The 113644-nt window shown below is 69.9% G+C and carries 106 protein-coding genes, 1 tRNA gene, 1 pseudogene and 1 riboswitch (2 of these 109 running past the window's edge); of the genes and pseudogenes, 39 read left to right on the top strand and 69 right to left on the bottom strand.

Features of this window, described 5'->3' with window-relative positions:
- Positions 1-556: the 5' portion of a PP2C family protein-serine/threonine phosphatase gene (locus JOE53_RS03100; protein WP_061682831.1), read on the bottom strand. Its footprint begins 233 nt before the window's first position; only the first 556 of its 789 coding nucleotides appear in the window; the start codon lies at positions 554-556; its stop codon lies beyond the left edge, outside the window.
- Between the two features lie 187 nt (positions 557-743).
- A complete protein-coding gene (locus tag JOE53_RS03095) occupies positions 744-1439 on the bottom strand; it encodes a Large exoprotein (RefSeq protein WP_036289383.1) in 696 nt (231 codons plus the stop codon).
- Between the two features lie 178 nt (positions 1440-1617).
- Here JOE53_RS03095 and JOE53_RS03090 point away from each other — a divergent pair, with 178 nt between their 5' ends.
- On the top strand, positions 1618-2079 hold the full coding sequence (locus JOE53_RS03090) for a DUF4282 domain-containing protein (protein WP_061682833.1): 462 nt from the start codon (positions 1618-1620) through the stop codon (positions 2077-2079).
- Here JOE53_RS03090 and yaaA read toward each other — a convergent pair whose 3' ends face one another.
- From yaaA to prmC, 13 genes are all read right to left on the bottom strand, one after another.
- Entirely contained in the window at positions 2080-2829 is a 750-nt protein-coding gene (gene yaaA, locus JOE53_RS03085) for a peroxide stress protein YaaA (RefSeq protein WP_204946761.1), read from the bottom strand.
- A gap of 95 nt (positions 2830-2924) precedes the next feature.
- Positions 2925-3185 carry a F0F1 ATP synthase subunit epsilon gene (locus JOE53_RS03080; protein WP_039414524.1) on the bottom strand — a complete coding sequence of 87 codons (261 nt, stop codon included), beginning with the start codon at positions 3183-3185 and terminating at the stop codon, positions 2925-2927.
- Position 3186: 1 nt separating this feature from the next.
- Entirely contained in the window at positions 3187-4641 is a 1455-nt protein-coding gene (atpD, locus tag JOE53_RS03075; RefSeq protein WP_039414521.1) for a F0F1 ATP synthase subunit beta, read from the bottom strand.
- A gap of 24 nt (positions 4642-4665) precedes the next feature.
- Positions 4666-5580 carry a F0F1 ATP synthase subunit gamma gene (locus JOE53_RS03070; RefSeq protein WP_036317403.1) on the bottom strand — a complete coding sequence of 305 codons (915 nt, stop codon included), beginning with the start codon at positions 5578-5580 and terminating at the stop codon, positions 4666-4668.
- Positions 5581-5609: 29 nt separating this feature from the next.
- Positions 5610-7250: a F0F1 ATP synthase subunit alpha gene (atpA, locus tag JOE53_RS03065; protein WP_039414518.1), complete on the bottom strand. Its 1641-nt coding sequence runs from the start codon at positions 7248-7250 to the stop codon at positions 5610-5612.
- Between the two features lie 15 nt (positions 7251-7265).
- Positions 7266-8054 (bottom strand): F0F1 ATP synthase subunit delta, encoded by a 789-nt coding sequence (locus JOE53_RS03060; protein WP_204946760.1) that lies wholly within the window; start codon positions 8052-8054, stop codon positions 7266-7268.
- Positions 8054-8590: a F0F1 ATP synthase subunit B gene (locus tag JOE53_RS03055; RefSeq protein WP_204946759.1), complete on the bottom strand. Its 537-nt coding sequence runs from the start codon at positions 8588-8590 to the stop codon at positions 8054-8056. Before JOE53_RS03055 ends, JOE53_RS03060 begins: the two co-directional genes overlap by 1 nt.
- Before the next feature lie 29 nt (positions 8591-8619).
- Positions 8620-8853 (bottom strand): ATP synthase F0 subunit C, encoded by a 234-nt coding sequence (gene atpE / locus JOE53_RS03050; RefSeq protein ID WP_005048632.1) that lies wholly within the window; start codon positions 8851-8853, stop codon positions 8620-8622.
- 49 nt (positions 8854-8902) lie between these two features.
- Positions 8903-9772 carry a F0F1 ATP synthase subunit A gene (gene atpB, locus JOE53_RS03045; protein WP_112932667.1) on the bottom strand — a complete coding sequence of 290 codons (870 nt, stop codon included), beginning with the start codon at positions 9770-9772 and terminating at the stop codon, positions 8903-8905.
- Between the two features lie 45 nt (positions 9773-9817).
- Positions 9818-10354 carry a hypothetical protein gene (locus tag JOE53_RS03040; protein WP_204946758.1) on the bottom strand — a complete coding sequence of 179 codons (537 nt, stop codon included), beginning with the start codon at positions 10352-10354 and terminating at the stop codon, positions 9818-9820.
- Complete coding sequence (locus tag JOE53_RS03035) at positions 10351-11532, bottom strand: MraY family glycosyltransferase (protein ID WP_036285888.1); 1182 nt, start codon at positions 11530-11532, stop codon at positions 10351-10353. Before JOE53_RS03035 ends, JOE53_RS03040 begins: the two co-directional genes overlap by 4 nt.
- On the bottom strand, positions 11529-12224 hold the full coding sequence (locus JOE53_RS03030) for an L-threonylcarbamoyladenylate synthase (protein WP_036285886.1): 696 nt from the start codon (positions 12222-12224) through the stop codon (positions 11529-11531). The genes JOE53_RS03035 and JOE53_RS03030 overlap by 4 nt, the downstream gene beginning before the upstream one ends.
- A gap of 53 nt (positions 12225-12277) precedes the next feature.
- Positions 12278-13159, bottom strand: a complete 882-nt coding sequence (prmC, locus tag JOE53_RS03025) for a peptide chain release factor N(5)-glutamine methyltransferase (protein ID WP_036285884.1) — start codon at positions 13157-13159, stop codon at positions 12278-12280.
- Between the two features lie 178 nt (positions 13160-13337).
- Here prmC and cysK point away from each other — a divergent pair, with 178 nt between their 5' ends.
- Together cysK and epsC are read left to right on the top strand one after the other, a co-directional pair.
- The gene (cysK, locus tag JOE53_RS03020; protein WP_204946757.1) at positions 13338-14276 is read left to right on the top strand and encodes a cysteine synthase A; all 939 of its coding nucleotides are present in this window, start codon (positions 13338-13340) and stop codon (positions 14274-14276) included.
- An 8-nt stretch (positions 14277-14284) separates the two neighbouring features.
- Complete coding sequence (gene epsC, locus JOE53_RS03015) at positions 14285-14890, top strand: serine O-acetyltransferase EpsC (RefSeq protein WP_204946756.1); 606 nt, start codon at positions 14285-14287, stop codon at positions 14888-14890.
- A 394-nt stretch (positions 14891-15284) separates the two neighbouring features.
- Here epsC and prfA read toward each other — a convergent pair whose 3' ends face one another.
- From prfA to JOE53_RS02970, 9 genes are all read right to left on the bottom strand, one after another.
- A complete protein-coding gene (prfA, locus tag JOE53_RS03010) occupies positions 15285-16361 on the bottom strand; it encodes a peptide chain release factor 1 (protein ID WP_036285876.1) in 1077 nt (358 codons plus the stop codon).
- A gap of 11 nt (positions 16362-16372) precedes the next feature.
- The gene (rho, locus tag JOE53_RS03005) at positions 16373-18427 is read right to left on the bottom strand and encodes a transcription termination factor Rho (RefSeq protein WP_036285874.1); all 2055 of its coding nucleotides are present in this window, start codon (positions 18425-18427) and stop codon (positions 16373-16375) included.
- A 165-nt stretch (positions 18428-18592) separates the two neighbouring features.
- Positions 18593-19537, bottom strand: coding sequence for a homoserine kinase (gene thrB / locus JOE53_RS03000; protein ID WP_036285872.1), 945 nt, complete (start codon positions 19535-19537; stop codon positions 18593-18595).
- Positions 19534-20604: a threonine synthase gene (thrC, locus tag JOE53_RS02995; protein ID WP_204946755.1), complete on the bottom strand. Its 1071-nt coding sequence runs from the start codon at positions 20602-20604 to the stop codon at positions 19534-19536. The genes thrB and thrC overlap by 4 nt, the downstream gene beginning before the upstream one ends.
- A gap of 35 nt (positions 20605-20639) precedes the next feature.
- Positions 20640-21995: a homoserine dehydrogenase gene (locus JOE53_RS02990; RefSeq protein WP_204946754.1), complete on the bottom strand. Its 1356-nt coding sequence runs from the start codon at positions 21993-21995 to the stop codon at positions 20640-20642.
- A complete protein-coding gene (lysA, locus tag JOE53_RS02985) occupies positions 21992-23440 on the bottom strand; it encodes a diaminopimelate decarboxylase (RefSeq protein WP_204946753.1) in 1449 nt (482 codons plus the stop codon). The genes JOE53_RS02990 and lysA overlap by 4 nt, the downstream gene beginning before the upstream one ends.
- A 122-nt stretch (positions 23441-23562) precedes the next feature.
- Positions 23563-24402 (bottom strand): LmeA family phospholipid-binding protein, encoded by an 840-nt coding sequence (locus tag JOE53_RS02980; protein ID WP_204946752.1) that lies wholly within the window; start codon positions 24400-24402, stop codon positions 23563-23565.
- A 1-nt stretch (position 24403) separates the two neighbouring features.
- A complete protein-coding gene (locus JOE53_RS02975) occupies positions 24404-26071 on the bottom strand; it encodes an arginine--tRNA ligase (RefSeq protein WP_204946751.1) in 1668 nt (555 codons plus the stop codon).
- A gap of 97 nt (positions 26072-26168) precedes the next feature.
- Complete coding sequence (locus tag JOE53_RS02970) at positions 26169-27014, bottom strand: transglutaminase-like domain-containing protein (protein ID WP_036285862.1); 846 nt, start codon at positions 27012-27014, stop codon at positions 26169-26171.
- A gap of 157 nt (positions 27015-27171) precedes the next feature.
- On the opposite strand from JOE53_RS02970, the gene JOE53_RS02965 reads away from it, so the two are divergent.
- Positions 27172-27244 (top strand) — tRNA-Arg (locus tag JOE53_RS02965).
- 115 nt (positions 27245-27359) lie between these two features.
- Here the strand turns inward: JOE53_RS02965 and JOE53_RS02960 are convergent.
- The gene (locus JOE53_RS02960) at positions 27360-28559 is read right to left on the bottom strand and encodes an LCP family protein (protein ID WP_325168455.1); all 1200 of its coding nucleotides are present in this window, start codon (positions 28557-28559) and stop codon (positions 27360-27362) included.
- A 181-nt stretch (positions 28560-28740) separates the two neighbouring features.
- Between JOE53_RS02960 and JOE53_RS02955 the strand changes: the two genes are divergently transcribed.
- Complete coding sequence (locus JOE53_RS02955) at positions 28741-28902, top strand: hypothetical protein (RefSeq protein WP_005048413.1); 162 nt, start codon at positions 28741-28743, stop codon at positions 28900-28902.
- A gap of 58 nt (positions 28903-28960) precedes the next feature.
- On the top strand, positions 28961-31072 hold the full coding sequence (locus JOE53_RS02950; protein WP_204946750.1) for a bifunctional lysylphosphatidylglycerol flippase/synthetase MprF: 2112 nt from the start codon (positions 28961-28963) through the stop codon (positions 31070-31072).
- Between the two features lie 24 nt (positions 31073-31096).
- Here JOE53_RS02950 and JOE53_RS02945 read toward each other — a convergent pair whose 3' ends face one another.
- From JOE53_RS02945 to JOE53_RS02930, 4 genes and pseudogenes are all read right to left on the bottom strand, one after another.
- The gene (locus JOE53_RS02945; RefSeq protein WP_204946749.1) at positions 31097-31396 is read right to left on the bottom strand and encodes a DMT family transporter; all 300 of its coding nucleotides are present in this window, start codon (positions 31394-31396) and stop codon (positions 31097-31099) included.
- A 10-nt stretch (positions 31397-31406) separates the two neighbouring features.
- A riboswitch (guanidine-III (ykkC-III) riboswitch) is annotated at positions 31407-31473 on the bottom strand.
- A 22-nt stretch (positions 31474-31495) separates the two neighbouring features.
- Positions 31496-32198, bottom strand: a pseudogene (locus JOE53_RS02940) (CPBP family intramembrane glutamic endopeptidase).
- A 47-nt stretch (positions 32199-32245) separates the two neighbouring features.
- Positions 32246-32992 (bottom strand): tRNA (guanosine(46)-N7)-methyltransferase TrmB, encoded by a 747-nt coding sequence (trmB, locus tag JOE53_RS02935; RefSeq protein ID WP_036285854.1) that lies wholly within the window; start codon positions 32990-32992, stop codon positions 32246-32248.
- Positions 32993-33040: 48 nt separating this feature from the next.
- Positions 33041-33889 carry a DUF3097 domain-containing protein gene (locus tag JOE53_RS02930; protein WP_036285852.1) on the bottom strand — a complete coding sequence of 283 codons (849 nt, stop codon included), beginning with the start codon at positions 33887-33889 and terminating at the stop codon, positions 33041-33043.
- A gap of 173 nt (positions 33890-34062) precedes the next feature.
- Between JOE53_RS02930 and JOE53_RS02925 the strand changes: the two genes are divergently transcribed.
- From JOE53_RS02925 to JOE53_RS02910, 4 genes are all read left to right on the top strand, one after another.
- Positions 34063-36093, top strand: coding sequence for a TPM domain-containing protein (locus JOE53_RS02925; protein WP_204946748.1), 2031 nt, complete (start codon positions 34063-34065; stop codon positions 36091-36093).
- A 78-nt stretch (positions 36094-36171) separates the two neighbouring features.
- The gene (locus JOE53_RS02920; protein WP_204946747.1) at positions 36172-36909 is read left to right on the top strand and encodes a PspA/IM30 family protein; all 738 of its coding nucleotides are present in this window, start codon (positions 36172-36174) and stop codon (positions 36907-36909) included.
- 91 nt (positions 36910-37000) lie between these two features.
- Positions 37001-37813 (top strand): arginase family protein, encoded by an 813-nt coding sequence (locus JOE53_RS02915; RefSeq protein ID WP_061683342.1) that lies wholly within the window; start codon positions 37001-37003, stop codon positions 37811-37813.
- Positions 37810-38283: a hypothetical protein gene (locus tag JOE53_RS02910; protein WP_061683343.1), complete on the top strand. Its 474-nt coding sequence runs from the start codon at positions 37810-37812 to the stop codon at positions 38281-38283. The genes JOE53_RS02915 and JOE53_RS02910 overlap by 4 nt, the downstream gene beginning before the upstream one ends.
- Here JOE53_RS02910 and JOE53_RS02905 read toward each other — a convergent pair.
- The 3 genes from JOE53_RS02905 to JOE53_RS02895 are packed head-to-tail and all read right to left on the bottom strand — an operon-like array spanning position 38270 to position 40001.
- The gene (locus JOE53_RS02905; protein WP_204946746.1) at positions 38270-38761 is read right to left on the bottom strand and encodes an SIP domain-containing protein; all 492 of its coding nucleotides are present in this window, start codon (positions 38759-38761) and stop codon (positions 38270-38272) included. The two genes, JOE53_RS02910 and JOE53_RS02905, sit on opposite strands and share 14 nt — an antisense overlap.
- A 38-nt stretch (positions 38762-38799) precedes the next feature.
- Complete coding sequence (locus JOE53_RS02900; RefSeq protein WP_204946745.1) at positions 38800-39510, bottom strand: tyrosine-protein phosphatase; 711 nt, start codon at positions 39508-39510, stop codon at positions 38800-38802.
- Positions 39507-40001, bottom strand: coding sequence for a carboxymuconolactone decarboxylase family protein (locus JOE53_RS02895; RefSeq protein WP_204946744.1), 495 nt, complete (start codon positions 39999-40001; stop codon positions 39507-39509). The genes JOE53_RS02900 and JOE53_RS02895 overlap by 4 nt, the downstream gene beginning before the upstream one ends.
- A gap of 103 nt (positions 40002-40104) precedes the next feature.
- Here JOE53_RS02895 and JOE53_RS02890 point away from each other — a divergent pair, with 103 nt between their 5' ends.
- The 8 genes from JOE53_RS02890 to JOE53_RS02855 all read left to right on the top strand — a co-directional run bounded on the left by JOE53_RS02890 (position 40105) and on the right by JOE53_RS02855 (position 47618).
- Entirely contained in the window at positions 40105-41046 is a 942-nt protein-coding gene (locus JOE53_RS02890) for an alpha/beta hydrolase (RefSeq protein WP_204946743.1), read from the top strand.
- Between the two features lie 153 nt (positions 41047-41199).
- Complete coding sequence (locus tag JOE53_RS02885; protein ID WP_204946742.1) at positions 41200-42711, top strand: ABC transporter substrate-binding protein; 1512 nt, start codon at positions 41200-41202, stop codon at positions 42709-42711.
- Positions 42708-43658, top strand: a complete 951-nt coding sequence (locus JOE53_RS02880; RefSeq protein ID WP_204946741.1) for an ABC transporter permease — start codon at positions 42708-42710, stop codon at positions 43656-43658. Before JOE53_RS02885 ends, JOE53_RS02880 begins: the two co-directional genes overlap by 4 nt.
- Complete coding sequence (locus JOE53_RS02875; RefSeq protein WP_204946740.1) at positions 43655-44533, top strand: ABC transporter permease; 879 nt, start codon at positions 43655-43657, stop codon at positions 44531-44533. The genes JOE53_RS02880 and JOE53_RS02875 overlap by 4 nt, the downstream gene beginning before the upstream one ends.
- Positions 44530-45318, top strand: a complete 789-nt coding sequence (locus tag JOE53_RS02870) for an ATP-binding cassette domain-containing protein (RefSeq protein ID WP_204946739.1) — start codon at positions 44530-44532, stop codon at positions 45316-45318. Before JOE53_RS02875 ends, JOE53_RS02870 begins: the two co-directional genes overlap by 4 nt.
- On the top strand, positions 45315-46124 hold the full coding sequence (locus JOE53_RS02865) for an ABC transporter ATP-binding protein (protein WP_204946738.1): 810 nt from the start codon (positions 45315-45317) through the stop codon (positions 46122-46124). The genes JOE53_RS02870 and JOE53_RS02865 overlap by 4 nt, the downstream gene beginning before the upstream one ends.
- 62 nt (positions 46125-46186) lie before the next feature.
- Positions 46187-47287, top strand: a complete 1101-nt coding sequence (locus JOE53_RS02860) for a M4 family metallopeptidase (RefSeq protein ID WP_204946737.1) — start codon at positions 46187-46189, stop codon at positions 47285-47287.
- A 28-nt stretch (positions 47288-47315) separates the two neighbouring features.
- On the top strand, positions 47316-47618 hold the full coding sequence (locus JOE53_RS02855; RefSeq protein WP_233449689.1) for a protealysin inhibitor emfourin: 303 nt from the start codon (positions 47316-47318) through the stop codon (positions 47616-47618).
- On the opposite strand, the gene JOE53_RS02850 is transcribed toward JOE53_RS02855, so the two are convergent.
- From JOE53_RS02850 to JOE53_RS02840, 3 genes are read right to left on the bottom strand one after another with little or no spacing between them, the layout of a single operon-like run.
- Positions 47607-48236, bottom strand: coding sequence for a GNAT family N-acetyltransferase (locus tag JOE53_RS02850; RefSeq protein WP_204946735.1), 630 nt, complete (start codon positions 48234-48236; stop codon positions 47607-47609). The genes JOE53_RS02855 and JOE53_RS02850 overlap by 12 nt on opposite strands.
- Positions 48237-48241: 5 nt before the next feature.
- Positions 48242-48931 (bottom strand): uracil-DNA glycosylase, encoded by a 690-nt coding sequence (locus JOE53_RS02845; RefSeq protein ID WP_204946734.1) that lies wholly within the window; start codon positions 48929-48931, stop codon positions 48242-48244.
- Entirely contained in the window at positions 48931-49431 is a 501-nt protein-coding gene (locus JOE53_RS02840) for a phosphoribosyltransferase (RefSeq protein WP_036285811.1), read from the bottom strand. The genes JOE53_RS02845 and JOE53_RS02840 overlap by 1 nt, the downstream gene beginning before the upstream one ends.
- Before the next feature lie 60 nt (positions 49432-49491).
- Here JOE53_RS02840 and JOE53_RS02835 point away from each other — a divergent pair, with 60 nt between their 5' ends.
- Positions 49492-50994, top strand: a complete 1503-nt coding sequence (locus JOE53_RS02835) for an MFS transporter (RefSeq protein ID WP_204946733.1) — start codon at positions 49492-49494, stop codon at positions 50992-50994.
- A gap of 23 nt (positions 50995-51017) precedes the next feature.
- Here the strand turns inward: JOE53_RS02835 and JOE53_RS02830 are convergent, their stop codons facing one another.
- Positions 51018-51821 (bottom strand): SDR family oxidoreductase, encoded by an 804-nt coding sequence (locus JOE53_RS02830; protein WP_204946732.1) that lies wholly within the window; start codon positions 51819-51821, stop codon positions 51018-51020.
- A 163-nt stretch (positions 51822-51984) separates the two neighbouring features.
- Here JOE53_RS02830 and JOE53_RS02825 point away from each other — a divergent pair, with 163 nt between their 5' ends.
- Together JOE53_RS02825 and metX are read left to right on the top strand one after the other, a co-directional pair.
- Positions 51985-53307, top strand: coding sequence for a bifunctional o-acetylhomoserine/o-acetylserine sulfhydrylase (locus JOE53_RS02825; protein ID WP_204946731.1), 1323 nt, complete (start codon positions 51985-51987; stop codon positions 53305-53307).
- 171 nt (positions 53308-53478) lie between these two features.
- Positions 53479-54681, top strand: a complete 1203-nt coding sequence (gene metX, locus JOE53_RS02820) for a homoserine O-acetyltransferase MetX (protein ID WP_204946730.1) — start codon at positions 53479-53481, stop codon at positions 54679-54681.
- 8 nt (positions 54682-54689) lie between these two features.
- Here metX and JOE53_RS02815 read toward each other — a convergent pair whose 3' ends face one another.
- The 4 genes from JOE53_RS02815 to JOE53_RS02800 all read right to left on the bottom strand — a co-directional run bounded on the left by JOE53_RS02815 (position 54690) and on the right by JOE53_RS02800 (position 58435).
- Positions 54690-55883 carry an MFS transporter gene (locus JOE53_RS02815; protein ID WP_204948161.1) on the bottom strand — a complete coding sequence of 398 codons (1194 nt, stop codon included), beginning with the start codon at positions 55881-55883 and terminating at the stop codon, positions 54690-54692.
- Positions 55884-55955: 72 nt separating this feature from the next.
- Entirely contained in the window at positions 55956-56288 is a 333-nt protein-coding gene (locus JOE53_RS02810) for a thiamine-binding protein (RefSeq protein ID WP_061683354.1), read from the bottom strand.
- 45 nt (positions 56289-56333) lie between these two features.
- A complete protein-coding gene (locus tag JOE53_RS02805; RefSeq protein WP_233449467.1) occupies positions 56334-57581 on the bottom strand; it encodes a glycosyltransferase 87 family protein in 1248 nt (415 codons plus the stop codon).
- A 23-nt stretch (positions 57582-57604) separates the two neighbouring features.
- Entirely contained in the window at positions 57605-58435 is an 831-nt protein-coding gene (locus JOE53_RS02800) for an ADP-dependent NAD(P)H-hydrate dehydratase (protein WP_204946729.1), read from the bottom strand.
- Positions 58436-58531: 96 nt separating this feature from the next.
- On the opposite strand from JOE53_RS02800, the gene JOE53_RS02795 reads away from it, so the two are divergent.
- A complete protein-coding gene (locus tag JOE53_RS02795) occupies positions 58532-59608 on the top strand; it encodes an NADH:flavin oxidoreductase/NADH oxidase (protein ID WP_204946728.1) in 1077 nt (358 codons plus the stop codon).
- Between the two features lie 70 nt (positions 59609-59678).
- Here JOE53_RS02795 and JOE53_RS02790 read toward each other — a convergent pair whose 3' ends face one another.
- Positions 59679-60734 carry a hemolysin family protein gene (locus JOE53_RS02790; RefSeq protein ID WP_005048345.1) on the bottom strand — a complete coding sequence of 352 codons (1056 nt, stop codon included), beginning with the start codon at positions 60732-60734 and terminating at the stop codon, positions 59679-59681.
- Positions 60731-62074 carry a hemolysin family protein gene (locus JOE53_RS02785; RefSeq protein WP_204946727.1) on the bottom strand — a complete coding sequence of 448 codons (1344 nt, stop codon included), beginning with the start codon at positions 62072-62074 and terminating at the stop codon, positions 60731-60733. Before JOE53_RS02785 ends, JOE53_RS02790 begins: the two co-directional genes overlap by 4 nt.
- A gap of 309 nt (positions 62075-62383) precedes the next feature.
- Between JOE53_RS02785 and JOE53_RS14645 the strand changes: the two genes are divergently transcribed.
- Complete coding sequence (locus tag JOE53_RS14645) at positions 62384-63358, top strand: hypothetical protein (RefSeq protein ID WP_233449466.1); 975 nt, start codon at positions 62384-62386, stop codon at positions 63356-63358.
- A gap of 95 nt (positions 63359-63453) precedes the next feature.
- On the opposite strand, the gene guaB1 is transcribed toward JOE53_RS14645, so the two are convergent.
- A complete protein-coding gene (gene guaB1 / locus JOE53_RS02775) occupies positions 63454-64911 on the bottom strand; it encodes a GMP reductase (protein ID WP_204946726.1) in 1458 nt (485 codons plus the stop codon).
- Positions 64912-65033: 122 nt separating this feature from the next.
- Between guaB1 and JOE53_RS02770 the strand changes: the two genes are divergently transcribed.
- Positions 65034-68741 carry a multifunctional oxoglutarate decarboxylase/oxoglutarate dehydrogenase thiamine pyrophosphate-binding subunit/dihydrolipoyllysine-residue succinyltransferase subunit gene (locus JOE53_RS02770; protein WP_204948158.1) on the top strand — a complete coding sequence of 1236 codons (3708 nt, stop codon included), beginning with the start codon at positions 65034-65036 and terminating at the stop codon, positions 68739-68741.
- A 12-nt stretch (positions 68742-68753) separates the two neighbouring features.
- Here the strand turns inward: JOE53_RS02770 and JOE53_RS02765 are convergent, their stop codons facing one another.
- Genes JOE53_RS02765 through JOE53_RS02755 form a run of 3 tightly spaced genes read right to left on the bottom strand, consistent with a single transcriptional unit; the run spans position 68754 to position 70916 of the window.
- Positions 68754-69641 carry a sensor histidine kinase gene (locus JOE53_RS02765; RefSeq protein WP_204946725.1) on the bottom strand — a complete coding sequence of 296 codons (888 nt, stop codon included), beginning with the start codon at positions 69639-69641 and terminating at the stop codon, positions 68754-68756.
- Positions 69638-70354, bottom strand: coding sequence for a response regulator transcription factor (locus JOE53_RS02760; protein ID WP_204946724.1), 717 nt, complete (start codon positions 70352-70354; stop codon positions 69638-69640). The genes JOE53_RS02765 and JOE53_RS02760 overlap by 4 nt, the downstream gene beginning before the upstream one ends.
- 16 nt (positions 70355-70370) lie before the next feature.
- Positions 70371-70916 carry a DUF3060 domain-containing protein gene (locus JOE53_RS02755; protein WP_204946723.1) on the bottom strand — a complete coding sequence of 182 codons (546 nt, stop codon included), beginning with the start codon at positions 70914-70916 and terminating at the stop codon, positions 70371-70373.
- A gap of 128 nt (positions 70917-71044) precedes the next feature.
- On the opposite strand from JOE53_RS02755, the gene JOE53_RS02750 reads away from it, so the two are divergent.
- Positions 71045-71953, top strand: a complete 909-nt coding sequence (locus JOE53_RS02750; protein WP_204946722.1) for a diacylglycerol kinase — start codon at positions 71045-71047, stop codon at positions 71951-71953.
- A 43-nt stretch (positions 71954-71996) separates the two neighbouring features.
- Here JOE53_RS02750 and JOE53_RS02745 read toward each other — a convergent pair whose 3' ends face one another.
- Both JOE53_RS02745 and JOE53_RS02740 read right to left on the bottom strand, forming a co-directional pair.
- Entirely contained in the window at positions 71997-72242 is a 246-nt protein-coding gene (locus JOE53_RS02745; RefSeq protein ID WP_036317410.1) for a zf-HC2 domain-containing protein, read from the bottom strand.
- Complete coding sequence (locus tag JOE53_RS02740; protein ID WP_061683361.1) at positions 72239-72967, bottom strand: sigma-70 family RNA polymerase sigma factor; 729 nt, start codon at positions 72965-72967, stop codon at positions 72239-72241. The genes JOE53_RS02745 and JOE53_RS02740 overlap by 4 nt, the downstream gene beginning before the upstream one ends.
- Positions 72968-73062: 95 nt before the next feature.
- Between JOE53_RS02740 and aroA the strand changes: the two genes are divergently transcribed.
- The 3 genes from aroA to bcp are packed head-to-tail and all read left to right on the top strand — an operon-like array spanning position 73063 to position 75943.
- Positions 73063-74397, top strand: coding sequence for a 3-phosphoshikimate 1-carboxyvinyltransferase (gene aroA / locus JOE53_RS02735; protein ID WP_204946721.1), 1335 nt, complete (start codon positions 73063-73065; stop codon positions 74395-74397).
- Between the two features lie 22 nt (positions 74398-74419).
- Entirely contained in the window at positions 74420-75460 is a 1041-nt protein-coding gene (gene rsgA / locus JOE53_RS02730) for a ribosome small subunit-dependent GTPase A (protein WP_204946720.1), read from the top strand.
- 15 nt (positions 75461-75475) lie between these two features.
- The gene (bcp, locus tag JOE53_RS02725; RefSeq protein ID WP_204946719.1) at positions 75476-75943 is read left to right on the top strand and encodes a thioredoxin-dependent thiol peroxidase; all 468 of its coding nucleotides are present in this window, start codon (positions 75476-75478) and stop codon (positions 75941-75943) included.
- A 15-nt stretch (positions 75944-75958) separates the two neighbouring features.
- Here the strand turns inward: bcp and JOE53_RS02720 are convergent, their stop codons facing one another.
- Complete coding sequence (locus tag JOE53_RS02720; protein ID WP_204946718.1) at positions 75959-76351, bottom strand: histidine kinase; 393 nt, start codon at positions 76349-76351, stop codon at positions 75959-75961.
- Positions 76352-76564: 213 nt separating this feature from the next.
- Between JOE53_RS02720 and JOE53_RS02715 the strand changes: the two genes are divergently transcribed.
- A complete protein-coding gene (locus JOE53_RS02715; RefSeq protein WP_005048317.1) occupies positions 76565-76813 on the top strand; it encodes a WhiB family transcriptional regulator in 249 nt (82 codons plus the stop codon).
- Between the two features lie 61 nt (positions 76814-76874).
- Here JOE53_RS02715 and JOE53_RS02710 read toward each other — a convergent pair whose 3' ends face one another.
- Genes JOE53_RS02710 through JOE53_RS02700 form a run of 3 tightly spaced genes read right to left on the bottom strand, consistent with a single transcriptional unit; the run spans position 76875 to position 80332 of the window.
- Positions 76875-78368: a sensor histidine kinase gene (locus tag JOE53_RS02710; RefSeq protein WP_036285785.1), complete on the bottom strand. Its 1494-nt coding sequence runs from the start codon at positions 78366-78368 to the stop codon at positions 76875-76877.
- A gap of 48 nt (positions 78369-78416) precedes the next feature.
- The gene (locus JOE53_RS02705; RefSeq protein WP_204946717.1) at positions 78417-79706 is read right to left on the bottom strand and encodes an AAA family ATPase; all 1290 of its coding nucleotides are present in this window, start codon (positions 79704-79706) and stop codon (positions 78417-78419) included.
- A complete protein-coding gene (locus JOE53_RS02700) occupies positions 79703-80332 on the bottom strand; it encodes a hypothetical protein (RefSeq protein WP_204946716.1) in 630 nt (209 codons plus the stop codon). The genes JOE53_RS02705 and JOE53_RS02700 overlap by 4 nt, the downstream gene beginning before the upstream one ends.
- A gap of 98 nt (positions 80333-80430) precedes the next feature.
- On the opposite strand from JOE53_RS02700, the gene JOE53_RS02695 reads away from it, so the two are divergent.
- Positions 80431-80712, top strand: a complete 282-nt coding sequence (locus tag JOE53_RS02695; RefSeq protein ID WP_005048309.1) for a helix-turn-helix domain-containing protein — start codon at positions 80431-80433, stop codon at positions 80710-80712.
- 23 nt (positions 80713-80735) lie between these two features.
- Here JOE53_RS02695 and JOE53_RS02690 read toward each other — a convergent pair whose 3' ends face one another.
- Positions 80736-81338, bottom strand: coding sequence for a hypothetical protein (locus JOE53_RS02690; RefSeq protein ID WP_204946715.1), 603 nt, complete (start codon positions 81336-81338; stop codon positions 80736-80738).
- A gap of 152 nt (positions 81339-81490) precedes the next feature.
- Between JOE53_RS02690 and JOE53_RS02685 the strand changes: the two genes are divergently transcribed.
- Positions 81491-81949, top strand: coding sequence for an Rv3235 family protein (locus JOE53_RS02685; RefSeq protein ID WP_016463358.1), 459 nt, complete (start codon positions 81491-81493; stop codon positions 81947-81949).
- Between the two features lie 36 nt (positions 81950-81985).
- On the opposite strand, the gene JOE53_RS02680 is transcribed toward JOE53_RS02685, so the two are convergent.
- Both JOE53_RS02680 and secA read right to left on the bottom strand, forming a co-directional pair.
- Positions 81986-83209: a pyridoxal phosphate-dependent aminotransferase gene (locus JOE53_RS02680; protein WP_204946714.1), complete on the bottom strand. Its 1224-nt coding sequence runs from the start codon at positions 83207-83209 to the stop codon at positions 81986-81988.
- A 69-nt stretch (positions 83210-83278) separates the two neighbouring features.
- Positions 83279-86071, bottom strand: coding sequence for a preprotein translocase subunit SecA (secA, locus tag JOE53_RS02675; RefSeq protein ID WP_016463359.1), 2793 nt, complete (start codon positions 86069-86071; stop codon positions 83279-83281).
- A 143-nt stretch (positions 86072-86214) separates the two neighbouring features.
- Between secA and JOE53_RS02670 the strand changes: the two genes are divergently transcribed.
- Positions 86215-87546, top strand: coding sequence for a hypothetical protein (locus tag JOE53_RS02670; protein ID WP_204946713.1), 1332 nt, complete (start codon positions 86215-86217; stop codon positions 87544-87546).
- Positions 87547-87680: 134 nt separating this feature from the next.
- On the opposite strand, the gene hpf is transcribed toward JOE53_RS02670, so the two are convergent.
- From hpf to JOE53_RS02625, 9 genes are all read right to left on the bottom strand, one after another.
- Positions 87681-88343, bottom strand: a complete 663-nt coding sequence (gene hpf, locus JOE53_RS02665; RefSeq protein ID WP_005048298.1) for a ribosome hibernation-promoting factor, HPF/YfiA family — start codon at positions 88341-88343, stop codon at positions 87681-87683.
- Positions 88344-88493: 150 nt separating this feature from the next.
- Entirely contained in the window at positions 88494-89162 is a 669-nt protein-coding gene (locus tag JOE53_RS02660) for a ComF family protein (protein WP_204946712.1), read from the bottom strand.
- Between the two features lie 96 nt (positions 89163-89258).
- On the bottom strand, positions 89259-90953 hold the full coding sequence (locus JOE53_RS02655; protein WP_204946711.1) for an LpqB family beta-propeller domain-containing protein: 1695 nt from the start codon (positions 90951-90953) through the stop codon (positions 89259-89261).
- Positions 90950-92620, bottom strand: coding sequence for an MtrAB system histidine kinase MtrB (mtrB, locus tag JOE53_RS02650; protein ID WP_016463363.1), 1671 nt, complete (start codon positions 92618-92620; stop codon positions 90950-90952). Before mtrB ends, JOE53_RS02655 begins: the two co-directional genes overlap by 4 nt.
- A gap of 10 nt (positions 92621-92630) precedes the next feature.
- The gene (gene mtrA / locus JOE53_RS02645) at positions 92631-93311 is read right to left on the bottom strand and encodes an MtrAB system response regulator MtrA (RefSeq protein ID WP_005048291.1); all 681 of its coding nucleotides are present in this window, start codon (positions 93309-93311) and stop codon (positions 92631-92633) included.
- A 157-nt stretch (positions 93312-93468) separates the two neighbouring features.
- Entirely contained in the window at positions 93469-95742 is a 2274-nt protein-coding gene (katG, locus tag JOE53_RS02640) for a catalase/peroxidase HPI (RefSeq protein ID WP_204946710.1), read from the bottom strand.
- Positions 95739-96218 carry a Fur family transcriptional regulator gene (locus JOE53_RS02635; protein ID WP_005048288.1) on the bottom strand — a complete coding sequence of 160 codons (480 nt, stop codon included), beginning with the start codon at positions 96216-96218 and terminating at the stop codon, positions 95739-95741. The genes katG and JOE53_RS02635 overlap by 4 nt, the downstream gene beginning before the upstream one ends.
- 105 nt (positions 96219-96323) lie before the next feature.
- On the bottom strand, positions 96324-97805 hold the full coding sequence (ahcY, locus tag JOE53_RS02630; RefSeq protein ID WP_204946709.1) for an adenosylhomocysteinase: 1482 nt from the start codon (positions 97803-97805) through the stop codon (positions 96324-96326).
- A gap of 40 nt (positions 97806-97845) precedes the next feature.
- Positions 97846-98052, bottom strand: coding sequence for a DUF3499 family protein (locus JOE53_RS02625; protein WP_005048283.1), 207 nt, complete (start codon positions 98050-98052; stop codon positions 97846-97848).
- Between the two features lie 101 nt (positions 98053-98153).
- Here JOE53_RS02625 and JOE53_RS02620 point away from each other — a divergent pair, with 101 nt between their 5' ends.
- Positions 98154-98588, top strand: a complete 435-nt coding sequence (locus JOE53_RS02620) for a metallopeptidase family protein (protein WP_039412603.1) — start codon at positions 98154-98156, stop codon at positions 98586-98588.
- A 34-nt stretch (positions 98589-98622) separates the two neighbouring features.
- Here JOE53_RS02620 and JOE53_RS02615 read toward each other — a convergent pair whose 3' ends face one another.
- The 4 genes from JOE53_RS02615 to manA form a co-directional block, all read right to left on the bottom strand.
- Positions 98623-100050, bottom strand: a complete 1428-nt coding sequence (locus tag JOE53_RS02615) for a DUF5719 family protein (protein ID WP_204946708.1) — start codon at positions 100048-100050, stop codon at positions 98623-98625.
- On the bottom strand, positions 100047-102893 hold the full coding sequence (locus tag JOE53_RS02610) for a glycosyltransferase (protein ID WP_204946707.1): 2847 nt from the start codon (positions 102891-102893) through the stop codon (positions 100047-100049). Before JOE53_RS02610 ends, JOE53_RS02615 begins: the two co-directional genes overlap by 4 nt.
- A 91-nt stretch (positions 102894-102984) precedes the next feature.
- Positions 102985-103302 (bottom strand): WhiB family transcriptional regulator, encoded by a 318-nt coding sequence (locus tag JOE53_RS02605; protein ID WP_005048276.1) that lies wholly within the window; start codon positions 103300-103302, stop codon positions 102985-102987.
- 169 nt (positions 103303-103471) lie between these two features.
- A complete protein-coding gene (gene manA / locus JOE53_RS02600) occupies positions 103472-104653 on the bottom strand; it encodes a mannose-6-phosphate isomerase, class I (RefSeq protein ID WP_204946706.1) in 1182 nt (393 codons plus the stop codon).
- A 42-nt stretch (positions 104654-104695) separates the two neighbouring features.
- Here manA and JOE53_RS02595 point away from each other — a divergent pair, with 42 nt between their 5' ends.
- From JOE53_RS02595 to JOE53_RS02585, 3 genes are read left to right on the top strand one after another with little or no spacing between them, the layout of a single operon-like run.
- A complete protein-coding gene (locus tag JOE53_RS02595) occupies positions 104696-106099 on the top strand; it encodes an O-antigen ligase family protein (RefSeq protein ID WP_061683380.1) in 1404 nt (467 codons plus the stop codon).
- A 57-nt stretch (positions 106100-106156) separates the two neighbouring features.
- Positions 106157-107158, top strand: a complete 1002-nt coding sequence (locus JOE53_RS02590) for a glycosyltransferase family 2 protein (protein ID WP_204946705.1) — start codon at positions 106157-106159, stop codon at positions 107156-107158.
- A 37-nt stretch (positions 107159-107195) separates the two neighbouring features.
- Positions 107196-109109 (top strand): glycosyltransferase, encoded by a 1914-nt coding sequence (locus JOE53_RS02585; RefSeq protein WP_204946704.1) that lies wholly within the window; start codon positions 107196-107198, stop codon positions 109107-109109.
- 27 nt (positions 109110-109136) lie between these two features.
- Here the strand turns inward: JOE53_RS02585 and glf are convergent, their stop codons facing one another.
- Positions 109137-110273 (bottom strand): UDP-galactopyranose mutase, encoded by a 1137-nt coding sequence (gene glf, locus JOE53_RS02580; RefSeq protein WP_204948157.1) that lies wholly within the window; start codon positions 110271-110273, stop codon positions 109137-109139.
- Positions 110274-110407: 134 nt separating this feature from the next.
- Between glf and JOE53_RS02575 the strand changes: the two genes are divergently transcribed.
- The 3 genes in view from JOE53_RS02575 to JOE53_RS02565 are tightly spaced (at most 2 nt apart) and all read left to right on the top strand, a layout consistent with a single transcriptional unit that may run on beyond the window.
- On the top strand, positions 110408-112387 hold the full coding sequence (locus JOE53_RS02575; protein WP_204946703.1) for a DUF6541 family protein: 1980 nt from the start codon (positions 110408-110410) through the stop codon (positions 112385-112387).
- Positions 112388-112389: 2 nt separating this feature from the next.
- Entirely contained in the window at positions 112390-113592 is a 1203-nt protein-coding gene (locus tag JOE53_RS02570; RefSeq protein ID WP_204946702.1) for a glycosyltransferase family 4 protein, read from the top strand.
- Positions 113589-113644 carry the 5' portion of a glycosyltransferase family 2 protein gene (locus JOE53_RS02565; protein WP_204946701.1) on the top strand. It continues 1144 nt past the right edge of the window, so 56 of the gene's 1200 nt are visible here — the first part of the coding sequence; it begins with the start codon at positions 113589-113591; the stop codon falls past the right edge of the window. The genes JOE53_RS02570 and JOE53_RS02565 overlap by 4 nt, the downstream gene beginning before the upstream one ends.

Here is a 113644-nt window from a genome sequence, read left to right as displayed (position 1 = left end):
GCGCGACACCGTCGGAGGGACCGACGGCGCGCGTGATCACGTTTCCGTACGGGTGGTTCTCGGCCTCTTCAGGGCTGAGGCGTCCCGCAGCGATGAGCTCTTGGACGACGGAATGATCGGTCGTGACCTGGGCAAGGCCACCGTCGCGGAAGAGATAGACCCGCGAATCGCCGATGTTGAGAGTCACCCACGTGGGTTCGGCGGTAGACGTGTCGAGGTAGACCCCGGTCACCGTCGTCCCGGTGCCGTCATCGGTGGCTTCGGGGTGCGAAGCGATGTCCCCGACCGCCTTGGAGAGCGCCTTCTCGATGTTCTTGGGGCTGACCTCGCCCTTGCCGACCATCGACTCCAGGCGTGCGATCGTGCTGCTGCTGGCGATCTCACCACCGATGTGGCCGCCCATCCCGTCGGCGACCACGAACAGCGGGTAGCGTGCGAGGACGGCGTCCTGGTTGACCTCACGCCGACGCCCCGTGTGGGTCAGCTCCGCCCACTGCAGTTCGATCGCACCATCCGCGAGCGGGAGGGTGCGCGAGTGAGTCGCGGCTTCGGGCACAGTCCCACTCTAGTGGACGGGGCGGGTCTGCACCCCGCCGACAGGCGGCGCATCCGGGGCGGAGTCCGCCGCGGCACCGGCGGGCGCCTCGAAGGAGCAGGTCGAGCATCAGGCCACCGGACCGCCACGCGCGCCCGCCCGGGTGCGCTGTCAGTGCACCCGGGCGGGCGAGGACGGTCGATGCCGCTCAGGAGCGCGGCGGCTCCGGAGCGCTGGGCGGCTCCGTGGTCGGCGACTCAGGGGCCGCCGGCGGCTCGGTGGCCGCGGGCGGCGCGGGCGGCTGGTATCCGGCCGGAGGCGCCGGCGGCTGGTAGCCCGCCGGAGGCGCCGGAGGCTGGTAGCCCGCCGGAGGCGTGTAGCCTCCGGGCGCCGCCGACGTCTGGACGGGAACGCCCTGCCAGACGGTGCGATCGGCGAGGAAGCCGTTCGCCGCCCACGGCGCGGGCGGCACGTTCGTGTTCCAGCGCGACTTGTCGAAGGCGAGGATGCCGAGCCAGACCAGGCCGAGCAGCACATAGAGGATGACCCAGGGGGTCTCCTTCTGCAGCTTCAGGCCCACTCGCCACGCGGCCAGTGCACCCACAGCGACCGGGAGCAGCGCGATGATCCACCCGAGAACCGGGACCTGGTTCAGCACACCGGACACCAGGATGGCGCCCAGCATGACCCACGGGCTGACGTCGCCGAGCTTGGCGAACACCATGAAGTTGTAGATCGGCACCCAGGCGCGCCACTTGCCCTGGACTCCCGCCTTGTCGAAGATCTTCATCAGGAAGAACGCACTGATCACGTAGCCGATCACCGCGAAGATGAAGATGAAGAACGCAAACACGATCAGGGCAGCTGCGGCGGCCGCAGCGCTCCCGCCCGAGTAATCATCCATGAGTACCTCCCCCGGCGATTCTCGCCGTCGAGCGCGACCACCGTGGCCGGCTCCGGCTCACATCGTATTGGTAGTGGAGCCACGGGCGCGAGGGATCCCGCGGAGCGTTTCGTCGCATCGCGCGTCGGCCGGAGCGCTACCCTGGGGCCACCCCCGCCCGCGCCGGAAGGATCCACCGATGACCGAGCCCACACTGCCGCCGTTGCCGGAACGTCCCGCAGAGGAGGTGTCGCGCGACACGGCATCCGGGGCGGGCATCGCCGGTGTCGACGACACGGGGGTTCCACGGCTGGTCGGCGACCTCGACGACATCGGTCGCGGCTTCCTCTCCGCCCTGTTCGACCTGTCGTTCACGCGGTTCATCACTCGCAGATTGGCAAGCGTCTTCTATCTCGTGGGCCTCGTCGCGATCGGCATCGCCTTCATCGCGACGTTCCTGTGGGGCCTCATCTCCGGCATCGGTTCGCTGTGGTGGAACGTGGGCGGTGGCATCGCGCTCATCCTGTCGACGTTGATCGTCGTTCCCGTCGTCGCGTTCCTCGCCGTCGTCGTGCTGCGCTTCATCATCGAGTCCGGGGTCGCCCTCGTAGCCATTGCCGAGAACACCGAGCGGACCGCCGCCAACACGGAACACGACTGATCAGACGACGAGGTCGATCTCTCCCGACGCACCGTCGCGCAAAGCTACCCCGGCCGTGTCGGCCCACGCCATCAGCGCCTTGCGCGTCGCGATGCGCGGGCGGGTCTGCGCGAGCCGTCTGACCACGGCGCCTTTGCCGTGCTTGTTGAAGTGGTTGAGCGCGCGCGTCACGCCATCCTCACCGATCGTCACCACCCGCAGGTAGGCCGAATCCACCTCCGCGGGAACGGGGCCGAGGGCGACGTAGGCCTCGGAGCGCAGATCCAGGATGAACGAGGGCGCGGCGGCACGTAAAGCCTCGGTGACCTCACCCGCCCAGTGTCGTCGCAGGGGCGGGATGCCGGGAAGCGCCGTTCCGGCGGCGAGCCGATAGGTCGGGATGGCGTCGAGAGCGCCGACCGGCGCGAAGGGTGCGGAGTGGATGAGCACGTGAGCGCCCAGCCAACGCCGCGACGCCGCGTCCAAGGTGGCGGCATCCAGCGCATCGAAGAGCACCCCCGTGTAGCGGTCGACCGCCGGCAACGTCGGTGCGCTGCGCAGCGTCGCATTGTGGGCGATGTCCTCGCGCTGGCGCCGCGACAGCTTGAGCACGCGCGCAGCGTGCTCTTCGTCGCCACTCAATGCGACGAGCGCGTCCACCGCCGCGTCGCGCGCCGCGCGCAGCTCGGGGAGCGCGAGCGCGCCGATGTCGAGAGATCGCTCACGCCCGCCGGGACGCTTGGTCTCCGACGGCGGCAACAGGATCAGCATGGGTGGTCTCCTCGCGCACAACGAAAACCACTCCCCGCCCGAGAAACGATGCGTTCTCGAGCGGGGAGTGGTTGCTGGCGGTACTCAGCGGCCGATCAGGACTCGAGAGCGGCGTGACCGGCCACGATGGTCAGCTCATTGCCTTCCATCGAGAGGAAGCCGTCCTGCGCACTGGCGACGACCTTCGTACCGTCGGACTGCGTGATGCGCACCTGGCCTTCGGCAAGGATCGCGAGGACGGGCTCGTGACCGGTCATGAAGCCGATCTCGCCCTCGACGGTCTTCGCCACGACGAGGTTCGCCTCGCCGTGCCAGACCTCCTCCTCCGCGGAGACGAGGGTGACGGTCAGCGCCATGTCAGCTGTTCTCCTTCTGGATCTGCGCCCACTTCTCCTCGACGTCGGAGATGCCGCCGACGTTGAAGAACGCCTGCTCGGCGACGTGGTCGAAGTCACCCTTCACGATCGCGTCGAAGGACTCGATGGTCTCCTTGATCGGAACCGTGGAGCCTTCCACACCGGTGAACTTCTTCGCCATGTAGGTGTTCTGCGAGAGGAACTGCTGAATGCGGCGTGCGCGCGACACGACGATCTTGTCCTCTTCGGAGAGCTCGTCGACACCCAGGATGGCGATGATCTCCTGCAGTTCCTTGTTCTTCTGGAGGATCTGCTTCACGGCCGTGGCGACGCGGTAGTGATCCTCACCGATGTAACGGGGGTCGAGGATCCGGCTGGTCGACGTCAGCGGGTCGATGGCGGGGTACAGACCCTTCGACGCGATCTCGCGCGAAAGCTCGGTCGTCGCGTCGAGGTGGGCGAACGTCGTCGCCGGGGCCGGGTCGGTGTAGTCGTCGGCCGGGACGTAGATCGCCTGCAGCGAGGTGATCGAGTGACCGCGGGTCGAGGTGATGCGCTCCTGGAGCACACCCATCTCATCGGCCAGGTTGGGCTGGTAACCCACGGCGGACGGCATACGGCCGAGCAGCGTCGAGACCTCCGAGCCGGCCTGGGTGAAGCGGAAGATGTTGTCGATGAACAGCAGCACGTCCTGCTTCTGCACGTCGCGGAAGTACTCCGCCATCGTGAGGGCCGACAGAGCGACACGCAGACGCGTCCCCGGCGGCTCGTCCATCTGGCCGAAGACGAGGGCCGTCTTGTCGAAGACTCCCGCCTCCTCCATCTCGCCGATCAGGTCGTTGCCCTCACGGGTGCGCTCACCGACGCCGGCGAACACCGACACGCCGCCGTGGTCCTGAGCGACGCGCTGGATCATCTCCTGGATCAGGACGGTCTTGCCGACGCCGGCGCCGCCGAACAGGCCGATCTTGCCACCCTGGACGTAAGGGGTGAGCAGGTCGATGGACTTGATGCCGGTCTCGAACATCTCGGTCTTCGACTCGAGCTGGTCGAAGTTCGGCGCCTGGCGGTGGATGCCCCAGCGCTCGGTGACCTCGATGGTCTCACCGGGGGCGGCGTTCAGCACGTCACCGGTGACGTTGAAGACCTTGCCCTTGGTGACGTCGCCGACGGGAACCGTGATGGGGCCGCCGGTGTCGCGCACTTCCTGACCGCGGACCATGCCGTCGGTGGGCTTGAGCGAGATGGCGCGCACCAGATCGTCGCCGAGGTGCTGTGCGACCTCGAGCGTGATCTCGGTCGACTCGTCGCCGATCGTGATCGTCGTCTTCAGCGCGTTGTAGATGTCGGGGATCGCATCGTGCGGGAACTCGATGTCGACGACCGGGCCGGTGACGCGTGCAACGCGCCCGACGACCGTCGTCTCGGCCTTATCGGCGGTGGCGGTGGCAGTCATTGTCTGTCTCTTTCGGTGTGGTCGTTACTTGCCGGACGCCAGCGCGTCGGCGCCGCCGACGATCTCGGCGATCTGCTGAGTGATCTCGGCCTGACGCGCGTTGTTGCGCAGGCGGGTGTAGTCGGTGATGAGCTTGTCGGCGTTGTCGCTGGCGCTCTTCATCGCCTTCTGGGTCGCAGCGTGCTTCGCGGCCGACGACTGCAGAAGTGCGTTGAACACGCGGCTCTGCACGTACACCGGCAGCAGAGCGTCGAGCACGACCTCGGGGCTGGGCTCGAACTCGTACAGCGGATAGACCTGACTGCTCGCTCCGGCGGACTCGACGACCTCGTCGGCCTCGACGACTTCCAGGGGCAGCAGACGCACGGTCTGCGGCTCCTGCGTCATCATGCTGACGAAGCGGTTGAACACGAGGTGGATCTCGTCGACGCCGCCCTGCTCCTGGCCGCCGCGGTCGTAGGCGTCCAGAAGGGCGCCGGCGATCTGCTCCGCCGTGTTGAAGTGCGGCGTGTCGGTGTCACCCACCCACTCCCCTGCCGATGCCATCCGACGGAACTGGAAGTAGCCCACTGCCTTGCGCCCGACGAGGAAGTACTCGACCTCCTTGCCCTGCGAACGCAGCAGCTCGCCGAGCTGCAGCCCCTCGCGCAGGATCTGCGAGTTGAACGCGCCCGCCAGGCCCCGGTCCGAGGCGAAGATGACGACCGCCGACCGGCGGATCGTCTCGCGCTCGGTCGTCAGCGGGTGCTGCACGTTCGAATGCGTCGCCACGGCGGAGACGGCTCGCGTCACGGCCCGCGCGAAGGGCGAGGATGCGCGCACGCGCGCCATCGCCTTCTGGATGCGCGAAGCCGCGATGAGTTCCATCGCCTTCGTGATCTTCTTGGTCGTCTGAGCAGAAGCGATCTTCTGCTTGTAGACCCTGAGTTGTGCTCCCATGAGTTCTCGGTCTCAGATTGCGCCCGGCCTCAGCCGCGACGACCCTTGACGATCTGCTCCTGGTTCACGTCCTCCTCGTGCGCGGCGGCGACCTCTTCGTGACCCGGCTTGTTGATCGCCTGGCCCTTGCCGCCCTGGAACTCCAGGATGAACTCGTCGGTGACCTTGGTGAGCTCTGCGACGGTGGCGTCGTCGAGCACGTTGGTGTCACGCAGCGTGTCCAGGATGGTCGTGTTGCGCTTGAGGTAGTCGAGAAGGTCGCGCTCGAAACGGAGCACATCCTCGACCGCGATCGTGTCGAGCTTGCCGTTGGTGCCGGCCCAGATCGAGACGACCTGCTCCTCGACGGGGTACGGGTCGTACTGGGGCTGCTTGAGCAGCTCGGTCAGACGGGCACCACGCTCGAGCTGGCGGCGCGAGGCCGCGTCCAGGTCGGAGGCGAACATCGCGAACGCCTCGAGCGAGCGGTACTGGGCCAGCTCGAGCTTGAGCGTTCCGGAGACCTTCTTGATCGACTTCACCTGGGCGTCACCGCCGACGCGAGAGACCGAGATACCCACGTCGACCGCGGGGCGCTGGTTGGCGTTGAACAGGTCGGACTGCAGGAAGATCTGGCCGTCCGTGATGGAGATCACGTTGGTCGGGATGTACGCCGAGACGTCGTTGGCCTTGGTCTCGATGATGGGCAGACCCGTCATCGATCCCGCACCCAGCTCGTCGCTCAGCTTGGCGCAACGCTCCAGCAGACGCGAGTGGAGGTAGAAGACGTCACCGGGGTACGCCTCGCGGCCCGGCGGGCGGCGCAGCAGCAGCGACACGGCACGGTAGGCCTCGGCCTGCTTCGACAGGTCGTCGAAGATGATCAGGACGTGCTTGCCGCCGTACATCCAGTGCTGACCGATGGCCGAGCCGGTGTACGGGGCGAGGTACTTGAAGCCGGCCGGGTCGGATGCCGGAGCCGCGACGATCGTCGTGTACTCCATCGCACCGGCATCCTCGAGCGCACCCTTGACGGAGGCGATCGTCGAGCCCTTCTGACCGATCGCGACGTAAATGCAGCGCACCTGCTTGTTGACGTCGCCCGACTCCCAGTTGGCCTTCTGGTTGATGATCGTGTCGATCGCGATCGCGGTCTTGCCGGTCTGGCGGTCGCCGATGATCAGCTGACGCTGGCCTCGTCCGACGGGGATCATCGCGTCGATGGCCTTGATGCCGGTCTGCATGGGCTCGTGCACGCTCTTACGCTGCATGACGCCGGGGGCCTGCAGCTCGAGGGCGCGGCGGCCCTCGGTCGCGATCTCGCCGAGTCCGTCGATGGGGTTGCCCAGCGGGTCGACGACGCGCCCGAGGTAGCCATCGCCGACGGCGACGGAGAGAACCTCGCCGGTGCGGGTGACCTTCTGGCCTGCCTCGATGCCGGAGAACTCGCCGAGCACGACGACACCGATCTCGTTCTCGTCCAGGTTCAGCGCCAGACCCTCGACGCCGTTCTCGAACCGCACGAGCTCATTGGCCATGACGCCGGGAAGACCCTCGACGTGGGCGATGCCGTCGGCGGCGTCGACGACCGTGCCGACCTCGGTGGCGGCGGCGCCGGTGGGCTCGTAAGCGGCGACGAAGTCTTTCAGCGCGTCACGGATGACGTCGGGGCTGATGGTCAGATCTGCCATGGTGTTCCTTCTGTTCTAGCCAGCGAGGCGCTGGCGCAAGTCGTTGATTCGAGAGGAGACGGTGCCGTCGATGACGTCGTCACCGATCTCCACGCGCATACCGCCGAGCACCTCGGGATCGACGACCACGTTGACCGTGACGTCGGCGCCGTATCGGGTGCTGAGCGCGCCCGCGAGGCGCTCCTGCTGCGCGGCATCCAGCGGGCCCGCCACCCGCACGGTCGCGACCTTCTTGCCACGCTGATCGGCGACCAGCTGCAGCGCGCGGTTCAGAAGGAAGCGCACGCGGCGCTCCCGGGGCTGCTGCACGAGCTGGGACGCGATGAGCACCGTCGCCTCGCCCGCGCGTCCGTCGAGGAGCTTCTCGATGAGCTCGCCCTTCGCAGCGGCATCGCCCAGGCGGCTGCCGAGCGCGAGCTCGAGCTCCGGGTTCGCCGCAACCAGGCGGGCGATCTGGAACAGCTCGCCCTCGACGTCGGTCGCGGGTGAGCCGATCGCCGCGGCGCGGATCGCGAGTTCCTCGATGCCGGAGATCAGATCCGTCGTGGACGACCAGCGCTGCGAGACGGCCGAGGTCAGCAGCTGGACCGCAACGGGGCTGTACCCGGCGAAGACGACCTTGGCGACCTGTGCGCGCGCCTCTGCGGGCGCGCCCCACGAGGAGAGCGCGCCGCTCAGCTGCGCCGAGTCGGCGATCTCGCGCGCGGCCGAGAACAGCTCGCGAGCGACCGTGAGGTCCCCCACGTTCGCCGTCGTCAGCTCCGCCGTGGTCGTCGCCAGTGCCTGAGTGGTCGCGCTGCCCATTACTTCGCCTTCTCGAGGTCGGCGAGGAAGCGGTCCACGACGCCCTTCGCCTTGGCGTCGTCGGTCAGCGACTCGCCGATGACACCACCGGCCAGGTCGAGCGCCAGGGTGCCGACCTCGCTGCGCAGCGACACGAGCGCCGACTGACGCTCCGCCTCGATCTGCGTGTGCGCGGTGGCGGTGAGGCGCGCGGCCTCGGCGGATGCCGTCTCTTTGGCCTCGGCGACGATCTTCTTGCCGTCCTCGCGGGCGGCGTCACGGATCTCGCCGGCCTCCTTGCGAGCCTCGGCGAGCTGCGCCGTGTACTCCTCAAGAGCGGCTTCGGCCTTTCGCTGGGCCTCGTCGGCCTTCGCGATGTTGCCTTCGATGGCGGCGGCGCGCTGATCCAGCAGCACCTTCATCTTGGGGAGGGCGACCTTCCACACAACGATGAGGATGACGATGAAGCAGACACCCGACCAGATGATGTCGTACCAGGCGGGGATGAGCGGGTTGTGACCCGTTTCCTCCGCGGCGTACGCGACAAGATTGCGCATCCTGTCTCCTTAAGAACTGGTGCGGGCGATCAGACGAAGATGAAGCCGGCGGCGATGCCGATGAAGGCGAGCGCCTCGGTGAAGGCGATACCGATCCACATCAGGACCTGCAGTCGACCGGCCAGCTCGGGCTGACGGGCGACGCCCTCGATCGTCTTGCCGACGACGATGCCCACGCCGATGGCGGGGCCGATGGCGGCGAGGCCGTAGCCCATCGTCGCGACGTTGCCCTTGAGCTCGGCGAGAACCGTAATTGCGTCCACGGGGTGTTTCCTTTCGGGGTTGGGTGGGAGAGGCGGAAGCCGCTCCCGCTCAGTGCTCTTCTGCGACCGCGAGCTGGATGTAGACCGCGGTGAGGATGGTGAAGACGTACGCCTGGAGGAAGGCCACCAGGATCTCGAACAGCGTGAAGGCGAGACCGAAGGCGAGCGAACCCGCCGCCAGAGCCGACCACCAGCCACCGAGGGTGATGAGGAAGAACTGCGTCGCTGAGAAGAACAGGACGAGCATCAGGTGTCCGACGATCATGTTCATCAGCAGTCGCAGCGTCAGGGTGACGGGTCGGATGATGAACGTCGAGAGGAACTCGAGCGGCGTGACGATGATGTACAGGAACGGGGGCACGCCCGAGGGGAACAGTGCGTTCTTGAAGAAGTTCTTCGGGCTCTTCTTGATCCCGGCGTAGATGAACGTGACGTAGCTGATGACCGCCAGCATGAGCGGGACGGCGATGATGCTCGTGCCCGCCAGGTTCATGAACGGGATGATTCCTGTGATGTTGAAGAACAGGATCATGAAGAACATGGTCGTCAGGATCGGCAGGAACCGCTGGCCGTCCTTCTTGCCCAGCAGGTCTTCGGCGATGTTGACCCGCACGAAGTCGAGGCCCATCTCCGCGATGCTCTGGAACCGACCCGGAACCACCCGCATACGGCGAGTGCCGAGCCACAGGAAGAGCACGAGACCGATCGTCGCGATGAACTGGATGAGGTGGATCCGCGTGACCGGGACACCCAGGACGCTGAAAAGGACGTCCGGGAAGAACTCATCGATGGACGGGCCGTGGAAGCCGCCGTCTTCGGCGGTCTTGGCGATCAGTGTCGCAGCTTGGGTAAACAGCGCTGGCTCCAGCTTCGGGGCACCGGAGTGATCCGGGGCGACGATGGTCGGTGTGAGCGTCACTGCGCACGCGTTTCGCGGAGCGCGAACGGGCGCAGAGACAGCCTATCAGCCCCGCGGGGCGTTATCGTCCGCGTGCGACGTACCGCTCGCGGCATCCCCCTCCTCCGGCGGTGCCGGCTGACGCGCCTCGTCGGCGATATCCGCAAGGGTGGGCAGCGTCACGTCGCTGACGGCGGGGATGCGCATCCGGGTCATGACGACCGCGTCGATGACGAGGGAAGCGACCACACTGACCACCAGCGCCACGAAGAAGACTCCGGGGTTGAGCCACGACTGTCCCCTCAGCAGGAACAGCACGACCAGGAAGACGACGAACTTCAGGAGCCAGCCGCCCATGACGGCGCCGAAGAAGATCGGCACGTAGAGCGCGTCGCCGTACCACCGGTTCGCGATCAGTATCGTCCCCGCGGTGAAGCCGAGGAACACGGCGGCGAGGACGATGGCGATGATCGCGCTCCACAGCCCGGACGCGCCGGCGACGGCGAATCCGATGATCGCGCCGGCCACCGCGAGCGCGGCGGTGGCCGCGGCCGACCACAGCAGTGTGGTGCGCAGGACGGGGGTGCTGGAGAGGGAGGTCATGGATTCCTCGGGGTCGGATCGGACAACGTGGCGGCACCGGTCGGTGACGCGGGCGGACGCACGGACGGCTGCAGGGTGACGACGAGGCAGGCCGCGACGCCGATGAGCACGAACACGACGCCGATCCAGTAGTCACCCGGCCACGCCTGGGTCGTGCCGATGTACATGAGCAGCACGCCCACCGAGACGACGGCGGTCCACGCGTAGAAGATGAGCACGGCATCACGGTCGCTGTGTCCCATATCGAGCATGCGGTGGTGCAGGTGCTTGCGATCGGGTGAGAAGGGAGACTTGCCGCGCGCCATCCGGCGGACGATCGCCATGCCGAAATCGAGCAGCGGCAGCAGCACGACGACCACGGGCAGCAGGATCGGGATGAACGCGCCGAGCAGCTGCGAACGCCCGAACACGTCGTTGTCGCCCAGCAGCGCCGGCGGCAGGTTGCCCGTGAACACGATCGCCGACGACGCCATGAGAAGGCCGAGCAGCAGCGCTCCGGAGTCGCCCATGAACAGCTTCGACGGATTCCAGTTGAGGGGAAGGAACCCGATGCACACGCCGATCAGCGCGACGGCGATGAACGATGCCAGGCTCGAGTAACTCGACGCGCCGGTATCGCGGGCGACGAGATACGAGTAGACGAAGAAGACGGCGTTGGAGATGAGAGCGACACCGGCGACGAGGCCGTCGAGGCCGTCGATGAAGTTGACCGCGTTCATCACGATGACGATGGCGACGACCGACATCGCGAAGCTGGCGAAGCTCGACACGACGAACTGCTGTCCGAAGGGGATGAAGAAGATCTGGATGCCGCCGAAGCCGACGACGATGCCGGCGGCGAGGAACTGCGCCCCGAGCTTGATCATCCAGTCCAGGTCGAAGAGGTCGTCGGCGACGCCCACGACGACGATCAGTGCGGAGGCGCCCAGCAGCGACCAGATCACGGCGGGATCGGCCCAGAAGATGGAGAAGTACGGGATCTGCGACGACAGCGCGAAGGCGACGAGCACGCCGAGGAACATCGCGACGCCGCCGACGCGCGGCTTGGGTGTGGTGTGCACGTCGCGCTCGCGGATCTCGGGATAGAGCTTGAAGCGCATGCCGATCCGCCACACCGCCCACGTGAAGGCGAGCGTCGCCGCGCCCGTCAGCAGGACGGTGAGCAGATAGAACCTCATGACGCGGAGGCGTCGTGGAGCGGTTCGGGATCGGGTTCGAGCAGGTCACCGAGCACCTCGCGCAGGCGCGCGCGCGACACGGCGCCCTCACGCAGGACCCGGACGGGACGATCGCCGGCGCCGACCAGCCCGGTCGCGTCCACGATCGTCGAAGCGACGCCGTGCGTGGAGGGGCCGCCGTCCAGATACACCGCGACACTGTCACGCAGCATGTTGTAGGCGTTGTGCGCGTCGACGGCCGCGGCCTTGCCCGTGAGGTTGGCGCTGGAGACCGCGAGCGGCCCGCAGTCCTCCAACAGCTCGAGCGCGATGCGATCGGCAGGCATGCGCACCGCGACGGTACCGTGGGTGTCACCCAGATCCCATGACAGCGAGGGCTGCGACGGTAGGACGATCGTCAGTCCCCCGGGCCAGAACTCCTCGACGAGCCGTTCCACGGGGGCCGGCACCTCGGCCACGAGCGCGCGCATGGTCGACAGACCGGCAACGAGCACGGGGGGCGGCGACTGCCTCCCGCGACCCTTGGCGGCGAGGAGAGCCGCGACGGCGCTGGCGCTGAAGGCATCGGCGGCGATGCCGTAGACCGTGTCCGTCGGCATCACGATGAGCTCGCCGCGACCGATGGCCTGGCGCGCCTTGCGCAGCCCGGGGAGCAGCTGCTCGGCGTCGCGTGCGTCGAAGAACTCAGACATATCCCCACCAGTCTACGTTTCGAGCGGCTCGGATCGCTCAACGACCGCAGCGGTCAGGGACGTACGGCCGTCGTCGCCCGGTCGCGCAGGGTGAGGTCCGGATGCGTGGCGCACGCCCGCCACCCGGCCGCGTCCAGGAGCGCACGGATCGGCGCCCCCTGCCACTCTCCGTGCTCGATCACGAGTGTTCCGCCCGAACGCAGCAGGCGCAGCCCGACCTCGGAGAGCACTCGGACGACGTCCAGGCCATCCGCTCCGCCATAGAGGGCGCTCGGAGGGTCCCAGTGTCGTACCTCCGGGTCACGCGGGATGGCGGCATCGGGAACGTAGGGCGGATTGGACACCAGCACCGCGACCGTGCCGTCGAGTTCGCGGAAGGCATCGGCGAGGTCGATGAACGCGAGTCGCGCCTGGGGGGCGTGGGCCGCGAAGTTCTCCTTCGCCCAGACATACGCGTCGACGGCGTTCTCGGCGGCGTGCACGCGCGCGTGCGGAACCTCGGTCGCCATTGCCAGGGCGATCGCCCCGGATCCCGTCCCGAGGTCAACGGCGATGGGCGCGGCATCCGGCACGGCACGCAACGCGTCGATCGCGAGTTGGGCGACCATCTCCGTCTCGGGACGCGGGACGAACACCCCGGGCCCGACGCGCAGTTCCAGATGGCGGAACGGTGCGACGCCGATGAGGTGCTGGAGAGGCTCCCTCGTCGCACGGCGGCGGATGAGCTCGTCGAACGCCGCGGTATCGTCCGGAGCCCGATCGCCGCGCAGAGCAGCGGCGAGCAGTTCACCCCGCGGAAGGGAGAGCACATGGGCGGCGAGCAACTCGGCATCGACGTCGGGCGTGGGGACGCCCGCGGCGGCGAGGGTCGCCGACGCGGCGCGCAGCAGCGCGGACAGGTCGGCAGGCGGGCCGGAGACAGGCGGAGAGGTCATCAGCTTCTCCACCCTAGCCGCGAGCGCTCGGACCCGCCGCGGGAGCCCCGCACCCACCGTGAAGATTCGTCACATTCGACTCGGGAATACAGGCGACGCTTAGGCTGGTTCGACACGCTGACGAGGGAGCGCACGAACGCGCGACCCGGCGACACCCGCCCCGCACGAAAGGCAAGCCATGTCCGGCATCCACTCCGACATCACGAGCGCATTCGGCAACACCCCACTGGTGCGCCTGAACCGCATCAGCGAGGGCCTGCCCGGCACGGTGCTCGCCAAGCTCGAGTTCTACAACCCCGCGTCCTCCGTGAAGGACCGTCTGGGCATCGCCATCGTCGATGCGGCCGAAGCCTCCGGTGCCCTGCAGCCCGGCGGCACGATCGTCGAGGGCACGAGCGGCAACACCGGCATCGCACTGGCGATGGTCGGCGCCGCACGCGGCTACAAGGTCATCCTCACGATGCCGGCATCGATGTCGGTCGAGCGCCGCATGCTCCTGAAGGCATACGGAGCGGAGCTCGTGCTCACCGAGCCCGCACTCGGGATGAAGGGCGCGGTCGCGAAGGCCGAGGAGATCGCCGCCGCCACGCCGGGCGCGGTCCTGGCCAAGCAGTTCGCGAACGAGGCGAACCCCGCCATCCACCGCAAGACGACGGCGGAGGAGATCCTCCGCGACACCGACGGGGAGATCGGCTACTTCGTCGCCGGCATCGGCACCGGCGGAACCATCACGGGTGTCGGCCAGGTCCTCAAGGAGCGCGTGCCCGAGGCGAAGGTCATCGCCGTCGAGCCCGCCGACTCCCCGCTGTTGACCAAGGGAACCCCCGGACCCCACAAGATCCAGGGCATCGGTCCCAACTTCATTCCGGAGATCCTCGACCAGGACGTGATCGACGAGGTCGTGGATGTCGAGTTCGACGACGCCATCCGCGTGGCACGAGAGGTGGCGACCACCGAGGGGATCCTGGTCGGCATCTCGTCGGGCGCCGCCATCTGGGCAGCCCTGCAGATCGCCGCGCGTCCGGAGGCCGAGGGCAAGAACATCGTCGTGATCATCCCCTCCTTCGGCGAGCGCTACCTCTCCACCGCGCTCTACGAGCACCTGCGCGAGGACTGATCCCCCGCGTGAGTGGCACCTCTACCGATACCGCTGCGCCGCGGCTCGGGGCCTTCGCACGCGTCCGTGAAGACATCGCGGCCGCGAAGCTGAGAGACCCCGCAGCCCGCGGCGCAGCGGAGATCGCGGTTCTGTACTCCGGTCTGCACGCCATCTGGATCTATCGCGTCGCGCACGCGCTGTGGCGTCGCGGGTGGCGCTTCGCCGCGCGGGCTCTCTCCCAGGCGGCGCGGTGGGTGACGGGAGTGGAGATCCACCCCGGCGCGACGATCGGCCGCCGCTTCTTCATCGATCACGGCATGGGCGTGGTGATCGGTGAGACCGCCGAGATCGGCGACGACGTGATGCTCTACCACGGCGTGACGCTGGGCGGACGTACACGCGACGCCGGTAAGCGGCACCCCACCCTCGGTGACGGCGTCGCGGTCGGCGCGGGAGCGAAGATCCTCGGACCGGTGACGATCGGCGCCGGTTCGGTCGTCGGCGCCAATGCCGTCGTCACTCGCGACGCTCCCGCGGATTCCGTGCTGGTCGGCGTCCCCGCCACGGCTCGCTCCCGCCGCGCGGGGGAAGAGACGCGCGCGCTGCTGACGACGCCCGAGTACTCCATCTGAGACGCCGGACCCGGCGCCTCAGCTCTCGCGTCGGTCCTGGACCTTCTTCTTCAGCAGCACCGCCGGCAGCAGGAACGCCGCGATTCGCGGTGACGACCCAGACGATCATCGGCGCGACGATCCAGGTCCACCACGGGAGGCCGATGGTGAGTCCGGCGCCGGGGATGAGCGCTGTGACCACCAGCGCGACGAAGGTCGAGACGATCCCGATGCCTCCGAGGAAGGCGGGAGCGTTTCTCTGCGCCACCCGGGCCAACCACGGCGCGAGGACGCTCTGCAGCACGGCGACGATGAGGCCGACCGCAGCGGAGGCGAGAAAGACGGCGGCTCGCAGCAGGAACGTGATCATGACGCGAGCGCAGCGCCCCTGCGAGCCTCGATCCGTCCGCGGGGGTCAGTCGGCGCCCAGCGCCGCGAGTCGCGCCTCTTCGTCGGCGGCGATCGCCGACTCGATGAGCGGGCCGAGCGCCCCGTCCATCACCTGATCGAGGTTGTAGGCCTTGTAGCCCGTGCGGTGGTCCGCGATGCGGTTCTCGGGGAAGTTGTACGTGCGGATGCGCTCCGAACGGTCCATCCCCCGGATCTGCGAACGACGGGCGTCGGATGCCGCGGCATCCCGCTCCTCCTGCTGCTTCGCGAGCAGTCGCGCACGCAGTACGCGCATGCCCGCCTCGCGGTTCTGCAGCTGGCTCTTCTCGTTCTGCATCGAGACGACGATGCCGCTCGGAAGGTGCGTGATGCGCACGGCGGAGTCGGTCGTGTTGACCGACTGTCCCCCCGGTCCCGAGGAGCGGAACACGTCGATCTTCAGGTCGTTGGCGTCGATCTGCACCTCTTCGGGCTCGTCGACCTCCGGGAAGACCAGCACCCCGGTCGTCGAGGTGTGGATGCGCCCCTGCGACTCGGTCGCGGGAACCCGCTGCACGCGGTGCACGCCGCCCTCGTACTTGAGGTGGGCCCACACGCCCTGCGCCGGATCGGTCGAGCTTCCCTTGATGGCGACCTGGACGTCCTTGTAGCCGCCGAGGTCGGACTCGTTGCGCTCCAGCAGCTCGGTCTTCCAGCCCATGGATGCCGCGTACTGCAGATACATCCGCAGCAGATCGGCCGCGAACAGCGCCGACTCGGCACCGCCCTCACCCGCTTTGACCTCGAGGATCACGTCGCGCGCATCGTCGGGGTCGCGTGGGATGAGCAGGCGCCGCAGCTTCTCCTGCGTCGCCGCGACCCGTTCTTCGAGCGCCGGGACCTCCTCGGCGAAAGCGTCGTCCTCGCGGGCGAGTTCACGCGCCGCCGCGAGGTCGTCGTCCGCCGCCCGCCATGCGTCGTGGGCCGCGACGATCCTGGACAGCTCGGCGTAGCGCCGGTTGACGCGCTTGGCGCGCGCGGCATCGGCGTGCACCGCGGGGTCGGAGAGTTCCTCCTGGACCGCGCGGTGCTCGTCGATCAGCGCCTGGACGGACTCGAACACGAAGAGCCCGCTCAGCGGATGCTGTTCTCGTGCCCGTGGCTGTGGCCGCCGCCGGCCGTGGACACCGACTTCATCTGCACGTTCTGCATCTGGTAGAGGAACTCGACGTTGGAGCTCGTCTCCTTGAGCTTGCCGAGCACCACCTCGAGGGCTTGCTGCGGGTCGAGGCCGGCGAGGGCGCGACGCAGCTTCCAGGTGATCTTCACCTCATCGGGGTTCAGCAGCATCTCCTCGCGGCGGGTCGAGGACGCGTTGACGTCGACGGCCGGGAAGATCCGCTTGTCGGCCAGCTGGCGCGACAGGCGCAGCTCGCTGTTGCCGGTGCCCTTGAACTCCTCGAAGATGACCTCGTCCATCTTCGAGCCGGTCTCCACGAGCGCCGTGGCGAGAATGGTCAGCGAGCCGCCGTTCTCGATGTTGCGGGCTGCCCCGAAGAAGCGCTTGGGCGGGTACAGCGCCGACGCGTCGACGCCGCCGCTGAGCACGCGGCCGCTCGTGGGTGCAGAGACGTTGTACGCGCGGCCCAGGCGCGTGATCGAGTCGAGGAGCACGACGACATCGCGGCCGAGCTCGACGAGGCGCTTCGCGCGCTCGATGGCCAGCTCCGCGACCGTGGTGTGGTCTTCGGCGGGACGGTCGAAGGTGGAGGCGATGACCTCACCCTTGACGGTCCGCTGCATGTCGGTGACCTCTTCGGGACGCTCGTCGACGAGCACGACCATGAGGTGGACCTCGGGGTTGTTCGTCGCGATCGCGTTGGCGATCTGCTGCAGCACGATCGTCTTGCCGGCCTTGGGGGGCGCGACGATGAGGCCGCGCTGGCCCTTTCCGATGGGCGCGACGAGGTCGATGATGCGCTGCGTGAGCTTCTCCGGCGCCGTCTCCAGGCGCAGGCGCTCCTGCGGGTAGAGCGGGGTGAGCTTACCGAACTCGACACGCTCGGCGGCGTCGTCGACCGACAGCCCGTTGATGGCGTCGACCTTGACCAGCGCGTTGTACTTCTGGCGGCTGGACTGCTCGCCCTCGCGCGGCTGCTTGATGGCGCCGACGACGGCGTCGCCCTTGCGCAGGTTGTACTTCTTGACCTGGCCGAGCGACACGTAGACGTCGCTCGCCCCCGGCAGGTAGCCGGTGGTGCGCACGAAGGCGTAGTTGTCGAGGACGTCGAGGATGCCGGCGATCGGGATGAGGACGTCGTCCTCGCCGATCTCGGTCTCGAACTCGTCGCCGTTCTGCGCCGGGCCCCGACGCTTGTTGCGCTGGCGACCGCGGCCCTGGGACTGCTCGTCGTCGCCGTCTGCGCTCTCTTCGGCGGCCGGAGCGGTCGGAGCGTTGTTCTGGGCGTTCTGCGCACCCTGAGCGTTCTGGCCGTTCTCGCCGCGCTGACCGCGGTTGCGGCTGCGGCTGCGGCTGCGCGAGCGGCTGCGGCTGGGGGTCTCGCCCTCGGCGGCGCCTGCCGCGTCTGCCGCGGCGCTGTCCGTAGTCTCGGCACCCGACGCGTCGCCGGCGGCGGCGGTCTCGGCGGCGTCGGCGGCAGGAGTCTCGGCCGCAGCCTCGGCCGCGGGGGTCTCATCGGCCGCCGTCGGCGTCGAAGCGGCGGACTCTGCCGGGTCCTGCGCGGCGGCAGCGGTCTCGGTCACCGCGTCCGTGGCGGCATCCTCAGCGGGCGCGACGTCGGCGCTCTTCGCGCGGCGCGGCGCACGCTTGCGGGGAGCCTTCGCGGGCTTCTCCTCCGCGACGACGGGCGCCTCCTCCGCCGCAGCGGGCTCGGCCTCCGCCGCAGCGGGTTCGGCCTCCGCCGCAGCGGGTTCGGCCTCCACGGGGGCGGGCTCGACCTCGGCGGCGGCGGGAGCCTCGACATCCGAGGCCACCTCCACGTCGGGGGCCTCGGTCTGAACGGCCTCGGCGATAGCGGCGGCGGACTCCTCGGCGGGAGCCTCGACCTCAGCGGTCTCGGTGCTCTCGGCGACCGGGGTCGCCTCGGCGGTGTTCTCCTCGGCGCCGGCGGACTGCGCGCTCTCGACGTTCTCGGTGTTCTCGGTCTGGATCTCGGAGAGGGACTCCACGAGTTCTCCTTCGTAGGCATGTGGACGGATACCGTCCGCATCGCGCCGTCCACGACAGGCGCTACCGCTCTCGTGCGCGCATGCACGTCTAGCTCAGACGCGCGATGGTGCAACGTGAGGGTTATGCGGTGGTTCGCAGAATTGCGACGGAGGCCAGATTCACGGTCACGCCGTGGCACCCTCCGTATGGTTCCTCACTGTACCACCCTTGACGTCGACGGCGAGCAAGCGCGGCTCCCACGGGGTGTCCGTCACGGATGCCGCGACCTCCGCCGCCTCCAGACGCTGACCCGGGCCGTCCGCGAGCACGAGCACGCTGGGCCCTGCGCCGGAGACGACGGCGGCGAAGCCGCGTGCCCGCAGCGCGCGGACGAGCTGATCGGTCGCCGGCATCGCCTGCGCGCGGTACGACTGGTGGAGCTTGTCCTCGGTGGCGGCCATCAGCAGCTCCGGGCTCTGCGTGAGCGCCGCGATCAGCAGCGCAGAGCGCGAGACGTTGAACACGGCATCCTCACGAGGCACCTGAAGAGGTGCGAGCCCCCGGGCGACGGCCGTCGACATCGTGAAGTCGGGAACGAACACCAGCGGCGAGACGCCGCGGTGCACGAGGAGCTTCTTGTGTTGCGGACCGTTCTCGTCCATCCACGCGATCGTCAGTCCGCCGAACAGCGCGGGAGCGACGTTGTCGGGATGTCCTTCGAGCTCGGTCGCGAGGCGCAGCAGCGCATCGGGGCCGATCTCGACCTCGCCGGCGAGCAGGCCCTTCGCCGCGAGCAGACCCGCGACGACGGCGGCACCCGACGATCCCATGCCCCGCCCGTGCGGAATCGTGTTGTGCGCCTCCAGACGGATGCCGGGCATCTCGCGCCCGACGGCCTCGAAGGCGTAGGCCATCGAGCGCACGACGAGGTGCGAAGCATCGGTCGGGACATCGGCCGCCCCCTCGCCCGACACAAGAATCTCCAGTCCACGCTCCGGCAGAGCGGTGACGGTGAGTTCGTCATACGAGCTCAGAGCGAGGCCCAGAGTATCGAACCCGGGACCGAGGTTGGCACTCGTGGCGGGTACACGGACCGCGACGGAGCGTTCCACGGAAGCGAGGGTGGTCATGCCAGGTCGAGGACGGACGCGACCTCACTGGTGGTCGCATCGACCACCGTGGGCTCGACCTCGGTGCCATCGGCGTTGCGCAGGGCCCACTGGGGGTCCTTCAGACCGTGTCCGGTGACCGTGATGACGACCGTGGCGCCCGCGGGGATGATGCTCGCGGCGGCACGGTCGAGCAGACCCGCGACGCCGATGGCCGACGCCGGCTCCACGAAGACGCCGGCCGTGCTGGCCAGCAGCTTCTGCGCCGCGAGGATGCGCGCGTCGTCGATCGCGCCGAACCAGCCCTGCGTCGCATCGCGGGCTTCGAGCGCGAGCTCCCACGACGCGGGGTTGCCGATGCGGATGGCCGAGGCGATCGTCTCGGGGTTGCGGACGACCTCGCCGCGCACGAGAGGCGCCGAGCCTTCGGCCTGGAAGCCGAACATCCGCGGCACCTTGGTCGCCACGCCACGCGCCGCCTCTTCGCGGTACCCGCGCGAGTACGCCGTGTAGTTGCCGGCATTTCCGACCGGGATCAGGTGGAAGTCGGGCGCGTCGCCGAGCTGCGAGACGACCTCGTAGGCGGCCGTCTTCTGCCCCTCGATGCGGTCGGGGTTGACCGAGTTGACGAGGTGGACGGGGTAGTTGTCGGCGAGCTCGCGAGCGATCTCGAGGCAGTCGTCGAAGTTGCCGCGCACCTGGATCAGCCGACCGCCGTGCACGACCGCCTGACTGAGCTTGCCCATCGCGATCTTGCCCTCCGGCACCAGCACAGCCGCAGTGATGCCCGCGTGGGCCGCGTAGGCGGCAGCGGATGCCGAGGTGTTGCCGGTCGAGGCACAGATGACGGCCTTCGCACCGTGCTCGACGGCGCGCGAGAGCGCGACGGTCATGCCGCGGTCCTTGAACGAGCCCGTCGGGTTCATGCCCTCGAACTTGATGAAGACGTTCGCGCCGGTCTGCTGCGACAGCGCGGCGGCCGGAATCAGCGGCGTGCCTCCCTCGCCGAGCGTCACGACCGTGGACGCCTCGGTGACACCGAGCCGATCGGCGTACTCGCGCAGGACTCCCTGCCAGACGTGTGCCATCTCCATCTCCTTCTTGCGGTGCCGCGACCGCGAGTTCAGTTTCCTTCGACGCGCAGGACCGACACGACCCGGTCGACCACGCCGCTGGCGGCGAGACGGTCGACGGTGTCGCTGAGATCCTGCTCGCGGGCCGTGTGGGTGCCGATGACGAGGCGCGCGATGCCCGCGACGCCCTGTGCGGCGGGGAGCAGGCTCTTCGCCTCCGCAGCCGGTTCGATGGTCTGCTCGATCGTCGCGATCGAGACCCGACCCTCACTGAGGATGCCGGCGACGGTGGCGAGGACGCCCGGCTCGTCGGAGACCTCGAGGGTGATCTGGTAGCGCGTCGTCACGCGGCCGATCGGCACGACCGGAAGGTTCGCACGCGTGGACTCACCGACGCCCACACCGCCGGCGATGTGGCGGCGGGCGGCCGAGACGACATCGCCGAGCACCGCCGACGCGGTCTGCACGCCGCCGGCACCCGCGCCGTAGAACATGAGGTTTCCGGCGGCCTCGGCCTGCACGAACACCGCATTGTTGGCGCCGTGGACGCTCGCCAGCGGATGCTCGCGCGGAATCAGCGCGGGGTACACCCGCACCGAGATGGCTTCGCCGGTGGGCGAGTTCGCCTCGGCATCCGTGATCCGCTCGCACACCGCGAGCAGCTTGATGACGTACCCGGCGTGGCGGGCCGCTTCCATCGTCTGACGGTCGATGGCGGTGATGCCCTCGCGGTGCACCGCTTCCAAGGGAACGGCCGTGTGGAACGCGAGCGACGCGAGGATGGCGGCCTTCTGAGCCGCGTCGAAGCCTTCGACATCGGCCGTGGGATCGGCTTCGGCGTAGCCCAGCCGCTGCGCGTCGGCGAGGACGTCTGCGAACTCGCTGCCCTCGGTGTCCATGCGGTCGAGGATGTAGTTCGTCGTGCCGTTGACGATGCCCATGATGCGCTGCACGCGGTCGCCGGCCAGCGAATCGCGCAGCGGGCGGATGATCGGGATGGCGCCGGCGGCGGCGGCCTCGTAATAGACGGAGGCGCCCACCTGGTCGGCAGCGTCGAAGATCTCGGGGCCGTGTGTGGCCAGCAGCGCCTTGTTCGCGGTGACGACATCGGCGCCCGACGACAGCGCGAGCAGAATGTCGGTGCGCGCGGGCTCGATGCCGCCCATGAGCTCGATGACGATGTCGGCGCCGACGATCAGCTGTTCCGAATCGGTGGTGAACAGCTCGCGCGGCAGATCGGCGTCGCGCGGAGCGTCCGGGTTGCGTACGGCGATCCCCACGAGCTCGAGAGCCGCGCCGGCACGGTCGGAGAGCTCGTCGGCGTGCGTGCGCAGGAGGTCCGCCACCTGGGATCCGACGGCTCCGGCTCCGAGCAGGGCCACGCGCAGTCGACGGTAGTCGGTCATTCCTTCTCCTCGGCCGGGGACGTCTCGGCGGATGCGGGGGTCGCGACCCCCAGATCGCGCGCCAGCAGGTCATCGATGCTCTCGCCGCGGACGATCACGCGGGCGGTGCCGCCCCGCACGGCGACGACCGGCGGACGGGGCACGTAGTTGTAGTTGCTCGATAGCGAGAAGCAGTAGGCGCCGGTCGCGGGCACGGCGAGGAGATCGCCGGGAGTGATGTCGCCGGGCAGGTACTCGGCGTCGACGACGATGTCCCCGGACTCGCAGTGACGGCCCACCACACGGGAGAGGGCGGGCGCGACATCCGAGGCGCGTGAGGCGAGGCGCGCCGAGTACTGTGCGCCGTACAGCGCGGGCCGGGCGTTGTCGCTCATGCCGCCGTCGACACTCACGTAGAGGCGGGTGAGGTCGTCGCTGGCGTGGACGGGCTTGACCGTGCCGACTTCGTAGAGCGTGACGCCGGCGCGTCCGACGATCGTGCGGCCCGGCTCGAACGCGAGATTCGGCAGGGGGATGCCGCGCACGTCGCACTCCCGCGCGACGGCCTCGACGATGCCCTCGGCGAGATCGGCGATCGGCGTGGGCTCGTCGACCGATGTGTAGGCGATGCCGAAGCCGCCACCGAGGTTGAGGAGCGGGATGTCGCCGCCCGCGAGCAGCTCGGCGTGGAGGTCGACCACGCGCGCCGCGGACTCTTCGAATCCGCGGGTACCGAAGATCTGCGAGCCGATATGGCAGTGCAGCCCGACGAACCGCAGGCCCGGAAGCTCGCGGATGCGGGCGACGACCGCGGGGGCGTCGGACAGGGCGAAGCCGAACTTCTGGTCTTCATGGGCGGTCGCCAGGAAATCGTGTGTCTCGGCGTGCACGCCACTGTTGACGCGGACGAGCACCGCCTGCGGGGCCGCATCGTCCGCGCGGCGCCGCTCGACGATCGCGGCGAGACGCTCGAGCTCGATACGTGAGTCGATCACGATCGAGCCGATGCCGATCTCGACGGCGCGCTCGAGCTCGGCGACCGACTTGTTGTTGCCGTGCAGGCCGAGGCGGGACGGGTCGGCGCCGGCGGCGAGGGCGACAGCGAGCTCGCCGCCGGTGGCGACGTCGACGGCGAGGCCTTCCTCGGTCACCCAGCGCACGACCTCGGTCGAGAGGAACGCCTTGCCGGCGTAATAGATGCGTGCCTGCACGCCGCGGCGCGCGGCCGCCACGGTGAACGCTTCGCGCACCTCTCGTGCGCGCGTGCGGACACCGTCCTCGTCGAGGACGTACAAAGGAGTGCCGAACCGCGCGCGCAGGTCCCGAACGCCGACGCCCGCGATCTCGAGCTGGCCGTCGGCATCACGCGCGGCCGAGGACGGCCACACCAGCGGGGCGAGCGCGTTCGCGTCGGCCGGTTCGGCAAGCCACGCGGGCACGAGCGGGCGGTCGGAGGCGGCGGACACGTGCGGAACCAATCGTGTGGGGTCGGGCTGCCGTCGGTGACGTCACGCCCGGCAGTCCTAGAAGTCTAGGGCACCTGCGCATTCCGGCCCGCGCATGTGATGCGTCGGTGGGAGAGGCTCCCTCAGCTGCAGGTGCCCTTCTGCTGCAGCGCCGCATCGACGGTGATCCGCGGATCGATGGCGATGTCGGCGACCACCTGCGCGCCGTCCACGCGCACGGCGGTGAGCGTGAGCCCGGCCGGCAGGTATTGCCTCACGCACACGTTCCAGTCGCGCACCACGGTGCGCGCCAGCGCTCCGAACTGGTCGATCAGCACATCGGCGGACACCTCGGCTCCCGAGACACGGAGGGTGCGAGGGGTGAGAACGAGATCGCCGCCGGATGCCGACGGCGTGAGGCTCACGCCGACGGGCACCGAGAGGGAGAACGCCTTCAGCTCCGTCGACATCACGATGTCGGGAGCCTCGACGGTGACGGCATCCGCGGGAAATCCGTCGACGGTACCCAGCAGCGCCCGCACCTGATCCTGGTCGAGCCGCACCGTCGCGCTCGCGCTCTGCAGCGGGGCGTCACCGCGGATGGGCACACCCGCCGCATGCACTTCGACATCGCCGGTCAGCGCGCCCAGGCTCACGTCGGCGGCCGAGACCGTGACGTCGTCGAGACGACCGCCGATCAGCTGCGGGATCACCGCGCCGCGCACATCGACGTCGACGTGCCGGTCGGCGGGGATGTCCAGGCGGGAGGCGACCTGGTCGCGAATCGTCCGCTCCACGATGCCGCGGGCGATGTGCTCCCCCGCGAACCACGCGCCCGCCGCGAGCACTGCGACGGCAATCACGGCGATCAGCCAGGGCCAGCGGCGGCCTCGCCGCCGAGGGGCGGATGCCGCGGCATCCGTCGACAGCACCCACCGCGCAGAGGGGTCGGCAAGCGGCTGCGTGGGGTGCTGGTCGTTCACGTCACATCCGCTCCGGTGCGCTCACTCCGAGCAGGTCCAAGCCGTTGCGGAGCACCTGGCCGGTGGCGTCGTTGAGCCAGAGGCGCGTGCGGTGCAGGTCGGTGACGGGCTCGTCGCCGAGCGGGGTCACGCGGCAGTTGTCGTACCACCGGTGGTACAGGCTCGCGAGCTCTTCGAGGTAGCGCGCGACGCGGTGCGGCTCGCGCACCTCGGCGGCGTAGGCCACGATGCGCGGGAACTCCTGCAGTGCCCCGAGCAGCGCCGACTCGGTCTCGTGCTCGAGCAACTCGGGGGCGAAGACGCTGCGATCGACACCGGAGTCGGCGCCGTTGCGGGCGACGTTGTGCGTGCGGGCGTGCGCGTACTGCACGTAGAACACGGGGTTGTCGTTCGTGCGCTTCGTGAGGATCTCGGGATCGAGCGTCAGCGGCGAGTCGGCGGGGTAGCGCGCCAGCGAGTAGCGCAGCGCGTCGGTGCCGAGCCAGTCGCGCAGGTCGTCCAGCTCGATGATGTTGCCGGCGCGCTTGGACAGGCGGGCACCGTTGACCGACACGAGCTGACCGATGAGCACCTCGATGTCCTTCTCGGGGTCGTCGCCGGCAGCACCGGCGAGCGCCTTGAGACGGTGGACGTAGCCGTGGTGGTCGGCGCCGAGCAGATAGATCTTGTGCGCGAAGCCGCGGTCGCTCTTGTTGAGGTAGTACGCGGCGTCGGCGGCGAAGTAGGTGTACTCGCCGTTGGAGCGGCGGATGACACGATCCTTGTCGTCGCCGAAGTCGGTCGTGCGCACCCAGATGGCGTCGTCCTGCTCGAACACGTGGCCCTGCGCGCGCAGACGGTCGACGGCCTCGTCGACGAGGCTGGGCTCGCCGTTCGGGCCGTGCGCGTGGAGCGTGCGCTCGCTGAAGAAGACGTCGAAGTGCACGTTGAACTTCTCCAGCGACGCCTGCAGATCGGCGAGCTGCAGGGCGTAGGCGCGGTCACGTGCCTGCACCAGCTGCTCATCGTCGGAGAGATCGAGGATGCCGGGCAGCTCGGCGAGCACGCGGCTGGCGAGATCGCCGATGTAGGAGCCCGGGTAGCCGTCCTCGGGCGTCGGTTCGCCCTTGATCGCGGCGAGGACGGAACGTCCGAAGCGGTCCATCTGCGCGCCTGCGTCGTTGATGTAGAACTCGCGCACGAGCGTCGCGCCGCTGGCCAGCAGCACGCGGGCGATCGCGTCGCCGAGCGCTGCCCACCGGGTGTGCCCGATGTGCATGGGCCCGGTGGGGTTGGCGCTGACGAACTCGAGGTTGATGCTCTGTCCGCGCTGGGTGTCGTTGGTGCCGTAGGCCGCGCCTGCCTCGACGATGGTCTTGGCGAGGGCGCCGGCCGCGCCCGCCTCGAGGCGGATGTTGATGAACCCCGGCCCGGCGACCTCGACGCTGGCGACGCCGTCGGTCGCGGCGAGCGCGTCGGCGATCTCCTGCGCGAACTCGCGCGGGTTGACCCCGACGACCTTGCCGAGCTTCAGGGCGGCGTTGGACGCCCAGTCGCCGTGGTCACGGTTGCGCGGGCGCTCCAGGGGGAAATCGGCCGCGGTCAGACCGGCGCTCGAGCCGGGACGTCGCGCCTCGGCGAGCGGGGCGATGGCGGCGAGGAGGGCGGCGGCGAGGGCATCGGGATTCATAGCCCGTCAAGTCTACGGGCGCCCACTCTCCCCCACCTGCGTGCGCACCTCGGCATCCACGCTGGGGTGCGCGCCGCCGAGCAGCCACCGGTCGCGGTCAGGCGAGCTGGATGAGTTCGGCGAAGTCGTCCAGAGCGGGGTCGGATGCCGCCGCGGCGGCATCCTGCGCCCCCACGTCGGCCGCATCGTCGGGAAGGACGCACGCGTCGACGCGCATGCGCTGCAGGCCCACATAGCCGCCGTGGTAGCTGAGGAAGGCACAGTCGGCGGCGTCGCGACCGGTCGCAATGCGCACGAGCGAGCGGCGGTTGGCGAGCCGGGTGGCGTCGATGACGTACCAGCTGCCGTCGAGGTAGGCCTCGGCGACGGCGTGGAAGTCCATCGGGCGAAGGCCGGGAGCAAAGCACGCGGCGTAACGGGCGGGCATGTCCATGGCGCGCAGCAGCGCGATGACGACGTGGGCGTAGTCACGGCAGACGCCCTGGCCGGTCATGAGTGTGGTGACGGCCGAGTCGGTGCCCTGGCTCAGTCCCGGCGTGTACGTCGTGCTGGAGGCGACGAACTCGCTGACCGTAGTGATCAGCTCGAGCCCCTGCAGGCCGCGGAACTGGCGGCGCGCCTGCGAGAACACCTCGTCAGACTGGCAGTAGCGGCTCGGACGCAGGTAGGTGATGGCTTCGAGGTCGCTTGTGGCGCGCTGCGTGACCTGCCCGTCGATGAGGGCTTCGTAGCGCACCTCGAGGCGGCCGGCCTCGCCGAGCAGTCGGTGCAGGCGGCTGCCGGACTGGTCGATGATCTCGGTGGGCGTGTAGACGCGATCGCCTTGCGTGAACGTCAGTTCCTCCCGCAGAACGGGCGCCGGTTGGGCCGCGGCGATCTGGAAGATGAGGTCGACGGAAGCCCCGAGATCGAGGTCCAGTTCGGCGGTCACGAGGCGTTGCACCGCAGTATCCTCGCACGCCGCGATGGCCTCCGCGTACACCGACGTTTCGACCCTCCAGAGGGATGCCGCAACGCACCCCCGCCGACCGTCGATCGCCGCAGATCCGGGCCACCGGCGGCGTGGCGGAGCCGTCGTCGGTGATACTCTCGATCGGTACGCCTCCGTAGCTCAGGGGATAGAGCGTTGGTTTCCGGTACCAAAGGTCGCAGGTTCGATTCCTGTCGGGGGCACTCCACGCGCTCACACTGTGCGCCACCATCGCCGACGTGAGCTACTCGGCGGCCCCCACGGGTACGCGACACCCGACGCCATCGACAGGGCGCGCAGCCAGGGACCCGTCGAGGGTCAGTTCACGCAGGGCACCGCACCCGAGACCATCGGCTGTTGCGAGTTGGTGTAGCTCTGCGGGGTCGGGGACACCGACGGCGACGGTGAGGACCCGTCGGTCTCGCCTGAGGGAGAGCTCGGCGCGTCGCTCGCGGCGTCGGTCGGCGCGGCGGTCGCCGACGGCGGGTTGAGCAGGTCGCGCACGATGCCGGCGATCTTGTCCTGGTCGACGATGTTGACGCTCTCGCCGTCGATCGTGCCGAACCGCTCGACCGGCAGCGTCTGGAAGGTGATGTCACCGCCGGCGAGGCGCTGCGCGGTGCTCGCGAGGCTCAGCAGGTCGAAGCCCTGATCGATCGCCACGTACTGCTTCGCCGTGTCGATGAGCGAGCGCATCGCCCCGAAGTCCGTGAACGTCTGCGCACTCTTGAGCGTGACCGCGAGCGAGATCATGAACGCCTGCTGCCGGCGCGTGCGGTCGAGGTCGGTGAGATCGACGTTCTCGTACTGCGTGTCGCGACGCTGCCGCACGAACGCCATCGCCTGCGCGGCATCGATCTGCTGCATCCCCGCGGCGAAGTTCGCGCCCGAGAACGTGTCGGCCGTCGCCTGGTTGAGGCACACCGTGATCGGCTGCACCGCCTGTGCGACGCGATAGAACGCTGCCATCGTCACTTCGACGAAGTGGTCGATGCGCACGCCGCCGAGAAACGACGAGACGGTCTGGATCTGCGCCTGCCGCGCGGCGTCGCGGGCTCGCTGATACGCCGTCGCATCGTCGGTGCCGTTGCCGGTCAGCTCGTCGTACGTGGCCTGGAACGTGCGGCCGTAGTCCTCTTTGATGTTGCCCTTCGTGACCCCGTCGGGTGCGTTCGCGTAGTCGACGTAGTCATCCCTCGGGATCGAAATGCCGACCGCCTTGCCGCCGTTGGCCGGGATGTGGATGAACATCAGCACGTTCGTGTTGTAGCCGCCGACGCTCTCATCCTCCGCGTGGATCGCGTCGTAGATCTCCTGCGGGAAGGGCTTGCCGTCCTGATCGACGCGACTGTCCAGTCCCATCACCAGGATGTTGACCTCACCCGTGTTCTGCGCGACCCCGGGGCTGGCCGACGGCATCGCGATGTCGGAGCGGTGGATGCCGTTGAGGTCGGAGGCCACAACGGCCACCACCGCGATGACGGCTGCGACGAACACGGCGAGAACTCCCACGGTCACCCGGCGGCGCCGGATCTGCACGCGGCGTGAGACGGGACGAGACGTTCGAGACACCGACAGATCGTGTCAGAGGCAACCTATCGCCCCGGTGTGAGAGGCCTGGGAGGATCATCCTCCCGGGGGATGCCGATGCACCCGTGGCACGATGTGGAGCCCGCCCTGCGGTTCATAGCGTCGAGACATGACCACCTCGAGCCTCACCCGTTCCTCGTCCTCCGTCCGCGCCGCCATCCTCTCGGTGCTCGGAAGCATGGTGGCGATCGGCGTCATCGCCATCGGCCTGCTCGTCGTTGCCGTCGCAGCCCTCCTCGTCTTCGGTCCCGCTCTGCTGGCTCGCTTCTGAGCGTTCGGCGACCGCCCGGAGACGACGCGGTGACCGTCGCTGCCGGTACGGTGAAGGCATGACGGAGACAGCGCCTGCCGCCTCCCCCGCAGGCGCAGATCAGCTCGCGACGACGCGGGCCCACGCTCTCGTGCGTCTCATGCGCCATCTGCCGGCCACGCTGCTCACCGTGGCCGCCGTGTTCATCGTCGGCCTCCTTTCGCAGGGCCTGTGGTCGCCCTTCGACGAAAGCGCAGGCATGGACACGTGGGCGTACGGTCTGCCCGCGCTCGAAGCCGGTCGATGGTGGACGCCGATCACCGGCACGTTCTTCGTCGCTGAGCCCTGGCTGTTCCTGCCGACCCTGATCGGATTCGTCGGGATGGGTGTGCTCGAGTACGCCCGCGGCACCCGGGTGGCCCTCGCGTACTTCTGGGTCGGCCAGATCGTCGCCGTCCTGGCGACATCGCTGCTGTTGGCCGCGCTCAGCGTCTTCTCCGGCTGGGAGTGGGTGCAAGACACCGCCACCACGCTCGATGTCGGTGCCAGCGGCGGCACCTTCGCATGCATCGCCGCCGTGATCGGTCTGCTCGCCTCGCCGTGGCGGCTGCGAGCATGGCTCGTGCTCATCGCGGTCGTCATCGTCGGCGTCCTCGTGCTGGGAACCGTGGCGGACCTCTCCCACCTCATCGCCGTGCTCGTCGTGCTCGCGTTCGATCGGACCCTGCGACCGCGTCGCGCCACCATCCGCGAGCAGCGCCTGATCGCCTTCATCGGCATGCTCGCCTTCGTCGGCATCGAAGTGATCCTGACGCTCATCCCTACCTACGGCCCGTTCGGGACCACCGACCCGCTCTCCAGCGACTGGACGACGACGGCCATCGACGTCGTCGTGGTGCTCGTGATCGCACAGGGCCTCCGGCGCGCGCGGCGCTGGGCGTGGATCTGCGCTCTCGTGCTGCTGGCGCTGAACATCCTGGCCGCGGCGCTGCTCGCGGTCATCGTCACGCTGGACGTGCGGCTCGACCTCGGCGTCCCCGTCGACGGCGAGACGGCGATCGAGATCGGCAGCGGCCTGATCGCGCTCGTGCTGCTCGTCTATCTGATCGTGGTGCGCGCCGCGTTCTCCGGCGCCCGACGCAGCGCGCTCGGGGCGCCAGGCGCGCAGCCGAGCACCGCCGAGGTCGCCGACCTCATCCGCACGCACGGCGGCGGCACGCTGTCGTGGATGACGACGTGGGAGGGCAACAGCTACCTGCGCACGAGCACCGGCGTCGTCGCGTATCAGATCCGCGCCGGGGCGGCGATCGCCCTCGCCGACCCGCTGGGGCCCGAAGAGGGACGTTCCGCCTCTGTGGCCGAGTTCATCGCGGCATCCGAGGAGGCGGCCCTCATCCCGTGCTTCTTCAGCGCGGGAGCCGCCACGCAGGCGGCCGTGCCGGACTCGTGGCGCGCGCTCGTCGTCGCGGACGACGCGATCGTCGACCTGCCGGGTCTGGCCTACACCGGCAAGCGGTGGAACTCGGTGCGCACCACCCTCAACCGGGCCAGCCGCGAGGAGATGACCTTCCGCTTGACGCACCTGCGCGACGAGTCGTGGGGCGTGCGCACGCAGCTGCAGGCGATCTCGAACCAGTGGGTCGGCGAGAAGCAGCTGCCCGAGATGCGCTTCACGTTGGGAACGCTCGCCGAAGCGGACGATCCCGAGGTGCGCATCGCGCTCGCCCTCGACGCGCGCGGCGATGTGCACGGCTTCCTGTCGTGGATGCCGGTGTACGGCGAAGGCGTCGTGCGCGGCTGGACGCTTGACCTGATGCGCCGCCGCGAGCACGGGTTCGGGCCGGTGATGGAGTATCTGATCGGCAGCTCAGCCCTAGCCTTCCGGGACGAGGGCGCCGAGTTCATGTCGCTGTCGGGCGCGCCGCTCACCCACGAGTACCCGCCCGAGGCCCAGGGGCTGGCGGCGCTGAGCACACGACTGTCCGACGCGCTCGAACCGTTGTACGGATTCCAGTCGCTGCACCGCTTCAAGCACAAGTTCCACCCGCGCTACGAGACCATGTCGCTGCTGTTCCGCGACGAGGCCGACCTGCCGCGGATCGGGGCGGGACTCACGCGCGCGTTCCTGCCCTCCGCGACGACACGGCAGTTCGCGAGCGCGGGGCTGGAGTTGCTGCGCGGCGAGCGCTGAGCGTCGACGGACGCCGCGGCGCGCTCAGTCGTGACCGACGAGCTTGAGGCCGAGGATGAGCAGCAGCCGCACGAGCGAGAACTGCTCGTCGCCGGTGATCATGGCGTAGGCGACGGTGAGCGAGGCCCCGATACCGACCCACACGGCGTACGCGGTGCCGGTGGAGATGTCGCGCATGGCCCACGCCAGACCGCCCATGCTGGCGGTCAGCGAGACGGCGAACACGATCGTCGGAACACGTCGGCTGAAACCTTCGGACGTGCCGAGCGCGGTCGCCCAGACCGCTTCGAGAACGCCGGAGACGATGAGGATGACCCAGGACATGACGTGACCGTCCGGCCAGTCTTGTCGCTCACCGGGTACTGGGATCCCTCGTCCGGAGACCCTGTCGGGGTCTTCGTGCAGACGAGCTGTTCTTCCTGATCACGAGCCGGGCGCGACGAGGAAGACCGCGTCCCACAGCCCCGGACTGGGTGCGTGCACGAGGACCGCGAAGACGACGGCGTCGATGAGCAGATGCACCGTCACGACGTAGCCCAGCGAACGGGTCTTGAGGAAGATGACCGCTTGCAGGAGAGCGAACGGGATGGTGAGCACCGGCCCCCAGGCGCGGTAACCGAGCTCCCAGAGGAAGGAGACGAACACGACCGCCTGCAGCAGATTGGCCGCGGCATCCGGGAGATGGCGACGCAGCAGTGCGAACACCGTGCAGATGAAGAAGAGCTCGTCCCAGATGCCCACGGCGCCGACGCCGACGAAGAGCCGGGCGATGAGGTCGGGGCTGTCCCCCGCCGCGCCAGGGGAAGCGGATCGCGCGATCGCGGTAGACCCATCGCGACACGGCATACGGCAGCGCGACCGCGCCGCCCAGCGCCAGAGTGAACCGCAGCATCGAGACGGTGTCGAGCTTCGCCTCCAGCGAGATCGAGCTCACCACCAGCATCCCCATCGCGATGAGCGACAGATCCCGCGCGAGCGACGGCGTGGATGCCGCGACCCGGCCCCGCTCGAGGGCGATCGCGACCGCGACCCCGACGACCAGAAGGGCGATGCCGAGCAGCGGCTGGCGGAAGACGAAGAACGCCGGGGCGGCCAGGCACACCGCCCCGGCGGGAAGGACGCCCATCCCGAGCCGCCGTGCGCCGGCGCCCTCTGTCACGGTCGACGGCGCGTTCACGCGTCGGACGTCGCGCGCGGCAGGCGGCGGTAGACGAGGTCGCGGATCTCGCGACCCTTCGCGATGCCCTTGCGCTCGAACGCCGTCATCACGCGCCCGTCGAACCGCTCGGCCCATTCACCGTCGAACGCCGGGACGAACTCCTCGGCATCGGCCAGGACCTCACGCATCTGCCGCGCGTAGTCCTCCCAGTCGGTCGCGAGCCGCAGGCGTCCGCCGTCGCGCAGCGCCCGTGCCGCCAGCGGCGGAAACGGCGGCGCGATCAGTCGACGCTTGTTGTGCTTGGCCTTGTGCCAGGGGTCGGGGAAGAAGATCCACAACTCGTCCACGCTGGCCTCCGGCAGCAGGTGCTCGAGGACCTCGGGGGCGTTCGCCTCGACGAGGCGGAGGTTGCGGATGCCGGCGCGGTCGGCGTCGAGCATCGTGCGGGCCAGCCCCGCGCGGAACACCTCCACCGCGAGAAAGTCGCGGTCGGGCGCGGCGGCCGCAGCGCTGACGATCGCATGACCCTGGCCCGATCCGACCTCCACGGTCAGGGGCGCGGCGCGGCCGAACACCTCGGCGGGCACGATCGAGGTCCCCGGAAGCACGCTGGTCGCCGCGGCATCGCGCTGCACGTCGATGGCGTACCGCGAGGCCAGCTCCGCCCAGGCGCGCTCCTGCGCGTCGCTCATCCGGCCGCTGCGGCGCACGAACGAGACGGGCCTGTCGCGGAAACGGGGAGCATCTGTCTCGTGCGGCATCCGACCAGGGTACCGGCGAGCACTACGGTTATAGAGGTGACGACGGGTTCAGGCGGTGACGAAGTCGATGAGCTCTTCGACGCGTCCCAGCAGCGCCGGGTCGAGGTCGCGGTAGCTGTGCACCGCTGCGAGGATGCGCTGCCACGTGCGGGCGATGTCGGCCTGGTCGCGGGCGGGCCACCCGAGAGCCCGGCTCACGCCCACCTTCCACTCGATGCCGCGGGGCACGTCCGGCCACGCCGCGATGCCGAGCGCACGCGGGGTCACGCACTGCCACACATCGATGTGGGGGTGGCCGACGATCCGCACGTGAGGGCCGTGCGGCCCCCGGGCGACGGCGTCGGCGATGCGCGACTCCTTCGAGCCGGGCACGAGGTGATCGACGAGCACTCCGTAGCGTCGTCCCGGTCCGGGCGGCTCCTCGCGCAGCACCTCTTCGAGCAGGTCGACGCCCTGCAGGTACTCGACGACGACGCCCTCGACGCGAAGATCGTCGCCCCACACCTTCTCGACGAGCTCGGCGTCGTGGCGGCCTTCGACGAGGATCCGCGAGGCGCGGGCCACGCGGGCGCGAGTCGTGTCGGCGGCGAACGAGCCGGAAGCGGTGCGGCGGGGTCCGGATGCCGCGGCCTTCGGCGCCTCCAGGACGACCGCCTGTCCATCGATCAGGAAGCCGCCGCCGAGGGGGAACAGTCGACGGCGACCGCGGCGGTCCTCCAGCTCGACATGACCCGACTGGATGCCGGTGACGGCGCCGCAGAAGCCGTCGCCGGCGATCTCCACGACGAGGTCCGGCGCGGCCGCCACGCGCGGCACCGCGCGGCGCCCCGCGTCCCGCCATCCCGCGGCCAGAACGTCTGCGCCATAGCGATCGGGGCCGAATCCGTCCTTGTTCATGGTTCCTCCGAACGCGACACCATACCCGCCCCCGCCGCCGCGGGCGCGGGGACAGGCCGGGGAGGGCAAGACCCACGGCATGCCCGCAGCTCGCCTATCGGGTCATGCCGTTCGCGACATAGGATCGGCGTGAGGAGCGAGGTTCCCGCACCTCGCGCAGGGGAGGAACACGCATGCGTGCGCGTCTGTGGCTGGCGCTGACGGCGGCGGCGATCGTCCTGGGCAGCGCCACGGCGATCGTCCTGGGCGGCGCGACCGCGGCGACCGCCACGGGTCCCGTCGCTCTCAGCTCGTCGCGCGTCGTGGATCAGTCCGGTGTGCTCTCCGGTGCGCAGATCTCCGAGGTCGATACGCGCTTGCGCGCCCTCACCGCAAAGTCGGGCGTCGATCTCTGGGTCGCGTACGTCCCCCAGTTCACCGATCCGTCGGCGCCCGAGGACTGGGCGAACCAGACGGCGCAGAACAACGGTCTGGGACCGCACCAGTACCTCCTGGCGATTTCGACCGACGGCCGTCAGTACTACCTGTCGGGCTCCTCCGCCGGCCCCGTGACCGGTGATGAGCTCACCACGATCGAACGCGAACGGGTGCAGCCGGCACTGTCAGCGGGTAACTGGGTCGGCGCCGCCACCTCCGCTGCCGACGGCCTGGCCGACGCCATCGCGGGAGGAACCGGCGGCGCCGGGGTCGACGCCGCCGGGATCATCACGCCGATCCTGCTCGTCATCGTGGTGATCGCCCTGGCCGGGCTCATCATCTGGATCGTGATCCGCTCGCGCAGGCGTCGATCGCCCGCGAGCTCGTTCCCGGGATCACCCTCGCCTCCGCCGGTGAGCCTCGAAGATCTCGCGCGCCGCGCGTCCTCGGCCCTCGTCCAGACGGACGACGCCGTCAAGACGAGCGAGCAGGAGCTCGGGTTCGCCCGGGCGCAGTTCGGCGACGAGGCCTCCCGCGAGTTCGAAACGGCGCTGGCCAGTGCGAAGGCTCAGCTCGACGAGGCCTTCTCCCTCAAGCAGAAGCTCGACGATGAGACTCCCGACAGCGACGACGACACGCGCGCCTGGAACATGCGCATCATCGAGCTGTGCGACGCGGCCAACGCGCAGCTCGACGAGAAGGCTGCGGCGTTCGAAGAACTGCGCAAGCTCGAGCAGAACGCCCCCGATGCACTCGCACGCCTCCGCGAGAGGAAGGCGAACGTGGCCGGCGCGCACGACGCCGCCGTCGCGACGCTCACCGGCCTGACGAGCGCGTACGACCCCCTGGCCCTGACCGCGATCGCCGACAACCCCGAGCAGGCGTCGCAGCGCCTCGCGTTCGCCGACACGCTGCTGGACACCGCCGCCGCGCAGATCGCCGCCGGCAACACGGCGGCCGCGGCGGTCAGCATCCGCGCCGCGGAGGACGCCGTGACACAGGCCGAGGTGCTGCAGAACGCCATCGCCCGCACGCGCGCCGACCTCGCACAGGCGGAGACGGATGCGGCGGCCCTCATCGCCGACCTTGAGACCGACATCGCCGCGGCGACGGCCCTGCCGGATCGGGACGGCCGCCTGGCTCCCATGATCGCGGCCACGCGCGCCCAGGTGGAGGCGGCACGGCCGCTGGTCTCCGGCCCCGCCAAGCGTCCCCTCTTCGCCCGCGAGGGCCTGGACCGCGCCAACGCACAGATCGACGCAGTCCTGGCCGGCGTCCGCGACGAGCAGGAGCGCGCGGCGCGCGCGTCGGCGCAGCTCGGCGGACTCATCGCACAGGCGCAGGGCGAGATCTCCGCGGCGGAGGACTTCATCTCCTCGCGCCGAGGTGCGGTCGGCGCCGAGGCCCGCACCCGCCTCGCCGAAGCCGGCGCATCGCTCGTGCAGGCCCGCCAGCTGCAGCCGAACGATCCCGCACAGGCTCTTGCCGCCGCGCAGCGCGCGCACGAGCTGGCGACGCAGGCGATGCAGGCGGCGCAGAGCGACGTCGGCGTCTTCCAGGGCGGCATGTTCGGCGGCTCCGGCGGATCGCAGCGCACGGGCACGGGCGGCGACATGATGGGAGCCATCCTGGGCGGCATCGTCATCAACTCGCTGCTGAACGGCGGCGGGGGCGGCCGCTCGCGCTCCGGTGGAGGTTTCGGCGGCCACGGCGGGGGCGGCAGCATCTCCCCCGGTGGTTTCGGCGGCGCCGGCAGCCGCTCGCGACGCGGCGGAGGTCGCTTCTGAGCTCGGCATCCGCTCGCCCCCTCCGACCGCACGATCCCCTCGCACGCTGGGAACTCTCCCGTTAGGAAAGGAAAAACGATGGCAAAGCAGTCCATCTTCGGTCGCATCTCGACGCTCGTGAAGGCGAACGTCAACGCCATGCTCGACGCCGCCGAAGACCCGCAGAAGATGCTCGACCAGCTGGTGCGCGATTACACCAACTCCATCGCCGACGCCGAGTCCGCGATCGCCGAGACCATCGGCAACCTGCGCCTGCTCGAGCGCGACCATGAAGAAGACGTGCGCGCCGCCGCCGAATGGGGCAACAAGGCCCTCGCCGCCAGCCGCAAGGCCGACGAGCTGCGCGGGAGCGGCAACACGGCGGATGCCGACAAGTTCGACAACCTCGCCAAGATCGCCCTGCAGCGCCAGATCAGCGAGGAGAACGAGGCCAAGGCCGTGGCTCCCACGATCGCGTCTCAGACGGAGGTCGTCGACAAGCTCAAGGACGGCCTCAACGGCATGAAGCAGAAGCTCGAGCAGCTGAAGGCCAAGCGCAGCGAGCTGCTGGCGCGCGCGAAGACGGCCGAGGCGCAGAACAAGGTGCACGACGCGGTCACGTCGATCGACGTGCTCGATCCCACGAGCGAGCTCGGTCGCTTCGAAGACAAGGTGCGCCGCCAGGAGGCTCTCGCCGCCGGCAAGGCGGAGCTCGCGGCATCCAGTCTGGACGCCCAGTTCAACGAGCTCGAGGATGTCGGCGAGCTCACCGAGGTCGAGGCGCGCCTGGCCGCCCTGAAGAGCGGCGGCACCGGCACGGCAGCGCTCGAGCAGTAGACAGGACGGTCGGCGTCCCGGGGTCCGCCACACGGTGGACGCCGGGACGCGGACGTCGCGGTGCGCGTGGCGCGCAGGGAGGGACGGCAAGATGACCCGCTTCGTGGTGGTTCCGCAGTGGCAGGGCTCCCCCGCCGCGCGCGCGATGCTGCTCGTGGACGGCGCCGAGGCGATCGCCGGCGACCTGCCCCGCGCGGCGACTGCCCGTGTGGAGGTGCCCGCCGAGGCCGGCGAGGCGCTGGAGACCGGCGTGCGCCGCTTCAGCGCGCTGAGCCGGGTCGCCGACGCTCTCACCGCGGAACTCGCGACCGGAGGTGAACCGGCGCTGGTCGTGGGCGGAGACTGCGGTGTCGCCGTCCCCGCGATCGCCCACGCCGCCGCCCGACACCGGAACCTCGCGGTGGTCTGGTTCGACGCGCACGGCGACCTCCACACGCCCGCGACGTCACCGTCGGGCGCGTTCGGCGGCATGGCGCTGCGGGCGGCGTACGAAAGCGGACCGGTGCCGGGAAGCGGTGCCGTGACGGCCGATCGCGTGGTGCTGGTCGGCGCCCGTGACCTCGACCCCGCTGAGGCTGCGTACCTCGCCGTCAGCGACATCCGCGGGGTCCCGGCCGACGCGATCGGCGACGGCGCCGCGGTCGCCGCCGCCGTGGCGGCGACGGGCGCCGACGCCGTCTACATCCACGTCGACCTCGACGTGCTCGATCCCGCCGAGCTCACCGGCGTGACCCAGCCGATGCCGTTCGGTGCGACGCTCGGGGAGCTGACCGCAGCCATCGCCGCCGTGCGACGCACGGCTCCGCTGGTGGGAGCGTCCATCGCCGGCTTCGCGCCGGCTTCGCCCGCCGCCGCCGTCGACGATCTGGGGACCATCCTGCGGGTCGTCGGAGCTCTCGCGTGATCGCGTCGCCGCCGCCCGGCTGGCAGCAGCGTGCGGCCCGCGCGGTGGAGCGCGGATGCCGTCTGGATGCACTGATCCCCAGCATCCTGCTCGACTCCCCCGTCAGCCTCGTGGGTTTCTGGTGGGGAACGGCCGTCGGCTGGATCTGGGGGTCGCTGTGGTCGACGGGTCGCATCGAGCGTCGCGGGGGCCTCTGGGTGTTCACGGGGATGCCGTCGTGGACGTTCGGCCGCGGAGGTGTCTGCGTCGGCGGCTGCTTCCTGACCGACTCACCCCGCATCAGCGAGGCCGTGCTGCGGCATGAAGCGGTGCACGCGCGCCAGTGGCGCCGTTACGGCTTTCTCATGCCGCTGCTGTACGCCCTGGCGGGACGCAACCCGCTGACGAACAGGTTCGAGATTCTCGCCGGCCTCGAAGAGGGCAACTATGTGCCGCGCGGAGCATCGGCAGGCACGGTCAGCGAGAGCTGACCAGCCCGAAACGCGCCGGTGTGTGCACCGCCGCCGACGAGATGCCGAGGCGCTCGGTGAGGTGGTCGAAGATGTCGGCGGTGCCGAGGAATCCGCCGAGAAGGTGGATGCGGGTGCCGTCCTGGCACGTCGGCTCATCGCCGTCTGCGCAGAGCATCTCATCGGCCCACGCCGTCACGGCCCGGCTGACGGCCTGGCCGGGAGCACAGGAGCGGCCGGTTCCGGGCTGGCCGCTGCGACGTGAGCGGTCGAGCCAGGTGACGACCATCCGCGCCGGAACCGCGATCGGCGTGATCCACGAGGCGTCGGGAACCTCGATGAAGACACGACCGGTCGAGCAGATCGGCAGCGTCGCGATGAGCGCCTCGAGCTCGGCCAGCGCGTGCTCGTCCGCCGTGATGAGCTGCTGCACCCGCGCGTGACGAGACGCCTTGCAGGCGGACTCGTCGTGCACAGCACGCAGCGCGGAGGAGGTCATGATCCTTCGATCATACGCCCATTAAGGCGAGCCTTACCTCAGCGTTCGATGAGGATCGTCGCGAGCGCGTCCACCTCGTCGCGGCGGAGGCCGTGCGTGACGAGGTAGCCCGCCGCCGACCCGAAGCGCTCGCGCACATCCTCCAACAGCGCCTGCATGACGGGTGCCGGCGAGCGTGTCGCGAGGTCTTCGAGATGGCGAGCGTCGGGGTGCACGCTGCGCAGATAGGCGAGCACGCGAGCATTGCGCCGCGCCGGGAGCAGCTGTTCCGTACGCGCGTAATCGGCCACGATCGCGTCATGCTCGACGCCGACGGCGTCCAACAGCAGCGCGACGGCGACGCCCGTGCGGTCCTTCCCGACGGTGCAGTGCACGAGCGCCGGTGCGCCCTCGAGGACGGCGCGGACGACCTCGACCATCCGATCGGCCGACTCGTCGACGAGGCCGCGGTAGACGTCGGCGAGCGAGCGGTCCTCGACGAAGAAGGAGGCGACCGAACCGAGGAAGAGCGGGATCCGGATCGTCTCGAGATCGAGGCCGGCGACGCGGCTGGGCTCGACGGCCACTTCGTCGTCGGCGCGGAGGTCGACGACGCGACGGATTCCGAGACCGACGAGATCCTCGCGGCCGGCCTCGTCCAGCCCGGCGAGATTGCCGGAACGGAACAGCACACCCGCACGCGTGACGCCACCGCCCGCCGGGAGCCCGCCGACGTCGCGGAAGTTCAGAGCGCCGGAGACGATGCTCACGCCGGATCGTCTCCCGCGCCCGTCTGGCCCCCGCGCGGCGGGACCGGGTACTTTCCGGCGATCGTGATGCGGTTGAAGGCGTTGATCGACACGAGCAGCCAGCTGATCGCGACGTACTCCTGCTCCGAGAGGATGCCGCCGACGCGGTCGTAGACCTCGTCGGGCACACCCTCCTCGTGGATGAAGACGTAGCACTCCGCCAGTTCGAGAGCCGCGCGTTCGCGGGCCGAGAACACGCCCGAGTCCCGCCAGGCGGCGAGCTGGGCGATCTCATCGATGCCGAGACCCGCCGCGACCGCGCGGTCGACGTGCACGCGCACGCAGTACGGGCATCCGTTGAGCTGCGACGCGTGGATGAGCACCAGCTCCCGCAGGCGCGCATCGATGCCCGCCTCGGCGGCGATCGCGCCGACCGTCTTCGAGAACACCTCCAGCGCGTCGTACGCGGGACGGGCCGACCGGGACAGGTGAACGCGACGCTCGGTGCTCATGCGATCAGCCTAGGACGGGTGGGCCCGCTCGAGCGGGCGAGCGCGCGGCGCAGGCGTGCGTCGAAATCACTGGTGCGAACGCGGATGGAGGCACAATGTCCGGATGGATGAGTTCTCCTTCCTGGCCGATCAGGCCGCCGAGCTCGGCATCGATGCCGTCCCGCCCGTCCGCCGCCTCACCCACCGCCTCGACGACGGCCGCGTCGTCAGCGCACTGCAGTACGGGGATCCCGTCACGGCAGCCTTCACTCCCCCGCAGGTGACGTTCCTGCACGGCGCCGGCCTCAACGCGCACACGTGGGACACGACGGTGCTCGCCCTCGGCATCCCCGCCCTCGCCGTCGACCTGCCCGGGCACGGCGACTCGTCGTGGCGGGCGGATGCCGCGTACACCGGAGGCGTCCTCGCCGCCGACGTCGCCCCGGCCGTCGCCGCGTGGACAGCGGGCACGCCACAGGTGCTCGTCGGTCAATCGCTCGGTGGCCTGACCGCCGCCGCGCTCGCCGCCGCGCACCCCGAGCTCGTGCGCGAGCTGATCGTCGTCGACATCACGCCCGGCATCGACCCGGACGGCGACGCCGCGCAGATCGCCGCCTTCTTCGCCGGCCCCACCGACTGGGCCAGCCGCGAGGAACTCGTCGAGCGGGCGCTCTGGTTCGGACTCGGCGGCTCCCGCGAGGCCGCGACCCGCGGTGTCGCCCTCAACTCGCGTGTGCGTGCGGACGGCCGCGTCGAGTGGAAGCACCACTTCGCGCACCTCGCGAACGCGCTGTCCGGCGACGCGGATGCCGCGGCGAGCGCAGAGGCGCAACGTCACGCGATCCGCGGCGCGCTCACCGCCGAAGGGTGGGATCACCTCGCTGCCGCCACGGCCCCGATCACTCTCGTGCGCGGAGGCCGCGGCTTCGTGACGCCCCCGGATGCCGAGGACTTCCATCGTCGCCTCCCGGCGGCATCCCTCGTCGAGGTCGACTCGGGCCACAACGTGCAGGAGGAGCAGCCGGTCGAACTCGCCCGGCTCATCGTGCAGATCGCGCGCGGCTGACGCGACCGATCGCATGACGCTCGGTGTCGCCGCAGCGAACACGGATGACCGCACCCGCCGTCGCAAAGCCTAGGCTGTAACGCGCACCCGAGTCAGCGGGCAGCTGCGCCCAGCACGCGCGCATGCCCGCGCTGCCGAAAGGACACCTCTCACATGCTTCGCCGCACCACCGTCGCTGCCGCCGCGCTCCTCGCCGTCGGCGCCCTGCTGCTGACCGCTTGCTCCGGCGGTTCCACGCCCGATGCGTCCCCGACCGTCGTCACCCCCGACCCTGACGCGGTCGTGAACGTGCGCCTCGTCTCCGAGCCGAGCAACCTCGACATCCGCGAGACCGCCGGTGCCGCCCTGGACCAGATCCTGATCGACAACGTCTACCAGGGCCTCGTCTCACGTACTCCCGACCAGAAGATCGAGCCGGAGCTGGCCAGCGACTACAAGGTCTCGCCCGACGGCCTCACCTACACGTTCACGCTCCGCGACGGCGTCACCTTCCACAACGGGTCGCCGCTCACCGTCGATGACGTCGTCTGGTCGCTGGAGCAGGTCAAGTCCACCGCGTCCTACAGCGACTCCGACCGACTCGCACGCGTACAGAGCATCGCCGCGAACGGCAAGGACGTCGTGCTCACGCTCAGCCAGCCCGATTCCAGCCTGCTGTGGAACCTCACCGGACGGGCAGGTCTCGTCCTCAAGAAGGACGACACCACCGATCGCAAGACGAAGGCCAACGGCACCGGGCCGTACAAGCTGACCAGCTGGAAGCAGGGCGACTCGATCACCTTCGACCGCAACGACGCCTACTGGGGCGACAAGGCCAAGGTCAAGGAGGTGGTCTTCAGCTACATTCCCGACAACCAGGCCGCGCTCAACGGTGCCCTCGCCCACGAGCTCGACGTGGTCACGGGCTTCGACGCCAACCTCAAGGACCAGGTCGAGGCGAACGGTGACTTCACTCTCGTGCTCGGAAAGTCGACCGACAAGGGCACGCTCGCGATGAACTCGACGAAGGCGCCCCTGTCCGACAAGCGCGTGCGCCAGGCGATCCGCCAGGCCATCGACCACAACGCCATCGTCAAGGCGCTCGGCGCCGGCCAGACCTTGAACGGCCCGATCCCCGAGCTCGACCCCGGCTACGCGGATCTGTCCTCCACCGCCCCCTTCGACCCGGCCGCCGCGAAGAAGCTCCTCGCCGACGCCGGTGTGAAAGACTTCACGCTCACGCTCACGATCCCCTCGTTCTACGGCACCACGGTGTCTCAGATCCTCGTGTCGAATCTGAATGACGTGGGCATCACGCTGAAGGTGAAGGCCGTCGAGTTCCCGACGTGGCTCAACGACGTCTACATGAACAAGAACTACGACCTCAGCTTCGTGCTGCACACCGAGGCTCGCGACTTCGAGAACTGGGCGAACCCGAACTACTACTACACCTACAACAACCCCGAGGTGCAGAAGCTCTACCAGCAGTCGCTCAGCGCGACCGACGAGCAGACATCCGCTGACCTGCTGGCACAGGCCGCGAAGATCGTCGCCGACGATCAGGCCGCCGACTGGCTGTACAACGGCGCGTCGATCGTCGCCGTGGGCACCAATGTGAGCGGATTCCCGTCGGTCAACGTCAACGAGCGCATCAACCTCGCCGAGCTGGCCAAGAGCAAGGGGTGATCCGCTACGCGCTGACGCGACTGGCCCTGCTCGTGCTGGGCCTGTTCGTCGCCAGCGCGCTGATCTTCCTGACGCTGCGGATCCTTCCCGGCGATGTGGCGCAGCTCATCGCCGGGATCGATGCGGGCCCGGCGCAGGTCGCCGCGATCCGTGAGCGCCTCGGGCTCGCAGAGCCCCTTGCGGTGCAGTACCTGTCCTGGATCGGCGGTGTCCTCCGTGGAGACCTCGGCCAGTCGCTGCTGACCGGTGCCCCTGTGGCGGCCCAGCTCGCCGAGAAGGCCCAGGTGACGATTCCGCTCGGACTCATGGCGATGACCGTCGCCCTGCTGATCGCACTGCCGTTCGGTGTCCTCTCCGCCGTCCGCCGCGGCCGCCCCGACGGCACCGCGCTGTCGGTCGGGGCCCAGACCGTCGCCGCTGTCCCGGTGGTGTGGGCCGGGATGATGCTGGTGCTCGTGTTCGCTGTCTGGCTCGGCTGGCTGCCCGCCCAGGGATTCCCGCGCGCAGGATGGAGCGACCCGGCATCCGCCGTCCGGGCGCTGCTGCTGCCGGCGATCACGATCGGCGTCGTCGAAGGGGCGATGCTGATGCGGTTCGTGCGTTCGGCGACCCTCCAGGCGACGGGAGAGGATTTCGTCCGCACGGCGGCGGCGAAGGGCCTCACCCGCACGCAAGCCCTCATCCGGCACGGACTGCCCACGGTGGGGCTGTCGATCATCACGGTTCTGGGACTGCAGGTGGCAGGCATCATCGTCGGCGCCGTCGTCATCGAGCAGCTGTTCAGTCTGCCCGGCATCGGACGCATGCTCGTCGAGGACGTCGGCAAGCGCGACCTGCTCAAGGTGCAGGGCGAGCTGCTCGTGCTCACCGGCTTCGTGCTCGTCGTCGGCTTCGTCGTCGACCTCATCCACCACCTCATCGACCCTCGACAGCGGGAGGCAGAATGAGCAGGTTCGCCTGGCTGCGTCGACTGTGGGCGCTGTCGACCGGACGCTTCGGCCTCGTCGTCTCGCTGGCGATCGGCGCCGTCGCGCTGGTCGCCCGATTCTGGCTGCCGTTCGATCCTCAGACGGTCGACGTCGACGGACGCTGGGCTGCCCCGGGGTGGCCGCACCTGCTCGGCACGGACGGCGCGGGCCGCGACATCCTGAGCCTGCTCATGGCCGGAGCGCGCACGACGGTGTGGGTGGCTCTGGGAGCCGGATTCGTGGCGACCGTCATCGGCGTCGCCCTCGCGACCCTCGGCGCCCTCACCGCGCGGTGGGTGCGGGAGAGCGTCGCGGTGCTCGTCGACATCCTGATCGCGTTCCCCGTGCTCCTGATCGCCATGATGATCTCGTCGGTCTGGGGCGGCTCGCTGTGGGTCGTGATCGTCTCGGTCGGCATCGGCTTCGGCGTCAACATCGCGCGGGTGACGCGCCCCGAGCTGCGCCGCGTGCTGCACAGCGACTTCGTTCTCGCCGGTCGAGCCGCCGGTCTCACTCCCTTCCAGAACCTGTACCGCCACCTGCTGCCGAACGTCGCGCCGGTGTTCATCGTGCAGCTGTCGTGGGGCATGGCCGTCGCCGTGCTCGCCGAGGCCGGGCTCAGCTACCTCGGCTTCGGCGCCCCGCTCACCGAGCCCAGCTGGGGGCTGCTGCTGAAGGATCTGCAGCAGTACATCTCCGTGCACCCGCTCAGCGTCGTCTGGCCGGGACTGGCGATCACGATCACGGTGCTGGGGCTCAACCTCCTCGGGGACGCACTGCGCGAGGCGACCGACCCCACCCTCACGCGCCGGCGCACGGCGGCGCAGACCCACACGACGGCGGTGATCTCATGAGCCTGCTGGTGCGCAACCTCTCGATCGAGATCGACGGTCGCCGCGTCGTGGACGACATCTCCTTCGACGTCCCCGACGGCGCGCGCGTGGGCCTGATCGGAGAGTCGGGGTCGGGCAAGTCCCTCACCGCCCTCGCGATCCTCGGCCTGCTGCCGGATGCCGCCACGGCCACGGGCAGCATCCGATGGAACGAGCGCGAGCTGATCGGTCTGCCGGACCGCGAGCTCGCCCGTCTGCGCGGCGATGAGATCGGCATCGTCTTCCAGGAGCCGCGCACCGCCCTCAATCCGATCCGCACCGTCGGCCGCCAGATCGCCGAGTCCGTGCGCATTCACGAGGGGCTCGGACGCCGGGATGCCGCGGCGCGCGCCATCGCCGAGGCCGAGCGCGTGCGTCTGCCCGAGCCGGTCCAGATCGTCCGCCGCTACCCGCACCAGCTCTCCGGCGGCCAGCGCCAGCGCGTGGCCATCGCCATGGCCCTCGCCTGCCGTCCGCGCCTCCTGATCGCCGACGAGCCGACGACGGCCCTGGACGTCACGATCCAGGCGGAGGTGCTCGAACTGCTCGCCGGCCTCGTCGCGAGGGACGGCATGTCGCTGGTGTTCATCACGCACGACCTGGCGGTGCTCTCCCAGATCGCTACGCACGCCGTCGTGCTCGAAGACGGGCGCGTGGTCGAGCACGGGCCGCTCTCACGACTGCTCACGGCACCGGCATCCCCGGTGACGCAAGGCCTGCTGCGCGACGCCACCGCGACGCTGTGGCGACCGGGAGGTGCCCGATGAGGGCGGTGGACCCGGCGTTGCTGAGCGCACGCGCGCTCACCCGCCGCTTCCGCCAACGCGGAGGCGGACTGTTCGAGCGGGCGCGATGGACGACCGCGCTCGAAGACGCCGACGTCGACGTCTTCGAGGGCTCCGCCGTCGGCATCATCGGCGAGTCGGGCTCCGGTAAGTCGACGCTCGTCAGGCTGCTGTTGGGGTTGGACGCCCCCACGACAGGCACCGTCACGATGGCGGGCCGCTCGGTCGATGCGCGCGCCTCGGCGCGGTCGCTGCACTGGCTGCGCCGCGCGACCGGCATCGTGTTCCAGGATCCGTACGCGTCGCTGGACCCCCGAATGAGCATCGGACGGATCGTCGGCGAGCCGCTCTGGGCGCTGGACATACCGGGAGATCGCCGTGCGCGCGTGCGCGAGGTACTCGAGGCCGTCGGGCTCGAGGCCGCGATGGCCGACCGCTACCCGCACGAGTTCTCCGGCGGGCAACGCCAGCGCATCGCTCTGGCACGCGCGATCGTGCACCGCCCTCGCATCCTCGTCGGCGATGAACCGCTCTCGGCGCTCGATGTCACGGTGCGCGCGCAGATCCTGGAACTGCTGCGCGAGCTGCGGCAGCGGGAGAGTCTCACCCTCGTGATGGTGTCGCACGACATCGGCGTCGTGCAGAACCTCTGCGACGAAGTGATCGTCATGACGGACGGCCGCATCGTCGAGGAGGGCCCCACCGAGAAGGTCCTGCTCGCGCCGCAGGTCGCCTACACCCGTCGACTGCTCGCCTCCATCCCGGTGATCGACCCACCGCGGGACTGATCGCTACGTGGGCGAGGCATCGGACAGGCGCGCACGTCGGATGCCGGGCGTAGGGTGACGCCATGTTCGCGATCGTCCCGCCGTATCTGCTGTCTCGCCTGGCCGCCACCGATGCCCCGCACCTCGCGAACGCCGCAGAGGCCGCCCGCGCGACCCTGGCGATCGCACGGCCCTCCCACCCGGCGCCCGCGCGTAGTCGGGCACGGCTCGACCTGTCGGTCGACGGCGACGCCCTCATCCTGCAGGGTGAGCCGGCGCCCGACCGCGTCATCTCCGACGCGCAGCACCGCGAAACGCTTCCCGGCGTGCGCGTGCGCGGTGACGACGACCCGCCCGTCGCCGACGTCGCCGTGAACGAGGCCTTCGAGGGGCTCGGCGCGAGCTTCGAGCTGTTCTGGGATGCGTTCGCACGCCGTTCGATCGACGGCGCGGGCGGAACCCTCGCGGCGAGCGTGCACTACGGCGACCGCTATGACAACGCGTTCTGGAACGGCGAGCGGATGGTCTTCGGCGACGGCGACGGCGAGGTGTTCCGGGGCTTCACCTCCTCGATCAGCGTCATCGGGCACGAGCTCGGCCACGGCGTGATCGAACACGGCGGCGGTCTCGAGTACCAGGGACAGTCGGGAGCGCTCAACGAGTCCGTCGCCGACGTCTTTGGCGCGCTGACAGAGCAGCATCGCGCTGGCGAGAGCGCCGCGGAGGCGTCGTGGCTGATCGGGGCCGGCATCTTCACCGACGCCGTTCAGGGCGTGGCGCTGCGCTCGATGAAGGCACCCGGCACGGCCTACGACGACGATGTTCTCGGCAAAGACCCTCAGCCCGCCCACATGCGCGACTACGTCCGCACGAGCGAGGACAACGGCGGCGTGCACATCAACTCCGGCATCCCGAACAAGGCTTTCCACCTCGTCGCCACCGCGCTCGGCGGTCACGCGTGGGAACGAGCGGGCCGCATCTGGTACCTCACCGTGACGCAGGGCGCCGTGCCGCCGACGGCGGATTTCTCGGCGTTCGCGGCGGCGACCACGGCGGTCGCGCAGCGGGAGTACGGTGAGAGATCGGAGGAAGCCGACGCCGTCCGCACCGCGTGGAACGCCGTCGGTGTGACCGCCCGTGACGAACCATCCCGATCCGCGCGATCTGCCGGAGACCGCGAATGACGCCGATGCGCACGCCCTGACCGTGAGCATGGTCCGCTCCGGCGGCGTCGCGGGATTCACGCGCCGCTGGCACCTCTCGGCACCTCCCCACGAGAGTGCGCGCTGGAAGCAGCTCGTGGAACGTTGCCCCTGGGATGCCGAGGACAGGGGCGAGCGTCGCCCGAGCTCGGCCGCTGCCCCCACCGCGCAGGGCGCCGACCGATTCACCTGGACCATCGAAGCTCACGTCGACGGTCGTTCCCACCGTGCGATCGTCAGCGAGGCGGACGCCGAGGGCGCCTGGCGCACCTTGATCGACGCGGTCCGCGACGCCGCGCCCTCACCCCTCTGAGCGCTCCGAGCGCGAGAACAGCGAACGCTTCTTCTTCACCGGCGACAGCTGCTTCTGCAGGTAGATCGTGCCGAGCCAGCGGCCGAACTTGAAGCCGACGCGTCCCATGCGTCCGACCTCGACGAAGCCGAGCTTCTCGTGCAGGGCGATGGAGGACTCGGCCCCCTTGTCGCTGATCACCGCGACCATCTGATGGATGCCGGCCGCCTCGCTGACCGCGATCAGCGCCTCCAGGAGCGCACGGCCGAGTCCCTTGCCCGTCGCCGCCTGCCCCAGGTAGATCGAGTTCTCCACGCTGTAGCGGTACGCCGACTTGGCCGACATCGGCTGCACGAGTGCATAGCCGAGGATCTGCCCGCTGGGCGACTGCGCCACGAGGAACGGCATGCCGAGCTTGGCCAGGTGCTCGAGCTTCTCGCGCCACTGGGCGAGCGACCACTTCTTCTCGTCGAAGGTCACCACCGAGTTGGTGACGTAGTAGTTGTAGATCTCGCGGATGTCCGGAATATCGCCGTCCCGCACGGGCCGGATCTCGTAGGAGAAGGGGCGCTCCTGCTCGCTGCGGCGCAGGTGCACGGGCAGCCGCCGCCGACTCTTGTCGTACTCCTCCTCCAGCATGTGGCTCAGCCTAAACGCCAGTCGACCGGCGTCGCACCCTGCTGGACGAGCAGCTCATTGACACGCGAGAAGGGACGCGAGCCGAAGAAGCCCCGACTGGCCGACAGCGGCGAAGGGTGGGCGGACTCCACGGTCGGGGTCCCCGCGAGAAGGGGCCGCAGGTTCGCGGCATCCCGCCCCCACAGCACCGCGGCCAGCGGCCGATCCCGGGCGACGAGGGTGCGGATGGCGTGCTCGGTGACCGTCTCCCATCCCCACCCGCGGTGCGACGCGGGAGCGCCGGGAGCCACCGTCAGCACGCGGTTGAGCAGCATGACGCCCTGGTCGCTCCACGCGGAGAGGTCGCCGTGCGGTGCCCGTGCGATGCCGAGGTCGGCTTCCAGCTCCTGGTAGATGTTGGCGAGGCTTCGCGGCAGGGGCCTCACGTGCGCATCGACGGCGAACGAGAGCCCGATCGGGTGGCCCGGGGTCGGGTAGGGGTCCTGCCCGACGATGAGCACCTTGACCTCGGCGAGCGGCCTCGCGAAGGCGCGGAGCACCTTGTCGCCCGCGGGGAGATACGGCCGCCCTGCCGCGGTCTCGGCGCGCAGTCGTTCGCCGAGCGCCGCGATGTCGGGCGCGACCGGAGCGAGCGCGCGCGCCCAATCGGCGTCGATGAGTCCGGCATCGGCCAGCTCATCGAGGGCCATCGCCATCAGGCGCTCGCCTCCGCGCCGGCGTCCTCCTCGATCACCGAACCGGCGGCCGACCACGGGAAGTCGATCCAGCGGTCGGTCTCGCGCCACGAGAAGTCGGGCTGGGCGACACTGCCGGGCTTCGTGTAGATGCAGACCGATCGCACGTCGGCATCGGCGTCGCGCAGCATCTTGACGGCGAGGGCGAGCGTGCGCCCACTGTCGGCGACGTCATCGACGAGCAGGACGCGCTTGCCGGGCAGGTAACCGAGGTCGAGGTCGGGCGGCAGCAGCGCCGGCGCCTCCAGCACGGTGCCGATGCCGGTGTAGAACTCCACGTTCAAAGCGCCGCAGCTCTTCACCCCCAGGCCGTAGGCGATGGCGCCGGCGGGCAGCAGGCCCCCGCGGGCGATCGCCACCACGACGTCGGGAACGAACCCGTCCGCCACGATCGATCGGGACAACGCCCGGGTCGCCTCACCGAAACCGTTCCACGTCAGTACTTCGCGCTCGCTCGTCACGGCATTCAGCCTAGGCGCCGCCGCGGTGCGCGACACACACGCGTGGATAGAGTGAACGCCGTGACCTCCTCCTCCGCAGGCTCCTCGACGGCGAAGAGCCCCCGCACCCGCTCGGCCCGCCTTCCCCGGGGCCTCGGCATCACCGCCGGCCTCATCGGATGGTTCATCCTGGTCGAGATCGTCAGCGGCATCCTGCAGGGCTATTACGTGCCGCTGTTCAGCGACATCGTCGTCTCCCTCGGCATCCACGACTCCGACGTCAACTGGTTCGAGGCGGCGCAGCTGCTGCTGTCGGCGCTCGTCGTGCCGGTGCTCGCGAAACTCGGCGACATGTACGGGCACAAGCGCATCCTGCTGATCGCCGCGATCCTCACGGCCGGGGCGACCTGGTGGCTGGTGTTCGCGACCTCGTTCTGGAGCTTTCTGATCGCCTGGGCGTTGCAGGGCTTCTACGTCGTCTGGCTGCCGTTGGAGATCGCCCTCATCTTCGAGCGCGGGCGGGTGCAGCAGCGCGGAGTGTCGACGACCCGCCGCGCGGCGGGTCTGCTGGTCGTCGGGCTGGAGGCAGGCGCGATCATCGGTGCTCTCGCCGCCGGACGGATCTTCGCCGCAAGCGGCCAGAACCTCACCGCGACGCTCGTCGTGCCGGCGATCGCCGTCACGCTCGTCGCACTCGTCATCTGGATCGGCGTTCCCGAATCCGCACCCGAGGGCGGACGACGCCTCGACACGAGGGGCTTTGTACTGCTCGCGTGGGCACTGCTGCTCGTGACGGGCGGTCTGGCCTGGATGCGGATGATCGGCGAGCTGGCGCTCGGCACCGCCGCCTGGATCTGGGTCGTCGCCCTGCTGCTGGCCGGGGTCGCGGTGTTCGTATGGTTCGTGCGCTTCGAACTGCGCCAGGACGACCCGGCGGTGGACATCCGGGTGCTGCGTCGACCCGAGATGTGGCCGGTGCAGGCGACGGCCTTCCTCATCGGGATCAGCCTGCTCGGCGCGCAGGGACCGTTGTCGACGTACGCCGGCACCGATCCCTCCCTCGGCTACGGACTCGGGCTGGATGCCACGGAGCGCTCGAACATCATCGGGGTCTACCTCGTGTCACTCATCGTGGGCGCCGTGCTGTTCGCCGTGACCTCGCGGCGGGCGAGCCCACGAGTCGTACTGATCGCGGCATCCCTGCTCGTGGGTATCGGCTATCTGCTCTTCCTGCCGTTCCACCGGGAGCTGTGGCAGGTGCTGCTCAACCTCTCGATCGCCGGGCTCGGCTGCGGCGCGCTGGTCGGTGCGCTTCCCGCCGCCGCGGCCGCCGCCGCCCCGCGCGGGCAGACCGGCATCGCGACGGCACTGACCAACACGACCAAGACGATCGGCGGATCGTTCTCCTCAGCCGTGTTCGGCGTGGTGCTCGCGGCCGGCGCCGGCGCCGTGACCAGCCAGACCGCGGCCTCCCTCGGTGGCTACCTGACGGTGTGGGCGATCTGCGCCGGCGGCGGATTCCTCGCCGCCCTGCTGCTCGTGTTCGTTCCGAAGGTCGCGTTCGCCGACGCCCCCGCGTCCTGACGCCGCCGGCCTCTTTCGCGGGGTCAGGCGCGCGGGCGGAGGCGACCGCGCGCCAGCAGGTGCTGCGCGGACTGGGCGACCGGGCGCATCGTCACCAGGTCGAGGTTGACGTGGCCGGGCGCGTTGAGGGCGTACGCGATGACATCCGCGACATCGTCCGCGGTGAGCGGGTGCTCGACGCCCTCGTAGACCTTCTCGGCCGTGGCGCGGTCGCCGCCCAGTCGGTTTAGGGTGAACTCCTCGGTGTAGACCATGCCCGGCGCGACCTCGGTCACGCGGATCGGCTCGCCGTTCAGCTCCAGGCGCAGGGCGTGCACGAGCATCGCCTCGCCCGCCTTCGCCGCGTTGTAACCGGCTCCTCCGGGATACGCCGTCTGTGCCGCGGTCGAGGTGACATACAGCGTGTCGGCGTGGCCGCCGTCGTCGATCCCTGCCCGCAGCAACGGCAGCAGGGCCGCCGTGACCAGCTGCGCCGACAGCACGTTCGCCTCGAACATCCAGCGCCAGTCCGCCGGGTCGCCGTCTTCGACCCGGTCGGTGCCCCGCGCACCGCCGGCGACGTGCACGAGGGCGTGCACCGCCCCGGTGCGCGCCACGTGCTCGGCCAGCGCCGCCACGTCGGCCTCGTTCGCCAGGTCGGCGGCGAACGAGGCCGACCCGGTTTCGCGATCCAGCGCGACCAGCCGCTCCGCGCGGCGAGCCACGCCCACCACGTCCCAGCCCGACGCCCGCAGGGCACGTACGGTCGCCGCACCGATGCCGGAGCTGGCTCCCGTCACCACGGCGCGACGACGATGGCCCTGAGAACTCTCCTGCGGCGAAGTCATGCCCCCACGCTACGTCACGGCATCGGATGCCGAGACGAGCGCCGTTCGTTACGTCACATTTCCCGACCGTTGTTGACAACGGGCGCGAACTCTACTGTCGGTGGTGGCCGCGGCATCCGACCCCGGCTCCCCACCACTTCCGATTCACCCGATGGAGCCCGACATGTCCGCATCCGAGAACTGGCGCTTCGAGACCACGCAGATCCACGCGGGCGCGCAGCCCGACCCCGTGACCAAGGCGCGAGCCACGCCGATCTACCAGACCACCTCCTACGTGTTCGACAACGCCGACCACGCCGCGAACCTGTTCGCGCTGGCGGAGTTCGGCAACATCTACACCCGCATCCAGAACCCCACGCAGGACGTCGTCGAACAGCGCATCGCGGCCCTCGAGGGGGGCACCGGCGCCCTCCTCGTCGCGTCGGGCCAGGCGGCGGAGACGTTCGCGATCCTCAACATCGCGGAGGCCGGCGACCACTTCGTGTCGTCGAGCTCGATCTACGGCGGCACCTACAACCTCTTCAAGTACACGCTGGGCAAGCTCGGCATCGAGGTCACGTTCGTCGAGAACCAGGATGACCCGGAGGAGTGGCGCCGCGCGGTCCGCCCCAACACGAAGCTGTTCTTCGCCGAGACGATCGGCAACCCGCAGATCAACGTGCTCGACATCCGCACCGTCGCCGACGTCGCCCACGAGGCCGGTGTGCCGCTCATCGTCGACAACACGATCGCGACGCCCTACCTCATCCGCCCGTTCGAGCACGGCGCCGACATCGTCGTGCACTCGGCCACCAAGTTCCTCGGCGGCCACGGCACCGTCATCGGCGGCGCCATCGTCGACGGCGGCACCTTCCCGTGGTCGCAGCACGCCGACCGCTTCCCCGGCCTGACCACGCCCGACCCCTCCTACCACGGCGCGGTCTACACGCAGGCGGTCGGCGACGGCCTGGCCTACGTCATCAAGGCGCGCGTGCAGCTGCTGCGCGACCTCGGCGCCGCCATCTCGCCGCAGAGCGCGTGGCTGCTCATCCAGGGCATCGAGACCCTGTCGCTGCGCATCGAGCGCCACGTGCAGAACGCGCAGGAGATCGCCGAGTGGCTGGAGAACCACGACGACATCGCCTCGGTCAACTACTCCGGCCTGCCGACCTCGCCCTGGTACGCGGCCGCGAACCGCTACGCCCCGAAGGGCGTGGGCGCCGTGCTGTCGTTCGAGCTCAAGGGCGGCGTCCAGGCCGGTCGCGAGTTCGTGAACGCGCTCGAGCTGTTCAGCCACCTCGCCAACATCGGCGATGTCCGCTCGCTCGTCATCCACCCGGCATCCACCACGCACTCGCAGCTGACGCCGGAGCAGCAGCTCACGACCGGTGTGACCCCGGGCCTGGTCCGTCTGTCGGTGGGTCTGAAGAACGTCGAGGATCTGAAGGCCGACCTCGAGCAGGCCCTCGCCGCCGCGCGCAAGGTCTCCGAGACCGCCCGCGCCTGAACCCTTCTCCTGGGCGGAGCACGAGACCCGTCCGACGGGTGCATGAACTCCGCAGGATGCCGCGAACTCCGCAACCGATCACGCATTCGGCTGCGGAGTTCGTGCGTTTCTGCGGAGTTCGTGGTCGTAACAGTCCGTTCGGGACGGACGCGACCCGGGAGAATGGACGCCATGGACTGGCAGACCTCCGAGGACACGGTGCCGAGCGCACCGATCACGGAGGCCGATGCGCGCCTGCTGCGCGGCCGTCCTCCCGCAACAGGCGCCTGGCGCGACGGCGACCCCGCCGGAGACCGCCGCTTCGCTGCCTTCGGCGCGTTCACCACCGAGGGCGGCCGGGAGCTTCCCGGCATCCGCATCGCGTACGAGACGTGGGGAGAGCTGTCCCCCGCCCGCGACAACGCGGTGCTCGTGCTGCACGCGCTCACCGGCGACAGCCACGTGCGGGGCGCGGCCGGTCCCGGACACCCCACCGCGGGATGGTGGGACGACATCGTGGGTCCCGGAGCTCCCATCGACACCGACCGCTGGTTCGTCGTGGCCCCGAACATGCTCGGCGGATGCCAGGGCTCGACCGGTCCGTCCTCGATCGCCCCCGACGGCTACGAGTGGGCGCGACGCTTTCCGTACCTCACGATCCGCGACCAGGTCGCCGCGCAGGTGCTCCTCGCCGACAGCCTGGGAATTCAGGTGTGGGCAGCGGTCATCGGCGGTTCGATGGGCGGCATGCACGCCCTCGAATGGGGCGTGGGACTGCCCGATCGCGTCGCGCGGCTCGCGGTGCTCTCCTCTCCCCCCACCACGACGGCCGACCAGATCGCGCTCAACGGCGTGCAGCTGGAGGCCATCCAGATCGATCCGCGCTTCGCCGACGGCGAGTACTACGACGCTCCCGACGGGGAAGGGCCGCACCGCGGCCTCGCGCTCGCGCGACGCATGGCCCTGCTCAACTACCGCAGCCCCACCGAGCTCAACCAACGCTTCCAGCGCTCGTGGCAGTCGGGCAAGAGCCCGCTCGGTCACGGCGGCCGCTTCGCCGTGGAGAGCTATCTCGACTTCCACGGCAACAAGTTCACGCGCCGCTTCGACGCGAACGCGTACATCACGCTGGTCGAGGCCATGAACTCGCACGACGTCGGGCGCGATCGCGGCGGCGTCGAGGACGCGCTCGCGCGCGTCACCGCGACGACGCTCGTGCTCGGCACCGACAGCGACCGCCTGTTCCCGATCGACGGGCAGCACCGCATCGCCCGCGGCATCCGCTCGACGATCGACGACGGCGCCATCGTGCTGTCGAGCGACTTCGGTCACGACGGCTTCCTCATCGAGACGACCGCCGTCGGCGCGCACCTGCGGCGGTTGCTGCAGGCCTGATCCCGGCGTCAGGCCACCGCGGCGGCGGTTCGTGCGGAGCGCGCCTCGATCCCGAAGCTCACGAGGGCGAGCACGAGGCCGGATGCCGCGAGCAGCGCTCCCACCCAGACCGGTGCGACGAAGCCGAAGCCGGCCGCGATCACGACGCCGCCGAGAAACGCCCCGGTGGCGTTGCCGATGTTCAGCGCGGAGTGGTTCAGCGCCGCGGCGATCGACTGGTTGTCGCCGGCGACGTCCATGAGCCGCGTCTGGATCGACGGGCTCAGCACCGAGGACACGAAGCCGACGAGGAAGATGAACAGGCCGAGCGCGACGAGCAGTCCCGCCGTGAACGCGAGAAGCACCTGCACCACGGTGAGAGCGCCGAGGCCCGCCAGCATCGTGCGTTTCAGGTCGCGATCAGCAAGGTGGCCGCCGACGAGATTCCCGATCGTCATGCCGATGCCCATGACGATGAGGATCACCGGCACCACCGCGGCGGGAGCTCCCGCGACCTCGGTGACGATCGACGCGACGTAGCTGTAGGCCGCGAAGAACCCGCCGAACCCGATCGCACCGACCCCCAGGGTCAGCCACACCTGGCCGATCCGCAGCGCGCGCAGCTCCGCGCGGAGCGTCCGTCCGGGATCGCCCGCATGGGCCGGTACGGTCAGCGCGATCATCACTGCGGCGAGGGCGAAGATGAGGGCGACGACGAGGAATGCGATCCGCCACCCGAAGCGCTGCCCGAGGAAGGTGCCGAACGGCACACCGACGACGTTGGCGACCGTGAGGCCCGTGAGCACGAAGGCGACGCCCTTGGCGCGGTTTCCCGGCCCCATGACGTCGGCGGCGACAAGGGCGCCGATACCGAAGTATGCGCCGTGCGGCAGCCCGGCCAGCACGCGGGATGCCGCGACCAGCTCGAAGGTCGGAGCCAGCAGCGTCAGCGTGTTGCCGAGCGTCAGAGCCGCCGCCAGCGCCAGCATCACGCGATGGCGCGGATACTTCGCGACGATTCCCGCGATCGTGGGGGCGCCGATGACGACGCCGAGCGCGTACAGGGTGATGAGCCACCCCGCCTGCGCGACGGCATCCTCGGGAGAGGAGGCCCACGTCGTCGGCAGCAGGTCGGCGGAGATGTTCGGGAGCAGGCCCATGACGACGAACTCGGTCATGCCGATGCCGAACGAGCCGATGGCGAGGGAGAGGAGCGCCCACATCGCCGCACCCCTCGACGGGGTCGAGGAGATCACCCGGCCATGCTACCGTGCGCCGGCGGCGTCCCGGGCGGCCTACCCGTCGACCTCCAACGCCGCGATCGCCGTCTCCAACCGTTCGATCTTTCCATCGAGCTCGCCGGTGCGGCCCGGGCGGATGTCGGCCTTGAGCACCAGCGAGACGCGTGATCCGAACGGCATGACGGCATCCGTCGCGGCCTTCACGACCGCGAACACCTCGTCCCACTCCCCCTCGATCTCGGTGAACATCGAGGTCGTGCGGTGCGGCAGACCCGAGTCGCGGACGACCTTCACGGCGGCGGCGACCGCGTCGTGCACCGACCCGTCTGCGGCGGTCGGCGTGTGAGGGGCGGTGCCGCTGGGGGCGACGGAGAAGGCGACGAGCATGAGAGCTCCTTCGGATCGGTGACGACGGGATCGGTGACGACGGGGTCAGGGCACGAGCGGGGCGGCGGCGGACTCGCGGGGCGCGCGTGCGGATGCGGCCGATGCGGGCGCACGACGGGCGATGGCCACGAGGCGCACGATCATCCACACGAACATCGCACAGAGCGCGAGGTTGCGAAGGGTCAGCAGACTCACCGGCACGAGCTGCGGGGAGAGCACGCCGTTGTAGGTGAGCGGGTAGACGAGCTGCGTGAGCAGCGCGGCGAACAGCGCTACCGACGCCGGGGCCATCCAGCGGCGACGATCGATGACGAGCCCGAGCACCACCGACGGCACCAGCCAGCACAGGTACTGCGGCGAGCCCACCTTGTTGAAGACGATGAACCCGAGAACGAAGGCGAGCGAGAGCGTCGGGAACAGCGTCGCGTACCGCACGCCGCGCGTCACGGCCCACACGCCGAGGGCGGCGACCACCATCATCGCCACGACCAGCGCGGGAGTCATCGCGGCGATCACGGGATCGATCTGAGTGCCGGTGACCTGGAACGTCAGCAGATGCTGGTCGTAATACACCCAGAACCCCGGGATGCCGAGCAGAGCGCCCCAGAGGTACGGCATGCTGACCGGCGCCTCCACCTGGAGACCGCGCGTCGTCTGATCGCCGATGAAGCCGAAGGCGTGCGCCCCACCGCCGAGAGCGCCGACCGCGAGCAGTGTCGCCGCGCTCACGAGCACCGCACCGCCCACGAGCGCGCCGCGGCGACGCAGCGTGACGACCGCAGCGGCCAGCACCGCGGCGGGCCACACCTTCATCCATGTCGCGACCGACAGCAGCACCGACGCCGCCCACGGACGCCCGATGAGCCAGAGACACCCGAGCACGGCCAGCGCCACGGTGAACCCGTCGAGCCGGTACAGCCCGACCGGACCGAGCACCGCCACGTAGGCGAGCCAGAACCATGCGGCCGTCACGCGTCCCGTCGAGCGGGCGCGCCCGATGAGGACGGCGAACGCGACGGCATCCGCGGCGATCACGACGATCGCCCAGCCGACGGTGTAACCGGCGATCCACGCGAACGCGTGCGCCAGCAGCATGGGCAGCAGCGCGAGCTGGGGATACACCCACGACTGGTCGATGCCGACGATGCCGTGCCCCTGCAGTGCGCTCGTCGACCACGGTTCGTAGACGCGGTAGACGTCTCCCATCGGTTCGTTGGGCAGGACGAAGCCGAGCCAGGCGACACCGACGTGAACGATCGCGAAGGCGGTCCACAGCACGCTCCGCCTCATCATCCCCCCATCCTAGGGAGGCGACCTCAGCGTTCCGAGACGAGCTCGCCCACGACCCTCGACACCGCGCGTGCCACGTCGAGAGCGACCAGCGGACCCCCGCCGTGGCGGGCGGACGCGGCAGCTCCCGCCCGCCCGTGCACCCAGGCCGCGCAGGCGGCGGCATCCGCAAGACGATCCGGAGCTCCGGCCACCAGCGCCCCCAGGATGCCGGCGAGGACATCTCCCGTGCCGGCCGTCGCCAGCCACGCGACACCCGCCGTCACCGAACGCAGCGTCCCCGAGGGCGTTGCGATCAGCGTCGTGGCCCCCTTCAGCAGCAGGACGGCGCCGGTGACGGCGGCCGTCTCGAGGGCAGCCTGCTCCCGGTCGCCTACCGGGGCCAGACCCAGTCGATCGCGCAGTGCGGCATGCTCGCGATCGTGGGGCGTCAGCACCAGCGGCGCACGATCCCCGGTGAGGGCGGATGCCGCGACGACGAGATCCAGCGCGCCGGCATCGACGACGACCGGCACCTGACCGGCGAGGATCGTCCGCACCGCCGCGGTCTCGGCAGCGGTGCGGGTGGCGGGAGACGTGCCCGAGCCGACCACCCACGCCTGCACCCGCCCGTCGGCCGTCACCGTCTCGGGGCGACGCTGGAGCACGAGATCGGTGGCCCGGCGCGGACCGAGGTAGCGCACCATCCCCGTCCCTGTCCGCCACGCGGCCTCGACGCCCAGAACAGCCGCTCCGGGAAACTCCTCCGACCCGGTGCGCATGCCCACCACGCCACGGGAATACTTGTCGTCGTTCGCCGTTGGCACCCTGAGGAAGGTGGCCGTCTCCGGCGCCGTCCACGGCGAGGGTGCGCTCATGCGCGCCACCCTACCCGTCCCCGTCCCCGGTCGTTGAGCGAGGCGCAAAGCGCCGAGTCGAAACGCCCACCCGCATCGAGCCCGCGGAGAGCCATCATGAGCCTGCTGTTCACCCCGTACGAACTGGCCGGACGCACCGTCCGCAACCGCCTCTGGGTCGCGCCGATGTGTCAGTACTCGGCGACCGACGGTGTGCCCAACGACTGGCATCACGTTCACCTCGCCCAGTTCGCGTCCGGCGGCGCCGGTGTCGTCATCGCCGAGGCGACCGCGGTGACCCCCGAGGGACGCATCTCCCCCGAGGACGTGGGCCTCTGGAACGACGAACAGCGCGACGCGTGGAGGCCCATCGCTGCCGCGATCCGCGCCCGCGGAGCTCTTCCCGGCGTGCAGCTGGCCCACGCCGGGCGCAAGGCCTCGACCTTCTCACCGTTCTCCGGGCGCCGCGGCAGCGTCCCCGCCTCCGACGGCGGATGGACCACGCTCGCCCCCTCCGCCATCGCCTACGACGGGTTCGCGGCGCCGGAGGCCTTGGATGCCGCGGGCATCCGCCGCATCGTCGAGGCGTTCGCCGCCGCCGCGGAGCGCTCCGTCGCCGCGGGCTTCGACGTGCTGGAGATCCACGCGGCCCACGGGTACCTGCTGCACCAGTTCCTCTCCCCGCTCTCGAACCTCCGGGAGGACGAGTACGGCGGCAGCCTGGAGAACCGCGCCCGGCTGCTGCTGGAGGTCGTCGACGCCGTCCGCAGCGCCGCCCCAGATGCCGCGGTTCTCGTGCGCTTCTCGGCATCCGACTGGGCCGACGGCGGCTGGGATGCCGCGCAGACGGCGACCGTCGCCGGATGGGCAGCCGCGCGCGGCGTCGATTTCTTCGACATCTCCAGCGGCGGTCTCGTCGCCCACCAGCGCATCACGATCGGCCCCGGCTACCAGGTACCGCTCGCCGCCGAGGTGCGCAGCGACGGCGCCGTGCCCGTGAGCGCCGTGGGCGAGATCACCTCCGGTGCACAGGCAGAGGCGATCCTGGCCTCCGGCGACGCCGATGTGATCCTCGCGGGCCGAGAGTGGCTGCGCGACCCGCACTTCGCCCTTCGCGCCCAGGTGGAGCTCGGCGAGGCCGATGCCGGCCTCTGGCCGCCGCAGTACCTGCGCGCCCGCCCCGCGACCCACTGAGGACGCAAGGGCGTTTCGACTCGCTCCGCTCGCTCAACGACCGGGGGCCGAGTCGAAACGCCGCTCCGACTCAGTAGCCCCGGCGCGTCGCGTCGTGAACTTCGCCGACGAGCTCCTCGATGATGTCCTCGAGGAAGAGCACCGCCGTCGTCTCGCCCTGGGCGTTGCGCACCTGCGCGAGGTGACGGCTGGTGCGGCGCATGAGGGCCAGTGCATCCTCCAGGTCGGTCGTCTCGGCGACCGGCACCATGTGGTGGATGCGCTTCGGCTTGATCGGCACGGCGACCTTCTCATCGGCGCCGGCGCCCTCAGCCGCGCGGAGTACGTCCTTGAGGTGGACGTAGCCGAGAGGGATGCCCTCGGCATCCACGATCACGTAGCGCGAGAAACCGTGCTTGGCGACGGCGCGCTCGATCTCGTCGGGCGTCGTCGTCTCGGGAAGCGTCACGAGCTCCGACAGGGGCACGGCGACGTCCCGCGCCTTCTTGTCGGTGAACTCCAGCGCGGCCGTCACGGCACCGGAAGCGTCGTCGAGCACACCCTCGATCCGTGACTGGTTCACGATCGTGGCCACCTCGTCGAGGGTGAACGTCGACGCCGCCTCGTTCCTCGGCTCGACCCGGAACAGGCGCACGATGTGGTTAGCCAGCCAGTTCAGCGCCACGATGATCGGGTAGAAGATCTTCGAGGTCCACACCAGCGGTGTCGCCAGCATCAGCACGGCCCGATCCGGGAGCGAGAACGCGAGGTTCTTCGGCACCATCTCGCCGAACACGACGTGCAGATACGACACGAGGACCAGGGCGATGGCGAACGCGACGCCGCCGATGACCGCCTCGTTCCAGCCCGTCAGCCCCAGCGGCACTTCGAGGAGGTGATGGATCGCCGGCTCCGACACGTTCAGGATCAGCAGCGAGCAGATGGTGATGCCGAGTTGACTCGTCGCGAGCATCAGCGTGGCGTGCTCCATCGCGTACAGCGCGGTCACCGCGGTCTTGGAGCCCTTCTCGGCCAGGGGCTCGATCTGCGATCGACGTGCGGAGATGACGGCGAACTCGGCGCCGACGAAGAACGCGTTGAACGCGAGCAGCACGACCAGCCACGCGATTCCGGCCCAGTCGCTCATCGACCCTCACCTGCCTCGTTCGCCGCGTCGGACGCCTCGGCACCCTCCGGCAACGGGTGGGGTGTGAACTTGACGCGGTCGACGCGTCGGCCGTCCATGCGCTGCACCTCCAGCGTGCCGTCCTCCAGCTCGATGCGGTCGCCGACGACGGGGATGCGCTCGAGCGTCGACATGAAGAAACCGCCGACGGTGTCGTACACGTCAGCCTCGGGCACGCGGATGCCGGTGCGATCGAGCACTTCGTCGGGACGCAGCTCCGCCGGGAACGTCACCGCCCCAGCCACGCGCACGACGCCCGCGCGGGAGCGATCGTGCTCGTCGAGCACCTCGCCGACGATCTCCTCGACGAGGTCCTCCAGCGTCACCACGCCGGCGGTGCCGCCGTACTCGTCGACGACGACGGCCATCTGATAGCCGCGCGAGCGCAGCTCCGACATGACGGCGTCGAGGTGGACGGCTTCGGGCACTCGCAGCGGCTCTTCCGCGATGGCGGCCGCAGGAACGTCGCCGCGACGCTCGCGCGGCACGCTGACGGCCTGTTTGAGGTGGACGATGCCGGTGATGTCGTCCATCGACTCGTCGAACACCGGGAAGCGACTGTGGCCCGTGCGGCGGGCCAGCTGGATGACGTCCTCGACACTGTCGCCGGCGGCGACCGCATGGATGCTGGGACGCGGCGTCATGACATCCGCGGTCGTCAGCCGCGCGAAGGTGAGCGTGCGATCCAGCAGCGAGGCGGTGTCCTCCTCCAGCACACCGGCACTGGCCGAGCGTCGCACCAGGCTGGAGAGCTCTTCTGCCGTGCGGGCTCCGGAAAGCTCCTCCTTGGGTTCGATCCCCATCCCCCGCAGGATGCCGTTGGCCGAACCGTTCAGGACGGTGATCGCAGGACGGAACACCGTGGTGAACGCGACCTGGAACGGCATGACGAGTTTCGCGGTCTGACGCGGGATGGCCAGCGCGAAGTTCTTCGGTACGAGCTCACCCAGGATCATGGAGAACGTCGTGGCGACGGCGATCGCGACGGTCGTGGCGACGACGCGAACCACCGCGTCGGGAACGCCCCACGCCGTCAGCACGGGGCTGAGCAGGGTGGTGAGGGCCGGTTCCATCGTGTAGCCGGTGAGCAGGGTGGTCAGCGTGATGCCGAGCTGCGCGCTGGACAGGTGCGTCGAGGTGATCCGCAACGCGCTGATGGTCAGCGACAACCGCGATTCCCCGGCCGCCTGGCGGGCCTCGAGGTCGGCGCGGTCGAGGTTGACGAGCGCGAACTCGCTCGCGACGAAAAGTCCGGTTCCGATGGTGAGCAGGAGCCCCACGCCCAGCATGACGAGTTCCATCACACGTCACCCCCGATCATGCTCGGGGAGGGTCGGTGGGGCGATCGTCTGCAACTGGGAGGGTCGTCCATGGTGCGAAGAAGTTTACGGCACCCGGCCCGTGTCGGGGCTGGATGCCGCCACTCGGCATCCACCGGGCAGCCGCTGCCGAAATCGGCATCGGCGCCCGAAATCGACGCCACGCGAGCCGATTTCGACCGCGCGAGAGGGAGCACACAGCCTCCTCCCCCGGCAGGGCTGCGGGCGCGGGTGTCCACGGGGTCCGGTCGGCATGGATGCCGGGGCGTCGGCGCCTGCGAGGGTCGACACATGACGGCTTCTGTGGGCATCGCGGTTCTGCGCCGACGTGAACTGCACGAACCGCTGGACGATCGGCGCGCACGGCGGATGCTGGCGGACGGCACCTGGGTGCGCGTCGCGCCGGGGGCTTTCGTCATGGGCGCCGACTGGCGGCAGCTGGCCCCCGTGGCGCAGCACTGCCTTCGGGTCCAGGAGGTGATGGCGCGGGTACGCGCTCCCGCGCTCGTCTCGCATTTCGCAGCGGCGGCCGTGTGGGGCATCGATGTGCTCGGCGCCTGGCCGACGCGGGTCGAGGTGACCGTCGACCGCGCCACGGGCGGTCGCTCTGGAGGAGCGATCACTCGGCGAGCGCTCGGGCGCGATGGACGGATGTCGGTGCCGTTCGGGCGCCACCGGATCACCACTCCCGCCCAGACCGCGCTGGATATCGCCCGTCTGCTGCCGTTCCTGCGCGCAGTGACGGCGATCGATCAGGCGTTGTGGACCGGACGCGCCGGAGGAGCGCTCACGACGGCGGCCGAGATCGAAGCGCTCCTCGACGACGAGAGGCCCGTGCGGGGCGATGCTCGTGCGCGCCGTGCGCTCGCATCGTCGGCGCCGCTGTCGGCAAACGTCCGTGAGACCCACGTGCGGCTGCTGGTGGCGGCGCTCGGGTTTCCGCCGACGCGGTTGCAGGAGCGGCGGGTGCTGCGCAGCGGCCGGCTGGTGTACGGCGATCTGTACTTCCCGGATGCCGATCACTGGCTCGAGATCGACGGGCGCGGGAAGTATCTCAGTCCCGAATACACGGCGGGGCGGACGCCTGCGGCCATCGTCATCGACGAGAAGAACCGTGAGAACGAGATCCGCCGCGAGGTGCGCGGGTTCTCGCGCCTCGAAGCCACCGACGCCGACCGCCCGCAACGCGTCTACGACATCCTCACCGCCGATGGCCTGCGCAGCATCAAACCGCGGCCCCACTCCCGCGATCCGGTGTTGCGCTGACCGCGCTCGCGCTGCCGATATCGGCATCCGCTCCTCAAATCAACGCAGCGCGAGCCGATTTCGGCCGCGCGAGCGGGAGTGGATGCCGCGGGCTGTCACCAGCTGACAGGCAGGGCCTTGCCCTCTTCGTAGCCGGCTGCGGATTGCAGTCCCACCGTGGCACGCTCATGGAATTCGGGGACGGTCGACGCCCCCGCGTAGGTGAACGACGAGCGCACGCCCGAGGTGATCATGTCGACGAGGTCCTCGACCGACGGCCGCAGCGGATCGAGGTAGATCTTCGACGACGAGATCCCCTCGGCGAACAGCTCCTTGCGCGCACGCTCGTAGGCGTCCAGCCGACCGAACCGCCCCTGGACCGCCTTCGTGGACGCCATGCCCCACGACTCCTTGTAGACGCGGCCCCCCTCATCGACCTGCAGCTGCCCGGGCGCTTCGATGGTGCCGGCGAACCACGAGCCGATCATGACCGATGCCGCCCCCGCCGCCAGGGCGAGCGCGACATCGCGCGGATAGCGGACGCCGCCGTCGGCCCAGACGTGAGCCCCGAGCTCGGCCGCCGCCTGCGCGGTCTCCAGCACCGCGGAGAACTGGGGGCGGCCGACGGCCGTCATCATGCGGGTGGTGCACATCGCGCCGGGCCCCACCCCGACCTTCAGGATCGACGCGCCGGCTCCGACGAGGTCGTGCACGCCTTCCGCCGTCACGATGTTGCCGGCCGCGATGGGGATGCCGAGGCCGAGCCCCGACACGGTCTGCAGGGCGCGCAGCATGCCCTCCTGGTGGCCGTGCGCGGTGTCGACGACGAGCACGTCAACCCCGGCGGCGGCGAGCGCCTTCGCCTTCGCGGCGACGTCGCCGTTGATGCCGACCGCAGCCGCGGCGATCAGCCGACCGTGCGCGTCGACCGCGGGCCGGTAGAGCGTCGAGCGCAGCGCGGTGCGCTGCGAGAGGGTGCCGACGAGGTAGCCGTGATGCAGGACGCACACGGTCTCGGCATCCGCGGCGACGAGCAGATCGAAGGCGTGGCGGGCGTCGGTGACGTCGTCGGCGTCGATCGAGACACCGCGACCGCGGGTGAGGTCACCCAGGCGGGCGTCGGGCAGGGCCGTGCCCAGCCGCGTCGCCGGGACGACGCCCAGGATGTCGTCGACGTGCACCTGCGTGAGGTCTCCGGAGACGACGACGATGCCGTGGCCCTCGGTCGCGGGCAGCAGCGCCGCCGCCTGGGAGACGGTCGCATCGGCGCCGAGCACGAGCGGGGTGTCCCACCGCACGGGCTGGTCCTTGACCCAGCGGATCGCCGTGTCGATCTCCTGCAGCGGCATGTCCTGCGGCAGCACACCGAGCCCTCCGCGTCGGGCGAGGGCGGCGGCCAGACGCGGTCCGGTGACGGAGTTCATGTTGGAGGCGACGAGCGGGATCGTCGCCGAGGTCCCGTCGCGGGGCGACAGATCGACGTCCAGGCGGCTGGTCACACCGGATCGTCGCGGCACGAGGAAGACGTCCGAGTACGTGAGGTCGACGGTGGGCTGTGCGCCGGAGAACTGCATGACTCCCACGGTACCGACAGAAAACCTGGGATACCCTTGATGAACGTGTGCGTGTGGGCCGCGCCATACACGGCAGCGGGCCTCGCACGATCTGAAGTTCATCGATGAAAGCAGGCGCAACCGTGTCCAGTCAGGTGACCGGCGTGGGAACTTCGAGCGACGGCGAATTCGGGGCCAACGAATGGCTCGTCGCCGAGATGTACGACCAGTTCGCGAAGGATCGCGACTCGGTCGACCGGGCGTGGTGGCCTGTGCTTGAGGCGTACGAGAAGACTCAGAAGGATGCTGCGCCCGCTCCCACCGCTCCCGCCGCGCCCGCTCCCGCCGCGTCGCCGGCGGCGGCCGCCGAGCCGCGCCCGATGACGGCACCGATCCCGGTCGTCGGCGCCCAGCCGGTCGCCCGCACGACGGCCCGCCCCGCCTCCCCGCAGCCTGTGCCGGCGCAGGCGCCGAGCACCGAGCCGACGCCGGCTCCCGCCGCCCGCGAGGACGTCGTGACACCGCTGCGCGGCATGCCGAAGACTCTTGCCGCGAACATGGACGAGTCGCTGACCGTGCCCACCGCGACGAGCGTGCGCACCGTGCCGGCGAAGCTCATGATCGACAACCGCATCGTGATCAACAACCACATGTCGCGCACCCGCGGCGGCAAGGTGAGCTTCACGCACCTCATCGGCTGGGCCCTGATCCAAGCCCTCAAGGCCTTCCCCAGCCAGAACGTGTCCTACGCCGAGATCGACGGCAAGCCCTCCGTCGTCGCGCCGGCGCACATCAACCTCGGCATCGCGATCGATCTACCCAAGCCCGACGGCTCGCGCGCGCTGATGGTCCCCTCGATCAAGCAGGCCGAATCGCTCACCTTCGGCGAGTACCTCGCTGCCTACGAGGACCTCGTCAAGCGCGCCCGCGGCAACAAGCTGACGGCGGCCGACTTCCAGGGCACCACGATCTCGCTGACCAATCCCGGCGGCATCGGGACGGTCCACTCCGTGCCGCGCCTCATGAAGGGACAGGGCTGCATCGTCGGCGCGGGCGCCCTCGAGTACCCGGCCGAGTTCCAGGGCTCGAGCGAGAAGACCCTCGTCGAGCTCGGCATCGGCAAGACGATCACGCTGACCAGCACGTACGACCACCGCGTCATCCAGGGCGCGGGCTCGGGCGAGTTCCTGAAGATCGTGCACGAGCTGCTCACCGGTCAGCGCGGCTTCTACGAGGGCATCTTCGCGGCCCTGCGCATTCCGTACGCCCCGATCCACTGGGCCGGCGACATCAACGTCGACATCGCCGAGCGCGTCGACAAGACCGCCCGCGTGCAGGAGCTCATCAACTCCTACCGCGTCCGCGGCCACCTCATGGCCGACACGGATCCCCTCGAGTACGTTCAGCGCACGCACCCCGACCTCGAGATCGAGAACCACGGCCTCACCTTCTGGGACCTCGACCGCGAGTTCGTCACGGGAGGTTTCGGCGGCAGAAGGCTCATGAAGCTCCGCGACATCCTCGGCGTGCTCCGCGACTCCTACTGCCGCACGACCGGCGTCGAGTACATGCACATCCAGGACCCGGCCCAGCGCAAGTGGTTCCAGGACAACGTCGAGGTCAAGTACCAGAAGCCGAGCCATGACGAGCAGCTGCGCATCCTCGACAAGCTCAACCAGGCCGAGGCCTTCGAGACGTTCCTGCAGACGAAGTACGTCGGCCAGAAGCGCTTCAGCCTCGAGGGCGGCGAGTCGCTCATCCCACTGCTGGATCAGATCCTGCAGGGGGCAGCGGGCGCGGGTCTCGACGGCGCCGCCATCGGCATGGCGCACCGTGGGCGCCTGAACGTCCTGACCAACATCGCCGGAAAGACCTACAGCCAGATCTTCCGCGAGTTCGAGGGCTCCGTCGCGATCGGCTCGAAGAGCGGCTCCGGTGACGTCAAGTACCACCTCGGTACGCAGGGCACGTTCGTGTCGGATGCCGGTGAGGAGCTGCCGGTGTACCTGGCCGCCAACCCGTCGCACCTCGAGACGGTCGACGGCGTGCTGGAGGGCATCGTCCGCGCCAAGCAGGACCGCATGCCGATCGGCTCGTTCTCCTGGCTGCCGATCCTCGTCCACGGCGACGCGGCCTTCGCCGGGCAGGGCGTCGTCGTCGAGACGCTGCAGATGTCGCAGCTGCGCGGATACCGCACGGGCGGCACCGTGCATGTGGTCGTCAACAACCAGGTCGGCTTCACGACGCTGCCCCAGGACGGCCGCACCTCGGTCTATGCGACCGATGTCGCCAAGACCATCCAGGCGCCGATCTTCCACGTGAACGGCGACGACCCCGAAGCCGTGGTCCGCGTCGCCGAGCTCGCCGTCGCGTACCGCCAGGAGTTCAACCGCGATGTCGTCATCGACCTCGTCTGCTACCGCCGCCGCGGACACAACGAGGGCGACGACCCGTCGATGACGCAGCCGCTGATGACAAACCTCATCGAGGCGAAGCGCTCCGTGCGCCGGCTCTACACCGAGTCGCTCGTCGGTCGCGGCGACATCACCGAGGAAGAGTACGAGAAGGCCAAGCAGGACTTCCAGAACCGCCTCGAGATCGCGTTCGCCGAGACCCACGCCGCCGAGACCGGCGCGACCGGCATCGTCTCCCCCGCCGTCACGGGCGGCGTGGAGCAGGCCGTCGGTGAGCCCGAGACGACCGGCGTCTCGACCGAGGTCGTGCACCAGATCGGCGACGCGTTCGTCAACAAGCCCGACGGCTTCACGGTGCACAACAAGCTGCAGCAGCTGCTCGAGAAGCGCCTCGACATGAGCCGCAACGGTCAGATCGACTGGGGCTTCGGCGAACTGCTGGCCTTCGGGTCGGTGCTGATGGAAGGCACGAACGTGCGCCTGGCAGGCCAGGACGCCCGCCGCGGAACGTTCGTCCAGCGCCACGCCGTGCTCCACGACCGGGCGAACGGACAAGAGTGGCTGCCGCTGGCGAACCTGTCCGAGAGCCAGGGCCGGTTCTACGTCTACGACTCCCTTCTCAGCGAGTATGCGGCGATGGCGTTCGAGTACGGGTACTCCGTCGAGCGTCCCGACACCCTCACCCTGTGGGAGGCGCAGTTCGGCGATTTCGCGAACGGCGCCCAGTCGGTCATCGACGAGTACATCTCCGCGGCCGACCAGAAATGGGGCCAGCAGTCGAGCGTCGTGCTGCTGCTCCCCCACGGCTACGAGGGTCAGGGTCCCGACCACTCCTCCGCCCGCATCGAGCGCTACCTGCAGATGTGCGCGCAGGAGAACATGACCGTTGCGCGACCCTCGACCCCGGCGTCGTACTTCCACCTGCTGCGCCGCCAGGCGTACGCCCGTCCCCGTCGTCCCCTGATCGTGTTCACCCCCAAGGCGATGCTGCGCCTTCGCGGAGCGACGAGTCCCGTCGAGGCCTTCACCACCGGACGGTTCGAGCCCGTGCTGGACGACGATCGCAACCTCGACCCGTCGGCGGTCGCCAAGGTGCTGCTGCACTCGGGCAAGATCCACTGGGACCTCAAGGCCGAGCTCGACAAGAAGCCGAACCCGCAGGTCGCTCTCGTCCGTCTCGAGCAGCTGTACCCGGCTCCGATCGATCAGCTGAACGCCGTGATCGACCGCTACCCGAACGCCCAGCTGGTCTGGGTGCAGGACGAGCCCGAGAACCAGGGCGCCTGGCCGTTCATCGCGCTCGAGGTCGTCAAGCACCTGCACGGACGCACGATCCGCCGCGTGTCCCGCGCCGCCGCCGCCTCCACCGCGACCGGCTCACCGAAGGTGCACGCGCGCGAGCAGGCCGCGATCCTCGAGAAGGCTCTCACCGTCTGACCTGACTGCCGCTCATCCGGCGGCGGGCAGCGCCAGGCGCACACGCGTGCCGTCGCCCTCGCGGGAGGCGATCGTGACCTCGCCGCCGTGTCTGTCGACGATGGTGCGCACGAGTGCCAGGCCCAAACCGCTGCCTGCGCGATCACGCGCGTTTCGGCCCCGAGCCAACTCGTCGAAGACCGCATCGATCTCGTCGGCGGGGATGCCGCGGCCGGTGTCGGCGACGTCGAGGACGACGGCACCGTGCTTCTCGTCGCCGCGGATCTCGATCACATCGCTCGGCTCGGAGTACTTGGCCGCGTTCGCCACCACATTGAACAGAGCCACGAACAACAGGTCGGGATCGCCCACCACGTCCGGCAGCGGCCAGGGCGCCGCCGGCAGGGTCACCGCCACCTCGCGCCCGTGAGCGTCGCGGACCGCGTCGACGACGTCCGTCACCAGCGCGGAGACCGACACACGCGAGCGCTCGACCTCGGACGTCTGCAGTTCGGAAAGTTTGCGAAGGTCGGCGACCAGCCGCGAGAGCCGGGCCGTCTGGGCATCGATGGTCGCGAGCTGGGGCGTATCGGCCTCGCTCGCGGCGACGGCGACGCGGATCGCCGTCACGGGATTCTTCAACTCGTGGTCGAGTCGAGCGAGAAAGCGTCGGTGCTCCGAGGCCGCCGTGTCGCGCGTGGTGAGCCGTGTCGTCTCGAGGAGACGACTCCGGCGGTGAGCCGCGAGAGCGAGAGCCGCGGCCGCCGCGGCGAACAGGACCGCGGCGCCCACGCCTACGGCCGGAACGCCGGCCTCGACCACGATCGATCGCCGGTCTCCTCCGATGACGCCGGCGACGGCGGCACCGGCTGAGACGACAGCGGCAGCGGCGAGAACCAGCACCCCGACGCGAGTGTTCATGCGCGGCGCACCTCGGCACGGAACCGATAGCCGACACCCGCAACGGTCTCCACGTAGCGCGGGTCCGTCGCGTCGTCGCCGAGAGCAGACCGCAGCTCCGCGACACGGTGGTCGACCGCTCGCGTGTGCGAGGCGAAGTCGAAGCCCCACAGTGCCGACAGCAGTCTCTCGCGCGCGTGCACCTCGCCAGGGCGCGCCATGAGGTACTCCAGCAGCTGGAACGCCTTCGGGGTCAACGGCACCTCGGCGTCCCCCCGCCAGACGCGACGTCCGGTGCGATCCAGTCTCAGGCCGTCGGTGACGAGCGTCTGCGACGTGACCAACGGGGCGGCTCCCGCGGCGACGCGGCGCAGCACCGCGCGTGCGCGGGCAACGAGCTCCTGCGGGTCGAACGGCTTGTTGAGGTAGTCGTCGGCGCCTTCTTCGAGCGCGGCCGAACGCTCGCCCGACTCTCCGACCCGCGTGAGCAGGATCGCCGGCGTGCTGTCTCCGGCCGCGCGCAGCCGGCGAACGAACTCCCGACCGTCCAGCACCGGCATCATCACATCGCTGACGATGATGTCGGGAACCCAGTGCGAGACCATGTCCCACGCCTGCTGCCCGTCCGCCGCAACGCGCACCTCGAAGCCGCTCCGGGTGAGGAACGGGGCGAGGCCGTCGGTGATCGAGCTCTCATCGTCGACGAGGAGCAGACGCGGCGGCGCGGAGGTCATGAACGGATCGTACCGATCAGGAGATCGGCGTCGTGCCGTTGAGGGTGCCGGCATCCTTGACGACAGCCGTGCCGCTCTCCCAGCCGACGAGGTTCGCGTCCGCTCCCGCATCCAGCACGATCTCGCGGGCCGCGGCGACGATGACGATGTTCCCGTCGCCCTGAACGCTGAGCTCGTCGACGGCGGGCAGCAGGACGGTGGCCGCCGAGGCCAGGATCGTGACCTCCCGGCAGTCGCCTGTCACCTCCACGACCAGTGCGTCGGCGTTGCGGTCGACCGTGTACGCGCCGTCCACGCACGCCACGTGCTGCGTGACTTTGTCGCTCCAGCGACTGCGCTGCAGCTTCGCCATGCGCTCGTCATCGACGACACCGCGCACGTTCGCGCTGTCGCTCGGCGACGGCGAGGGCGCCGCTGCCGTCGGAGACGTGGATGCGGCCGTATCTGCGGCCGTAGAGGTCGCGGCGCCGGCGTCGGACACCCGGACACTGCAGCCGGCGAGTGCGCAGCCCGCGATCAGGAGCGCGAAGGACAGAGCGAGAGGGCGGCGTACCGTGTTCATGCAGACAACGTTACGAAACGGATGTCGCAGCCGCGTCGCGACCGTGTCGCGATCTTGCGACAGGGCATGATGAGGCGAACACCCGCACGCCGCCGAGCTCGCACCGGCCGACCTTCCGACAGGACGACATGGACGTCGCACTCCTCGTCAATCCGACGGCCCGCGCCTCCGCGCGCACCCACGCCGCGGAGGACGTCGCCGCGCTCCTGCGTGCCCACGGCATCCGCACGACGTTGATCGCGGGCGGCAGCGCCGTCGAGTCCACCGACCTGCTGCGCCTCGCCCTCCAGGCGGGTGCCGATGCCGTGCTCGTCGCGGGCGGGGACGGCACGGTCAATCTCGCCGCGCAGGAGCTCGCGGGAACCGGCATCCCCCTCGGCATCGTACCGACGGGCACCGGTAACGACGTGGCGACCGCCCTCGGGCTGCGCGAGCGCGACGCGCGCGGAGCCGCCGAAGCCGTCGCGGCGGGGTCCACACGCACGATCGATCTCGCGCGCGTGCGTCGCGCGGACGGCTCGACGTCGTTGTACGCGACCGTGCTGGCGAGCGGATTCGACTCGCGGGTGAACGACTGCGCCAACCGCATGCGCTGGCCCCGCGGCCACGTCCGCTACGACCTCGCGATCCTCATCGAGTTCCTGCGACTGCGCTGCGTCGCCTTCGAGGTGGGGCTCGAGCACGACGACGGCACGATCGAACGCCGCGGCGAGGACCTGCTCATGGCGACGGTGGGCAACGGCCCGACCTATGGCGGCGGCATCCCCATCTGTCCGGATGCCGACCTCGCCGACGGCCTGCTCGACGTCACGCTCGTGCGCCCGCTCGGACGGACGCGCCTGCTCCGGCTGCTGCCCCGCGTCTACCGCGGCACGCATGCCGGCCTGGACGAGGTCGTCGCCGCACGCGTACGGCGGGTGCGACTGTCCGCGCCCGCGACCACCGCCTACGCCGACGGCGATGCGGTGGGGATGCTGCCACTGGAGATCGACGTCGTTCCCGGTGCGCTCCGCGTCTTCGCGCCGGCGCCGCACTGATCTCGTTTCCGGGCCGGGTCACGAACCGATCCGACGGTTGCGGTCAGTGGTGGCTCGCCTGCTCCGCGCGCAAGCGGGCCAAGACCTGGTCGCGCAGCTCCTCGGGAGCCGTCTCCTTGCAGGCCCGTGCGACGACGGCGGTCAGCGTCGTGGCCACCAGCGCCTCGTCGCGGCAGGACGGACAGTTCTCCAGGTGCGCGCGGATGTCGGCGTGCTCGGTCTTGCAGACCTCGTTGCGGAGGTACTCTTCCAGGTCCTTGCGGGCTTTGTCGCAGCCGCAGTCACTCATTTCTTGCTCCCTGATGAAGTCGCGGGCACCGGCACGTCCATGCCGCGCTCGCGCGCGTAGTCGGCGAGGAGGTCACGCAGCATGCGCCTGCCACGATGCAGGCGGCTCATGACCGTGCCGATGGGGGTCTTCATGATGTCCGCGATCTCCTGATACGCGAAGCCCTCGACGTCGGCGAGGTACACCGCGAGACGGAAATCCTCCGGAATCGACTGCAGCGCGTCCTTGACCGCGGATGCCGGCATGTGGTCGATCGCCTCCGCCTCCGCCGAGCGGCTCCTGGTGGCGGTCGTGGACTCCGCGCCGCCGAGCTGCCAGTCCTCGAGATCGTCGATCGTGCCCTGATAGGGCTCGCGCTGCTTCTTGCGGTACGTGTTGATGTACGTGTTCGTCAGGATGCGGTACAGCCACGCCTTGAGGTTCGTGCCCTGCGTGAAAGAGGACCAGGATGCGAAGGCCTTGACGAACGTCTCCTGCACCAGATCGGCCGCATCCGCCGGGTTGCGCGTCATCCGCATGCCCGCGGCGTACAGCTGATCCATGAACGGCAGCGCCTGCTGCTCGAACTGCGCACGGGCGTCCGCGGCGCTGTCGACCTCGTCCGCCGGGACGAGGTCTGTGGCCGGGGTTTCGGGGGTCGGCGACTCGAGGGCCGCGTGCTCTTCCATCAGGGCCCAGTCTACGTCGGCGATGTCCGGCACCAGGGGTGCGAGTGTCGCGGTCACGGGGCTCCTCTCTTCGTCGGCGTCCACCGTTCGGCAGGCTGCACCCGTCGCGCCGAAGGCGGCACTGTCGGACGGGTTCGTTAGGGTAGAACCCGATGACAGTCACCGGGTATTCCCCTCTTCCGCCGGCAGGTTCTCCCTGGCCGGCGCCGCGTGCGGACGAGGCCGTGCATGCGACGGTCTCGGTGCCCGGCTCGAAGTCGCTCACCAACCGCAAGCTCGTCCTCGCCGCACTGGCCGACGGCCCCAGCACGCTCACCTCACCCCTGCACTCCGAGGACTCGGAACGCATGATCGCGGCGCTGCGCGCACTGGGCGTGGAGGTCTCCGAGGTGCCCGGCTCCGGTCGGTTCGGACCCGACCTGCTGGTGACCCCTCCGGCATCCTTCCGCGGTGACGTCGAGATCGATTGCGGTCAGGCCGGCACCGTCATGCGCTTCATCGCCCCCCTCGCCGGACTGGCCCACGGCGACGTCACCCTCACGGCACACCCGAGCGCCCTGCACCGCCCGATGGGCGAGATGATCAAGGCTCTACGCGAGATCGGTGCCGACATCGACGACGGTGGCACCTGGTCGCTGCCCTTCACGGTCCGCGGGCGCGGGCACATCCGTGGCGGCGAGGTCACGATCGACGCGAGCGGCTCGAGCCAGTTCGTCTCCGGACTGCTCCTGGCCGCGCCCCGCTTCGACGTGGGCCTTCACCTCATCCACTCCGGCGAGCGCCTCCCGTCGGTCCCCCATATCGACATGACCATCGAGACGCTCGCGCGTCGCGGCATCCAGGTCGAGCACCCCACACCCACTGAGTGGGTCGTTCCCGCTGGCACCCTGCGCGGACGCGACGCCGCGATCGAGCCGGATCTGTCGAACGCGGCGCCTTTCCTCGCTGCGGCGATGCTGACGGAGGGCTCGGTGACGATCCCCGGGTGGCCCGCGAGTTCGACACAGCCCGGCGCGCTCCTGCCCGAGATCCTCACTCTCCTGGGCGGGCGGGCAACCCGCCGCGGCGGCGCTCTCACCGTGACCGGCGGTCCCCGCATCGCCGGCGTCGACCTCGACCTGAGCGCGGCGAGCGAGCTGACGCCGACCCTGTTCGCGCTGGCCGCCTTCGCCGACGCCCCGACGACCCTCCACGGCATCGGACACATCCGCGGCCACGAGACGAACCGCATCGACGCGCTCATCGGCAACCTGGAGGCACTCGGCGGAAGCGCACAGGAGCTTGCCGACGGCATCCGCATCGTGCCTGCTCCCCTGCATGGCGGCCTGTGGCGCGCGCACCACGATCACCGCATCGCCACAGCCGGCGCCCTCATCGGCTTGCGCGTGCCCGGCGTCGAGGTCGACCACATCGAGACCACCGCGAAGACCATGCCGGAGTTTCCCGCCCTGTGGAGCGGGATGCTGTCCGGGTCTGCGAACGACTGAGCCGGCCGGTGCGAGGCGTGCAATGAGCTGGCTCGATCTCGACGACGATGACGACGAACTCGAGTTCGACGAGACCGACATCCGGGTACGCCCCAATCCGAAGGCGAATCGCCCGCGCACGAAACGGCGCCCCGCCCACGCTGATGCGGTGATCGGTCGGGTGCTCGGCGTCGACCGGGGCCGCTACACCGTGTTGATCGACGAAGACGGTCCCGACGAGCACACCGCTCTCGCCGCCCGGGCGCGCGAACTGCGCAAGCAGCCGATCGTCACCGGCGACCGTGCGCGCGTCGTGGGCGACACCAGCGGCGATGAGGGCACTCTGACGCGCATCGTCGGGCTCGAGGAGCGCACATCGCTCCTGCGGCGCAGCGCCGACGACACCGACCAGGTGGAGAGGGTCGTGGTCGCCAACGCCGACCAGATGCTCGTCGTCGTCGCCGCCGCCGATCCCGAGCCGCGGCCTCGGCTAGTCGACCGCTACCTCATCGCGGCTCTGGACGCCGGCATCCATCCGCTCCTGGTCGTGACCAAGACCGACCTGGCCGATCCCGCCTCCTTCGTTGCGCACTTCGAGGGCGTGGACGATCTGGAGATTTTCACGAGCGGCCGCGGCCAGATGCCCGTCGAGGAAATCGGGCGACGCCTGATCGGCCACTCGACCGTCTTCGTCGGCCACTCCGGTGTCGGCAAGTCGACGCTGGTCAACGCCCTCGTCCCCACGGCCGATCGCGCAACGGGCCACGTGAACGAGGTCACCGGCCGAGGCCGTCACACGTCGAGTTCGACGGTGTCGCTGCGCTACGTGACGGCGGAGGGGCGCGGCTGGGTGATCGACACCCCCGGCGTGCGGTCGTTCGGGCTCGGACACGTCGACCCGGCGAACATCCTCCGCGCCTTCACGGATCTGGCGGTCATCGCCGAGGAGTGTCCTCGCGGCTGCACGCATCTTCCCGACGCGCCCGATTGCGCACTGATCGAGGCGGTGGCCGAGGGACGGCTGGGCGAGCGCGGAGCGGCGCGACTGGATTCGCTGCAACGTCTGCTCTCCACCTTCGCCTGATCGTAGGCTGTGGCTATGGCACGCCTCGAACCCGGTACCCCCGCCCCCGACTTCACGCTCGTCGATCAGGACGACGCACCGGTCAGCCTTCACGATCTGCGCGGCACCCCGATCATCCTGTTCTTCTACCCCGCCGCCATGACGCCCGGGTGCACGACGGAAGCCTGCGACTTCCGCGACAGCTTGGCACCGCTGCAGGCGGCGGGCTACGCGGTGATGGGCGTCTCGCGCGACGACACAGCGACCCTGCGCCGCTTCCGCGAACGCGACGGTCTCACCTACCCGCTGCTCAGCGACCCCGATCACGCCGTGCACGACGCCTACGGCGCGTGGGGCGAGAAGATGAACTACGGCAAGACGGTGGAGGGCGTCATCCGCTCGACGATCGTCGTGGATGCCGAGGGTCTCGTCACGCACGCTCTGTACAACGTCAAGGCCACCGGGCACGTCGCCCGCGTCCGCTCCCTGCTCGGCGTCGGCTGACCCGTCGCGTCCGCCTCAGCTGCGATCGTCGCCGCGCCGCGCGGCGGCTGTCCGGGCCGCGAGAAAGAGGGCGACCAATCCGATGACGGCGGGAATCGCTGTGAGCAGCGCCGTGGAGACGGACGGAGTCGGGCCCGTGATGGCGCCGAGCGCCACCGCGATGACCAGGAGCTGACTGACGATCCCCCCGGACCGCCCCCAGGAATGACCCCGCCAGACGGCGAGCGCGAAGGCGGCGAGGGCCACCGCCCCGATCGCCGTGAGGACGATGAGCGCGATCGAGCTGACCGCGTCGTCGGTGTCGCCGGTGACCAGGGCAACGATCTCCCAGCCGGTCACGAGGAGGACGGCGAGCGCCTCCAGCGCCAGAATGGCCGAACCGGTCCGCTCTGCTGGCGTCGTCATCATGCGGGCAGGCCCTCCGATACAGGCAGTACACAGCACACGCCGGGGGAAATGCCGAGTTCACCCTTGATTCATCTGAATGACCATGGGAGCATTGATCTATCCGTGTGCTCCCACAGTGGCGTGGGGCGAGCGTCTGCTCGCACACCATCAGGGTAATCGACGCCCGACGTCACACCCACCCGACTTCTCATCCCGCATCAAGGAGCACCCCCTATGGATTGGCGCGACAAAGCCGCCTGCCTGACCGTCGACCCCGAGCTGTTCTTCCCCGTAGGGAACACCGGGCCTGCTGTCGATCAGATCGAGAAAGCCAAGTCCGTGTGCGCGCGCTGCACCGTCACGGAGGTCTGCCTGCAGTACGCCCTCGAGACCGGTCAGGACTCGGGCGTGTGGGGCGGGCTGTCCGAGGACGAGCGCCGGGCTCTGAAGCGCCGCGCTGCCCGCGCCCGCCGCGCAAGCTGAGGCGGCGCCCGCCCGCTCCCGCTCGCACCGTCGACGATGATCTCGCCGGTGTTGCTGGAGCTCAGCTCTGGGTGCGCCCCAGGTAGCGCATCGGGATCTCGATGGTCACCTCGGTGCCCGAGCCGACGAGCGTGTGCCAGTCGATCGTGCCGCTGAGTTCGCCCTGAATGAGAGTGCGGACGATCTGCGTGCCCAGTCCCCGACCGACTTGCCCTTCCGGCAGGCCGACGCCGGTGTCACGCACCTTCACGCCGAGTCGATCCTCGGTGCGCTCCGCGATGATCTCGACCTCGCCCTCCTGGTCGACCAGACCGTGCTCGACGGCGTTGGTGACGAGCTCTGTGAGAGCAAGAGCGAGAGGCGTGGCGTACTCGCTGGGCAGCGTGCCGAACGTGCCGGTCTTCCGCGTACGCGCGCGGGTGTTGGGCGACGCGGCGACTTCCGCGACGAGCTTGAGCACCCGATCGAAGACGTCGTCGAAGTCGACGTTCTGAGCGAGCCCCTCCGACAGCGTGTCGTGGACCACGGCGATCGCCGCGACCCGGCGCATGGCATGCGTCAAGGCGTCGCGCGCCTCATCCGAGTGCGTGCGCCGCGACTGGATGCGCAGCAGCGACGCGACCGTCTGCAGGTTGTTCTTGACGCGATGGTGGATCTCCCGGATCGTCGCATCCTTGGTGATCAGTTCCTGCTCCTGGTGGCGGATCTCCGTGACGTCCCGGCACAGCACGATGGCGCCGATCCGGGTGCCGTGGTCCTTGAGCGGGATGGTGCGAAGTGACACCGTGACCCCGCGCGCCTCCAGGTCGGCCCGCCACGGTGCACGACCGGCCATGACGATCGGCAACGACTCATCGAAGTCGCGCCCTTTCGGCAGGATGCCGGTGGCCACTTCGAGCAGGGACTCCCCTTCGAGCTCGTCGTCGAAGCCGAGGCGGTTGAACGCGGAGAGGGCGTTGGGGCTGGCGAAGGTGGTGGTGCCGTCGACATCGATGCGGATCAGACCGTCGGAGGCGCGCGGGGCACCCCGTCGTGGAGAAGTCGGTGCGGCGAGGTCGGGGAAGTCGGCGCTCGCGATCATGCCGAAGAGGTCGTCGGCGCAGTCGTTGAAGGTGATCTGCTGGCGTGACGGGGTGCGCGCCTCGCCGAGGTTGGTGTGCCGCGTGAGCACGCCCACCACCACGGGCGACTGCTCACCGGCGCCGGCCGCGCGCACGATCGGCACCGCGCGCACACGCGTGGGGGTCTCTTCGAACCAGTCCGGGGATGCCGAATCGACGATCTCGACCCGCGTGAACGCGTCACGAACCTGCGTGCGCCACTGCGGGCGCACCATGTCGCCCACGATGTCCCGGTAGAACAGGGTCGCCGCACCGCTCGGCCGGGTGTGGGCGACGGCGATGAACGAGTCGTCCACCGTCGGTACCCAGATCACGATGTCGGCGAAGGCCAGGTCGGCGAGGAGCTGGCCGTCGCCGGCGAGGCGGTGCAGCCACTCGATGTCAGCCCCCGTGGATCGGCCCTGGGCATAGACGAGATCGCTGAGCGTCGACACGCACCCAGCCTAGGCGAGATCGTTCATCGGTGACGCGGCCGAGCCGCCTCAGGCCACGCCGCGAAGAGTGCGTCGCGTCCGGAGGTGAGCGTCCCTGCGCCGGCCCTCGGTATCGGCGCCGGGTGCCACACGCGATCGACGCACCGCTGCGCGCGCCGGAGGCGGCTCGATCGCCTCGCCGACGAAACGACGAACGGCCCCAGACAGCGAGGAGCGTGGCGCCACACGACCCACCGGCTGCGCCTGCAGGACCGCGGCGTCGGCAGCCTTCGGATCCCACGGGACGAACCAGCACGCGGCGACGCCGACGTAGCGATCGAGCGTGCGGCGCACCTGCGATCGCGCGTCGATCCCGAGCGTCGAGGTCCGCGTCTTGTTGACCAGGACGTGGATGGGCGCGGCGCCGGCCGCGGCGCGCAGATCGGCATGCGCACGGACGAAGCGTGCAACGCCGACGGGGTCTGCGGAGACGACCGCGACGACGATGTCGGCCGCGGCCAGGACCGCGAGCGTGGCGGCGTTGCGACGCGGGCCCTCCACATCGCTCACGATCTCCTCGTCGCGCTCCAGCGGCGCCGCGACGTCGACGATGAGATCCTCGACCCACGTGCGACACTGCTCGAGTGCACCGCCGACCCGCGCCGAGGACAGCTCCGGCCAGCGCCCCGGCCGGTTGATCCCCGCCAGAACCGCGACATCACCGAGGGGCAGGGCGATCCGTTCGAGCTCGGCGGCGCTCAACGTCCCGCGCTCCGCCGCTCGACAGGCCGCGGCGAAGCCCGGCCCCTCGTCGGCGAGCCCGGTCAGCATCGCGACCGATGGGGCATGAGTGTCCGCGTCGATGAGGCCGACACGGCGCCCATCCCGGGCGAGCTCCGCGGCCATCTCGATGGCCATGGTGGTGCGTCCCGGAGCGCCCGCGGGGCCCCAGACCGCGATGATGCGACCGCGCGGGGGCGCCGTCGGCGGCGCGGTCGCCGCGTGCAGCACCGCGGTGCGGACGCCGTCCGGCGCGCACGTGGCGATGCCGAACATCTCGGCGAGTCGGCGATCGGCCGCGCCGTCGCAGACCGCGACGATGCGCACTCCGAAGCGGTCGCACACGGTGACCAGCTGAGGAGTCAGCGTGTCTCGGCCGGCGTCGACGGCGAGGACGTCGGCGGCGGCGAGCGCGCCGAGCAGTTCCGCCGCGGCGCGGCCCGTGACGGCGTCGGCGGCGGCATCCGCCGGAGCATCCGCTGCCACGACGAGAAGAACCTCGGCATCGTCGTCGCGGAGACCGTCCACGACGACGGGGGTGTCCAGCCGGTCGGACGCCAGCACCACGCGCACGCTCATGAGCCCGCTCCGCCGCTGGGGACGATCGACAGGCTGGACCCGTCGGCGATCGCGGCGAGGGTGGCGGCGACGTCGGCGCGGTCGATCACGATCTCGACCGCGACGGCGGTCGCGCCCATCATCGACCGGTCGCGATCTACCGACGCGACCGTCGCGGAGCCGACCAGGATGCGGGGCGTGTCGTAGGCACCGCGCTCCCGCGGCGCCGCGGCCCAGACATCGACCGATGATCCCGTGCCGACGGTGGCGGGCACCTCGCTCGCGCTCGTGATGACGACGGTGGTGCTGCGCACGCCGGCCGCGTCGCCGAGCGCATCGTTCGGCACGAGCTCGCCGGCGCGCACGACACGGGTCGCGACGGCTCCCGGCCGAAGCGTCGTCGGCGACGCATAGGAATCGTGAATCGGGCCGAGCGCGACATCGACCACGCGCAGGTCGGCGGATTCGACGGTCTCCCCCGGGAGCAGCGTCGTGGCGGCGGCGAACACGGGCGCCGTCTGCCGCGCCGCGGCGACCACGAACCAGACGCCGGCCACCGAGACGACGATCAGCGCGATCCCGAGGAGGAATCGTAGGTCTGCCCAGAAAGCGCGAGGGCGCGGTCGGGTCGTGACGGAGTCGCTCATGTCGATATGGTGACGCAGCGTGCCGCCGGCGCGGGCTGGTTATCCACAGCGCGGCGTGGACCGGCGAGGCCTCGGCTGCCGGACCGCATAATGGCCTCATGCCCGAATCGCCCGACGCCGGCGCGCGCCTGCTGACACCCGCCCAAGTGGCGGAGATGCTGCAGATCGCCGTCGACGAGGTGGTCGCTCTCGTCATCGACGGCCGACTCCGAGGGATGAAGGCGGGCTCGCCGGCGCGCTGGCGCATCGACGCCGGCAGCGTCGCCGTCTACCTCGACGATCAAGCGGAAGACGCGCGGCGGATGGCCCTGTGGCGTGAATCGAATGCGGCGAGTTTTCCCGAGCTGTGGGGTCGGGGCGCGGTGCGCAACCCGGACTGATCGCCGCGGGCCCGTCGATACCGTCAGACGAGGTCGACGAGCGCATCCATCCGCATCGCGGCCACCGCCGCGAACGGAACGATCCGGAAGCCGCGCACCTGATCGGCGCGGCGCACCCCACCGATCTCGTGCAGTGCGAGATCGAGATGATCGGCGCCGGCGCGGTCGATCGTGCCCGACAATGCGCGCCCCGTCACGAGATGCACCGTCACCGGGATGCGCCGGCGGACGAGATCGCGCACGACGAAGCCCAGGGACATGCGCTGCGCGAGTGCGCCGCCGGGATGAGCGGCGCGCACACTGCCGAGAAGCTGCTGCGTGGCGAGCGCCATGGTCGCCACGGCGGCCATGGGCACGATCCAGACCGTGCCCGACGATCCGCCCTCCACGGTGACGGCGACCCAGTCCGATCCGACGCGCGTGACGGTCCCCGACAGCGTCGTACCGTCCGTGAGCTCGAGGCCGACGGCGACATCGGCGGTCTCCGCGAGCACCACGAGCCGATCGCGGACGGGGATGCGCGCCAGACGCAGGCGCTCCGCTTCGGTGTCCAGGGCGGCGCGCTCAGCCTCCCACTCGGAGTCGAGTTGGTCTTCCAGATCCTCGAAGAAGCGGTCCCAGCGCACGCGGTGACCCTAGAGGAGGGATGCCGCCGCCCGCCGATTCTGTCCACAGGAGCCTCTCCACAGGTTGGAGGATTCTCATCCACCCTGTGCGTGGGCTGTGCTGTACTCGTCAGACGCCCGACCGGGCAGACGACGACAGAGGAGGACGGCGCATGGCCACCGCATCCCCCGACGCTGCCGGCACGACCCGGCGGAGCGTTTCGACACCGCGGCGCGGCTCCGCCCTGGAGGTCGCCGAGTACTTCGCCCCCCAGCGCACCGGTACCGACGCGCTGCCCGCCCCGGAGCCGCTGCTGAAGAACCTGACCATCGGCGTCCTCGAAGCGCTCGCCGGGGTGCGCGAGGTCGATCAACTCGCACGCTGGTTCGGCGAGGACGCGTTTCGTGCTCTGATCACACGAGCCAATCTGTCGGCTCGCGCACGCAGCGCCCGAGGCGTCGCGCCGGCCCGCCCCGTGCACCACATCCTCTCGACACGTCATTCCTCCCCCGCCGACGGCGTCATCGAGGGAGTGGTCATCGTGGCAGGACCGGCGCGCACCCGCGCCGTCGCCCTCCGCTTGGAGGGCTGGGACGGGCGCTGGCGCGCCACGTCCCTCGCGCTTCTGTGACCATCCGCAGAACGGGGCCGGCGCTGTCGCCGATCCCTACTGCCGGTACGAGGAGAGGAAGTTGCCGAGCCGTTCGATCGCCTCGGTGAGCACGCGCGCCTCCGGCAGCGTCACGATCCGGAAGTGATCCGGCGTCGGCCAGTTGAAGCCTGTTCCCTGCACGAGCAGCACGTGCTCGGCGACGAGGAAGTCGTAGACGAACTTGGCATCGTCGTGGATCTCGTAGATCTCAGGATCGAGTCGGGGGAACGCGTAGAGGGCGCCGCGCGGCTTGTGGCACTGCACCCCCGGAATCGCGGTGAGAGCCTCGAAGGCGGCATCCCGCTGCTCATGGAGCCGTCCGGTGGGAGCGATCAGCGCGTCGATCGACTGCACACCGGACAGCGCAGCCTGCACCGCGTGCTGAGCGGGCACATTGGGACACAGCCGCGTCGAGGCGAGCAGCTGGATGCCCTCCAGGAACCCGGTGGCGTGCTTCTTGGGGCCGGTGATGACCATCCAGCCCGAGCGGTACCCGGCCACGCGATACGTCTTGGACAGGCCGTTGAAGGTCAGGCAGAGCAGATCCGGAGCGAGCGTGGCGAGCGGGATGTGCACGGCGTCGTCGAACAGGATGCGGTCGTAGATCTCGTCGCTGAGCAGCAACAGCGAGTGCTCCCGGGCGATCTCCACGATTTCCTCGAGCACCTCACGGGAGTACACCGCCCCGGTCGGGTTGTTCGGGTTGATGACGACGATCGCCTTCGTGGCCGGCGTCACCTTCGACCGGATGTCTTCGAGGTCGGGCTGCCACCCGTTCTCGTTGTCGCAGCGGTAGTGCACGGGAGTGCCTCCGGCCAGGCTCGTCATGGCCGTCCACAGCGGATAGTCCGGAGCGGGGATGAGAACCTCGTCGCCGCTGTCCAGCAGCGCCTGCATGGTCATGGTGATCAGCTCGGAGACACCGTTACCCAGGTAGACATCGTCCGGATCGAACGTCGGGAACCCGGGAACCTGCTCGTACCGCGACACGACGGCGCGGCGCGCCGACATGATGCCGCGGCTGTCGCTGTAGCCGTGTGCGTGCGGGACCGCCTCGATCATGTCGCGCACGATCTGGTACGGCGCCTCGAAGCCGAACACGGCGGGATTGCCGGTGTTGAGTTTGAGGATGCGGTGGCCGTCGGCCTCGAGCCGGTCAGCTTCGACAAGGGCGGCTCCACGGATCTCGTAGAGAACGTCCTTGAGCTTGGATGACTGGTCGAGGATGCGGGGACTCATCGGATCAGGATATCGCCGCCCCGACGAGGCCAATCGCCGACCGGTGGCCCGGACAGCGCCGACCGGCGACTACTTCTTCTTGCCGGCGGCCCGACGCTCGGCGCGGTTGTTCGCCGCAGGCGCGGATGCCGCGGCATCCGTGCGCTGCCCGAATGCCCCGCGCGGAGCCTCGGCGGCGGGCGAGGCCTGCTCGGAGGGCGCGCTCTGCTGGCGGAGTTTGCTCGTCGCCGCCTGCTGCACCTGTCCGCGGTCGTTGCGGACCTCAACCTCGCCCGCATCGTTGGCGGCCGTGTACTGGAGCTTCTGGTTCTCGACCGAGGGCGCGACCTGCAGGCCCTTCGCCTCGACCTCCTCGCCGCTCTGACGCACCTCGACCTCGAGGTTGTAGAGGAAGCCGACGGACTCCTCCTTGATCTGCCCCATCATCGTCTGGAACATCTCGTAGCCCTCGCGCTGGTACTCGATCAGCGGATCGCGCTGTGCCATCGCGCGCAGGCCGATGCCGTCCTTGAGGTAGTCCATCTCGTAGAGGTGATCGCGCCACCGGCGGTCGAGCACCTGCAGCACGACCCGCCGCTCGAGCTCGCGCATCGCGGGCTCACCGAGCTTCTCCTCGCGCGCCGCGTACGCGATCTTCGCGTCGGAGAGGATCTCGCGCTTGAGCACCTCGGGCGTGACGCGGCCCTTGCTGCCGCTCTCGGCGACGACCTCGTCGATCGTCACCGACACCGGGTACAGCGTCTTCAGCTCCGTCCACAGCGCGTCGAAGTCCCAGCTCTCGTTGTGGCCCGTACCGGTGTGGTCGTCGATGATCGCGCCGATGGCGTCCTCGATGAAGTGGTGGACGCGGTCGGAGAGGTCGTCGCCCTCGAGCATCTGCCGGCGGTCGGCGTAGATCGCCTCGCGCTGGCGGTTGAGGACGTCGTCGTACTTGAGCACGTTCTTGCGGATCTCCGCGTTGCGGGCTTCCACCTGCGACTGCGCACTCTTGATCGCGCGCGAAACCATGGTCGACTCGATCGCGACATCGTCCGGGAAGTTCGTGCGGGCGAGGATCGCCTCGGCGGCGCCGGACTGGAACAGGCGCATCAGGTCGTCGGTCAGCGACAGATAGAAGCGGCTCTCGCCGGGGTCGCCCTGACGGCCCGAGCGGCCGCGCAGCTGGTTGTCGATACGGCGGGACTCATGACGCTCGGTTCCGAGGACGTACAGTCCGCCGGCCTCGACGACCTTCGTCGCCTCTTCGGCGACGATGTCGCGCATCGCGGCGTAGGTCTCGGTCCATGCGGCGTCGTACTCGTCGGGCGTCTCGACGGGGTCCAGTCCCTTCGCCTTGACCTCCTGCACCGCCAGGAACTCGGCGTTGCCGCCGAGCATGATGTCGGTGCCGCGGCCGGCCATGTTGGTGGCGACGGTGACGGCGCCGAGGCGACCGGCGCGAGCGACGATCTCGGCCTCACGCGCGTGGTTCTTGGCGTTGAGGACCTCGTGCTTGATGCCCTTCTTGGCGAGCAGGCGCGAGAGGTACTCGCTCTTCTCGACGCTGACGGTACCGACGAGCACCGGCTGCCCGCTCTCATGACGGCGCGCGATGTCCTCCACCACCTGAGCGAACTTCGCCTGCTCGTTCTTGTAGACGAGGTCGGGCTGGTCCTTGCGGATCATCGGCTTGTTCGTCGGGATCGGGACGACGCCGAGCTTATAGGTCGACATGAACTCTGCCGCCTCGGTCTCGGCGGTGCCGGTCATGCCGGCGAGCTTCTCGTACAGGCGGAAGTAGTTCTGCAACGTCACCGTCGCGAGTGTCTGGTTCTCTGCCTTGACCGGGACGTTCTCCTTGGCCTCGATCGCCTGGTGGATGCCCTCGTTGTACCGGCGCCCGACCAGGATGCGGCCGGTGTGCTCGTCGACGATCATGACTTCGTCGTTCATCACGACGTAGTCGGTGTCGCGCTTGAACAGCGCCAGCGCCTTGATCGAGTTGTTCAGGAAGGAGATGAGCGGGGTGTTGGCCGATTCGTACAGGTTGTCGATGCCGAGGTAGTCCTCCACCTTCTCGATGCCGGGCTCGAGAACACCGATCGTGCGCTTCTTCTCGTCGACCTCGTAGTCGACGCCGGCTTCGAGAGTCTTCGCGATCTTCGCGAACTCGACGAACCAGCGGTTCGCCTCGCCGGAGGACGGGCCGGAGATGATGAGCGGCGTGCGCGCCTCGTCGATGAGGATCGAGTCGACCTCGTCGACGATCGCGAAGAAGTGACCGCGCTGGACGAGGTCCTGCTTCTGCCAGGCCATGTTGTCGCGCAGGTAATCGAAGCCGAACTCGTTGTTCGTGCCGTAGGTGATGTCGGCGTTGTACTGCTCACGGCGCACCTCGGGTGTCTGCCCGGCGACGATCGTGCCGGTCGACATGCCGAGTGCGCGGTAGACGCGACCCATGAGCTCGGCCTGATACGACGCGAGGAAATCGTTGACGGTGATGACGTGCACGCCCTTGCCGGCGATGGCGTTGAGGTAGACCGCGAAGGTCGCGGTCAGCGTCTTTCCCTCACCGGTCTTCATCTCCGCGATGTTGCCGAGATGCAGCGCCGCGCCACCCATGATCTGGACGTCGTACGGACGCTGGCCGAGCGTGCGCTTGGCGGCCTCGCGCACGGCCGCGAAGGCCTCCGGCATCAACTTGTCGAGGCTCTCTCCCGCCTCGTGACGGGCGCGCAGCTCGGCGGTCTCCCCGCGCAGCTCCTCGTCGGTCAGCTGCGCGTAGTCCTCTTCCAGGGCGCCGACCGCCTTCACGACCTGCTGAAGCCGCCGCAGGATGCGTCCTTCGCCGGCGCGGAGCAGTTTCTCGAGAGGGTTGGCCACGGAGCATCTCCATCTATCGGGTGCGGGCGACGCGCGACGCCGCCTCGACCGCGCGCGAAGGCACGGCATACGGGGCCATGTTACCTGGCTGTGACTTTGCTTACCTGCGCGAGACCTCGAAAACACGCGCATAGGATCGTGACATGGCCGGATTCTGGGGCGCACGCAAGCAGGAACGCGAGCAGCGGGCAGCGGAGGATGCCGAACTCGGCCGCCGGGCGGACGCGGCCCTCGTCGCGATCGATGAGCGGCTGCGCACCGCGGAGGATGAGCTCGTCTTCGCCGAGATCGAGTTGGGCATCGAGCCCACGCAGAGCCTCCGCGAGGCACTGAAGGCGGTTCGCAGCCACATGGGCGAGGCGTTCCAGCTGAATCAGCTCAACCACGACCACATCCCGGACACCCCCGAGGAGCTGCGCACGCGCAACGCGCGCATCATCCAGCTGTGCGACTGGGCACAGGAGCTCCTCGACGATCGCCTCCAAGCTCTCGCCGAGCCCGTCGAGCGCGCCCGCCGCGCTCCGGAGATCATCGCCGGCATCCGCGCCGACGTCGAACGGGGCACACAGCGACTCGAACGCGCCGAGGCGACTCTCGCGCGCGTGCACGCCCGGTACGCGCCTGCCGCGGTGCGACGCATCGAGAAGAACGCCACCGAAGCTGCCCAGCTCTTCGCCTTCGCCACGCACGGCGCCGATGTCTCCACGGCACGACGCGAGAGTGGTCAGCGGGAGCAGGCGAACCTCGCGCTGGAGACGGCGATGGAGGCGGTGCGCCGCGCGACCACCCTGTTGGATGCCGTGGACGCCTTCGAAGTGGAGGCGTTGCGTGCCGAATCCACGCTTGACGCCATCGTGGAGGATTCGCGCGGCGACCTCGTGGCCGCTCGTGAGCTGCAGAGCATCCCCGCCGTGGCGACGGCGATGGCGACGCTGGAGAAGGAGCTGATGGCCCTCACCCCGGCCGGCGGGCTGCCCGACCCCTTCGGCGAGCTCACGCGTCTGCGCGAGGCGAACGCCGCCCTGGATGCCGCGGTCGCGAAGGCCCGCGCCCGGCTGGCCAACCCCGCTCCCCCGGAGACGCACGTGCGGCACGCGATCGACGACGCGGACCGCCAGCTCGGCGTCGCCCGCAGCGTCATCTCCGGCCATCGAGGGTGGATCGGAGCCGATGCGCGTACCCGTCTGGCCGAAGCGGAACGGATCCGTCTGGACCTGGCGGCGCTGAGCGCACAGCCCATCGGCGAGGACGATCGTGAACAGGCCCTCGCCGACGCCCGTCGATGCGGGCAGCTGGCGGCGGAGGCTCTGCAGCTGGCCCAGCGCGACATCGACTCCTCCCGCCCGAATGACGGCGGCTGGGGAAATGGTGGCGGATGGGGAGGCAGCCGGCGCGGCGGAAGCGGCGGCGACATGGTCGGCGGCATCCTCGGCGGCCTCGTGATCGGCAGCATCCTGGACGGCATCTTCGACTGAGTTCGCCCCGCCCGGCGCACGTGCCGACCCGGATCGGAGAAACAGAATCGGATCGCAGAAACAGAACCGGATGCCGCGCGCGGCGGCATCCGATTCTGTTCACTCGCCCCGTTTCCGGGGGCCGGTCGGGTCGGTCAGGACGCGAGCTCCGCGGCCGGCGGAGCGCTGGCCGTGAGCGAGATCACGCCGTAGTCCCAGCCCTTGCGGCGGTAGACGACACTCGGGTGGTCGGTGCGGGCGTCGATGAAGAGGAAGAAGTCGTGTCCGACGAGCTCCATGCGGTCGACGGCTTCTTCGACCGTCATCCACTCGGCGTCGAAGTTCTTGGTGCGGATCACGACCGGGGTGTAGTCGTCCTCGCCCTCGTCGCCGACGGCGATCGGGATCTCGCCGGTCGCGACAGCACGCAGCGTCTCCACGGATGCCGGCTGCACATCGATGCCGGACAGCGCACCGCTCCCCTTGTCGAGCTTGGCGCCACGCGGGTGGTTTCGGGCGTCCACGCGCTTGTCCTTGGCACGACGCAGCTGCTCGGCGAGCTTGTCGACCGCCATGTCGAGCGCCGTGAACTTGTCGCTGTCGGTGGCCTCCGCACGCACGAGTGGGCCCTTGCCCGTGACGGTCAGCTCGACCGTCTCCTCTTCGCGGCTTCCATTGTGATACGCGCGGTGCGTGACCTTGACGTCGAGACGCTGCGCTCGGGGGGACAGCGTTCCGATGCGGACGGACTTCTCTTCGGTGACGGTGCGGAAACGATCCGAGATGCTCACACCCACGCCGACGATGCTGGTTTCCATCCTGACCTCCTTGTTCCGGGTCCGGCCGGTCAAGGGCGGACCCTGAGTTCGCCTTGGTCTCTCCCACGCTATCGGGGTGCGGCGGTACTGTCACGCGCCAATCCCGGGAGTAACGGACCGATCCCCTGAGGATCCGCAATGGATCCGCGCTCACGGGGCGTGTCGGGCGGTGGCAGCGACGGTCGCGGCCCCGATCACGCGCGCACCGCCGGCCGTCAGGGCTCGCGCGGCCTCGCGCAACGTCGCGCCGGTGGTCAGCACGTCGTCGACGACGATGACGGACAGCCCCGCAACGCCGCGCGCCCGGAGGGTTCCCGCGACGTTCTGCGCGCGCGCCTCGCGGCCGAGACCACGCTGGTCGGCGACCGCGCCGCGCGAGCTCAGCGCCCGCAGCGGCTCCAGACCGCCCCGGCGCGCCAGCAGGGCGCTGGTCTCGTATCCTCGCCGGCGAAACGCACGTCGCGACGAGGGCACGGGCACGATCGCCACCTCGGCGCCGGCGCCTTCGACGCGCGCCACAGCAGCGGCCAGGGCACCGCCGAGCGGTCGGGCCAGCCCCGTACGCCCGTCCTCTTTGAACGCGCGCAGGACGCGCGCCGGCACGCCGGAGAAATCCAGTGCGGAGCAGACGGCGAGCCCCGGCAGCAGCGAACGTGCGCGCACCCGTGGCAGAAGGAGTTCACGGCAGCGCACGCAGAGACCGACGTCTGGCTCATCGCAGCCCGCGCACCACACGGGCAGTACCAGCGAGAGCGCCCCGGCCGCAGCGTCGCCCACGCGGCGCCAGACGGGTGCGCGGAGCCAAGCCGGATCGAGCATGATGCCACCGTGTCGAATGCACGTCACGTGCGGGGACCCCGATGCGCATCTGTGGAGGAGCGCTCTCTCAGCGCGACGCGGGGAGGAGGATCCGCCTCAGCGCGGCATCCCCTGCTGCACCGCCAGTACCCGGACGCCCCCCATCAGCTGCTGCCAGTTGGCACCCCGCTGCGCATAGAGCTCGCCGTCGGTGTCACTCACGCTCGCGTTCGACGTCTGCCCCGAGAGCGTCGAGGTGTCCCCGGGCGTACGGATCGGCGCGTCCGGGAAGCCGCCCACGTGCACCGCCTCGACGTACTGGTCCTGCCCGGTGCCGGCGAGCACGCCGAGGGTGCTCGCATCGAGCCAGGTGAGATCCGTTGCGGCATCCGACAGCGTCGCGAGCTTCTTCACGGGAGACGCGAGCGCGGTGGGCGCCCCGGTGCGGTCCCGCTGGATCCCCGCCCCCCATACGGCGTAGCGGTCACCGTCGCGCACCACGGCGACGAGTCTCGTCCCGTCGCGTGAGACGCGCTGCGCGATGACCGCGGAGGCGCCCGCCCATCCCCCGGACATCGGAACGGCGGTGCCGCCCGGTGCGTACGCGATCACCGATCCGGGCGCGTCCGACGGCACCGACCACACGTATCCCGCGGGATCGATGGAGGGAGCGACGAGATCCGGACGCGTGTCGAGGCGGCGGATGGGGCCGTCGGCGGGGACCTCGAGAACCGCTCCCGACACGTCGCGGACAGCGGCGGCGGTGCGATCGGCATTGACCTCGATGTCGGTCGCCGAGATCTGCATCAGCGCGTCGGAGAGCCCCGCGATCGGCGAGATGGTCGTGCCCGATACGAAACCGAAGGCGTCATCGGTGCGAACCAAGGGGTTGGCCGCCACCGCGGTGGAACGCACGTCCACACGCTGGGCCGTCAGCTGCTGGCCCCCGGGAAGCAGCATGTCCACGCTCGTGATCCCGGGGACGTCCAGGCTCGCCTCGAGCTGGGTCTGCATGCGGTTCAGCGCGGTCTGGTCGAGCGAGCGGGCGCCGTCCTGCAGGGTCACCTGCGCGACGTTGGACTGGCGCGGGACAGAGGTCAGCTCCAGTCGCGCACCGTCGGTGAACGCGCTCACGACCGCGCCGCGCAGCCAGGGCGCGGGCGCACCGTCGACGAGGCCCTGAGCGATGTTGGTGGCGGCGTAGTACCGAGGGAACCACCGCCCGTCGGGCACCAGGTAGGTCCACGTCGGATCGAAGTACATCAGCGAGTAGTTCCCGAACACGGCCAGGAACTGGGCTTTGTCGAGCACGATCCCGTCGGGCGCCTGGGTGATCCGCCACTGCCCGTCGTCCTGCTGAGCGAGCTTGAAGGTCAGGGGAATGGGGCCGTTGTCGGATGCCGGGCTCATCTCCCCCGTGGCATCCACCGTCGCCACCGGCGAGACCGTCAGCACGATGTCGCCGGATGCGCTCTGCTGCAGGGTGCGCTGCCCGGACGCGTAGATCGTGACGCCGGCCTGCGGCTTCCAGGTGCCTTTGTAGCTGGGGGCGAGGAACTGCTGCGCCGTCTCCCAGTTGTTGGTGGGGCCGGTACCGGCCGCGATGAAGCCCTCGACGATCTGCTGGGGCGTGGCGTCCTTCACCGGCCCCTTCGGGATGAACGCGATGTCACCGGAGGTCCCGTCGTCCACGATCCGCACGCCCGGGTTGACCGGTCCGGAGGTCGGCAGCCCCGCGCACGCGGCGAGGGCCACCATGAGCGCCCCCGCGAGCACGGTGATGCTCGCCCGGCGCAGACGCCGAAGACTCATGAGCGTCCCCCCTTGTCGAATACGGTGATCGGCTGCGTCAAGCCGAGGTCGTCGAGCGAGACGCCGTCCTCGCCCGGGTCGAGGGCAACGGGTGACGAGCCGTCGATGGGCTGACCCTGCCGCGGCAGCGTCAGCACGAAGTTCGTGCCGCGGCCGAGATCCGACCAGACAGCCAGAGTGCCCCCGTGCAGCTTCGCATCGCCGAGCGCGATCGACAGCCCCAATCCCGTGCCGCCGATCGTGCGCTTGCGCGACGGGTCGGCGCGCCAGAAGCGGTCGAACACGCGCTCGGCGTCGGCGGCGCTCATGCCGAGTCCATAGTCACGGACACCGATCGCAACCGCCCGCTGGTTGCTGTCCACGGTGACGACGATGGGACGGCCCTCGCCGTGCTCGATGGCGTTGCCGAGCAGGTTGCGCACGACCCTGCGGACGCGGCGGGGATCCATATCGACCGGAGAGTAGCCTCCCGGAGCGACCAGGCGCACATCCGTCCCGTGCTGATCGGCCAACTGCTGCATCGAGGCGATGACGTCCTCGGCGAGATGCGCGAGGCTGGTCGGCTCATACTCCAGCTGCACCGACCCCGCGTCGTAGCGGCTGATCTCCAGCAGGTCGGTCAGAAGCGTCTCGAAGCGCTGCACCTGTGCATGCAGCAGCTCCGCGGCGCGGGCGGTGGTCGGATCGAAGGAGTCGCGCTGATCGTTGAGCATGTCGCTGGCCAGGCGGATCGTCGTCAACGGTGTGCGCAGCTCATGGGACACGTCGGAGACGAAGCGCTGCTGCACGAGCGAGAGCTCGGCGAGCTCCTTGATCTGGGATTCGATGCTGTCGGCCATCGCGTTGAACGAGCGGCCGAGGATCGCGAACTCGTCCTCACCCCGTACCGGCAGACGCACGGCGAGATCGCCGGCGGCGAGGGTCGCACTCGTTTCGGCGGCCTCGGCGATCGGGACGGTCACCGAGCGCAGCACGAAGGAGGAGATCGCGGCGATCAGGAGCACCAGCCCGGCACCGACGAGCCACAGCGTGATCTGGACGAACTGCAGGGTCTGCTGCTCCGGGGCGAAGTCGTAGGCGAAGTAGAACTCGTAGGCACCGACCTCGGGAAACTCGAGCTGCTGCCCGACGATGATCCCGGGCACCGTACTGCCGTCGGCTGCCGGCAGACCGACGGACTGCCACCAGCGCTTCTGGCTGTCACCTTGAACGGCGCCGCGCAGCCCGGGCGTGATCAATCCTGCGTTCAGCCCGCCGCGCTGGAAGTCCTGCGGGGCGATCGTCGACGGCTCATCCGAAATGCGGAACGCGGCGATCATGTCGGTGCCGGCTTGGCGGGCGATCGAGTCGGTCGCATTGTTCCAGAGCGACTGCAAGGCGGCGCCGTCGCCATCGATCTGAGCGGCGTTGAGTGTCTGCTGGGTGGACTGCGTGGCGCGCTGCACGGCTTCCTGCACCTGCTGGACGCGGGACTCGAAGAGATCGTTCTGGATCGCAAGCGCCATCGCGACGAAGGCGATGAGGATGGCGAGAGCCGTCGCACCGATCGTGATGACGAGCGTGCGAAAACGCAGCGACCGGGTCCAGGCGTACGCCACCCGGCGAGGCCAGCTGCGCCAATCGCGCCAGCCGGTCAACGTCGGCACGGTCGCCGTCTGCGGCGTCATGAGCGGCCGATCACACCACCGCGCCGGCGCGATAGCCGACGCCGCGCACCGTCATGACGATCCGCGGGTTGTCGGGATCGATCTCGACCTTCGCGCGCAGCCGCTGCACGTGCACATTCACGAGACGGGTGTCGGCCTTGTAGTGGTAGCCCCAGACCTGCTCGAGCAGCATTTCGCGCGAGAACACCTGCTGCGGTTTCGAGGCGAGCGCCACGAGCAACTCGAACTCCAGCGGGGTGAGCGCGATGACCTCGCTCCCCCGGCGCACCTCATGGGCGGCGACGTCGACGATGACGTCGCCGATGCGCAGATCGCCGCCGGTCGCCTCGGCGGCGGGACGAAGCCGCGTGCGGATCCGCGCCACGAGCTCTTTCGGGTTGAACGGCTTGACGATGTAGTCGTCGGCGCCCGACTCGAGCCCGCGGACGACGTCGGCCGTATCGGTGCGCGCGGTGAGCATGATGATCGGAACGCCCGATTCGGAGCGGATGCGCGTGCAGATCTCGATGCCGTCCATGCCGGGCAGCATCAGGTCCAAGAGCACGAGGTCGGGCCGCTCCTCCCGCCACATCTCGACGGCGGCGGTGCCGTCGGCGCAGAACAGCGGTTCGAAGCCCTCGGTGCGCAGCACGATACCGATCATCTCGGCGAGCGCGATGTCGTCGTCGACAACGAGGATGCGGGAAGTCATATGGCCTGATTCGTCCTTCGGGTGGGCCGGATGCCGCGGCGCGGCAGGGCGCAACAACACAGTATCCGACGTGTCTGGGTTGAGACCGCGTGCCGCGCAGGACGACGGCGGGGCCCCTTCCGATCGGAAGGGGCCCCGGCGTCGTGTGGATGCGTGCTCAGCGGTGGAGGTCGAAGCGGTCCAGCTCGGTGACCTTGGTCCACGCGGCGACGAAATCGCGGACGAACTTCTCGGTCGCGTCGTCCGAGGCGTACACCTCGGCAAGCGCGCGCAGCTCGGAGTTCGAGCTGAAGAGCAGATCGACGCGCGTGCCGACGCCGACCTTCTCGCCCGAGCCGTCCTTGACCCCCGCGAAGGCGTGGGAGCCGGGGTCCAGCGGCGTCCACGTCGTCCCGAGGTCGAGCAGATTCACGAAGAAGTCGTTCGAGAGCACCCCGACCCGGTCCGTGAACACGCCGTACGGCGAACCGTCCCAGTTCGCGCCCAGCACACGCAGGCCTCCGACCAGGACGGTCATCTCCGGAGCCGTGAGGGTGAGGAGGTTCGCCTTGTCGATGAGGTGGTACTCCGCGGGCATCGGGGCCAGCGGACCCTGGTAGTTGCGGAAGCCATCGGCCGCGGGCTCCAGGTAGGCGAAGGACTCGACTTCGGTCTGCTGCTCCGAGGCGTCGGTGCGTCCCGCGTGGAACGGCACGTCCACCGCGACGCCCGCATCGGCCGCCGCCTTCTCGACGGCGGCATTGCCCGCGATGACGATCAGGTCGGCGAGGGAGACGTCGATACCGGCCTGGGCGGCATCCGTCTTGATACCGCCGAGCACGCCGAGCACCCGGTGCAGCTGGGCGGGGTTGTTGACCTCCCAGTCCTTCTGCGGCGCGAGGCGGATGCGTGCGCCGTTGACGCCCCCGCGCTTGTCACTGCCGCGGAAGGAGGATGCCGCCGCCCACGTCGTCGCGACCAGTTCGGAGACCGTCAGACCCGAGTCGAGCACGCGCGCCTTCAGGTCGGCGACCTGCGTGCTGTCCAGCCCGGTGCCGGTCGGCGCGGGGACCGGGTCCTGCCAGAGCAGCTCCTCCGCCGGCACCTCCGGTCCGAGGTAACGGGTGACGGGTCCCATGTCGCGGTGCGTGAGTTTGAACCATGCACGGGCGAACGCATCGGCGAAGGCGTCGGGGTCGTCCTTGAACTTCCGCGAGATCTTGTCGTACTCCGGGTCCATACGCAGGGCGAGATCGCTCGTGAGCATGCGCGGCTCGCGCTTGCCGTCGCTGTGCGCGAGCGGAACCATGTCGGCGCCCTGGCCGCCCTTCGGCCGCCACTGGTGCGCACCGGCGGGGCTCTTCATGAGCTCCCACTCGTACGCGTAGAGGATGTGGAAGAACTCGTTGTCCCAGCGCGTGGGGTGATAGGTCCACGTGACCTCGAGGCCGGACGTGATCGTGTCGTCACCGCGCCCCGTGCCGTGGTTGTTCTTCCAGCCGAGGCCCTGAGCCTCCAGGCCCGCAGCCTCCGGGTTGTCGTCGAGGTTGTCGTCGGATGCCGCGCCGTGCGTCTTTCCGAACGTGTGGCCGCCCGCGATCAGCGCGACGGTCTCCTCGTCGTTCATCGCCATGCGACCGAACGTCTCACGGATGTCGCGGGCGGAGGCCAGCGGGTCGGGATTGCCGTTCGGTCCTTCCGGGTTGACGTAGATGAGGCCCATCTGCACGGCCGCGAGAGGCTTGTCCAGCTCGCGGTCTCCGGAGTAGCGCTCGTCGCCCAGCCAGGTGGTCTCGGGACCCCAGTACACGTCGTCATCGGGCTCCCAGACGTCGGCGCGGCCGCCGGCGAAGCCGAACGTGCGGAAACCCATCGACTCCAGCGCGACGTTGCCGGCGAGGATCATGAGGTCGGCCCAGGAGATCGACTGGCCGTACTTCTTCTTGACGGGCCAGAGCAGTCGGCGCGCCTTGTCGAGGTTGACGTTGTCGGGCCAGCTGTTCAACGGTGCGAATCGCTGCTGACCGGCGCCGCCGCCGCCGCGACCGTCGGTCACCCGGTACGTGCCGGCCGAGTGCCACGCCATGCGGATCATCAGCGGTCCGTAGTGGCCGAAGTCGGCGGGCCACCAGTCCTGGCTGGTGGTGAGTAGCTCTTCGATGTCCTTCTTGACGGCCGCCAGGTCGAGCGACTCGAAGGCGGCGGCGTAGTCGAAGTCCGCGTCCAGAGGGTTACGCACCTGGGGGTTCTTGGCGAGGATCTTGAGGTTGAGCTGGTTGGGCCACCAGACCCGGTTGGCCGACCCGCTCGTCGGGTGCGGCTGCGCGTGGATGACCGGGCAGGTCGCGGCCTCCTCGGCGTACGCCTCGTCGGTGTCGGTGACGGTGACGGACTGGTCGATGTCGGTCGCGTCAGCGCCGATGCCGGCGCTGGTCGGGTCCTGGTCTGTCATGATGTTCCTTCCGTGAGGGGTGGGGTGGCGGCTCGTGCGCACGCGGGGCACACGCCCCAGTACGTCACCTCCGCCGTGGTGAGGATGAAGCCGTGGCTGTCGGAGGGCTCGAGACACGGCGCCGCGCCGATGGCGCAGTCCACGTCGACGACCGCGCCGCACGAGGTGCACACGAGGTGATGGTGGTTGTCACTGACCCGCAGCTCGAAGAGCATCGGCCGGCCCGCCGACTCGATTCGGCGTACGAGCCCCGCATCGGCGAAATCACCCAACGCGTTGTACACCGATTGGCGGCTCGCACGCGGCATCCGCTCCACAATCGCGAGGAAGACGTCCTCCGCGCTGGCGTGCGCGTGCGTTCGCAGCGTGTCGTAGACCGCTGCACGCGAATCCGTGACCTTCAGCCCTGCCGCCCGCAGCGCCGCCGCGGCGTCGGCGGCGTCTGCGCCGTGCGCGGGTGTTGCGAGCGAGGCCATGCCTCCACCTTACCTAGTTTTGAAGAAATCAAAACAAAAGTGGGGTGAACATTCGCTGTGCCGCAGCTATGGATCACCTGCACCCGGTCCGGGGAACATCGACCGTCAGTAGCGGTAATGCTCCAGCTTGTAGGGCCCCTCCACGGGAACACCGATGTATGCGGCCTGCTCCGGCGTGAGCTCGGTGAGCTGAACACCGAGCGCCGCCAGATGCAGTCGCGCCACCTTCTCATCCAGGATCTTCGGCAGCACGTACACGCCGACGGGATACTGCTCCCGCTTCGTGTACAGCTCGATCTGGGCCAGCACCTGGTTGGTGAACGACGCGCTCATCACGAAGGAGGGATGCCCGGTCGCGTTGCCGAGGTTCATGAGCCGCCCCTCGCTCATGACCAGGATGCTGCGCGGCGCACGACCGGCGCTGGCGGGCAGACGGTACTCGTGCACCTGCGGCTTGATCTCGATCTTCTCGACACCCGCAATCGCCTCGAGCCCGGCCATGTCGATCTCGTCGTCGAAGTGACCGACGTTGCCCACGATGGCGAGGTGCTTGAGGTTCTGAAGGTGCTCGACCGTGACCACGCGCGTGTTCCCCGTGCCGGTGATGAGGATGTCGACGTCGCCGATGACCGACTCCAGACGTGCGACCTGGAAGCCGTCCATCGCCGCCTGCAGTGCGCAGATGGGGTCGACCTCCCCGATGATCACGCGAGCTCCCTGACCGCGCAGCGCCTCGGCCGCTCCCTTGCCGACATCGCCGTAGCCGACGACGTAGGCGACCTTGCCGCCGATGAGCACGTCGGTCGCACGGTTGAGACCGTCCGGAAGCGAGTGGCGGATGCCGTACTTGTTGTCGAACTTGCTCTTGGTGACCGAGTCGTTGACGTTGATGCCCGGGAACAGCAGCTTTCCGGCTGCCGCGAGCTCGTACAGTCGATGAACGCCGGTCGTGGTCTCCTCGGTGACGCCGACGATCTGCGCGGCCATGCGGGTGAAACGCTGCGGGTCGCGGGCGAGGCTCGCCCGGAGCGTGTCGAGCACGATGCGGTACTCGAGGGAGTCGTTCTCGGATGCCGCGGGCACCGCACCGGCCGCCTCGAACTCAACACCCTTGTGCACGAGGAGCGTCGCGTCGCCGCCGTCGTCCAGGATCAGGTTGGGCCCGTCGAAGCCCTCGGCCGACCAGTCGAAGATGCGATCGGCCAGCTGCCAGTATTCCTCGAGCGTCTCGCCCTTGAAGGCGAAGACCGGAACGCCGGCCGGCTGGTCCACGGTGCCGTGCGGACCCACGGCGACGGCGGCGGCGGCCTCGTCCTGGGTGGAGAAGATGTTGCAGCTGGCCCAGCGCACCTGTGCGCCGAGCGCCACGAGCGTCTCGATGAGCACCGCGGTCTGCACGGTCATGTGCAGCGAGCCGGCGATGCGGGCACCGGCGAGCGGCTGGAGCGGACCGAACTCCTCACGGAGGGCCATCAGACCGGGCATCTCGTTCTCGGCGAGGCGCAGCTGATGACGGCCTGCCTCGGCGAGGCTCAGGTCGGCGACGACGAAGTCATGGATGCGGGCGGGGGCGGCAGTGGTCGGCATCCGCCCATTCTCGCACCCTCGTCCGGACGCCGGCCGAGCCTCAGACGCGCAGCGTCTCGTGACGGACGACGACCCACCCCTTGGGCACCGACAGGCGGTCGGTGTGGATGGCGCAGAGGTCGTGCGCGTGCGGGTCGGTCGCCGCGCCGAGCGGGCCGAGGGCGGCCATCTGATCGCCGTAGTCGTAGGTCAGGGTCGTCACGGCCTCGCGGGCACAGCCCACCTTCGAACACAGTCGGGTACGCATCACCCTCACGCTACCGGCGGCGGCGCACGGGGCGCGGGATGCCGCGCCGCCGCCGGACGCATCGACGACCCGGACGGGGGACGCTGACCTAGACTCGGAACATGATGAGGCGGCGCGCGAGCACTCCCCCGCGGGTGCGGCCGTCCCGCCACGGACGGCATGGTCGCGAGGACCGCAGTCCCGTCGTGCGGCCGCCGCTTCCGGCGCAGGAGACGCGCGAAGAACGCTTCGACTTCGTCGTCGGCACGGCGGCGGAGTTCCTGCGCAGCGCCTGGCCGGAACTGCGAGACGTGCGCTTCGAGGTGGCGGCCATGCCGCCGGCGTCCGACGAGGACGGCATCCCGCGGTGGACGGTCTCGACCGAGGAGCGGCGCATCGTGCTGTACCGTCTGCCCATCGAACGACTGGGCAGCCTGCATCGCGAGGACGAGCTGCATCGGCGCATGGCCATCGAGGGCTGCGTCTTCCGCGCGGCGGCGCAATACCTCGATCGCGACCCCTGGGATCTCGGACCGGAGCGGTTCCGCTTCCTCTGACCGTTCCGCGTGGGCGTGAGTGGCCCGCGAGGACTCAGCGAGGGTAGACGGTGACGACCGACGCCGCCGATGCGCTCGGCGCGACGGGGTAGCCGGCGATAGCGCCGGCGGCAGCATACGTCACGCCGGCCCGGACGCTGCCCGCGCCCGGATCGATACGGTAGACCTCACCGGGGCGCACCGGGATCGTGACCGCACCGCCCCCCGGCACCGCGACGTCGGTCTTCGCTCCGGCGCCGGATGACGCCGTGAGCACGACCGTCTGCGGCTCTCCTGTCGACGAGACGAAGGTGATGGTCGGGGCCGCTCCGGCGGCGACGGCGACGAGCGCGGGCGCGGTGATCGCATCGGCGGCGACGAACCAGCCGAAATCGCTTCCGGCTGCGAACCCGGAGGTGGCCCAGACGGCGCCCGTCACCGGGGCCGTCGCGCTCACCCGCACTGCGTAGGTGCCGGTGGCGAGTCCGCCCAGGTCGAGCTTGAGAGGCACCCCCGCCTGCAGGGGTACCGTCTGCGGAGCACCCACGGCCGCACCGTCGCGCACGACGGTGACGGTCGCCTGGGCGTCGGCGCCCGGCGAGAGCAGCCGCAGCGACGTCGGGACGTTGCTCTCGCCGGCGCCGCCCTGCGTCGTCACGACCGGGACACCTGGGATCACGAGATCGGTGTCCGGAACGGCGGTGGCGCCGACCTGATCGACACCTCCGGCCACGAGCACGCGCGTGAGGCTGGTCTGCAGAGCGGCGCGGATCGGGGCCTGCGCCGATGTCACGCGCAGCACCGGGTTGTCCTCGCGCAGCGCGAGGGAGGCGAGCGGGATGATCCGCTGCGTGCCGGCGGCGACGACGATCGCGTTGCCCGCGACGGGGACGGCGCCGCCGCCGGCGCCGTACACGGTGATCGTCACGCGCGCCGCGACCACACCCGGATTCTCGAGAACGACCAGATCCGAGGCGCCGGTCGCCCCGGAGCCGCCGACGAGCCACGATTCCATCTCGGGCCGGGCGCAGGATGACGCGGCGAACCCGGCGAGGTCGTCCGCGCTCACTTGCGCCGAGGTCGCTGCGGCGATGTCGGCGGGCTCCCCGTCCACGGGAGCGGCGCGCAACGTGGTCGGCCCGGTTCCGCCGGTGACGTCGGGGGCGGCCAATGTGGAGGTCGCGGCATCCGTCGGGGCCGCCTTCGACACCGCGGCAGAGGTGAGCGCCGCCGGAGCGGCGTCGGTGAGCTGGGCGGCGCGGGTCGCGTCGCGCCCCGCGGCCAGCACGGGTCCGACGCACGTCGCTATCGATGCCGTCGCGGGCGGATGCGCAGCGATCGAGAGCGTGGAGTCGGCCGTGTGCGAAGGAAGCGGCAACGCGGCCAGGGCCACGCCCGCCGCCACCGCGGCCGCCGTGATCACGCCGCCGACGGCGAACCGCACGGTCGTCAGGCGACGAACGCCGGGCAGGCGGTTGCTCATCGGAGTCCTCCTCCGGGTACGCGTCGCGCGCCGATGATGCGCGGGCGACGACGGTTCAGCCGCAGTGAGCGCCGGGTGGGCAGGGCGAGCAGCAACGCGATCAGCACAACCCCGATCTGCACCGCGGCGGTGCGGGCGTTGTCGACCGCCGATGCAGCAACGCGATCCGTGACCGGAGCGGTGACCCGCCACAGCTTGCCCTTCGTCGTGTCGCCGACGATCTCGAGGTCCTGGCGCTGATCGAGCGCGGTCTCGGCGGCGATGCGCACCGCGCGCGCCGCGTCGCTCTCGCCGTCGGCGGTGCCGCCGAGCAGGACGAATGCGACCCCGTGCGCGCCCAGACGCGCGACCGCGTCACCCGAGGGCACGGCGATGAGTTCGGCGGTCAGCTCCGCGGCCTCGGCATCACCGGCGTCGGTGGACGAGCGCGCCGAGCGCAGGGTGCTCTGTCCGCCCAGGGCCGAGGTCTCGCCCCAGACCACGTCCGTGACGACCGATCCGTCGGACGCGGCGGTGAGCACGAAGGTGGCGTTGTCCAGCCCCGATCTGCCCTCCGCCTCGACATAGGCGGGCAGGGTACTGCTCGGACCGTTGGTGACGGCCGAGGTCCCCCGAGGCAGCGCGGTGATCATGGGGACCGCACTGACCGCGAGAGCGGTCATCACCAGTGCGGCCAGGGGTGCGCGAAGTCGGGCCCGCGCCGGGAGCGCGTCGATCGTCAGCGCCGCCGATGCCAGCAGGGCGAGCCAGTACAGGCTCAGGGCAGCGCCCGGCCAGACCGCGATGCCGGTTGCGGCATCCGAGGTGACGACGATGCCGATGACCGCGACCGCCGTCGCGAGGCCGCTCAGCGCGATGAGGAGGACGACCGCGGACGACGCCGTGCGCGACACGATGGGAGCCGCCGCCGCGAGCACGATCAGAGGCACGACGAGCAGGAACGGCCAGGGCCCCGCGCTGTCGACGAGCTGACCCCAGTCCGAGCCGCCCGCGGTGGGAAACCCGAACGCGAGGGCGACGCGGCGGGCGAGATCGGTCGACTCCCCCGACGGCAGCGGCACCCCCGGGTCGGCGATCAGGGCCCATGGCTCGCCAGAGCTGAGACGGCGCCAGATCATCGGCGCCCAGACGACCACCGACGGAACGAGCAGCCAGACGACCCGTGCGAGTCCTCGACCGCGACCGAGCGCTGCCGTGAGCACGATCGCGACCAGCCACAGCACGACGAGGGCCGGAGCCAGCGACGGGGCGCTGGCGAGCACCGCGACGGCGATCACCGACCCCATGCCCGCCGCCGTCCACGAGCGGTGCGCGGCGACGGCGGTCCACAGCAACCAGGGAAGCAGCAGATGTGCGATGACGACCGTCGGTCGTCCCGATGCCAGCGCGTCGAGCAGGCTCGGCGCCAGCGCGTAGCCCACGGCCACGACGGCGCGGGCGAGCGCGTTGTCGGTCAGACGCGTGGCGGCGAACCAGGCGCCCAGGGCGGACAGGGGGATCGCCAGCACCCAGACGACGACGAGGACGCGCGAGGGCGCGGCGGGCCAGAGCGAGCCGAGCACGGCGACGACGGCACTGAACGGGTCGGCCGGCCCCTGCGTGTCCCAGCCGAGAGGCCGGGCCCCGGATGCCGCATCGGCCCAGAGCTGGCCGACGGTCGCCCGCAGCGGCGCAAGGCCTCCCCCGCCGAGCACCGGCCACGCGAGCAGCGACAGGAAGGCGAGGACCGAGACGAGCAGGGCTCCGAGGACGATCCAGGCACCGCCCCCGGAGAAGAAGTGCAGTTCACCGCGCGCGGTGCCGTCGATGATCACGTCGTCGTCGAGACGCTGACGCAGCTCGACCCGACTGACCCGCAGCGGTGCCAGCTGCGCCCAGGAGACGCGGCGGCCGCCACGGATGCCGCGGCGTGCGCGGGCGACGGCGGCGGGACGCAGCAGCACCGTCAGCGTGGCGCCCCATTCCGGACCGATCATCGACGGACGCTTGCCGAGGAGCAGGGCGACCGAGCGGAGGACCGCCAGCGGCAGCAGGGAGAGCCAGTGCAGCGGGACGGCGACCGCCGGCGCGTACACGAGTCGACGGTGCAGTTGCGCCGTGCGGCGGCTGTAGGCCCGACGCACCCCGACCGGCTCGAAGCGGTCGCCGAGGGTCGGCGGGTCGGTGCGATCGGGATCTGCGATGGCGACGAAAGCCTGGGGCGCGAGGACGACACGGCCGCCGCGCAGACGCGCGCGCACACCGAGGTCGAGGCCTTCGTCCGCGCCCGCCAGCGCCGAATCGAGACCGTCGAGCGCGCGCCACGCGTCGGTGCGCACCAGGATGCCGCGGACATCCGAGCCGAGAACGTCCTCGCTGGCGTCATGCTGACCCTGATCGTGCTCCCCGTCGGCGAGACCGACGGCGCGGCCGCCCCGCGTCATCGACACACCGAGAGACACGATGCGGTCGTTGTCGTCGGCGCGGACGAGTTTCGGCGCGGCGATCGCGACCGAGGGCGCGGTCTCGAGAGCGCCCATGAGGCGAACGAGCGCGTCGGGCGCGGGTGTGGTGTCCTGGTCGAGCACCCACACGGCATCCCCACCGAGCCGTCGGCTCGCCAGTGCGAGGGCGTCGGCGAAGGATGTCCCGCGATCGGCGGTGATGACGGCTTCGGCGGCGGACTCGCCCGCGATGCGCTGAAGCTCGCGATCGGTTGCGTGTGGGCCGCACAGCACGATGGTGAGCGTGTCCACCGGGCGCGCCTGGGCCGCGAGCGCGGAAAGGACGCGGTCGAGACGGATGTCGGTGGCCACGCGCGCATCAGGGCGCACGACCAGTAGTGCGTGAACTCGGGCGGGCATGACGTCGTCAGCCTAAGCGGGAGCCGGCGCAGAACGCGGACGTCGCCCGCGAGTCTCGTGATCGGTCACGCCGCCGAAGCGGTCGCCGCGATCAGGCGCGACGCTTGAGCTTGCGGCGCTCGCGTTCGCTGAGTCCACCCCAGATGCCGAAGCGCTCGTCGTTCTGCAGGGCGTACTCGAGGCACTCGCCGCGCACGTCGCACGAGGTGCAGATGCGCTTCGCGTCGCGTGTCGAGCCGCCCTTCTCCGGGAAGAAGGCCTCGGGGTCGGTCTGCGCACAGAGGGCGTCGGCCTGCCAGGCGAGCGCGGTGTCCTCGTCGGCGACGGACGGACGACGCACTCCCGGCACACCCAGATTGACCGGGTCGACGAACCAGTTGTCGGGGACGCCGGAGCGGTAACCCGTCATATCGTTCTCCCCACGTTTTCCCGATGCGCCGATGCGCGTGTTGGAATAATTACACCCTTGTCATTCGCCGCGGTCAAGTCGCAGATCGTAAACCCTCAACACGGGATTGAACCTTCACGCACGCCCGTCGGCGTGTCGCGGCCGCGCCGCCCTCACGGATGCCGGTGGGTCAGGAGCCGGGCTGGGCCAGGAAGAGCTCGCCCGTGCCGGAGACCTCGACGGCGTCTTCATCTGCGATGTGCACGGCTGCTCCGGGGCGGAGCGCCGCCGAGTCGAACGCACCGGCCACGACGACCTCCCCGACGGTGCAGAGCGCGATCGTGGGGCCGTGCACCGCGACGCGAACGGTGTCGCCGGCGACGGTGACGGTGACACGCTCGAGGAGGAAATCGTCCACGGGGGTGTCGTAGACGTCGACCCCGTCGGCGAGGGGGCGCGGACGGATGACGGGAGCCGGGGCGGGAGTCGCGTCCAGCACGTGCAGCAGCTCCGGGACGTCCACGTGCTTGGGTGTGAGGCCTCCCCGCATGACGTTGTCGCTCGCGGCCATCAGCTCGACGCCCAGGCCCGACTGGTAGGCGTGGAGCACCCCGGCCGGCGCGAACAGCCCCTCACCGCGGCGGAGGGTCACGAGGTTCATCAGGAGGGCCACGATCAGCCCGCCGTCGCCCGGGAAGTCGGATGCCGCGGCGCGCAGCACCGCGATCTCATCGGCGAACTCGGTCTCGCCGGTGTCCGCCGCGGCGTCGAGAGCCGCGGCCACGGATGCCACCGTCGCGGCATCCGCCTCGTCGAGCGCCCAGGCGAGCACGTCACGCAGAGCACGCTCGGCGGCGGGCCCGTCGTCGTCGACGGCGAGGCGGCTCTGCAGCTGGGCCACACCGGCGGGGACGTCGTCGCCGGTGGCGGCGAGCACGGACAGGAAGCGACGGGTCTCGGCGAGCGGGCGGAGTCCGACGAGCGCACGGAAGCGGTCGCTGAGGGCGACGATGATCTCCGGCTTGTGGTTGTCGTCGCGATAGAGACGGTCGGCGGCGTCGCGCGGGATACCGGCGCGCTCCTCCCGCGCGAACCCCTCCTGTGCCTGGGCGCGCGTCGGGTGGGCCTGGATGGACAGCGAGGATGCCGCGGCGAGAAGCTTCAGCAGGAACGGCAGAGCGGGACGTCCGGCGTCGGCGAGGGCCACGTCGAGGGTGCGACCGTCGGGCGTCCGCGACGGGCAGCCCGGGTGGTCGCCGTACCAGATCTCGGCCTCGGGAGCCCCCGTCGGCCGGCGTCCTTCGAGGGCGGGAATGAGGGTCGGGGAACCCCAGGAGTAGTCGCGAGGATCGTTGGAGATCGGCGTCAGCATGCCCCCAGCCTAGGACCGCCGTCGCGCTACTCTGATCTCACCATGGCCGTCCACACGAAGCATCCGGTCGCGGCGCCGCCGACCGCGCCGATCCGCGCGACGTCGGGCCACCTGCTGCTGCGGGGGTGGTGCATCTTCGTCCTCGCCGCGGCCCTCGCCGGGTCCGCGTGGCCGCTGGCGCTCGGCATCCCCGCCACCGCCGTCGCGGTCGTCGTCGCCGGGGTCGTCTCGGCGTCGGTGTGGGCGCTCTCGCGTCCCCCGGTGCAGTGGCGTCGACTGCCGTGGTTCGCTCTCTCCTATGTCCTGTGGGCGGTGTGCTCGCTGCTGTGGACGACGCATCTCGCGGCGACGGCCGCGACGCTCGTCCTCCTGCTGGTGACGACGATGCAGGCCGTCTTCGTCGGAGCGGTGCTGACGTGGCGTGAGCTGGTGCGGGCGATGGCGTCGGCACTCAAATGGGTGCTCGGGCTGTCGCTCCTATTCGAGCTCTGGGTGTCCGTGGTCTGGCGGGGCGTGCTGCTTGCCGGTTTCGCGCGGCCCGACGGCGTCGTCGCCGACGGGGCCGTCGTCTGGTCACACGATCAGCTGATGAGCGGTGGGCGCATCCAGGGCATCGTCGGGGATGCCACGGCGCTGGCGTTCCTCGCGCTGCTGGGCATGGTCGTGTTCGCCGTCCGCTTCGCCTCACGTGCGCCGCGGCGCACGCTGCTGGCGGGGTGGTTCGCGCTGTCGGCGTTCCTCTTCTTCCGCGCGGGCTCCGCCCTCGGCTGGCTCGGAGCGGCGGCGGTCGTCCTGGTGCTGGCGACGGTGCTGGTCATGCGGACCACGAAGCGCGCCGGCGAGCGCACCCGGTATTACCTGGTCTACGCCCTGATCGCCGCGGCCGGCATGCTCGCCGTGTGGTTCGGGCGGAGCCAGATCTTCTCGTTCCTCGGGCGCAGCACCGACCTCGACGGGCGCGAAGGGACATGGGCGCTGATCGCGGCGAAGGCGCTCGAGCGTCCGGTGCAAGGGTGGGGTTTCGCAACGCCGTGGCCGCCGCTGGACGCGGCATCCGTGCCCTGGGTCCCCGGCATCGACTCTGCCCTCACGCAGGCCCACAGCGTGTGGCTCGACGTCCTCCTCCAGCTCGGGATCGTCGGGATGGCGCTGCTCGCCCTGACCTTCTTCGCGTACGTGTGGCGCTCCTGGTTCTTCGCCGTCGACCGCCCCCGCTGGGACCTCGTCGCCGACCGGCCCTACTCCCCCGTGACGCTCGTGCCGACGCTGACCGGAGCGATCCTGCTCGTGCAGGGCGTGGCCGACTCCGGTCCGATCGTCGCCGGCGGGTGGCTGCTGATCGTCATGCTCGCGTTCAAGATCAAGCAGGCGCCCCTGCTGGGACGCGGAGCCTCAGAAGAACGGCTGGTCGGCGAGCAGGGCGAGACGGAGCGCGTGCCGCGCTGAGTGCGCGGGTGGAGGGCACGGGTGATGCGCAGGGCGCCGGGTTAGACTTCTCGCGCTATGGCCTCTATTTCTGCGCGCCCCGACGCGGCCTCGAACGAGACGTTCTCGCCCGCCAGCGCGACGATCGCGATCGTCACCTACAACCGGTCCGGCCTGCTCACGAAGCTGCTCGAGAGCATCACCGCGATGGACCCGAAGCCGGGCCACGTGGTGATCGTCGACAACGCGTCGACCGATGACACCACCGCCGTCGTCGAGTCGTTCCGCGAGCGGCTGGGCGCCGAGCTGGTCTACCGCCGACTCGACGAGAACACCGGAGGCTCCGGCGGTTTCAGCGAGGGCATGCGGGTGGCGTACGAGCTCGGCTCCACCTGGATCTGGCTCATGGACGACGACGTCGAGGTGCTGCCCGACGGACTCGCGAAGATGGGCGCGTGGGCGCCGCGGTTCAAGTCGATCCAGGGGCGGCGCTACGACTTCGACGGCAGCGAGTTCTACTGGCAGTACCGCGTCGCGGAGCCGCTCGCGATCCCGATCCCGTATGCACCGAGCGGGTTCGACGAGTCGGGCTACAAGGAGATGAACTCGGGCTGCTTCGAGGGCATGTTCATCCACCGCGACATCGTCGGGCAGATCGGCCTGCCCGATCCCCGCTTCTTCATCTACTGGGACGACCAGACCTACGGCTGGCTCGCGTCGCGCATCACCACGTCGGTGATCGTGAACGAGTTCGTGCTCCGCCGCACACGCGAGATCAAGCAGTGGGACATGGGCATCCGGCACATGAACGCGTCGAGCAACGCGTACCGCTACTACATCATGCGCAACCGGGCGATCATCAAGCGCTACTACCGCAGCCTCGGCGTCTACAACCCGGTGCTCTTCGGTTTCGGCACCGCGCTCACGTTCGGCAAGGAGCTCATCCGGCTCCTCTTGGTCGAGCGCACCGTCCGGGGCACCTCGAACCTGTTCCGAGGCCTGCGCGACGGACGCAAGATCTCGCGGGATGCCGCCTGGAAGCCCATGCCGCCGCTGGTCGCGGCGGGCACGGCATCCTGACCTGTCCTTCATCCGCTCGCAACGCTCGGAGCCTCTCGTGACTCACATTCTGCAGAACACCGTCCTTCCCACCGAGCGCGATCCCGATCTGTTGCCGCTGTACGTGGATCCCGAGACGTGGACCTCGATCGACGAGGAGCCCGTGCGCGTCTCCAGCCGCGCACAGCTGGGCAACATCCTCGGTCGCACCACGGCGCGCATCGTCGCGGGGCGACGCGTGTCGTTCGGCACCTACTTCAACGCTTTCCCGGCGTCGTACTGGCAGCACTGGACGACCGTGCGCGACGTCACGCTCACGGTTCGCACGAACGGGCCCGCGACGGTCCTCGTCTACCGGTCGACCGGCAGCGGCGTGCGACAGCGCATCGACACCCGTGAGGTCGACGGTGAGGCCGCGACGACGTTCGAGCTCACACTCAATCAGTACAGCGACGGGGGCTGGATCTGGTTCGACGTCGCCGCCGACGACAAGTCCGCCATCTTCGAGGGTGCGACCTGGTCGACCGAGACCGAACCTCAGCGCACCGGCAAAGCCAGCATCGGCATCACCACCTACAACAAGCCGGACTACTGCATCGGAACCCTGCGCGACCTCGCGGCGAGCCCGGAAGTGCTGCCCTTGCTGGACCGGGTGTTCGTCATCGATCAGGGCGACCGGTTGGTGTCCGATGAGAACGGCTACGCCGAAGTCGCGGCCGACCTCGGCGACACGCTGCAGATCGTGACCCAGCCGAACCTCGGCGGATCCGGCGGCTTCGCCCGGGCCATGACCGAGACGTTGCACCGCCCGGAGAGCGACTTCGTCCAGCTCCTGGACGACGACGTGCGCATCGAGCCGGAATCGGTCCGCCGCTCGATCATGTTCGCGCGCTACGCGACGATTCCGACGATCGTCGGAGCGCACATGTTCGATCTGCTCGACCGGCCCAAGCTGCATGCCTGGGCAGAGGTCGTCGACGAGGTGCCCTTCATGTGGCGCACGCTCAACCAGGAACGGATGCCCCACGACTTCTCGGTCGCGAACCTTCGCCAGTCCCCCTCGCTGCACTCGCGTCTCGATGCGGACTACAACGGCTGGTGGATGTGCCTGATCCCCACCGACATCATCCGTGAGGTCGGGCTGGCGCTGCCCGCGTTCATCAAGTGGGACGACGCCGAATACTCGTTGCGCGCGCGCGAGGCGGGCTATCCGACCGTGTCGGTGCCGGGCGTCGCCCTCTGGCACGTGTCGTGGGTGGGCAAGGACGACTCGATCGACTGGCAGGCGTATTTCCACGCGCGCAACCGCATCGTCGCGGCGCTGCTGCATTCCGGGGCCCCCGACGGCGGCACGCTCCTCCGGCACAGCCGTCGCCTCGATCTCAAGCACCTCATGATGATGCAGTACTACCCCGTTGCGCTGCGCCACCGCGCACTGCGCGACGTGCTGTCCGGCCCCGCACACATGAGGGCGAACCTCGCGACGGCGATGCCTGCCGCGCGGGCTCTCGCGAAGGACTTCCCCGAGACCGTCGTGCACCGCGACACCGACGAACCGCTCCGTTCGCGCCGCGGACGGCAGGTATTCCGGCGGTTGAAGCGCCACGAGTTCGACAGTCCGACCGGGCTGCGGCTGCGCTGGTTCACGGCATCCACGCTCGCAGCGCACTGGCTGCACGCGCCGCGGCCGGAGAACGTCGCGCAGCCGGAGGTCGAGTTCGGCAAGGATGACGCCCACTGGTGGCGCGTCCCGCTGTTCGACAGCGCGCTGGTCAATGCCGCCGACGGATCGGGCAAGAACGTCTATACGCGCGACCGCGCGCAGTTCCGGCAGATGCTGGTCGAGAGCGTCCGACTCCACTGGGCACTGCGTCGGCGGTGGGATCGTCTGGCGGAGGACTACCGCCGCGCGCTGCCGGAGCTCGTCTCGGAGGATGCCTGGCGGGACACCTTCAGCGACGGAGCTCGCTGAGCCCCGTCGCCGCGCGCCCCCTCGCGATCAGGCGAGGTGGTTGTTCCACAGCGACAGTGCCGACCCGATCGCCATGTGCATGTCGAGATACTGGTACGTGCCGAGACGCCCGCCGAAGTGGACGTCCTTCTCACCCTTCGCGAGCTCCCGGTACGCGAGCACACCGGCGCGGTCGTCCGGCGTGTTGACTGGATAGTACGGCTCATCCTCGCGCGTCGCGAAGCGGGAGAACTCCCGCATGATGACGGTCTTATCCGTCGGGTATCGGTCCGCGCGTTCCGGATGGAAATGCTTGAACTCGTGAATGCGGGTGTAGGGGACCCCCGCGTCCGCATAGTTCATGACGCTCGTGCCCTGAAAGTCGCCGACCTCGAGCACCTCTTCGTCGAAATCGAGCGTCCGCCACGAGAGCTCGCCCTCGGCATAGTCGAAGTAGCGGTCGACGGGCCCGGTGTAGACCACGGGAAGCTGACCGACGGTCGCTTTCTTGTTGAGCGGCTGCGACTCGTCGAAGTAGTCCGTCGACAGCTTCATCTCGATGTTGGGGTGGTCCGCCATCCGCTCCAACCAGGCGGTGTACCCGTCGGTGGGCAAACCCTCCCACGTGTCGTTGAAGTAGCGGTTGTCGTACGTGTAGCGCACGGGTAACCGGCTGATGATCTCCGCCGGAAGCTCCTTTGGGTCGGTCTGCCACTGCTTTGCCGTGTAGTCACGGATGAACGCCTCGTACAGCGGGCGTCCGATCAGGCCGATCCCCCGCTCCTCGAGGTTCTGCGCCGACTTCGGATCGAACTCCCCCGCCAACTCGTGCACGAGTGCGCGCGCCTCATCCGGCGTGTACGCCGCCTGAAAGAACTGGTTGATCGTGCCCAGGTTGATCGGCAGCGGGAAGACGATGCCCTTGTGGTTCGTGTACACGCGGTGCACATAGTTCGTGAAGGTCGTGAACCGGTTCACGTACTCCCACACGGTCGCGTTCGAGGTGTGGAAGAGGTGCGCGCCGTAGCGGTGGACCTCGATGCCCGTCGTCGCCTCGTCCTCGCTGTACGCGTTGCCACCGATGTGATGACGACGATCGATGACGGTGACCTTCCGGCCAGCCGCGGCAGCGCGCTCCGCGACGGTGAGGCCGAAGAAACCGGAGCCGACGATGAGGAGATCCATGAGCGAGGCTTCCTTTCGACGCGCGAGCGCGCTGCGATACGCGAGGTCCGCGAGGCTCTTGCGGCTCACAGCAGTCGCCCGGACAACGATCCTCTAGACTAGCTCACTGTTGTCACTGAGCCCGGAGGTCGAGATTGTCTGAGGCCTGGGCAGCGGCGATCCCCTCCGTCCTCGTCGGCGTCCTCCTGGTGGCCGTTCCGGGGAGCGCGGTCATCGTCGCCGGCTGGGGAGTTCGCTCCCTGCGCCTCTGGCTGCTCGCACCGGCGGTATCGCTCGCCATCCTTGCCGGGGCCGCGACGGCGGCGCACCTGGTGCACATGCGCTGGTCGCTGCTGCCGGTGGCGATCGTCACGCTCGCGTGTGCAGGCATCGCGTTCGCGGTGCGCCGCTGGGTCGCCGGGCCGTCACGATCCGCATCGGCGCCTGACGGCACCGATGCGCCGGAGAGCATCGAATCCCCGGCGCGGTGGCGAGGCTGGATGTCGGTGGCCGTCGGGGCCGCGGGGCTCCTGGGCGCTGCGATCACCATCTCGGTCCAGCTGATGATCGCGTTCGGCGGGCCGGAGAACATCTCGCAGACCTTCGACAACGTGGTCCATCTCAATGCCATCCGCCTCGCGCTCGATTCCGCGGATGCCTCCGTCTTCACGATCGGAAGCACCTCGGATACCGACTGGTACCCCAACGGTTGGCACAGTGTCGTCACCCTCGTCGCCCAGCTTGGCGGCGGCAGCATCCCCCTCGCGGTCAACGCCGGCACGATCGCGATCTGCGCGTTCGCCTGGCCCGCGTCCGTCCTCGCGCTCACCGCCACCGTGTTCCGCGGACGTCCCGCCGCGCTCGGGGCGGCCGCCGCGCTGTCGACCGGCTTCGGCGCCTTCCCGCTCCTGCTCGTCTACTTCGGTGTGCTGTACCCGAATGCGACGGCGTACGCGGTCCTGCCCGCCGGTGTGGCCGCGGTGTGGATGCTTCTCACCGCACACGGTCGGGGCCGTGTGCGCCAGGCACTTCTGCTGGCGCTGATCGCCGCCGGAATCACGATGGCGCATCCGAACGCCCTGCTGGCGCTCTACGCCCTCACTGTGGTCCCGGTCATCTGGTTCCTCGTGCGCCTCGCGCGACGGGGCGGCACGCGGCGCGGCTACGTCGTACAGGGAGGATGGATTCTCGCCATCCTGCTCGTCGGTGTCGGCCTGTGGCGGTTCGGCCGCACGAATGCCGCGATGTCAGCCTGGGCCGCGTGGCAGAGCACGGCGCAGGCGTTCGGCGAGGCGGCGTTGATGTCGCCTCGCGGCTATCCCGTCACGATCGCCACCGCCGTGGTGCTTCTCATCGGCATCGCCGCCGTGGTGCGCCACCCCTCGAGGTGGTGGTGGGTGGGACCGCCCTTCGCCGCCGCAGCGTTCCTGTTCATCGTAGCCAGCGGCGTACCCGCCGGCACACGACTGCGCGACCTGCTCACGAGCCCGTGGTACAACGACTCGTTCCGTCTCGCCGCTCTTCTGCCGATCGTCGGGATCCCCGTCGCCGTGCTCGGGACGATCGTGATCGTCGATGCCGTCACCGCGTGTCTGCGGCGCATCCACGCCCCGGCTGCGGTTCGGGAAGGAATTCTCTCGGTCGCGGTTGCGGCGCTGTTCGGCGTGGCGGTGGGACCCAACGTCACCGCGGTGGTCGACGATGCGCGCACCGTGTACCGATTGGACGCCTCCTCCGCTCTGCTCACGGCCGACGAGGCCGCGGTGCTCGAACGCCTCGACCGGACGACGCCACCGGATGCCCTGCTGATCGTGAATCCGTGGACGGGAGGATCCCTCGCCTTCGCACTCGCCGACCGGCACGTCACCGCTCGGCACATCTTCGGCACACGGTCCGCGGATGAAGAGTTCGTCGATGCGCACCTGGCTCAGATCGACAGCGATCCGCGTGTCTGCGAGGCCGTAGACCGCATCGGGGCGACCTACGTGCTCGACTTCGGACACCAGAACGTCTTCAACAACCCCGGGTCGGGTCTCGAGCGGTCCGGGCTCAATGATCTCACGCCCTCGTCTCACCTCGTCCTGGTGGACTCGCAGGGCGAGCACGCCCGACTGTTCGCCGTCATGGGCTGCTGACGATGACCGTTGGACGCATGGCGATCGCCTACGACTGTCTCTTCCCGTTCACGACGGGCGGCGGCGAACGTCAGTATCGCGCCTTCGCCGAGGCACTCGCCGACCGCGGCGTCGAGGTCGAGTACCTCACGGCGCGCCAATGGGAGGGTTCGTCTCCTGAAGTGCCCGGGGTGCGGGTGACAGCGGTGACGGAACGGCTCGAACTCTACGACGCCGGCGGCGTGCGCCGGACGGCGGCGGCTCTGGCGTTCGCCTGGGGCTTGTTCCGCGCCCTGCGCCGACGTCGTCACGCATACGACGCCGTCATGGTCAGCGCCCTGCCCGTCCTCAACGTCTTCGCGGCGCGCGCCGCCCTGTGGGTTTCGGGAACGACTTTGGTCGTCGACTATCTCGAGGTGTGGCACCGACGCCAGTGGGCGGAGTATGCCGGGCGCATCACCGGCGCGATCGCCTGGATGCTCCAGCGGCTCGCCATAGCCGTCACTCCCGTCGCCACGTGTCACTCCCAGCTCAGCGCGACACGGCTGCGCGCGGAGGGACTGCGCGGCGACGTGCTGATCAGCCCGGGGCTCATCTCCGAGCAGTCGGCGGCGCCCAGCGTCGGTCCTCCTGCCGCGCCTCCGTTCGCCCTGTACGTCGGGCGGCATATCCCGGACAAGCGCGTCGAGCTGCTGCCCGACGCCGTGGCCCACGCGCGTGCCTCGGTGCCGGAGCTGCGACTCGTCATCCTGGGCGACGGGCCGAGCAATCCCGTCGTGCGCGACGCCGTCTCGCGCCAGGTCGCCGGCAGCGAGTGGGTGTCGATGCCCGGATTCGTCTCGGACGACGATCTCGATCGTCTCCTGTCGACCGCGGCGTGCGTGGTGAATCCGTCGCGCCGAGAGGGGTACGGCCTCGTCGTCGTCGAGGCGGCCGCCCATGGCACACCCGTCGTCCTCGTCGCCGACGAGGGGAACGCGGCGACCGAGCTGATCGACGAGGGCGTCAACGGCTACGTCGCCGTCGATGCCGGCGCATCGGCGCTGGGCGACACGATCGTGCGCGCCGTGACCTCCGGGCCGCGATTGCGAGAGACGACGAGAGGCTGGTATCGAGATGCGATCTCGACCCGGACCGTCGCACGCACGATCGACATCATCCTCCACCATCTCGAGAACCAACGGGCGGACACGTCGTCCGCCCGCAGAAGGAAGAGAACGCCATGAGCCCATCGAACGACACGGAGCCGGTCGAGCTGACGATCCTCATGCCGTGCCT

This window comes from Microbacterium laevaniformans (assembly GCF_016907555.1).
GTDB classification, from domain to species: Bacteria; Actinomycetota; Actinomycetes; order Actinomycetales; family Microbacteriaceae; genus Microbacterium; species Microbacterium laevaniformans.
The sequence above is the reverse complement of the archived record's forward strand: the minus strand, read 5'-3'. Positions and strand labels throughout refer to the sequence as shown.

Coding starts and splice junctions, on each gene's coding strand:
- JOE53_RS03095 (WP_036289383.1), bottom strand. CDS start 1,439: ATGGATGATTACTCGGGCGGGAGCGCTGCGGCCGCCGCAGCTGCCCTG.
- JOE53_RS03090 (WP_061682833.1), top strand. CDS start 1,618: ATGACCGAGCCCACACTGCCGCCGTTGCCGGAACGTCCCGCAGAGGAG.
- yaaA (WP_204946761.1), bottom strand. CDS start 2,829: ATGCTGATCCTGTTGCCGCCGTCGGAGACCAAGCGTCCCGGCGGGCGT.
- JOE53_RS03080 (WP_039414524.1), bottom strand. CDS start 3,185: ATGGCGCTGACCGTCACCCTCGTCTCCGCGGAGGAGGAGGTCTGGCAC.
- atpD (WP_039414521.1), bottom strand. CDS start 4,641: ATGACTGCCACCGCCACCGCCGATAAGGCCGAGACGACGGTCGTCGGG.
- JOE53_RS03070 (WP_036317403.1), bottom strand. CDS start 5,580: ATGGGAGCACAACTCAGGGTCTACAAGCAGAAGATCGCTTCTGCTCAG.
- atpA (WP_039414518.1), bottom strand. CDS start 7,250: ATGGCAGATCTGACCATCAGCCCCGACGTCATCCGTGACGCGCTGAAA.
- JOE53_RS03060 (WP_204946760.1), bottom strand. CDS start 8,054: ATGGGCAGCGCGACCACTCAGGCACTGGCGACGACCACGGCGGAGCTG.
- JOE53_RS03055 (WP_204946759.1), bottom strand. CDS start 8,590: ATGCGCAATCTTGTCGCGTACGCCGCGGAGGAAACGGGTCACAACCCG.
- JOE53_RS03040 (WP_204946758.1), bottom strand. CDS start 10,354: ATGACCTCCCTCTCCAGCACCCCCGTCCTGCGCACCACACTGCTGTGG.
- JOE53_RS03035 (WP_036285888.1), bottom strand. CDS start 11,532: ATGAGGTTCTATCTGCTCACCGTCCTGCTGACGGGCGCGGCGACGCTC.
- JOE53_RS03030 (WP_036285886.1), bottom strand. CDS start 12,224: ATGTCTGAGTTCTTCGACGCACGCGACGCCGAGCAGCTGCTCCCCGGG.
- prmC (WP_036285884.1), bottom strand. CDS start 13,159: ATGACCTCTCCGCCTGTCTCCGGCCCGCCTGCCGACCTGTCCGCGCTG.
- cysK (WP_204946757.1), top strand. CDS start 13,338: ATGTCCGGCATCCACTCCGACATCACGAGCGCATTCGGCAACACCCCA.
- thrB (WP_036285872.1), bottom strand. CDS start 19,537: ATGACCACCCTCGCTTCCGTGGAACGCTCCGTCGCGGTCCGTGTACCC.
- thrC (WP_204946755.1), bottom strand. CDS start 20,604: ATGGCACACGTCTGGCAGGGAGTCCTGCGCGAGTACGCCGATCGGCTC.
- JOE53_RS02990 (WP_204946754.1), bottom strand. CDS start 21,995: ATGACCGACTACCGTCGACTGCGCGTGGCCCTGCTCGGAGCCGGAGCC.
- JOE53_RS02975 (WP_204946751.1), bottom strand. CDS start 26,071: ATGAATCCCGATGCCCTCGCCGCCGCCCTCCTCGCCGCCATCGCCCCG.
- JOE53_RS02955 (WP_005048413.1), top strand. CDS start 28,741: ATGACCACCTCGAGCCTCACCCGTTCCTCGTCCTCCGTCCGCGCCGCC.
- JOE53_RS02950 (WP_204946750.1), top strand. CDS start 28,961: ATGACGGAGACAGCGCCTGCCGCCTCCCCCGCAGGCGCAGATCAGCTC.
- JOE53_RS02945 (WP_204946749.1), bottom strand. CDS start 31,396: ATGTCCTGGGTCATCCTCATCGTCTCCGGCGTTCTCGAAGCGGTCTGG.
- trmB (WP_036285854.1), bottom strand. CDS start 32,992: ATGCCGCACGAGACAGATGCTCCCCGTTTCCGCGACAGGCCCGTCTCG.
- JOE53_RS02930 (WP_036285852.1), bottom strand. CDS start 33,889: ATGAACAAGGACGGATTCGGCCCCGATCGCTATGGCGCAGACGTTCTG.
- JOE53_RS02925 (WP_204946748.1), top strand. CDS start 34,063: ATGCGTGCGCGTCTGTGGCTGGCGCTGACGGCGGCGGCGATCGTCCTG.
- JOE53_RS02920 (WP_204946747.1), top strand. CDS start 36,172: ATGGCAAAGCAGTCCATCTTCGGTCGCATCTCGACGCTCGTGAAGGCG.
- JOE53_RS02915 (WP_061683342.1), top strand. CDS start 37,001: ATGACCCGCTTCGTGGTGGTTCCGCAGTGGCAGGGCTCCCCCGCCGCG.
- JOE53_RS02905 (WP_204946746.1), bottom strand. CDS start 38,761: ATGACCTCCTCCGCGCTGCGTGCTGTGCACGACGAGTCCGCCTGCAAG.
- JOE53_RS02895 (WP_204946744.1), bottom strand. CDS start 40,001: ATGAGCACCGAGCGTCGCGTTCACCTGTCCCGGTCGGCCCGTCCCGCG.
- JOE53_RS02890 (WP_204946743.1), top strand. CDS start 40,105: ATGGATGAGTTCTCCTTCCTGGCCGATCAGGCCGCCGAGCTCGGCATC.
- JOE53_RS02885 (WP_204946742.1), top strand. CDS start 41,200: ATGCTTCGCCGCACCACCGTCGCTGCCGCCGCGCTCCTCGCCGTCGGC.
- JOE53_RS02875 (WP_204946740.1), top strand. CDS start 43,655: ATGAGCAGGTTCGCCTGGCTGCGTCGACTGTGGGCGCTGTCGACCGGA.
- JOE53_RS02870 (WP_204946739.1), top strand. CDS start 44,530: ATGAGCCTGCTGGTGCGCAACCTCTCGATCGAGATCGACGGTCGCCGC.
- JOE53_RS02865 (WP_204946738.1), top strand. CDS start 45,315: ATGAGGGCGGTGGACCCGGCGTTGCTGAGCGCACGCGCGCTCACCCGC.
- JOE53_RS02860 (WP_204946737.1), top strand. CDS start 46,187: ATGTTCGCGATCGTCCCGCCGTATCTGCTGTCTCGCCTGGCCGCCACC.
- JOE53_RS02855 (WP_233449689.1), top strand. CDS start 47,316: ATGGTCCGCTCCGGCGGCGTCGCGGGATTCACGCGCCGCTGGCACCTC.
- JOE53_RS02850 (WP_204946735.1), bottom strand. CDS start 48,236: ATGCTGGAGGAGGAGTACGACAAGAGTCGGCGGCGGCTGCCCGTGCAC.
- JOE53_RS02845 (WP_204946734.1), bottom strand. CDS start 48,931: ATGGCGATGGCCCTCGATGAGCTGGCCGATGCCGGACTCATCGACGCC.
- JOE53_RS02830 (WP_204946732.1), bottom strand. CDS start 51,821: ATGACTTCGCCGCAGGAGAGTTCTCAGGGCCATCGTCGTCGCGCCGTG.
- JOE53_RS02825 (WP_204946731.1), top strand. CDS start 51,985: ATGTCCGCATCCGAGAACTGGCGCTTCGAGACCACGCAGATCCACGCG.
- metX (WP_204946730.1), top strand. CDS start 53,479: ATGGACTGGCAGACCTCCGAGGACACGGTGCCGAGCGCACCGATCACG.
- JOE53_RS02815 (WP_204948161.1), bottom strand. CDS start 55,883: ATGTGGGCGCTCCTCTCCCTCGCCATCGGCTCGTTCGGCATCGGCATG.
- JOE53_RS02810 (WP_061683354.1), bottom strand. CDS start 56,288: ATGCTCGTCGCCTTCTCCGTCGCCCCCAGCGGCACCGCCCCTCACACG.
- JOE53_RS02805 (WP_233449467.1), bottom strand. CDS start 57,581: ATGATGAGGCGGAGCGTGCTGTGGACCGCCTTCGCGATCGTTCACGTC.
- JOE53_RS02800 (WP_204946729.1), bottom strand. CDS start 58,435: ATGAGCGCACCCTCGCCGTGGACGGCGCCGGAGACGGCCACCTTCCTC.
- JOE53_RS02795 (WP_204946728.1), top strand. CDS start 58,532: ATGAGCCTGCTGTTCACCCCGTACGAACTGGCCGGACGCACCGTCCGC.
- JOE53_RS02790 (WP_005048345.1), bottom strand. CDS start 60,734: ATGAGCGACTGGGCCGGAATCGCGTGGCTGGTCGTGCTGCTCGCGTTC.
- JOE53_RS02785 (WP_204946727.1), bottom strand. CDS start 62,074: ATGGAACTCGTCATGCTGGGCGTGGGGCTCCTGCTCACCATCGGAACC.
- JOE53_RS14645 (WP_233449466.1), top strand. CDS start 62,384: ATGACGGCTTCTGTGGGCATCGCGGTTCTGCGCCGACGTGAACTGCAC.
- guaB1 (WP_204946726.1), bottom strand. CDS start 64,911: ATGCAGTTCTCCGGCGCACAGCCCACCGTCGACCTCACGTACTCGGAC.
- JOE53_RS02765 (WP_204946725.1), bottom strand. CDS start 69,641: ATGAACACTCGCGTCGGGGTGCTGGTTCTCGCCGCTGCCGCTGTCGTC.
- JOE53_RS02760 (WP_204946724.1), bottom strand. CDS start 70,354: ATGACCTCCGCGCCGCCGCGTCTGCTCCTCGTCGACGATGAGAGCTCG.
- JOE53_RS02755 (WP_204946723.1), bottom strand. CDS start 70,916: ATGAACACGGTACGCCGCCCTCTCGCTCTGTCCTTCGCGCTCCTGATC.
- JOE53_RS02750 (WP_204946722.1), top strand. CDS start 71,045: ATGGACGTCGCACTCCTCGTCAATCCGACGGCCCGCGCCTCCGCGCGC.
- JOE53_RS02745 (WP_036317410.1), bottom strand. CDS start 72,242: ATGAGTGACTGCGGCTGCGACAAAGCCCGCAAGGACCTGGAAGAGTAC.
- aroA (WP_204946721.1), top strand. CDS start 73,063: ATGACAGTCACCGGGTATTCCCCTCTTCCGCCGGCAGGTTCTCCCTGG.
- rsgA (WP_204946720.1), top strand. CDS start 74,420: ATGAGCTGGCTCGATCTCGACGACGATGACGACGAACTCGAGTTCGAC.
- bcp (WP_204946719.1), top strand. CDS start 75,476: ATGGCACGCCTCGAACCCGGTACCCCCGCCCCCGACTTCACGCTCGTC.
- JOE53_RS02720 (WP_204946718.1), bottom strand. CDS start 76,351: ATGATGACGACGCCAGCAGAGCGGACCGGTTCGGCCATTCTGGCGCTG.
- JOE53_RS02715 (WP_005048317.1), top strand. CDS start 76,565: ATGGATTGGCGCGACAAAGCCGCCTGCCTGACCGTCGACCCCGAGCTG.
- JOE53_RS02705 (WP_204946717.1), bottom strand. CDS start 79,706: ATGAGCGTGCGCGTGGTGCTGGCGTCCGACCGGCTGGACACCCCCGTC.
- JOE53_RS02700 (WP_204946716.1), bottom strand. CDS start 80,332: ATGAGCGACTCCGTCACGACCCGACCGCGCCCTCGCGCTTTCTGGGCA.
- JOE53_RS02695 (WP_005048309.1), top strand. CDS start 80,431: ATGCCCGAATCGCCCGACGCCGGCGCGCGCCTGCTGACACCCGCCCAA.
- JOE53_RS02685 (WP_016463358.1), top strand. CDS start 81,491: ATGGCCACCGCATCCCCCGACGCTGCCGGCACGACCCGGCGGAGCGTT.
- JOE53_RS02680 (WP_204946714.1), bottom strand. CDS start 83,209: ATGAGTCCCCGCATCCTCGACCAGTCATCCAAGCTCAAGGACGTTCTC.
- JOE53_RS02670 (WP_204946713.1), top strand. CDS start 86,215: ATGGCCGGATTCTGGGGCGCACGCAAGCAGGAACGCGAGCAGCGGGCA.
- hpf (WP_005048298.1), bottom strand. CDS start 88,343: ATGGAAACCAGCATCGTCGGCGTGGGTGTGAGCATCTCGGATCGTTTC.
- JOE53_RS02660 (WP_204946712.1), bottom strand. CDS start 89,162: ATGCTCGATCCGGCTTGGCTCCGCGCACCCGTCTGGCGCCGCGTGGGC.
- JOE53_RS02655 (WP_204946711.1), bottom strand. CDS start 90,953: ATGAGTCTTCGGCGTCTGCGCCGGGCGAGCATCACCGTGCTCGCGGGG.
- mtrB (WP_016463363.1), bottom strand. CDS start 92,620: ATGACGCCGCAGACGGCGACCGTGCCGACGTTGACCGGCTGGCGCGAT.
- mtrA (WP_005048291.1), bottom strand. CDS start 93,311: ATGACTTCCCGCATCCTCGTTGTCGACGACGACATCGCGCTCGCCGAG.
- katG (WP_204946710.1), bottom strand. CDS start 95,742: ATGACAGACCAGGACCCGACCAGCGCCGGCATCGGCGCTGACGCGACC.
- JOE53_RS02635 (WP_005048288.1), bottom strand. CDS start 96,218: ATGGCCTCGCTCGCAACACCCGCGCACGGCGCAGACGCCGCCGACGCC.
- ahcY (WP_204946709.1), bottom strand. CDS start 97,805: ATGCCGACCACTGCCGCCCCCGCCCGCATCCATGACTTCGTCGTCGCC.
- JOE53_RS02625 (WP_005048283.1), bottom strand. CDS start 98,052: ATGCGTACCCGACTGTGTTCGAAGGTGGGCTGTGCCCGCGAGGCCGTG.
- JOE53_RS02620 (WP_039412603.1), top strand. CDS start 98,154: ATGATGAGGCGGCGCGCGAGCACTCCCCCGCGGGTGCGGCCGTCCCGC.
- JOE53_RS02615 (WP_204946708.1), bottom strand. CDS start 100,050: ATGAGCAACCGCCTGCCCGGCGTTCGTCGCCTGACGACCGTGCGGTTC.
- JOE53_RS02610 (WP_204946707.1), bottom strand. CDS start 102,893: ATGCCCGCCCGAGTTCACGCACTACTGGTCGTGCGCCCTGATGCGCGC.
- JOE53_RS02605 (WP_005048276.1), bottom strand. CDS start 103,302: ATGACGGGTTACCGCTCCGGCGTCCCCGACAACTGGTTCGTCGACCCG.
- manA (WP_204946706.1), bottom strand. CDS start 104,653: ATGCTGACGCCGATCTCCAACGATCCTCGCGACTACTCCTGGGGTTCC.
- JOE53_RS02595 (WP_061683380.1), top strand. CDS start 104,696: ATGGCCGTCCACACGAAGCATCCGGTCGCGGCGCCGCCGACCGCGCCG.
- JOE53_RS02590 (WP_204946705.1), top strand. CDS start 106,157: ATGGCCTCTATTTCTGCGCGCCCCGACGCGGCCTCGAACGAGACGTTC.
- glf (WP_204948157.1), bottom strand. CDS start 110,273: ATGGATCTCCTCATCGTCGGCTCCGGTTTCTTCGGCCTCACCGTCGCG.
- JOE53_RS02570 (WP_204946702.1), top strand. CDS start 112,390: ATGACCGTTGGACGCATGGCGATCGCCTACGACTGTCTCTTCCCGTTC.